We start from the raw sequence: 115343 nt of genomic DNA, 5'->3' as shown, positions 1-115343 counted from the left end.
TTCGAGCTTCAGGCGGGACAGAAGCGCGACGCCGTCGGTAACGCTGACGTAATTGACCGCGCAACCGCAGGTCTTTTCGAAGGCGGCCTTGACCTTCGGGCCGGGACCCCAGTCGGAGGTGAAGCTCTCATAGGTATAGATAGTCAGCGTCTTGTCGGCCGCTGCAGCAGGCTGCGCGGCGAAAAGCGTCGTTCCAGCGGCAAGCGCCAGGCCGGTGAAGAGTGACAATAGCGAACGGTCGTGCATGGCAGCGCCTCCTCTTGGGTTTCGTCTTGAAGGGGAAAAGGGCGCTATGATTTCGTCACGCGTCTAATCCCTCCGCCGGTGTTAGCCGGATCAGGTTCCGCGGGTTGGCCGGTAAAAGCCTCTCAGCCAGATGTCCGATAGGACATTCGGCACCCCGTTAGAGCGTCGGCAGATTTAGCCCTGTGACGAAGGGATGACAAGGGAAATGATTCCCTTGCCGATTGCAGCATGGACGATTTACTCGGCAGCTTCTGCGACTGCCGGGCTTTCGAATTTCTTCGTTGCGCCGGGGAGCTGCGCGTTCTTCAGGGTCAGCGAGGTCAGGAGGCCGAACAGGCAGATGCCGGCGGCCGTCATGAACAGCGGACCGAAGGCGCCTGCATAGGCGTTGGCGACGGCTTCGCGGGTTGCTGCCGGCAAGGCGGCCATCATCTTCGGCGTCAGCTGCTCGATGTCCGACACGCCGGCGATGGAAGCGCCGACATTGCCGAGTTTGGCGGCAATGATGGCGCCATAGATGGAGATGGCGATCGAGGCGCCGCCCATGCGCGATAGGGTGACCGCGCCGGTGGCGGCCCCGACGTCACGGCTTCCGGCGGCGTTCTGCACGCCGATGACGGGCACCTGTTGGGCAAGGCCGATGCCGATGCCATGCAGAAGCATCAGGCCGCCGATCAGGACGATGGGCGTGCCGGCATGGACGAAGGCGAGCGAGGTGAACGCAATGGTGCTGCAGGCGGCGCTGGCGACGGCAAAAGGCTTGTAGCGGCCCCTTGCGGCGATCAGCCTGCCGGCCGAAAGCGAACCGCAGACGATGCCGCCGGTCAGGAGGATGAACAGCAGGCCGGCCATCGAGGGCGAGAGGCCCGTCGTCGTCTGCAGGAAGAGCGCGAAGTAGTTGACCATGCCGATGGCAACGGCGCCGCTGGTGATCGAGATGATGAGGAGCAGGCCGAAAGTCGGATTGCGGAAGAGTGTCATCGGCACGATCGGTTCCGGCGCGCGGCGCTCGATGAAGACCCAGGCGATGGCGCAAATGACACCGAAGGCGATGATGCCGAGGCATTGCGGCGATAGCAGCGATCCGAAGAGCTCGGTGCCATCGGCGGCAACCACGATGCTTGTCGTCGTCAGCGCAAGCAGGAGCGCGCCGGCATAATCGATCTTCGGCCGGCGGGCCGGCTTGCGGTAGGGGAGCATGAAGGCGAGGCCAGTCAGCACGACGAAACCGATCGGCACGTTGACGAGGAAGATCGAGCGCCAGCCGAACAGATCGCTCATCGTGCCGCCGAGAACCGGGCCGATGGCGCCGGAGGCCATCAGTACGAGGCTCGAATAGCTCTGGTAGCGGGCGCGTTCGCGCGGCTCGAAGAGGTCGGCGTTAACGGCGAAGATCGACACCATGATGCCGCCGCCGCCGAAACCCTGCAGCACGCGGGCGGCGATCAGCGTGTTCATCGAGATGGCGAGGCCGCAGACGGCGGAGCCGATCGTGAAGATCGCGATCGCCGTCATCATCACATATTTGCGGCCGAAGAGATCGCCGAGCTTGCCGTAGACGGGCATGACTGCGGAGAGCGAGAGAAGATAGGCCGATCCGATCCAGCCGAAGCGCTCCAGATGTCCGAACTCGCCGACGATGGTGGGGAGCGCTGTCGACACGATCTGGTTGTCGAGTGTCGCCATGAACATGGCGGTCATCAGGAACAGGAAGAGAATAAGCCGCCGCTTATGATCCGCCACGAGCGGCGTAAACGTTGTCTGCATGTCCATGGAGCAAGAAATCCGAGCTTGGCCGAGACGTTGCGCTATCGAGCGAATGCGCGGGACGCCCAGTCTTCATGGATGAAATATATGTGCTATTAGCATATAATTGTCAATGGCAGGCGAATGCCATTTGCATGTTCTGTTTCTTTGTGACCTCTGCTATGATGGCGGGATGACATCTGCGACGAATACACGTGACATTGAAGCTCCGACGCTGGCCGAAGACGAGAAGTTCCTGCGCATCGGCCAGGCGATGATGCGCATGCGCCTGCTGACGGGCCGCCGCATGATCGGCAGGCTTGCCATTCAGCATGTCGCCCCCGGGCTCGAGCTTTCGCATCTCGATGTGCTCGACGTGGTGCGGCGAGCGGAGGGCACGGGCGAAGTGACCGTCGGCACGATCGCCGAGCTGTTGCGCATCGATCCCTCGCGGGCGAGCCGCATCACCGCGGACATGGTGGCGCGCGGCGTGTTGCGCCGCAAGGCGTCGCAGGCCGATGCGCGGCGCATCGTCGTGGTGCTGACCGCGCTCGGGCAGCGCTTGCTGTCGGAAATCCAGGTGCAGAAGTACGCCGTTATCGGGAGCATCTTCGCCGATTGGTCGCCCGAAGATATCGAGAGCTTCTCGTTTCTGTTCGATCGCTATGTCAGCGGTTATGAACGCGTTTTCCAGGCGAACATGAAGGAAACGGCCGACTGATCGGCCTGCGGAGCCGTTCTGGCGAACGGCGCTCTTCCCTAGAGACATGACTTTGCGCTATGGGCTTGGCCCATGAACCAGTCCACCACCTTCACCATTCTGCTCGGCGGCGAGCTTCGTCTGACGGACCGGCTGCGTGCCGCGGTTTCCGGCAGCCGTTTTATCGCAGCCGATGGCGGCATGCGCCATGCCATCGCGCTTGGAGCCGAGCCGGAGCTGTGGGTCGGCGATTTCGATTCCACGCCTGCGGATCTGCTCGAAGCATTTCCGGATGTGCCGAAGCAGCCCTATCCGGCGGCGAAAGCGGCAACCGACGGCGAGATTGCCGTATCGGAGGCGATCGATCGCGGCGCCGTCAGGCTGATCCTAGCCGGCGCCATGGGCGGCGAGCGCTCGGATCACGCCATCCAGCATCTGCTTTATGGTCTCCAGCTCGCCGAAAAGGGCTTCGATGTGCTGCTGACCTCCGGCGACGAGGAGGCCGTGCCGCTGCCACCGGGTAAACTGGAGCTCGATCTTCCGGCCGGCTCGTTGTTTTCGGTCCTAGGTTTCAGCGATCTGACAGGCCTGTTCATCGAAAATGCCCGTTATCCCTTGCGCGACTTCCATCTGCCCTTCGGCGCGTCGCGCACCATTTCCAATGTGGCGGAAGGCGCAGTTCGCTTTTCGCTCGGCAGCGGCAGGGCGATCGTTCTTGCCCGCCCTTATGATCTCAGCGGAGTCTGATCTTGGCCCCTCCCATTCTGAAACTCGACGACATCTTCCTGAGCTTCGGCGGCGCGCCTCTGCTGGCCGGCGCCGGGCTGCAGGTGGAGCCGGGTGACAAGATCTGCCTGGTCGGGCGCAACGGTTCGGGCAAGTCGACGCTTTTGAAGATTGCCGCCGGTCTTGTCGAGGCGCAGTCTGGCGAGGTGTTCCGTCATCCGTCGTCGACCGTGCGCTATCTCGAGCAGGCGCCGGATTTCGCCGGTTACAAGACGGTGGCCGCCTATGCCGAAGCCGGCCTCGGCCCTGGCGACGATCCCTATCGCGTCACCTATCTTCTCTCGCATCTCGGCCTGACCGGCGACGAGGACCCGAAGAACCTCTCGGGCGGCGAGGCCCGTCGCGCAGCTCTGGCGCGCGTCATGGCACCGGAGCCGGATATCCTGCTGCTCGACGAGCCGACGAACCATCTCGACCTGCCGACCATCGAATGGCTGGAAGGCGAGCTGCAGAAGAGCCGCAGCGCGCTCGTGCTGATCTCGCACGACCGTCGTTTTCTCGAAAAGGTCTCGACGGCAACCGTGTGGCTCGATCGCGGCACCTCGCGCCGGCTGGACAGGGGCTTTGCCCATTTCGAAGCCTGGCGCGATCAGGTGCTCGAAGCCGAAGAACTGGAGCAGCACAAGCTCGGCAAGGCGATCGAACGCGAGGAGCATTGGCTGCGCTACGGTGTGACCGCGCGGCGCAAGCGCAATATGCGCCGGCTCGGCGAATTGCAGGATATGCGCTCGCGCCATCGTGGCCACAAGGGTGCCCTGGGCACGGTGCAGGCGGCTGCGTCCGATGCACAGGAAAGCGGCAAGCTGGTGATCGAGGCGGACAGGATCACCAAGACCTATGGTGACCGCGCCATCGTCGCGCCGTTTTCGATCCGCGTGCATCGCGGCGATTGCATCGGTCTCGTCGGCCCGAACGGTGCCGGCAAGACGACGCTGCTCAAGATGCTAACGGGCCAGCTCGAGCCGGACAGCGGTACGGTGAAGCTCGGCACCAATCTGGAAATCGCGACGCTCGACCAGAAGCGCGAGGAGCTCAATCCGGAAGATACGCTCGCCAACTATCTGACCGACGGCCGCGGCGAAAACCTGCTCGTCAATGGCGAGCAGCGGCATGTGACCGGCTACATGAAGGAATTCCTGTTCCAGCCGGAGCAGGCGCGCACGCCGATCAAGAATCTCTCGGGCGGCGAGCGCGCCCGCCTGATGCTGGCCCGTATTCTCTCGCGGCCGACAAACCTCCTGATCCTCGACGAACCCACCAACGACCTTGATATCGAGACGCTCGATCTGCTGCAGGAGATCGTTTCCGGTTTTTCCGGCACGGTCATCCTCGTCAGCCACGACCGCGATTTTCTCGACCGCACCGTGACATCGACGATCGCGCCCGCCAATCCGGAAGATCCCGACGGTCGCTGGATCGAATATGCCGGCGGCTATTCCGACATGCTTGCCCAGCGCAAGGGAGCCATCGAGGAGCGCAAGCGGGCGGAAAAGGCTGCTGAAAAGCCCAAATCGACCGAAGCTGCAGCGCCGGCCGCCGAGGGCTCGAAGGGTAAGGGCAAGCTTTCCTACAAGCAGAAATTCGCCCTGGAAAACCTGCCGAAGGAAATGGCCAAGGCCGAGGCCGAAATCGCCGTGCGCGAGCAGAAAATGGCCGATCCGAACCTCTTTTCCAAGGACGCGGCGACCTTCAATCGTCTCGCTGCAGAGATGGAAAAACTGCGGGAAAGCCTGACCAAAATGGAAGAAGAGTGGCTCGAGCTCGAGATGCTGCGCGAGGAGCTGGAGGGCTGAAGAGCCTGGCCAACTCATCCTATAGGCGTCCTTCCAGATAATGAAAACAATCGGTTGCGTTCGCGCGCGCGGGCGTCATTCTCTGTTGTCGAATCCAATAAACCGTTTATACATGAACATGTGATGCTAGCCCTCAGGCTGGATAACACCCGGGCTGGTGCGGCCCGTGCGCATGTTGGGAAGTCCGAAGAGACCTGATTGCATTGCGCCCGATGGCGCCAGGCTCTTCGCGGAAAGTTGCAGGCAAATTTCGTGAGCGCTTACCGTGATAGCGGCGCTTTTGCCGTACGCGGTTTTTCGAGGGGGGCTTCATGCCTATGCTGCCGCGTACCGTTTTATTTAGCTGTGTTTTTGCCGTTTTCTCAGGTAGCCAGGTGCTTGCGCAGGGCGCGCCGCCGGCTGCGCCCGTGACGGTTGCCAAGCCCGTCGTGCGCGACGTCATAGATAGCGACGAGTTCATCGGCCGCTTCCAGGCGGTCGACGAGGTTTCCGTGCGCTCACGCGTCGGCGGCTACCTTCAGGAAGTCCATTTCAAGGATGGCGCCATGGTCAAGCAGGGAGACCTGCTTTTCGTCATCGACCAGCGGCCCTTTATCACCACATTGAATGAGGCGACGGCCTCTCTGGAAGTGGCGAAATCGTCGCTGACGCTTGCCGATGCGCAATATAAGCGCGCGGAATCCCTGTCGACGACAGGCAGCCAGTCGGCGTCGACCCTCGACGATCGCCGCCGCGATCTCATTTCGGCCCAGGCGAATGTGCGCGGCGCGGAAGCGACGGTCGACCGCGCCAATCTGGATATGGATTTCACCAGGATCACCGCGCCGCTCAGCGGCCGGATCGACCGGCGGCTGATCTCGGTCGGCAATCTCGTGCAGGCCGATCAGACCGCGCTGACGACCATCGTGTCGCTCGACCCTATCGACTTCTATTTCGATGTCGACGAGCGCCGGCTGCTTTCCTACGCCGACGAGGCCCGCAAGAACGGCAGCGCCCTGCAGCAGGGCGGCGGCGGGCTCGATGTCACCGTGACGATCGCCGATCCCAAGCAGAAGCCGTTCAAGGGCAAGCTCGACTTCGCCGAAAACCGCGTCGACAACGAATCCGGCACGATCCGTGCCCGCGCCAGATTCCCGAATCCCAATTTCGTTCTGCAGCCTGGCCTGTTCGGACGTATCCAGGTGCAGGGGTCCAACAGCTACAAGGCGATCCTTGTTCCAGACGACGCCATTGGCTCGGACCAGAACCAGCGCGTCGTCTATGTCGCCGATACCGCGGGCAATATCACGCCGAAGCCCGTGCGCCTGGGGCCAAAGCTTTATGGCTACCGCGTCATTCGCGATGGCATGACCGGCGACGAGACCATCGTCGTCAACGGGCTGATGCGTCTCCGGCCGGGCGTCAAGGTTTCGCCTCAGCTGATCGAACTGCCGCAGCAGGCGGCGAATGAAGAGCCGCCGGCGCAAGCCGATGTGCAGGGGACGGACCAATGAGGTTTTCCCACTTTTTCGTCGACCGGCCGATTTTCGCATCGGTTCTTTCCATCGTGCTGCTGATCGTCGGCGGCATCGCCTATTTCCAGCTTCCGGTGGCGCAATATCCCGAGGTTGCGCCTCCCACAATCGTCATTCGCACCTCCTATCCCGGTGCCGACGCGCAAACCATCGCGGATACGGTGGCGACGCCGATCGAGCAGGAAGTCAACGGCGTCGAGGACATGCTCTATATGTCCTCCTATTCCAGCGCCGATGGCTCCATGTCGCTGACGATCACCTTCAAGCTCGGCACCGATCTCGACAAGGCCCAGGTGCTGGTGCAGAACCGCGTCGCCATTGCCGAGCCGCGCCTGCCTGACGATGTCCGCCGTATCGGCATCACCACGGTCAAGAGCTCGCCCGATCTGATGATGGTCGTGCATCTCTTGTCGCCGAACAATCGCTATGACCAGCTCTACATCTCCAACTATGCCCGCACGCGCATCCGCGACGTTCTCGTTCGGCTGGATGGCGTCGGCGACGTGCAGCTCTTCGGCGAACGGCAATATTCGCTGCGCATCTGGCTCGATCCGCAAAAACTCGCCGGCTACGGCATGACCGCAGGCGACATCGTTCAGGCGCTTCGCGATCAGAACGTGCAGGTTTCCGGCGGCACGATCGGCGGACCGCCCGTCTCGGGCACCAACGCTTTCCAATATACGGTGACGACGCAGGGGCGCTTTTCAGATGCGCGGCAATTCCGCTATGTCATCGTCAAGGCGACCGGCAACGGCCGTCTCGTGCAGCTGCAGGATGTCGCGCGCATCGAGCTCGGCGCGCAGGATTATGTCACCAACAGTTATCTGAACGGCAGCCCTGCGGTTGCGCTCGGCGTCTTCGCGCGGCCGGGCACCAATGCTCTTGCTGCGGCTGCCGATATTCAGAAGACCATGCAGAGCCTGTCGCAGGATTTCCCGCAGGGCCTCGAATATCGCATCATCTACAACCCGACCGAGTTCATCGCCGAATCGATCAACGAAGTTTACAAGACCATCTTCGAAGCGGCCGTTCTCGTGGCCATCGTCGTGCTAGTCTTCCTGCAATCGTGGCGAACGGCGATCATCCCGATCGTTGCCATCCCCGTTTCGCTGATCGGCACCTTCGCCTTCCTGTTGGCCTTCGGCTTCTCGCTCAACATGCTGACGCTGTTCGGCCTGGTGCTGGCGATCGGTATCGTCGTCGATGATGCGATCGTGGTGGTCGAAAACGTCGAGCGAAACCTTGCGCTCGGCATGACGCCGAAAGAGGCGTCGCATGTGACGATGAACGAGGTGGGCACGGCGGTTCTGGCGATCTCGCTGGTGCTGATCGCGGTCTTCGTGCCGACGGCCTTCATTCCGGGTATCTCCGGGCAGTTTTACAGGCAGTTCGCGGTGACGATCTCGGTCGCGACGGCGATTTCCTGCCTGAACTCGCTGACCCTGTCGCCGGCGATTGCCGCGATCGTGCTGCGCCCGCACAGCCACGAGAAATCCAACAATATCTTTGCGCGGTTCGGCCGTGCCCTGGGCGATGGGTTCAATCGCGGCTTCGAGCGGATGAGCCAAGGCTATTCCTGGATCGTGCGGCACCTCGTCACGACGTGGACGGCGCTTGCCTGCGCGCTTCTTGTCTTTGCCGCGCTCTTGGCCGGCACCTGGTATATGGGCAGGATCGTGCCGCAAGGCTTCGTTCCCACAATGGACCAGGGCTATGCCATCGTCGTCGTGCAGCTGCCCGACGGTGCTTCGCTGGCGCGCACCAACGCCGTCATCCAGAAGGCGACCGACATCATCAAGAAGACGCCAGGCATCGAGAATGCCGTCGCCTTCGCCGGCTTCAACGGCGCGACCTTTACCAATGCCTCGAATTCCGGCGTCATCTTCACGCCGTTCAAGCCTTTCGAAGAGAGGCTGAAGTCCGGAGATTCGGCCACCAAGATCATCGGCCAGCTCTTTGGCAGCCTCCAGGGCATCCAGGAAGCCTTCATCATCGCCATCCCTCCGCCTTCGATCCGCGGCGTCGGCAATTCCGGCGGCTTCAAGATGCAGATCATGGACCGGGAAAATGCGGATATGCGCCGCATCCTGCCACTTGCCTATCAGATGATGGGCGTAGCCGCGCAGAATAAGGGCGTCAGCGGTGTCTTTACCACCTTCTCCGCCAACAGCCCGCAATATTTCCTGGCGATCGACCGCGACAAGGCGCGGGCGCTCAACGTGCCGATCCCGAATATCTTCGAGACCCTGTCGATCAATCTGGGTGCGTCATACGTCAACGACTTCAATGCCTTCGGCCGCGTCTATCAGGTGCGGGCGCAAGCCGATCAGCAATATCGCATGGATCGCGACGATATTCTCGCGCTGAAGGTTCGCTCGGCGACCGGGGCGCTGGTGCCTCTCGGCACGCTGGTCGATATCCGCGACACGACCGGACCGGCGCTGGTGCAGCGCTACAACATGTATGTCTCTGTTCCGCTCCAGGGCAATCCGGGGCCGGGCGTCTCCACCGGCACGGCTCTGGACACCATGGAGGGGATGGCAAAGAACCTGCTGCCAGCCGGCACGACCTTCGAGTGGACGGAACTGGCCTATCAGGAGAGGCATACCGGCAACACGGCAATCTACATCTTCGCCCTGTCGGTCATCTTCGTCTTCCTGGCGCTCTCGGCGCAGTATGAAAGCTGGGTCCTGCCGCTTGCCATCATCCTCATCGTGCCGCTGGCGGTTCTGGCGGCGCTGATCGGCGTGCATCTCAGGGGGATGGACAACAATATCCTGACGCAGATCGGGCTGATCGTGCTGATCGGCCTTGCGGCAAAGAACGCGATCCTGATCGTCGAGTTCGCGCGGCAGGCGCAGGCTGAGGGAAAAAGCGCGGTCGAAGCGGCGATCGAGGCCAGCCATCTGCGTCTGCGCCCGATCCTGATGACGGCCTTCGCCTTCATCTTCGGCGTCGTGCCGCTGATGATCGCCACCGGCCCGGGCGCGGAAATGCGCCAGTCGCTCGGCACGGCCGTCTTCTCCGGCATGCTCGGCGTGACGCTGTTCGGCCTGTTCCTGACGCCGGTCTTCTACGTCGTCCTGCGCCGGCGGCGCAGACAGGCCGAAGCTGCCGCTCAAGAACCCTCGGCTATCGATACCGCGGCACAGTGATACGGATCAGGGCGGTCGAGCGTTTCACGGAAGCGCTCGACCGCCCTGATCGTTTGTTCTTTACGCAATCGCAGATGGGAAACTGCCGGGCGGTTTTCCTGGAAATGCTCTAGAGATGCGGATTGCGCGGCCGGTATCTCTTGACCAGCTGCTGATTGGTCTCCTTGGCGCCGGGCATATTGGCGCTGAGGTAGACGGGCGGATCGCCATCTTTGGAGAGTTCGGCGGCGACATCGGCGAAGATGGCGTTCAGCACCGTGGCGCCGACGGCTGTGGAGGCCGGGCCGACCTTCAGGCCGGTGCCCGGCAGGTCGATCATCGCGTCGCCGGGCGGCAGGCCGTTGTCCAGTACGATATCGGCGACATCGGCAAGCTTCCTGCGGCCGTTGGCAATGGCGGCCGAATAGGCAAGCGAGGTGATGGCGATGACCGTGGCACCGATCTCGCGGCCGTAATCCGCCGCTTCGAGCGGTGCTGCATTGACGCCGGAATTGGAGGCGATGATCAGCACGTCGCCCGGCTGCATGCCGTAACGTTCGAAGATCGGGCGGATGAGGCCTTCAGTGCGCTCGTAGACGGAGCTGATGACGGCACCTTCGTGCAGCATGGCGGATCCCACCAGCACCGGGACGGTGAAGGCCAGCCCGCCGGCGCGATAATGCACCTCTTCCGCCAGCATATGCGAATGGCCGGTGCCGAAGACATAGACGCGGCGATCGGCGCGCGCGGCCGCGCAAATGGCGGCGGAAGCCCTCGCCATGGGTTCGGCGAGCGTTTCGCGCAGGGTTTCCAGCCGGCCGATGAGGCCGGAGAAATAGCTGTCCGTGACTGCGGTCATGCCGAGCTTCCTTTTTAGAGCATCTCCAGGAAAAGTGCGCAGCGGTTTTCCGTCCGGAATGCGTAAGACTAACAAGATGGAGCGTTTTCGCGATTCGAAGAATGGCGGAAACGCCCTAATGTTTCAGGCCGAAGGCTGGCCGGAGATCCATGTTTCGGTGACTTCGATACCGTCGTTGATGTGAACGAGGTCGGCGCGGGTTCCCGGCGTCAGGTGGCCCCGATCCGCAAGCCGCAGGAAGCGGGCGGGATAGGAGGTTGCCATGCGCAGCGCCTCCGCCAGGGGCAGCTCGAGCACATTGACGCCGTAGCGGATCGTCGAGGCCATATCGACGTCGGAGCCGGCCAGCGTGCCGTCGTCCAGCGTCAGCTTCGAGCAGTAGCCGCCCTTGGTACGATAGACCGTACGGCCGTTCAGTGTGAAACTCGGAAGATCGGTGCCGACCAGCGACATGGCATCGGTAACGAAGAACAGACGGCCTTCACCGCGCTTGGCGCGCAGCGCCACTCTGAGCGCCGTCGGCTCGACATGGTGGCCGTCGGCGATGATGCCGCACCAGGGGGCGGGGTGATCGATAGCGGCGCCGACGAGGCCGGGCGTGCGATGGCCCATCTGGCTCATGGCGTTGAAGAGATGGGTGACGCCACGGGCGCCGACATCGAAGCGCGCATTGGCGGCTTCCGCCGTGCAATCGCTGTGGCCGATGCTGACGATGACGCCGCCCTCGGCGAGCGCCTGTACCTGCCGCTCCGTCACCTGCTCGGCGGCCATGGTGACCAGCAGCGTGCCGATCGCCTCGCGGGCGCGGATAAAGGTTCTGACGTCGCTATCCTCGACCGGACGCATCAGCTCGGCAAGATGGGCACCCTTGCGGGCCGGTGCCAGATGCGGGCCTTCCAGATGCAGGCCGGCGACGCCGCGATTGGCTTTCACGGCTTCGACGGCAGCCTCGATGGATGCCGTCGTGGCAGCCGCGACGTCGGTGATGAGGGTGGGCAGGAGCGAGGTCGTGCCGTAGGGGCGGTGCCCCTCGGCGATCATATACATGGATTCCGGCGAGGGATCGTCGTTCAGCATGCGGCCGCCGCCGCCGTTCACCTGCGCGTCGATGAAGCCCGGCGACAGGACGCCGCCCGTCAGCTGGATGGTTTCGGCATTGTCGGGTACGTCGTTGATGCCGGTGATGGCATGGATGCGGCCGTTGCCGATCACGAGAGCGCTGTCCTCGTGAAAACGATCGCCATCGAAGATGCGGGCGCCTGTAAAGACCTTGTAGTCCATCACATGGTCTCCGTCACCTTGAGAAGATTAGCCGGCTTATCCGGATCGAAACCCTTGCGGCGCGTCACCGCCTCGATCAGGCGGTAGTAGCAGAGCAGCGAAACCAGCGGGTCGAGCAGGCCGTTGCCGGTGCTCGGCATGCGCAGATTGATGCCGGCAAGCGGGGCGGTCGAGAAGGAGACGGCGGTGGCGCCGAGCTTCTGCAGGCGCTCGAGGGCCTGTGCATTGTTGGGGAAGGCGGCATCGTCGGGCGAGAAGGCGACGATCGGGAAGCCCGGCTGCACGAGGCGCATCGGGCCGTGCATCAGTTCGGCCAGCGAGAAGGCTTCCGCATGGATGCCAGCGGTTTCCTTGGCCTTCAATGCCGCTTCGAGCGCGATGGCGAAGGCGGGACCGCGGCCGCCGGTGTAGAGCGAGGAAGCGTTGAAGAGAACATCCTCGGCGGCCTGGCCATCGATGCCCGAGGTTGCGGCCAGTGCGTCCGGCAGCTTTGCAAGACCGTCAATCAGCGCCTTGTCCTGCGAGATTGCGGCCGTAACGCCGGCAAGCGCGACGGCAGAGGCGATGAAGGACTTGGTGGCGGCAACGCTCTGTTCCTTGCCGGCATTGAGGCCGAGCACGATATCCGCTTCCTTGGCGAGCGGGCTATCGGTGACGTTGACGACGGCGATCGTCGTGGCGCCACCCTTCTTGGCGGCCGCCTGCAGGGCGATGATGTCAGGACTGCCGCCGGACTGCGATACGGTGAAGTGGATGCCGCCCTTCAGATGCAGCGGGGCGCCATATACCGAGGCGATCGACGGGCCGACCGAGGCGACGGGGATGCCGCGCGAGATTTCGAACAGATACTTGAAGAAGGTTGCCGCATGGTCGGAAGAGCCGCGCGCTGCCGTGGTGACCAGGGAGGGGGTGGTCGAGGAGAAGAGCTTTGCGATCTCGGCAAAGACAGGCTTTTCCTTTTCAAGCAGCGTTGCAACGACCTCCGGCGACTGGCCGGCTTCCGTCAGCATCAGGGATTGGGTCTTGCTCATAGGTCATCTCCAATTCTCAATTCTGTAACAAAATCATAAGCATCGCCGCGATAGTGCGAGCGGGTATATTCAACGACGCGCTGGTCCGCCAGGCGCGAGACACGCTCGATCAGAAGGGCGGGCGCACCCGCCTTTACGGTCAGGATCGATGCGGAGGTGGGGTCCAGCGTCACGGCAGTCAGTCTCTGCTGCGCGCGCACCGGTTTGAAGCCCCTGGCGGCCAGGGCATCGTAGAGCGACCCTTCGGATATGGCGTCCTCGCCCAGGAATTTCATGGGAACGACGGCACGCTCGATGGCGAGCGGCTGGCCGTCGGCGAGGCGCAGGCGGTCCAACCGCAATACCGGTTCGTCAAGACCGAGGCCGAGAAGAAAGGTTTCTTCGGGCGCCGGCGGGCTGATGGTGCGCTGGAGGATGCGGGCCGCCGGTTCGCGGCCGCGAGAGCGCATGTCGGCGGAGAAGGAGGAGAGGCGCCAGAGCGGCTGCTCGATGCGCTCGACATGCTGCGAGACGAAGGTGCCGCTGCCGTGACGCGATTCGATGACGCCCGATGCCAGCAGGTCGCGATAGGCGGTTCTGACCGTCACCCGGCCGATCTGCAGGGCGCCGGCAAGATCGCGCTCGCCCGGAAGCGCCGTGCCTGACTTCAGCAGTCCTTCCTGGATGAGGCCCGTCAGTGCCTGCGCGAGACGTTTATAGAGCGGTCCGCTCCCGGTGCCTTCGCCGAGACCGCGATTGTTCAATTCAGCGATCAAACTGGTTCTATCCATGGATATTATTTAGAACCTATTTAGAACCAATTCACAAGATGAATCTGTTCACGGGCAAAAAAGAATCGGCCGGGCGTTTGGAGCGCCCGGCCGATGATTGCGAGCGTTGGGCATGCCCGGCTCAGTTCTTGGTGAAGATATAGTCCGTTTCCTGGCGCAATACCTCGCCCGGGCGGAGCACCGCATCGGGGAAGCCCTCATGATTGATGGCATCAGGCCAGACCTGGGTTTCCAGGCAGAAGCCCGCGAACGGTCCGATCTTTTGACCGTCGTGACCGGGAACCGGAACGTTGAGCTTGAAGGCGGTGTAGAATTGCACGCCGGGCTCGGTGGTGCGCACTTCCAGCGACACGCCGGAATTGACGCTGCGGGCAAGCACGACGGACCGTTTGGCCGTACGTTCGCTGGAGAAGCAGAAATTGTGGTCGTAAAGCGCCTGTTCCGATCCTTCGAAGCGCTTCATGGGCGACATCTCGCGGAAATCGAAGACCGTGCCTTCGACCGGGCGAATTTCGCCCGTCGGCACCTGCTTGTCGTCGGTCGGGGTGTAGTGATCGGCGGCGATCATGATGTCGTGGCCAAGCGTGTCGTCGCGGCCGTCGAGATTGAAATAGGCGTGCTGGCAGATATTGGCGAGCGTCGGCTGGTCGGTGGTCGATTCGTAGGTGACGGATAGTTCGCCGTTGCCATGCACCCGATAGGTTGCCTGGATCGTGCAATTGCCGGGATAGCCGGCGCGGCCATCGGGATCGACGATCTTGAGGACGACGCGGTCGGTATCGTGCTCGACGATGGTCCAGTTGCGCTTGGCGATATTGTCCTTGCCGCCGTGCAGATGGGTGACGCCCTTCTCGTTGAGCTCCAGCTGGTACTGCTTGCCGTCCAGCGCGAAGCGGCCGGCGCCGATGCGGTTGGCGCAGCGGCCGGGCGTGGCACCGAAATAGGAAGAATGGGCGGGATAATCGGGGAAATTGTCGAAGCCGAGCAGCAGGGCAGGCTGGTGGCCTTCAAGCCGAAGATCCTGGATGACCGCACCCCATGAGATGACGTGCGCTGTCAGGCCGCCGCCGACGATCTTGACGCGATAGACGGTATCCCCATCGGCCGTCGTTCCAAAAACTTCCCGCTGCAAAGTATTTTCCGTCATATCAGCTCATCCATGGCTATCGAAAAGGCAAGGCCAGACCCTGCCCCCATTCGCATCGATCCGCAACCGGTCCGATGGCGAAATCTAGGGGCGGGCGATGAGGGATCAAGGCACGATTAGGCGTCAAGCTGCTACGCTGCGCTGGAAGTGTGCAATGCCGATGACAGATCGACGGGTTTCCGCAACTGCCCCTCACCCTAGCCCTCTCCCCGCTTGCGGGGAGAGGGGACGACGGTGCCGGACGATTGCTTTCAGTTGAAAGGAGAACTTTCGGCGTGCCGGAGTGCTTCCTCCCCCCGGCAAGCGGTGAGAGGGTTGGGGTGAGGGGCTAAGCCAGAGATGTCAGGAGACCGGGCGTTCCTTAGCGAGCCGGTGCCAGCAGTCTGGTGGCTTGGGGGGTGACAATCGCGCTGAACAGTCCGGGATCGTTGAAAGCTCTCGCGGAGAGCATTGCCCCATGAACCGCTGCCATCAGCATCTGGGCTTCCTGTTCCGGCGGCTTGTCCAAGCGGAAGACGCCTTGTTCGGCTCCGGTTTTCAGCACGGACGCAAGCCATTGTGCGAGACTATTGAAATGGGCGCGGACGCGGGATGCGACCTCTTCCGGCAGCATCTGCATCTCGCAAGCAAGCATCGCGCAGACGCAGAAGGGCAAAGAGGCATCGCGAATGCATGTCTGCCAGAAATTCACATAGGATCGCAATTGTTCGGCAGGGCTTGAGAACTGTTCACGAAGAGAATTCAGACCCGCTTCCGCCTGCTGCCGGTAGCGATCCACCAGTACCGAGACCAGCTCGGCCTTCGTCGGGAAATGATGGTGGATGCTGGCTTTTCTGATGCCGATCGCGGCCGAGATATCCGCATAGCTGAACCCGTTGTAGCCTCCGGCGACGATGAGAGACTGCGCGGTGTCGAGAATTTTTTCGGAGGTGGAAGCCGTTGATTTCATGTGGCTGCCTACCTTCTGGTAGGTCGTTTGTCAAGATGTCGCGGCGCTTCCGATCCCTCACAAAGAGGTGTTCAAGCGTCGGGTTGACTTCGCAATTTTACCTTCCTACTAGTAGGTAGATTTCAAAATGGAGCCTACCAATGTCAAGCAACTCTCTGAGCCAGTCCAACTGGCTGCGATCCTATTATTTCGTGCGTGCGCTTTTCTCCGTCGCCTGGATTGTCGCCGCCATTCTTTTGCGCGGGCAACTCGGTGCCGTCGCGTTTTTGCTCGTGATCTACCCGGCATGGGACGCTCTCGCCAATCTGGTTGACGCTCGGGCAAACGGCGGTCTGAAAGCCAACTCCTCTCAAGCGCTGAACGTCGTCGTCAGCACGATCACCGCGCTTGCGGTGATCGTTGCGGTCAGCAACGGCACCTATGCCGTTCTGGCGGTGTTCGGGATTTGGGCGATCTTTTCCGGTCTGCTGCAGCTGTACACAGGGGTAAGGCGCTGGCGTCATTATGGCGCACAATGGGTGATGATCCTGAGTGGCGCCCAATCGGCCCTTGCCGGCGGATTCATGATCAGCCGATCGCTTGGCACGGCAGCGCCGACGATCCTGGACATCACTCCCTATGTGGCGTTCGGCGCATTCTACTTCCTGCTTTCGGCAATCTGGCTCTCTGTCGCAGCCTATCGCAACGCAGGCGCATAGACATTCCCTGGTGCGGCGGCGATAGGGCTGAAGTCATCGAGCGAAGGCAATGCTCAGCGTGACAATTCCTTCGTCGCCCTTTCCAGCCCGCCGAGCGTCAGCGGATACATGCGGTCGCTCATCAGGCGGCGGATGATGGAGATCGAGGTGGTATGGCCCCAGTAGTTTTCGGGCACTGGGTTCAGCCAGATGCATTTGCGGAAATGGCCGGTCATGCGAGCGAGCCAAGTCTCGCCGGATTCCTTGTTCCAGTGTTCCACCGAGCCGCCCGGATGGTTGATTTCGTAGGGGCTCATGGAGGCGTCGCCGACAAAGACGACGCGATAGTCGGGGCCGAAGGTGCGGATGAGATCGGTTGTGGCCGTGATATCGACGCGCCGGCGGCGATTGTCCTTCCACACGCCTTCATAGAGGCAGTTGTGGAAGTAGAAATATTCCATATGGCGAAACTCTGATCGTGCGGCGGAAAACAGCTCTTCCACGACGCGGATATGATCGTCCATCGAGCCGCCGACATCGAAGAACATCAGGAGTTTGACGGCGTTGCGCCGCTCCGGCCGCGTCTGGACGTCGAGATAGCCATGCTCGGCGGTGGAGCGGATGGTGCCGGAGAGATCGAGTTCCTCGGCGGCGCCCTCGCGCACCCAGCGGCGCAAACGCTTCAGCGCCACCTTGATGTTGCGGGTGCCGAGTTCGACGCTGTCGTCGAGATTCTGGAAATCGCGGCGATCCCAGACTTTGACCGCGCGGCGATGGCGCGAGGTTTCCTGGCCGATGCGGACGCCTTCCGGATTGTAGCCATAGGCGCCAAAGGGCGAAGTGCCGGCCGTGCCGATCCATTTCGAGCCGCCCTGATGCCGGCCCTTTTGCTCGGCCAGCCGCTCACGCAGCGTCTCCATCAGCTTGTCGAAGCCACCAAGAGCCTCGATCTCTCTTCTTTCCTCTTCGGTCAGATGCCGTTCGGCGAGCTTGCGCAGCCATTCCTCGGGTATGGCGGTCGCTTCAACGGCGTCGGCATTGCCGCCGATCGCTTCCACGCCACGGAAATAATCGGCAAAGACCTGATCGAAGCGATCGATGAAGCGCTCGTCCTTGATGAGCGTCGTGCGCGCCAGATAGTAGAAGGCCTCGACGTCATAGTCGGCAATCCCCTCTTCCATCCCCTCGAGCAGCGACAGGAATTCCCGGAGCGTCACCGGAACCTTCGCTTCCTTCAGTTTCAGGAAGAAGGGAATGAACAAGCCTCAAGTCCTTTCCTGGCCGATCTCCTCCACATCATACGGCGTGGTCTGGTAGATCTCGTTGATCCAGTTGCCGAAGAACAGGTGCGCGTGGCTGCGCCACCGGTTCTGCGGCGGGATTTCCGGGTCGTTGTGCGGGAAGTAGTTGTGCGGCATCTTGATCGGCACGCCGGCATTCACGTCCCGGAAATATTCGTCCGCAAGCGACGTGGAATCATATTCCACGTGATTGAACATGTAGAGCCGGTTGCAGGCCTGTTCGTGCACCAGGCAGACGCCCATCTCGCTCGAATCCATCAGGATCTGCAGGCCGGGCACCTTCTCGATGTCGGCGCGCTTCACCTCCGTCCAGCGCGAGACCGGCACGGCGAAATCGTCGGAAAAGCCGTTGAGATAGACGGAGGAGGGCTTCAGGTTCTGGTGGCGGTACACCCCGAAAGCCTTTTCCTTCAGCGTATACTTCGGCACCTTGTGGAAGTGGTAGATCGCCGCCATGGCGCCCCAGCAGACGTTGAGCGTCGAATGGACGTTGGTGGCCGTCCACTCGAAGATCTGCTGCATTTCGTCCCAGTAGGTCACGTCCTCATATTCGAGCAGCTCGATCGGCGCGCCGGTGATGATGAAGCCGTCGAACTTGCGATGCTTCACTTCGTCCCAGGTCTCATAGAAGGAGAGCAGATGCTCCTCGGAGGTGTTCTTGGCCTTGTGTGCGCCGATGCGCACCAGCGAAAATTCCACCTGCAGCGGCGATGCGCCGACCAGGCGCGCCATCTGGACCTCGGTCTTGATCTTGTTCGGCATGAGGTTGAGGAGCCCGATCTGAAGGGGGCGGATATCCTGACGGAACGCCACCGTTTCGGTCATCACCCGCACACCCTCGTTCTGGAGGGTTTCAAACGCGGGCAGCGTATCGGGAATTCTGATGGGCATCGTTTCACTCGACCAAATACAAAAAAACCGGCCGCGATAAGAATCGCTACCGGTCCGCACGCGGCCCTTTAGCGAGTTGTTTAACGTGGCTGCAAGCCGGCCGGCCAAATCACCACGAGGAGAGATGCATAAACCTGCTGATGCGGCGGGTCAATGGCCAAGCTTTGCGGGGCTGGCGGCCGTGTTCTGATGTCGGTTGCCGCTTACAGATGTTCAAGAAGGCTTTCCGGTCAGAGCCGTCCTATTTCCCTTGCCCACGCGCCATGAAGGCAAGCCGCTCGAACAGGTGGACGTCCTGCTCGTTCTTCAGCAATGCGCCATGCAGTTTCGGCAGCGCGTTCTTCGCATCGGCGCGCAGGGTGGCGGGATCGACGTCGTCGGCGACGAGGAGGCGGATCCAATCAAGGGCCTCGGAGGTCGAGGGTTTTTTCTTCAGGCCCGGCACATCGCGGATTTCGAAGAATTGCGTCAGGGCGGCGTGCACCAGCGCCTGCTTGATGCCGGGATAATGCACGTCGACAATGCGCGCCAGCGTCTCCATGTCGGGGAAGCGGATATAGTGGAAGAAGCAGCGGCGCAGGAAGGCGTCCGGCAATTCCTTCTCGTTGTTCGACGTGATGATGACGATCGGGCGGATAGCGGCCTGGACGGTTTCGCCGGTCTCATAGACATGGAACTCCATGCGGTCGAGTTCCTGCAGTAGATCGTTCGGAAACTCGATGTCGGCCTTGTCGATCTCGTCGATCAGCAGCACGCATTTTTTCGGCGCGGTGAAGGCCTGCCAAAGCTTGCCCTGCCTGATATAGTTGCCGACATCATGAACTCTAATGTCGCCGAGCTGGCTGTCACGCAGGCGCGATACGGCATCGTATTCGTAGAGGCCCTGCTGTGCCTTGGTGGTCGACTTGATGTTCCACTCGATGATCTCGAGGCCGAGCGCTGACGCCACCTGGCGGGCGAGTTCGGTCTTGCCTGTGCCCGGCTCACCCTTTACCAGCAAGGGTCGTTCCAACCGGATGGCGGCGTTGACGGCGACCATCAGGTCCTTGTCGGCGATGTAGTCGGCGGTTCCTTGAAATTGCATCGGAAGGCTTTCTCAATCTTTCAAGGGCAAGCTAATTGCTGACCTAATTCGGTTCAAGACGCGAAAACGTGTATATAGGGACGTGATCTCACCGATCCGCCACAAGGATGGACATGAGGGCGGGTCATGATTAACTGAGGGGATGTGCGTCGCAGGGAAGTGCTGATGGCAGTTGAAGCGCAAGCCAAGCCGAATATGCAAGGCAACGAGCAGGTCGGATACGATTTCAGCCTTTTCTTTCGGCTGCGAATGATGTTCTCGGCGTTCTGGAACTCACCGGTCCGCATCAAGATCATTTCGCTGACTGTGGCGCTTTTCGTGATTATCCTGGTCACCGCATACGTCCAGGTGCTGCTGAACAGCTGGAACGCTCCGTTTTACGATTCGTTGGCGCGGCGCGATATCTCCGCCTTCTTCCACCAGCTCGGCGTCTTCGGCATCATCGCCGGCTCGCTTCTGGTTCTCAACGTCATCCAGGCCTGGCTGAACCAGATGACGGCGCTCTACATGCGTGAGGGACTGGCGAGAGATCTGGTGAACCAGTGGCTGCAGGCCAAGCGCGCGCTTCGCCTTGCCTCTTCCGGTCTCATCGGCGTCAATCCCGATCAGCGTTTGCACGAGGATGCGCGCAATCTTGCCGAAAGCACGACGGGCCTTGCCATCGGTCTCGTACAGGCGACGATCCTGCTTTTGAGCTTCATCGGCGTCCTTTGGGAGCTGTCGAGCGGCATGGTCTTCCATTTCAAGGGCGCGAGCTTCTCCATCCCCGGCTACATGGTCTGGGCGGCAATTCTTTATGCCGGATCGGCATCCTTCCTCAGCCAGTTCGTCGGCCGCCGGCTGGTGCGGTTGAATGCCGACCGCTATTCGAAGGAAGCCGAGCTGCGCTTCGCGCTCATGCATGCCAACGAACATATGCCGGCGATCACCATTGCCGGCGGCGAAGAGAACGAGCGCCGGCGCATCAATCTCGATATATCAGCCGTGCTCGCCGTCATCCGCCAGCTCGCCATCGCCAATACCAACCTCACCTGGGTTTCCGCCGGTTACGGCTGGCTGGTGCTGATCATCCCGATCCTGGTGGCGGCACCTGCCTATTTCTCCGGCGGACTCACCTTCGGCCAGCTCATGGTGGCGGTCGGCGCATTCAACCAAGTCAATTCGGCCCTGCGCTGGTATGTTGCCAATTTCGGACCCATCGCGGAATGGCGTGCGACCTTGATGCGCGTCACCGATTTCCGTCAGGCGCTGACGGAAATGGACGACAAGACGCCGATGCCGCATACCCTCGTCTTCGACAGGGCAGCTCCGGGCACGATGGTGTGGACCGACCTGGAGGTTTCGACGAAGACCAATGACGAGGCCACGGAGAACGGTTTCCGGATCTCCGAGGGCACGATCACGATCAATGCCGGCGAGCACATCATGATCAACGGCGATCATGGCGTGAACCGGAGATTGCTGTTCGAGGTGCTGGCGCATCAATGGTATAGCGGTGCCGGAACGGTCAGCCTGCCGCCGATGGAAGATATGCTGTTCGTGCCGCATACGCCCTATGTGCCGACTGGTACGCTCAGGGAGGCAATCTGCTTCCCGGACGATACGGATGCCTATGACGATGCCGCCGTCGATGCCGTCATGGACAAAGTGGGCCTCGGCCGCCTGAAGAGCCGCCTCGACACGCAAGCCCGCTGGGACCGGTTGCTGGATACCGAGGAGCAGAAGGCCGTCGGCTTTGCGCATCTGCTGCTGGCAAAGCCGAAATGGATCATTCTTGACGACGCCTTCGAAGGACTGGAGGCCGAAGTTCAAGCAGCGGCCTGCGCCATGCTGGCGGACCTTGCCGATGTGACGATGATCTATATCGGCCGCTCGGACGCTTATGTGCATGCGCTGTCGCCGCGTGTCCTGCATATGCAGGCTCTCGCCCTGCAAGAGCAAAGCACCGCAATAGATACGCCTTCCGAATCTGCCGATGCGGACCTGAAGAACGAGAAGAAAGCCAATACGCGATAGCGCGGCCTTGCAGGCGTCGGCGGCGCTGGTGTGGCTTCAATTCGCTCAAAACCAAAAACGCCCCGTCCAAGGACGAGGCGTTTTCATGCAAGCAAGAGGTTAAGGCTCAGTCCTTGGCGCGCTCGACATAGGAATTGTCTTCCGTGGCGATGACGACGCGGGTGCCGGCGTTGATGTGCGGCGGCACCAGGGTGCGGATGCCGTTCGACAGCATGGCGGGCTTGTAGGAAGAGGATGCCGTCTGGCCCTTGACGACCGGCTCGGTCTCGGTGATCTCCAGCGTGACGTGGCGCGGCAGTTCGAGCGCCAGCGGGATGCCTTCGTGGATCGACAGGATGCAGGTCATGCCTTCCTGGAGGTAGGCCTTCTGGTCGCCCATGGTTTCGACGTCGACAACGACCTGGTCGTAGGTGGCCGGGTTCATGAAGTGGAAGCCTTCGCCGTCTTCATAGAGATACTGGAAGTTCACGTCTTCGACGAAGGCGCGTTCGACCTGCTCGGTGGTGCGCCAGCGCTCGGAGACCTTCACGCCATCGACGATGCGGCGCATGTCGACCTGGGTGACCGGAGTGCCCTTGCCCGGATGAAAGTTCTGGGCGGTGAGAACGACGTAGAGCTTGCCGTCGACGTCGAGAACGTTGCCCTTGCGGACCGAAGAGGCGATGACCTTGACCATAAGACTTCCTTGTAACGCTGCGTTTTGCGTCGTAGAGGGACTGTCGAAATGCTCTCCGAGACGCAGCAATTGTTTGCTTGGGGGCGCAACTACCCTAAATCAATGGAAATTGCCACCCCCAACGCGGCTTGCGCCCCGAAGAAAGCTAGGAATGAAGCCAACGACGAGCAAAGCGTCCCCCTGGTGGACCCGCAATGTCCATGCCGATCGGCGGCCGTTCCTCATCGGGCGCAACGCGATCCAGGCGGCGATGCGCGTGTTCTTCGCGCGCAACGATTTCATCGAGGTCGATACGGCGACGCTGCAGGTGTCGCCCGGCAACGAGGCGCATCTTCATGCTTTCAGGACAGAGGGGCTGACGACGGACGGCAGAGCATCGCCTCTCTACCTGCACACGTCGCCCGAATTCGCCTGCAAGAAGCTGCTTGCGGCCGGTGAAGAGCGCATTGCCTGCTTTGCCCATGTCTATCGCAACCGCGAGCGCGGGCCGCTGCACCATCCGGAATTCACCATGCTGGAATGGTATCGGGCAGGGGAGAATTACGAGACGCTAATGGCCGATTGCTCGGCACTGCTGGCGCTTGCGGCCGAGACCGTTGGGGCGAAGAAACTCACCTATCGCGGTGCCGAGACCGACCCGTTCCTGCAGCCGGAGCGCATCAGCGTGGCAGCCGCCTTCGAGTGCTATGCCGGCATCGACCTCTTTGCGTCCATCGGTCTCGACGGATCGACCGATCGCGAGCGGCTGGCGGCGGATATGCGCCGTGTCGGCATACGCGTTGCCGACGACGACCTCTGGCAGGATCTCTTCAGCCGGGTGCTGGTCGAGAAGGTCGAGCCCAATCTCGGCTTCGGCCGCGCCACGATCCTCGATGAATATCCCGTTTCCGAAGCGGCACTTGCCCGGCCTTCGGCTGCGGATCACCGCGTTGCCGAGCGCTTCGAGCTTTATGCCTGCGGCGTCGAGCTTGCCAATGCCTTCGGCGAGCTCACCAATGCCGGGGAGCAGCGGCGCCGGTTCGAGATCGAGATGGCGGAAAAGCAGCGCGTCTATGGAGAGACCTATCCGCTGGACGAAGATTTTCTGGCAGCGCTCGCCGTCATGCCGGAGGCGAGCGGTATTGCGCTCGGTTTCGACCGGCTTGTCATGCTGGCAACGGGCGCTTCGCGGATCGAGCAGGTGCTGTGGGCGCCGGTTACGGAGTATGGCGCATGAACGTGATGCGTCCGATCCGGACTATCGGCGAACTGGAGCGCGCCGGATTGATCGATGCCGGCCAGGCGGTCGCACTGGAGGCGGTGGCCGAGCGATATGCAGTCGCCCTGACGCCGGCCGTCACGCGATTGATCGACCCGGCCGATCCCGCCGATCCCATCGCCCGGCAGTTCGTGCCCGATGCGGCCGAATTGGTCGTCACGCCTGAGGAGCGCGCCGATCCGATCGGCGATCACGCCCATAGCCCGGTCGAAGGCATCGTGCATCGCTATCCGGACCGTGTGCTGCTGAAGGCCGTGCATGTCTGTCCGGTCTATTGCCGCTTCTGTTTCCGGCGCGAGATGGTCGGGCCGCAGGGGCTCGGAACGCTGGATGGCGACGCATTGGATGGTGCTTTTGCCTATATCCGCAATCATAAAGAGATCTGGGAAGTCATCCTCACCGGCGGGGATCCGCTTATTCTCTCGCCGCGGCGGCTGGAAGAGATTCTGCAGCAGCTTGCCGATATCGATCATGTGAAGATCGTTCGCTTCCATACGCGCGTTCCTGTCGTCGATCCGGCGAAGATCGACGCGGCGTTGATCGCGGCGCTGAAGGCGAGCGGCAAGACCGTTTATGTGGCTCTGCATGCCAATCATCCTCGGGAGCTGACGGATGAGGCGCGGGCCGCCTGTGCCCGGCTCGTCGATGCGGGGATCGTGCTGGTCAGCCAGTCGGTGTTGCTGAAGGGTGTAAACGACGATCCCGACGTGCTGGCGGCCTTGATGAGGGTCTTCGTCGAAACGCGGGTGAAGCCCTACTACCTGCATCATCCCGACCTTGCACCCGGCACCAGCCATTTCCGTGTGACCATCGCCGAGGGACAGGCGATCGTTGCCGCTCTGCGTGGGCGCATTTCAGGCCTTTGCCAACCTGCTTATATACTTGATATTCCAGGTGGTTACGGCAAGGCGGATATCGGCGAGAGTTCGGTTCGCCAGTTGAGCGAAGGCTGCTATTCGGTTTCAGACTATCGCGGCGGCGATCATATCTATCCGCCCGAGGCCTAGATTCGGCCCTTTTACCTTACGCTTGTACTGACGCTAAGATTGTTATGAGATTTTTCGAATAAAACGTAATGGCGAGTTGACCCGTTAACCTTATTGCGGGCACCGCCCTCTCCTAAAGCTATCGGAACAGAATATTAGTAATTATGAATATTCGTGCGTAAACGGCAAGTTGCATGCTTTACGCGTGGTAAACTCCAATCGGATAAATATCAAATATAGACTTTTCCTACGAAGTATAAGTCGGTTGCATTTACCACGTCGGTTAGCGGAATGTTCTATTTTACCTGTTACTTCTTGGCGAACAATAAGACTGCGTAACTGCGGTTATGCTTGCAATTGCCAGAAGGGACTAGACTATGAACAAGACGATTCGCGATTTGCTGGCCAAGTTCGGTGCGCTCCCTGTTGCTGTCGATCAGATTGAGGACGAAGCCGATCTTTATGCGACGGGACTGTCTTCTTTCGCTTCCGTGCAGTTGATGCTCGGCATCGAGGAAGCCTTCGACATCGAGTTTCCCGACAACCTGCTGAACCGCAAGTCCTTCGCCAGTATCGCCGCGATCGAAAGAACCGTCGGCATGATTCTGGACGGCAGAAAGGTTGCGTGATGACTGCCGCGGTCGCTTTGCTTGAGGTTGGGACGGGCGAGGGAGCGGCAGTGCGTGCCGCCCGCGTCGCAGCGATCGCCAGCCAACACGCCGATGCCGTCGATGCCGAAGGCCGGTTCCCACGCGAAGCTGTCGACGCCATGCGCGCCGAGAAGCTGCTTTCCATCCAGATCCCTGCGGCATTTGGCGGCGAGGGTGCATCGACCACGGAAATTGCCGAGCTGTGCTCGATCCTCGGTCAGGCCTGTGCGGCCAGCGCCATGGTCTTTGCCATGCATCACATCAAGCTTTCGAGCCTGGTCGAGCATGGTGCCGAAAGCGAATGGCACCGCGACTTCATGCGCCGTATCGCAAGCGAGCAGCTGCTTCTGGCTTCGGCAACGACCGAAGGCGGGATCGGCGGCAATCTGCGCAACAGCATTTGCGCGATCAAGGTCGAAGGCGACACCTGCTATCTTGAGAAGGATGCGACCGTCATCTCCTATGGCGCGCATGCCGATGCCATCCTGATCACCTCGCGCAGCCATGCAGAGGCGGCGTCGTCCGATCAGGTGCTGACCTGCTTCCTTAGGGATCAATACGACATCAAGCGCACGGTCGAGTGGAATACGCTCGGCATGCGCGGCACCTGCTCCGACGGCTTCCTGTTCAAGGGCGAGGCTCCGGCCAAGCAGATCCTGCCGAAACCGTTTGCCGAGATTGCCGCGCAATCGATGCTGGCAAGCTCGCATCTTCTCTGGAGCGGCGTCTGGTACGGCATTGCCGCCGATGCTGTTTCCCGCGCCCAGGCCTTCGTCCGCGCCGCTGCCCGCAAGTCTCCCGGCGCACCGCCGCCCGGCGCGCTGCGTCTCGCCGAAGCCTCCAGCATGCTGCAGATGGTGAAGTCCAATGTGGTCGCGGGGCTGAAGGCCTATGAAGAAGCGAAGCTCGATGCCGATCGCCTGTCGTCGATGGGTTTTGCCGTGGCGATGAACAACGTCAAGATCGCATCGTCGGAAATGATCCTGCCGATTATCAACCATGCGATGCTGATCTGCGGCATCATGGGCTACAAGAACGGTACGCCCTTTAGCCTCGGCCGCCATCTGCGCGACGCGCATTCGGCGCAATTGATGATCTCGAACGACCGCATCCTCGGCAATACGTCGACCATGCTGCTCGTCCACAAACAAGATACCAGCCTGTTGGGGTAACCGTCATGGATATGCAATCCTCGTTTCTCGACCGTCTTTTCGATTCCGGTCTGCTGATCGATACCGGCGTTGACGGGCTCTATGGCCGTAGCGGCCAGTTCGAAGACGTCATTTCCGCCTTCGAGCGTCTGATCGACAAATTCGGCGGTGCCGATGGCGCCGAAGCCATCCGCTTTCCACCCGGCATGAACCGCGCCTTTTTCGAGACGAGCGGCTACATGAAGAGCTTCCCGCAGCTCGCCGGCACGGTGCACAGCTTCTGCGGCAACGAGCTCGACCATATGAGCCTGCTGAAGTGCATGGAAGTCGGCGACGACTGGACGAAAGACCAGCAGGCGACCGATATCGTGCTGACGCCGGCAGCCTGCTATCCACTCTATCCGACGGTTGCCAAGCGCGGCGCCATTCCGGAAAACGGCGCGCTCTACGACCTGCAGTCCTATTGCTTCCGCCACGAGCCGTCCAAGGACCCGGCCCGCCAGCAGCTCTTCCGCATGCGCGAATATGTCTGCATGGGCAGCGAAAAGCATGTGACGGATTTCCGCCAGAGCTGGATGGATCGCGGTGTCGAAATGATGAAGGCCGTCGGCCTCGACGTGACCATCGACGTCGCCAACGACCCGTTCTTTGGCCGCGCCGGCAAGATGCTTGCCAACAACCAGCGCGACCAGAACCTGAAGTTCGAGCTGCTGATCCCGATCACCTCCGTCGCCAAGCCGACCGCCTGCATGAGCTTCAACTACCACCAGGATGCCTTCGGCACGAAGTGGGGCCTGAACTTTGCTGACGGCAGCGTCGTGCACACGGCCTGCGTCGGCTTCGGGCTGGAGCGTATTGCACTGGCGCTGTTCCACACCCACGGTCTCGACGTCAAGGAATGGCCCGAGAGCGTGCGCAAGACGCTGTGGGGCTGATCGCTTCCATGGCTTCCGTGTTTCAGGGACTGGATCCTGCCGCCTACAAGCCACATGCGCTGCACGACAGCGAGCGCATGTGGCCGGAGACGAACTGCTATATCGATCTCTGGATCGAGGTGCTTTCGAGCCTGAAACTGCCGCCGGAAGCCATGCTCGGCTTCACGGTAACGCAGGATTTCGAGGGTGACCAGTTCACCTTCTTCAAGGTGCCGCTCGAAGATCTGGAAGCGCTCTATGGCGTGCGCTGCACCGAGCTTGCGATCTACGACAAGGTTGAGAACCATGTCGCCGAGCAGATCGGCCGCGGCCGGCTCTGCCTGGTGGAGATGGATTCCTTCTTCATGCCGGATACGCAGGGCGTCGGCTATCGCCGCGAACACGGCAAGACGACGGTGGCGATCAACCGGCTCGATATGGAAGGCCGCACGCTCGACTATTTCCACAATGGCGGGTTCTTTCAGCTGTCGGGTGAGGATTTCGACCGGTTGTTCCAGCTGCAGCTGACGGATGAGGATCTGCCCTTCCTGCCCTATACGGAATTTGCCAAGTTTCCCGAGAAGGCACCGGGCGAGGCTGCAATCCGTCAGACCTCACAGCAGCTCCTGTCCTTCCATTTCCGTCGTCGGCCGCAGGCCAATCCGATCCGTGCCTTTGCGGAGGTCTTCCCTGCGCAGGTGGAAGCGGTCGCCGAACGGCCTTTCGGCTTCTTCCATAAATATGCTTTCAACACGCTGCGCCAGCTCGGCGCCAATTTCGAACTGGCCGGCAGCCATTTCGATTGGCTTTCGGCCGATTTGTCCGACGCGGCGGGTGAAGCGCGGAAAATTTCCGAGACGGCAAAGTCGGTGCAGTTCCAGCTCGCCCGCGCCGTCACGCGCAAGAAATTCGAGCCGTTGCGCACGGCCCTTGATCCTGCCGCCGATGCATGGGATGCCATGATGAGCGAACTCGAACGGAAGCTCTAATCGGCTTGTGTTCGATCGTCATACGGCTGGGTTATTTCTGAACATATTGGGGCGGGGGTAATCCCCCGGAAGATATCATGGGCGGGCGCTTGGCGGATCTCGGCGGTGGAATGCGGCTGAGCGAAGGTTGGAATCTGGTGTTGACGGATGCAGGCACCTGCATCTCGCCCTCCGATGTGCCGCTGACTGCTGGCTTCATCCCGGCACCCGTGCCGGGCACGGTCGCGGAAGCGCTGGAAAAGGCCGGGCGCTTCGACCGGGCAAAGCCTCAACCTCTGAATGACCGAGATGCCTGGTATATCTGCCGTCTGGTGGATGCCGAGGCGGGCGAGGCGGTCTTGCGGCTCGAGGGGCTGGCGACGCTTTGCGAAGTCTTCCTCAATGGCCAGAAAATCCTCGTTTCCGAAAGCATGTTCGAGGCCCATGACGTCGACGTCACTCTGCTTGGCGGCGACGAGCTGGTGCTTTGCTTCCGTGCCTTGGAGCCGAAGCTCTCGGAACCTGGGCCGCGCGCCCGCTGGCGGCCGCAGATGATCACGCCGCAAGGCTTGCGGATGGTGCGCACGACGCTGCTCGGCCATATGCCAGGCTGGTGCCCGGAGGTTCAGGCCGTCGGCCCGTGGCGGCCGATTTCGCTGCTGCGGCCGAGCGCGCCCATTATTCGCGATCTCTCGCTGCGGCCCGATCTGCTTGAGAATGGCGAAGGCAGGCTTTACGCCTCGCTTGCGGCCGAGGGCGATATCAACGAGCTGGTGCTGAAATGCGGGGAGACTGAGCAGGCGTTCGAGAAGGATGGTGCCGGGCGCTATACCGCAATCCTGAAAATTCCCGATGTGCTGCCATGGTGGCCGCATACGCATGGCGTGCCGCAGCTCCATGATGTCACGCTCGTCGTCGATGGCGTCGAGCATGCGCTTGGACAGACCGGCTTTCGCCGGCTGTCGGTCGATCGCGGTGCCGATGGCCAGGATTTTGCTGTGATCGTCAACGGTGAGCGGATCTTCTGCCGAGGCGCTGTGTGGACTACGGCCGATATCTTGCGTTTGCCAGGTGGCCGCAACGACTACGAAAGCTGGCTGCGGCTGGCTGCTGAGGCCGGCATGAACATGATCCGCATCGGCGGCACCATGGCCTATGAGACGCCGGACTTCTTCCGTCTCTGCGACGAACTCGGCTTGATGGTCTGGCAGGACTTCATGTTCGCCAATTTCGACTATCCGAAGAACGACAAGGCCTTCAACACCCGTGTCGAAGCTGAGGTTTCGCAGCTTTTGAGCCGCACGCGTCTGTCGCCTTCGCTGGCGGTCCTCTGCGGTGGCAGCGAGATCCATCAGCAGGCGGCGATGATGGGCCTGCCCGAACAGTTCTGGAAAAGCCCTGTTGTCGAGGAGATCATCCCGCCGCTGGCGCAATCGCTGCGGCCCGATGTGCCCTATGTGGTCAATTCGCCGTCGGGTGGCCCTATGCCGTTTTCGCCGAATGCCGGCGTGACGCATTATTACGGCGTCGGCGCCTATATGCGGCCGCTCGCCGATGCGCGCCGCGCCGATATCCGCTTTGCCGCCGAGAGCCTGGCTTTTGCGCATGTGCCGCAAGCCCGCACGCTTGGCCAGCATCTGCCGGTTCCCGCAGTCCATAGCCCGCTATGGAAAGAGCGCGTGCCGCGTGATCGCGGCGCATCCTGGGATTTCGAGGATGTGCGCGATCATTATCTTCAGGAGCTTTACGGCTTCGAGCCCAACCGGTTGCGGCGGGAAGATCCGGATCTTTACCTCAATCTCTCGCGGGCGGTGACCGGCGAAGTCGTCGAAGAGACCTACGCCGAGTGGCGCCGCCATGGTTCCGGCTGCAACGGCGCGCTCGTCTGGACGTTGCAGGACCTGCTTCCCGGCGCCGGCTGGGGCGTGATCGACTCGACCGGCGAGCCGAAGCCGGTCTGGTATGGGCTGCGCCGGGCTTTCCGGCCGGTTCAGGTGCTGCTGACGGACGAGGGCACCAATGGTCTCGACGTGCATATAATCAACGAGAGCGATGCCGCGCTTGATCTGACACTCGAGGTTTCCTGCCTGCGCGACGGCCGTCAGGTCGTGGTCGGCGGTGGCCGCGATCTGGTGCTCGAAGCGCGTGGCAAACAAAAGATAGCCTGCACTGATCTTTTCGGCGCCTTTTTCGACACGACCTACGCCTTCCGTTTCGGTCCGCCGTCGCACGATGTCACGGTCGCGCGGCTGACGGCGCCAGCAACGGGGGCGCTGATCGCCCAGGCCTTTTACTTCCCGCTTGGGCGAACCAAGGCGTTCCGCGATGCCGAGATTAAGGCGTCGGCGGCGCAGGATGGCGAGGATTGGTTTCTTGATCTGAGCACCGACCGGCTGGCGCAATCGGTACAGATCGATCTGGAAGCCTATCGGGCGGCGGATGACTGGTTCCATCTTGCGCCGGGCAGCAGACGGCTTCGGCTGTATCGGCGGGAAGGCGTTCCGGCCGATGCTATTCCGATGGGCCAGATCCGCACCATCGGCAGCCGGCGGATCGTTGAGGTGTGAAAAGGTGCGGAGATCTATCTCGCCCCTGGCGGGCGAGATAGGTTTTGCGCCAGCCCTAACTACAGCGTCACCCCATCAGGCCCGAACAGATGGCAGCGCTCGGGATCGATATGGATACTGACGGTTTCTCCGGCGCGGATCGCCTGTTGATCTTCCAGCGCGATCGTCAGTGCCTGGCCGCCATGCAGGGTGACATAGAGGATCGTCTGGCCGCCCAGATGCTCGACGAGATCGACGCGGGCATCGCCGAGTGACAGGCCGCGATCGCCGACATTCAGATGTTCCGGACGGGCGCCGAGGGTGACGGGCTGCCCCGGCTGGAGACCGCCCAGCCGGCGCGGCAGGCGAACGGTCTGACCGGCGAGATCGATGACGGCGGAGCCGTCGTCGGAGCCGACGATTTTCGCGTCGAGGAAATTCATTTTCGGTGAGCCGATGAAGCCGGCGACGAACTTGTTCTTCGGCTTGTTGTAGAGGTCGAGCGGTGCCCCGACCTGTTCGATCTTGCCGCCGTTCAGCACGACGATCTTGTCGGCCATGGTCATGGCCTCGGTCTGGTCGTGGGTCACGTAGATCATCGTGTTGCCGAGACGCTGGTGCAGGCGGGCGATCTCGACGCGCATCTGCACGCGCAGCTCGGCATCAAGGTTCGAAAGCGGCTCGTCGAAGAGGAAGATATTCGGCTCGCGCACGATAGCGCGGCCGATCGCGACGCGCTGGCGCTGACCGCCCGAAAGCTGCTTGGGCTTGCGCTGCAGCAATTGCGTGATCTGCAGGACCTCGGCCGCCTTTTCGACGCGCGGCTGGATCTCATGCTTCTTCATGCCGGCGGTTTCGAGGCCGAAGGCAAGGTTCTTGTAGACGGTCATGTGCGGGTAGAGCGCATAAGACTGAAAGACCATGGCGATGCCGCGCTTGGAGGCAGGGACATCGTTCATGCGGCTGCCGTCGAGATAGAGCCCGCCGCCGGAAATCGGCTCGAGGCCGGCGATCATGCGCAACAGCGTGGACTTGCCGCAGCCGGAAGGGCCGACGAAGACGGTAAATTCGCCCGGCTCGATTTCCAGGTCGATCCCGTGAACCACCTGAAGCTCGCCATAGCGCTTGATAACCTTCTGCAGCGATACGCTTGTCGCCATGGGCGCTTCCTCCTTGTTGGTTCTGATGGCTCGCGGGGCAACACTCATGCCGGCCTCCAGCTCTTGTATTTTGCGCTTTCCGGCCCGACAGGGAAGCGGACTTCGGTGCGCGTTTCCGACGATTCATAGAATGCGGTGACCAGTTCCAAGGCCTGGCGAGCATCGGTCGTGGTCACCGGCAGCGGACCGCCTGATACCAGCGCATCGTGGAACAGCCTCATCTGCGTGTTGAAGCGGATCGGGATCGGTGTCCAGCCGGCCAGCAGCGCATCGATCTTCGCGGCAATTTCGTCATTGGCCGGAATAATCTTCCAGGGATCCTGGCCGGGGCTGTAGGGCTCGTGATTGCTCTCGATCAGGACGTTTTCGAAGCAGAGGCGCAGGCGGCTGATCTGCTCCTGCGAGCCGAGCGTGGCGCTGATGGTGGCGAGCGCGCCGTTTTCCATCAGCAGGCTGGCGCTGGCGCAGTCCTCCACCTCGATGTCGTTGACACGGGTTGCGACGCGGCCGAAGAGCCCTGCGATCGGCCCCATCAGATAGGTCAGCATGTCATGCAGGTGAATGGAGTGCGTCATCAGCACGCCGCCGAGCTCGGTCTCCCACTTGCCGCGCCAGGGGACCGCATAATAGTCGGCGCCGCGGACCCAGTGCGTTTCCGAAGTCGCAATATAGGGCTTGCCGGCGATACCGGCGTCGATGATGCGCTTGGCCTTCTGGATACCGTCGCCATAGCGATACTGGAAGATCGGCATCAGCCGGCCTTTGGCCGTCTTCTCGGCTGCAATGACGGCGTCGATATCGGCGAGAGAGCCGACGAGCGGCTTTTCGCAGACTACATGCTTGCCGGCCGCAAGCGCCTGCATGATGAGCTGGAAATGCGAGCCCGGCGGCGTGCAGATGTCGATGATGTCGATATCGGGCATGTTCAGGACTTCGGAGAAATCCTTGAGGCGCCTGCCGATGCCGAATTCATCGCCGACCGAGTTCAGGCGTTCCTCGTTGAGATCGCAGAGAGCGGCAACTTCGAAACGATCAGAGTGAGGCAGATAGCCTTCGATAATGTGCGAGCGGCCGATGCCGAGGCCGATAATCGCGACTTTCTTGATGTCGGACATAACGCAATTACCTCTGAATGTTCTTGAGCGATGTTGCTTCGGCGAGTGCCTGCGCCTTCAGCGCCAGCTCCATCGCCTTGAAGCAATGTTCCTGGCCCATCGCCGTTTCGGTGCGGTCTCTTATATCGGCGGCAAGCTGGCGGCCGTAGGGCAGGTCGAAGCCGGTGCAGTCGATATGCTGCATGCCCTTGCGGTCGGTGAGAAAGAGATGATCGGTGCCGGGCCGGCCGGCGACGTCGATATATTTGCGCAGCTCGATCGTGCCTTCGGTGCCCAGAATGAAGAGGCGGCCGTCGCCCCAGGTGGAAAGACCGTCCGGTGTGAACCAGTCGACGCGGACATAGCCGGTGACATCAGGCGTGCGCAGATGAAAATCGCCATAGTCCTGCAGGCCAGGTGTATCGGGATTGGCGCGGTTGGACGCCGTCGCCGACAGCACCTCGGCTTCCAGCGAGCCTGCGAAAAACAGGAACTGTTCGCATTGATGCGAGGCGATGTCGGTGATGATGCCGCCATAGCGCTTGCGATCGAAGAACCAGTCCGGCCGGGTCGGCTTGCGCAGCCGGTGCGGGCCAAGGCCGGTCGTGTGGATGACCTTGCCGATGGCGCCGGCCTTCACCAGCTCGCCGGCCTTGACGGTCGATGCCGTCTCGAAATGTTCGGAATAGAGAATGGAGACGATGCGCTTGGTTTCGGCCTGTACCTTTCGCACGTCCGCCAGCTGATCCAGCGTCACCATCCCGGGTTTGTCGAGCATCACGTCCTTGCCGTGGCGCATGGCCTCGATGGCAAGGCCGGCGCGCTCGCTGGAAATGGCGGCGCTGACGATCAGCGCAATGGAGTTGTCCTCCAGGATTTCGCGTTTGTCGGCGACGCGTTTCGCCTGCGGAAAGCGCCCGGCGAAGATAGCGGCGAGATCGTCCTCCGCCGCATGGAAGGCGACGAGTTCGGCGCCGGCCCGCAGCATGACGTTGACCTGGCCGTAGATATGATCGTGATTGAGGCCGATGGCGGCAAAGCGCAGCGCGCTCATGCGACATTCCTTTCGATGGGTTTGTTGGTTCGCAGCCCCAAATCTTGGGTATTCGGGACTGCGGGTTCGTAATCAGCGTTTGAGGCCGGCGGTCGCGATGCCGTCGATCAGCAGCCTCTGGAAGAAGAGGAAGATCAGGAAGACCGGGATCAGCGACAGGCTCGACATGGCGAACAGGCTGCTCCAGTCGGAACTTCCGGTGGAGTCCACGAAGGAGCGCAGTCCGAGCTGCACCGTGTAGGTGTTGATATCCGAGAGGTAGATCAGCGGCCCGAAGAAATCGTCCCAGGTCCAGATGAAGGAGAAGATGGCGGCCGTTGCCAGCACCGGCAGCGACAGGGGCAGCATGATGCGCCAGTAGATGCGCCAGGCGCTGCAGCCGTCCATCATGGCGGCCTCGTCCAGCTCGCGCGGGATGCCGCGGAAAAACTGCACCATCAGGAAGATGAAGAAGGCATCGACCGCGAGGAATTTCGGCACGACGAGCGGCAGCATCGTCTTCACCCAGCCGAGCTTGAGGAAGAGGATATATTGCGGGATCAGCGTGACGTGGTAGGGCAGCATCAGCGTGCCGAGCATCAGCGCAAACCAGAAATTCTTGCCCCAGAAATTCAGCCGGGCGAAGGCATAGGCCGCCAGCGAGCAGGAAATCACGTTGCCGATGACCGAAAGCACGGCGATGACGGCCGAATTCCAGACGAATTTGCCGAAGGTGACCTGCCCGCCGAACCAGCCGCGGGCATAGGCGCTGAAATCGAATTTCGACGGGATCAGCGATGCCGTGCCGAAGATCTCGTTCTGGTCCTTGATCGAACCGGAAAGCATCCACAGCAGCGGATAGAGCATTATGATCGATGCGGCGATGAGGGCGATATGGATGAGGACGGACAGGAACCACGGGCGCTCGCGCGGCGGCTTCATATCCTCGGCAAAATGGGTGAGCTTCGCGTCAGTCATCGTAGTGGACCCAATAACGAGCGGAGAGGAAGGAGAAGGTGGTGAAGATTGCGATGATGATCACCAAGACCCAGGCGAGTGCCGCGGCGTAGCCCATGCGGAAATAGCCGAAGGCTTCCTGGTAGAGGTAGAGCGTGTAGAATAGCGTCGAGTCGATCGGCCCGCCGGTGCCGGAAGAAATCACATAGGCCGGCGTGAAGGCCTTGAAGGCATCGATCGTCTGGACCACGGCGTTGAAGAAGATCACCGGCGTCAAAAGCGGCAGGGTGATCTTGAAGAAGATCCGCACTTTCGAGGCTCCGTCGAGGCTGGCCGCCTCGTAGAGATCGGTCGGGATCTGGCGCAGGCCGGCGAGGAAGATGATCATCGGCGAGCCGAACTGCCAGATGGCGAGGATCACGAGCGTATAGAGCGAATAGTCCGGATTGGAGATCCAGCTCGGGCCGTTAATGCCGAAGACATACCAGAGCAGCGTGTTGACGATGCCGTCGGCATCGAATATCTGCCGCCAGAGCACGGCGATCGCAACGCTGGAGCCGAGCAGCGACGGCAGGTAGAAGATGGCGCGATAGACCGGCAGGCCCTTGATGCCGCGATTGAGCAGCAGCGCCACCAGCAGCGCGAATGTGAGCTTCAGCGGCACGGAACAGACGACGTAGAACAGCGTCACCTTCATCGACGACAGGAATTTGTCGTCCGCCGTCGCGATCCGTACGTAATTGTCGATGCCGACGAGGTTCGGCGACTGGAGCAGATTGTAGTCGGTGAAGGACAGATAGAGCGAGGCGATCGCCGGCCCGAGGGTCAGCCCGAAGAAGCCGATGAACCACGGCAGAAGAAAGAGATAGCCGGGCGCGTTGCGCGCGAACGCGCTCGGCGCCTTATAGGTGGTTTCCACGCGCAGCGGCGCGCGCGCGCCGACGGCCAAGCCGCCGGCAACGCTCTTGCTGTTTGTACCCACGGTATCAGCCTCGCGTAATGTTTGCTGCTGCCTGTTCTGCGAACTTCGCGCCAGCGTCCTGCGCGCTGGATTTGCCGAAGGCCGCCTCTTCGGCGATCTTCTTCAGCAGGAATGCATTCTCGCCGGCGCCGTTCGGTGGAGACGGCGGCAGTGCCCCGACATGCGACGTCAGCCGGCCGATATAATCGACCACCTGCTTGCTGACGGCATCCAGATCCGGGGTCAGAAGATCGCGGATCTTCGGCGAAGGGGGAACGCCGCGCTCGACGCCGAGCGTCTTGGCACCTTCCGGATCTTCCACCAGGTAGTTGACGAAGGCAACGGCGGCGTCCTTGTTCGGGGACGTTGCCGAAACCGACATCAGCATCGACGGCTTCAGATATTGGCCGGGTTTGCTATCGGCATTGGTCGGATAGGAGACGATATCGAGCTTTTCCTTGACCAGGCCCTGAATGGCGACGAACTGGTTGGAATGGGCGTAGCTCACAGCTGCCTTCTTCGTTACGAGCATGTCGGTTTCGAGGGTCTGTTGATCGAGTGCCTGCGCATCGGCCGGCACGCAGGCGCCGATCTTGCGCATATGGCCCCAGAAATCGAACCAGTCGGCCGCATCCTTGGCCACGAAGGCAAGCTTGCCGTCGGCGGTATAAAGCGCCTTGCCGCGCTGGCGCAGCCAGCATTCGAAGGCGGGCTCAAGTCCGCTCGCGTCGGCGGTGCCATAGAAGCCGCGCCGCTTCTTGGCTGATGTCACCTTGGCGCAGGCATCGCCGAGCTGTTCCCAGGTCATGCCGTCATGCGGCTGTTCGACGCCGGCTTCGTTCCAGGCTGCGGTATTGACCACCACCATCGAGGAGTTCACGCCAAGGCTGACGCCGTAGATCTTGCCGTCGACCTTGCCGGAATCGATGTTGGCGGCGCCGAAATCCGCGATTGCCAGGCTCTTGCCGAAATAAGGCGTCATGTCGAGCAGCGCGCCGCGGCGAGCATACTCGAAGATGTAGCGGTAATCCATCTGGATGAGATCGGGGGCATTGCCGCCGCCGGTCTGCGTGGCGAGGCGTGTCCAGTAGCTGTCCCAGCCGAAGGATTCGCCGGCGATGGCGATGTCCGGATTCTTGGCCTGATAGGCCTTTACCGCCGCAAAAGTCCGGTCGGCACGCTCCTTCGATCCCCACCAAAGAAGGCGCATCGCGGTTGCCGCATTGGCGCGGGAAAGTCCGATACTGCTGAAAGCTAATGTGGCTGCCATGCCGGCAAGCATCTGCCGGCGGTCGATCGTCAACGTCATCCTGGTCTCCTCCCCAGCGAACCGATGATTTACGAACTGCTTTGCATGATATAACTATTTGGTTACAAGTTGGATAGAAACGCGACCGCTGTCAAGCGCCAATCGCATTGCAATGAAAACGGGGCATGCGGGAGCTGGCAGCATCCATCGCAAAAGCACCGGCCGGGAAGGAGATCGTTCATGGCGGGCAGAGCGAGGCAACAGACTGAAAATGCAGCACAAGAGGATGTCACCGAGGCTGCAGGGAAGCGGCGAAGGAAGGTCTCGCGCAACCCGCAACGCACGCATGCGACGATCCTCGACGCGGCGACTGAAGAATTTGCAGCACATGGTTTCGGCGGCGCCAGGGTGGATGCGATCGCAGCACGGGCGCAGACCAACAAGCGGATGCTCTACCATTATTTCGGCGACAAGGAGGGGCTCTATCTCGCCGTGCTGGAAGCGACCTATGCGACGATCCGCAACGCCGAAAAACAGCTCGATCTGGCGCGTCGTCATCCGGAAGAGGGAATGCGGGAGCTTGCCTTGTTCACTTGGCGGCATTTTCTCGCGCATCCGGAGTTTCTGAGCCTGCTTGCCACGGAAAACCTGCATCAGGCGCATTATCTGCGCCGCTCCGAAAAAGTCTCGGTCATGCATTCCCATTTGATCGACGAGCTTGCGGATGTGCTGCGCCGCGGCGAGGCGCTCGGCATTTTCCGGCCCGCCGTCGACCCGATTTCCGTCTATCTCACCATCGCAGCACTCGGCTTCTTCTATCTGTCGAACCGCCACACGCTGTCGACGATTTTCGCGCGCAAACTGACAGCGCCAGATGCGCTGAATGCCTGGGGCGAGCATATCGTTGCGGTCACTCTGGCCTCGATCCGGGCCAAGGATGCCTGAGATGCGCGGACTTCGGGAACTTTCGGGAAATTTTCAAAAGACGATTGACAAGGTCGGATCTAACGCGCGATCTTGTAACTATATGGTTACATTTCTTAGGCGAGCAACCATTTGCTTTTCCTGATTTTGGAGGGAATCGGGCAGGGAGGAGAAATCGTGAAATCTGTTGGCTGCAATGCGACGTGGCGGGAGATTTGATGAACCGCTTCTGCAACGAACGAATGGCCCCTCACCCCAACCCTCTCCCCGTTGAAACGGGAGAGGGGGCGACAGAGCAGCCAGCCGGCCGTTACCGGTTTCGAGCTGGTCATGCGCCTAAAAGCTCCCTCTCCCCGCAAGCGGGGAGAGGGTTGGGGTGAGGGGCCATGCACATTGACGCCCAAACGCACAGACTTGCCTGACAATCACGGGAGCCACCTGCCATTATGACCGATCCATTGAAAATCACGCTTGTCGAGGCCGAGGCGTTCGAGCGCCCGGTCAAGCTGCGGCTTCCCTTCCGCTTCGGGGCGGCGACCTTGCGCGAGGCGCGGCAGATTTTTCTGCGCGTGCGCATCGAAGACGCGCGGGGACGCTCTGCCGAGGGGATGGCGGCCGAGTTGATGGTGCCGAAATGGTTCGACAAATCGCCCGAGCTTTCCAATGCCGACAATGAAAACCAGCTGCGCCGTTCGCTGGCGCTGGCGCTCGATGCGCTAAGGACTGCGGGGGCGGGAACAGCCTTCGGCCTGCATGCGGCCGTCGAGGCGTCGCATCATGCGCGGGCGGCGGCTGAGAAGCTGAACGGTTTGGTCGCCTCCTTCGGCCTGGCGCTTGCCAACCGGGCCATCCTCGATGCGCTCTGCCGGCTTGAAGGGCTGACGGTTACGCAGGCGATCAAAGCCAACCGCCCGGGCATCAATGCGTCCACGGCGCGTGACCTCGCAGGCTTCGATCTCTCCGGCTTCCTGGCGAGTTTGGAACCGGCGGCCAGCCTTGCAGCCCGCCACACCGTCGGTCTGGTCGATGCCATCGTGTCCGGCGATGTTCCGGCAGGCGAGCGTCTGAATGACGGCTTGCCGGAGAGTTTCGAAGAGGCGATCGACGCCTACGGCCTGACTTTCTTCAAGGTCAAGGTTTCCGGCGTTCCCGATGCCGATATCGATCGTCTCTGCCGAGTCTCGGCCGTCATCGATGCCAAGGTGCCTACCTATTCGGTGACGCTTGATGGCAACGAACAGTTTTCGTCTGCGGAAGCGGTCGCCGACTTGCTGGCCCGTGTGAAGGAGGAGCCGAAACTCGCGCGTTTCGCTTCGTCGATCCTGTTCGTCGAGCAGCCGATCGCCCGCGTCCATGCGTTCGAGAAGCCGGTGAAGGCGCTTGCCGCCTTCAAGCCGGTGGAGATCGACGAATCCGATGCCGATATCGATGCTTTCGTTACGGCGAGGGGGCTCGGCTATACCGGCATCTCCTCGAAATCCTGCAAAGGGTTCTATCGCTCGCTATTGAACCGGGCACGCGTCGCCAAATGGAGTGCTGAGGACGGCATCCCCTATTTCATGTCGGCGGAGGATCTGACGACGCAAGGCGGCCTTGCCGTGCAGCAGGATCTGGCGCTGGCCTCGCTGATCGGCATGACGCATATCGAACGCAACGGCCATCACTATGTCGACGGCATGGCCGGCGCGCCGGAGGCAGAGCAGGCTGATTTCGCTGAAGCCCATTCGGATCTCTATCGCGTCAGCAATGGCCGCACACGGCTGCGCATCGAAGGGGGGCAGCTTGCCATCGGCTCCGTTATCGGTGCCGTCGGCCTCGGTTCGTCGGTCGCGCCGGATTGGAAGGCGATGGAGCGGTCGCCGAGGTAGGGTTTTGGTCAGGATTAGGGGGCTTTGACCAAATATCTCATCGTGCCCAGCCCCTCACCCTAACCCTCTCCACGCCCGCGGGGAGAGGGGACGACCGAGCAAGACATTTGGGCTCACCGCGCGGGTTGGGCGCGGATTTGTCAGAGAAAGCCCCCTCTCCCCGCAGGCGGGGAGAGGGTCGGGGTGAGGGGCGCGCCTCCGAGATAAATTCAGGCCACTGAGGCCTCATCATCGCTGTTTGCAGATTCTGGAGGAGCAGATGCAGTCATCGAAGAAACGTTACGTCCTGGTCGGCACGGGCAATCGCGGGGCGACCATGTGGGGCAAGGAATTGGTCGAGGGCTGGAGCGATGAGGTCGAGCTTGTGGCCGTCTGCGACCTCAATGCCATGCGTGCGAAGCGGGCGCTGGAGTATATCGGCGCATCCGTGCCCGTTTATACCGACTTCGACGCGCTGCTGCGGGTGGAAAAACCGGATCTCGTCATCGTCTGCACCCGCGATTCCACGCATGACGACCTGATCGTCAAGGCGATGGAGGCGGGCGCCAATGTCATCAGCGAGAAGCCGATGACGACGACGGTCGACAAGATCAAGCGCATCCTCAATGCCGAGGCCCGCACGGGCAAGCGGCTGGATATCTCCTTCAACTACCGTTTTGCACCGACCTCGGCGAAGATCAAGGAACTGATCAATTCGGGCGTCATCGGCGACGTCACATCAGTCGATTTCCACTGGTATCTCGACACCAGCCATGGCGCCGATTACTTCCGCCGCTGGCACGCCTTCACGGAAAATTCCGGCAGCCTCTTCGTTCACAAGGCGACGCATCATTTCGATCTTTTGAATTGGTATCTGGATTCCGATCCGGAAAAGGTCGCGGCCTTTGCCGATCTCAAGCATTACGGCCGCAGAGGCCCGTTCCGCGGCGAGCGCTGTCGTACCTGTCGTTACAAGGGCGAGTGCAACTATTACCTCGACATCAGCGCGACGCCATTGCTCGAGAGCCTCTATGAGGATCCTTCGACCGTCGACGGCTATGTACGCGACGCCTGTGTCTTCCGCGAGGATATCGACATTCCGGATACGATGGTCGCCTCGATCCGTTATCGCAACGGCGTCAACGTCTCCTACTCCCTCAATACCTATATGCCGATCGAGGGACATCACATTGCCTTCAACGGCCACAAAGGCCGCATCGAGCTCAGGCAATACGAGAAGCAGGAGTGGACGACACCACCGGCTGACGAGATCGTCGTGATGACGAATTTCGGCGATGTCGAGCGCATATGGGTGCCGCATTCGTCGGGTGGGCACTATGGCGGCGACGACCGGCTGCGCAATATGCTGCTGCGCTCCGGTCCGAACGATGAGCTCAAGCAGCGCGCCGGCTCGCGGGCGGGGGCAATGTCCGTCTTGTGCGGTATCGCAGCTCTGCAGAGCAGCCGCACGGGTCAGCAGGTATCGGTCGCCGATATCTGGGGCGAAGACGGCGGCTTGAACCTGCTGGAGCCACGGCCCTAGGGCCGCGGCTCCTTATCCTGGCGGAGGTTGATCTTAACCGGGTGTCGAGATCAGCTGCAGCTCGGCAGCTGCTGCGCGTAAATTCTCGTCATGCCGTTGAAGCGCTTGGCGCCGGCAAGAGCCGTCGAGTTGCCGCGCCATGATCCCTGCAGATAGCCCTTGGCGCCTGAATAATAGGCGAGGTACAGGCCGTAGGAATCGTTCAGCGGGATGCCGGTCTGCAGGTGCGTCTGGTAGTGATACCAGCCGACGAAGTCGATGGCGTCGGCAAAATCGGTGCGGCTTGCGCCCCAGTTGCCCGTTTCGCGCTTGTATTTGTCCCAGGTGCCGTCGAGCGCCTGCGAATAGCCGTAGGCCGTCGTCGGGCGCTTCCACGGAATGAAGCCGAGCAGGTAGCGTCTCGGCGGACGGGCGCGTGGTCGGAAGCCGGATTCGGTGTAGATCGTCGCCATCAGGATCGGCACCGGCACGCCGTATTTGCGTTGCGTGCGGTCGGCAGCCCGCTGCCAGTTGTTGAACCAGCCGTCGCGCTGATCGAAGATCGCGCAGATGTTGCGGGTATGGCGGGGTGCGGTCGCACAGCCCGCCAGCACGCCGAGCAGCATTACGGCCAAAATCGAAAGGACGCGGGTACGCATTACTAGAACCTCTTTACTCAAGAGATTGCTAGCGCGGAATGATTAAAAACGAGTTGTTCGCCTGTGCCGAAATGGGGCGATTTCAGGGAGTTTTCGTGGATCTGCTGCGGCGCATCATGCCATGCGCGCCATGTCTTCGCGGCGGATCTCGTAGAGCAGCGGTTTGCCCTCGATGAAGCGGATGGCTTCGTCGACAGCCATCTCGCCGAGGCGGGTCCGTTCCAGCCCGACGGCACCGGCGATATGGGGCGTCAGGAAGACATTCGGCAGATCATAGAAGGCCGATGATGCTTCCGGAATTTCCGGATCGGTAACGTCGATGATCGCATCGATGCGGCCGGTTTTAAGCACGGCGATCATGGCAGCTTCATCGACGAGCGCACCGCGCGCCGTATTGATGAAAGTTGCTCCTTCCTTCATCAGCGAAAGGCGGTGCGCATCGATCATGTGCCTTGTGGCGGGCAGAGAAGGCGCGTGCAGCGAAACGATATCGGCCGATGCCATCAAGGCGTCCAGCTCGGCTTTCTCAACACCCAGCTTGGCGGCCTCGGCATCGCCGACCATGGGATCATAAAGCAGGATGCGATAGTCGAAGGGCGAAAGTAGTTCGATCACACGCCTTCCGATGCGCGAGGCACCGATGATGCCCACGGTGCGGCGATAGTTGCCGATGGCTTCGGCCTGCATGAGCACCGTCCGTTTGCGGTTGCGGTCGGCAACGTAGAAATCGCGGAACTGAAAGACCTTCTTGCCGGCGAAGATGATGGCGGCAAGCGTGAATTCGGCAACCGGCAGGGCATTGGCTTGCGCTGCGTGACTGACCAGGATGCCGCGATCGAACAGGCTGCCGCCGATAAGGCCCTTCACCGTGCCGGCGGCGTGGACCACCAGCTTCAGATGCGGCGCTTGTGCAAGTGCGGCTGGTTCGATCGTCGGAGCGCCCCAGCCGGTGATCAGGATTTCGGTTTCCGCGAGGAGCTTCTTTGCACGCTCGTCGTCGAAGTGTTGCATCGGTGCTGCATCGAGCACGCGGCCGACGGTGCCGAGGCGCTGAATAAGCGCCTCCGGCAGGACATGCCGCGTGCGCGATGGCTGCATGGCAAGGGCGATGGCCGGGCGGCCGGAGAGGGATTGCGTCATGGCAGGCGACCGGGCGCTTCGATGGCGCTGACTGTCATGCCCTTGTCTTTGACGAGCGTGCGCAGCGCGTCGATATCGGGCCGGACGGGCGGCTTTGTCCAGGCGTGACCGACGGCGGGGGGATTCCTCTCCGCAAGGACGGCGGAGACGAGAATGGTCTCGCCCGCCGGGATCGTTCCACGCAGCTGCGGCACCAGGGTTTTCGAGACGATGAGATTGGTATTCGGTGGTGCTTTCTGGGCTACGCCTTCGCGCTTGATCGTCGAGCCGAGATCGAGAATGCCGCTGAAATCCTCTTCACCGATCGCATAGGCGGCACCAGTTGCGGATGAAAGCGTGTCGGCTTCGAAATCGCGCCGCGCAATGGCAAAGCCGCCTTCGGCCGTCTGCAGCGGCCGCGGCGTGCTGATCTTGTGGAGGCGGATATGCCAGGGCGCGGCAGGGACGAGCCATGTCTCCACGGTGACATCCGGGTAGGGCGACCACTTGGCGTAGAGCGTATCGCCGGCAAGCTTGGCTTCTTCGTTGGTTTCGCGCACACGGTAATGCAGGCCGTCGTCGCTGAAGGCAAGCATGCTGTCGAAGACGGCGCCGGCAAAAATGCGCTCGTCGCTTTCGACACTGAAGCCGTAGCGGGCGGAATAGGCGAATTTCGAGTATTTCTCCGCGCCGAAGCGCATCTGCTGGTTTTCCTGACCGCAGGAGAGCGCAACGACATCGGCCTTGCTGCGCATCATCACCATGCCGGGATGCTTTTGCGAAATGATAGCCGGCTCACTCTCCGGCGGTTCTTCTTTGGCCGTCCAGAACGGATGTGTTTCGGGTAGCGCCAGCGGCAGGAAAGCCTTGAAGGCCCAATAGGGGGAGCCGGCGGAATTGTAGTTTTCCGACATCAGCAGATTTGGATAGGCAAAGCCAATCGGCAGGGTGCCGTCGCGATGGGCGATCGGCTTGTCGGCCCACCAGCGCAGGTGCCTGAGGCACAGGCCCTTGATCTCGCCCCATGGCAGCGCCTCGACATCGGCAAAGGCGAGCGCCGACCAGAAGCCGGCGCAGGCGAAGCGGTAGGTCAGGCTGCGGCCGAAGGGGATGGTGGCGCCATCGGGCGCAAACCAATGGCGAAAATCCTGAGCGAAGAGGATGGCACGCTCGCGATAGCGCTTGGCGCGATCGTCGTCGACGAGCTTGGAGTAGATCAGTCCGTAAAAATGCATCGCGAAGGGAATGTAATGATCGATGCGGCGGACATTGCCGTCGCGATACCAGCCGTCGCCGATGTAGAAGCCGTCGAGTTCGTTCAGATAGGTTTCCGTCAGGCCGCGGTCGAAGGAGGCGCCGAGCCGGTCGAGCGCGATATCGACGAAGATGCGGAAGAACTTCCAATTGTTGTCGGCGTAATCGAAGGTGCGGGCATGCTTGAGATAGGCGATCAGATTGTCGCGGGCGCGCAGATCGAGCGGCTCCCAGATCTTTTCAGGCACAAGGGCAAGGGCGAAGCCGAGGGCGGCAAGCTCGACCATGCGCTGGTCGCGGCCGTTCACCGTGCCCCAATATTCCGGATGCTTGGGGTCGACGCCATTGGCGAGACCCTCGGCATAGCGGTCCCAATGGCGGAAGTCGCCGCCGCCGGCGCCGAGCGGTGCGAGGCCCCAGAGCGGGCGGGCGAAGCCTTCGAGATCGGCCGCTGCCCGATCGAAATGCGCACCGGCGTCGTCGATGCGGACGCGGGCATTGCCCTCGGAGAAATAAGGCAGCAGCGGATCGAACAGGTCGGTCAGCGCGCGGCGCATGTCGGTAAGGTTTGCAAGCGGGTTGCCGGCAAGCGGATTGGAGCTGGCGGGGTCATAGATCATCGGTTCGGCTTTCTCGATCGTTTCCGCGGCGGGATTGGGCTCAAAGTTCGGGTGGTAGCGTGCCGCCGGTGATCGGTGGAACGCCGTGGCAGATCTGGCGGGCCGGCGCATCGCGATCGCGGAAGCGCGCGATCATCAGGCCGATGGCTTCCCGGCCGAGCGCCGCGCGGTCGACGCGCATGGTTGCCAGCCTAGGATTGGTCATCAGGGCGCATGGAAGGTCGTCGAAGCCGACGATGGCGAAATCCTCCGGCACGCGCAGGCCCGCTTCGATCACAGCGTCGAGAACGCCGACGGCGATGAAATCATTCATGCAGAAGGCGGCGGTATAGCCTTCACCTGCGGCGAGGATCTCAGTGGTCGTGTCATGGGCCTCATGGCTGGAGCTGCCGCGAAAATTCATCGGCACGATGCGGCCCTCAGCACCCTCGACGGAGGCGATCGCCGCCTCGAAACCGCGGATGCGCTCGCGGATCGTCTGTCGGTGCGAGCCGGTCAGATGCAGGATGCGGCGGTGGCCGGCATCGAGCAGGCGCCGGGTAGCGTTATAGGCGCCGAAGAAATTCGAGGGCGAAACGCCGTCGAAACGCAGTTTCGGGTCGGTGCCGTTGACGAGCACGGTCGGCGTGCCGCTTGCCTCGAGCCATCCGCACAGATCTTCCGAAGGATCTATGCCGACGAGAAAGAGGCCCTCGGCGCCGGCGGTCTGCAGATATTCTTTTACCAGCTCCGGCTCCGTCCTTGCCTCGCGGACGAGGCGGATATCGAAGCGCATGCCGCGTTCGGCGGCACCGGCGCGCAGCCCCTCCAGAATGCCCTCGTAGAAAACGCTCAAGCCGCCGGTAACGCTGTCGCTGGCGATCAATGCCAGGCCGCCTGATGTCGTCTCGGCTGCCGTCTTCAGCGGATAGCCGAGATCGCTTGCGACCTTGAGGATGTGCTGGCGGATGGTCTCGCTGATGCCGGGTTCATTGGTGAGGACCCGCGACACCGTCGAAACGGAGACGCCGGCCGCGGCGGCAATATCGGCCTGTCTGATGCGTTTGGAGCGAATATCGTTCATATCGCAAAGCTATGCAAAAATATGCAAATTTGCAATAGAAAGATTTTTTATTGCACAATGCAATGAAGTTGCATATCTTCGCCTCACTTCATCCGCAAAGGCGTCGGGGAGATCGCCGCGGATGGCAACGCAAGAGAAGGAGGAATCTCATGCGCATGAATCGCCGTTCATTCATGATTGGAGCTGCCGGAACCGCGGCGGGCCTTGCCTTTGCAGGTGGAGCGATGCCGGCCTTTGCCGATGCGACGCAGCTCAGGGCCATGTGGTGGGGCTCGCCCGATCGCGGCAAGCGTACGGTTGCGGTTGCCGAGCTGTTCCACGGCAAGAACCCGGATATCTCCGTCGTCGGCGAAAGCATCAGCGGCGACGGCTACTGGGCCAAGCTCGCGACGGGAATGGCGAGCCAGAACATAGCGGATGTCTTCCAGCTCGAGCCGAGCACGATTTCGGACTATTCGCAGCGCGGCGCCTGCATGCCGCTCGACCAGTTCGTGCCTTCGACCCTGAAGGTCGATGCCTTTGGCAAGGATGTGCTGAAACTGACGACGATCGACGATAAGCTCTATGGTGTCGGTCTCGGGCTGAACTCCTTCTCGCTCTTTTATGACGAGGAGATCTTCCAGAAAACCGGCCTGACCCCGCCCGGTCCGACGACGACCTGGGCCGAATATGCCGACCTCGCCGTCGAGATGACCAAGGCCGCCGGCAAGCGCGCCTATTGGGGCGGTCCCTATGGCGCGCGATACGTTTACGTGCTCGATGCCTGGATGCGCCAGCGCGGGAAGAGCCTCTACACCAAGGACGGCAATCTCGGCTTCGGTGTCGACGATGCCAAGGAATGGTATTCCTATTGGGAAGAGCTGCGCAAACGCGGCGGCACGGTGCCGCCCGACGTGCAGACGCTCGATCAGAACGTCATCGAAAGCAATTGCCTGGCGCTCGGCAAATCGGCGATCGGCATGGCCTATTCCAACCAGCTCGTGGGTTATCAGCTTGTGATCAAGAGCAAGCTGGGGATTACCATGCTGCCGCGCGAGAAGAAGGATGGCCCTTCCGGCCATTATTATCGTCCCGCACTGATCTGGAGTGTCGGTGCCACCAGCAAGAATGGCGAGGCGGCGGCGAAATTCATCGATTTCTTCGTCAACAATGTCGACGCCGGCAAGATCCTCGGTGTCGAGCGCGGCGTGCCGATGTCGCCGACCGTGCGCGAGGCGATCCTGCCGCAGCTCAATCCGGTGGAGCAGCTGACGGTAAAATACGTTCAGCTGCTGAAAGACCAGGTAGGCGATTATCCGCCGCCGGCGCCGATGGGGTCCGGGGAATTCGACCAGAACGTCGCACGCCCCATCGCCGACCAGCTTGCCTTCGGCAAGATCACGGTCACCGAAGCCGCGCAGAGGCTGGTGGATGAAGGCAAGGCGAAGTTGAAGCTCAAGAAGAGCTGATTGAATAGCTGGCTATATGGCTGAAGGTCAGGCGCGGCCGGCTTTGCCGCAACTCTATGCCTGGCCCCTCACCCTAGCCCTCTCCCCGCAAGCGGGGCGAGGGGATGACAGCTTAAATTAACTGGCTTCCTTCGAGTAGCAGCATTTTGTTTTGTAGAGCTCCCTCTTCCCGCATGGCGGGGAGAGGGTTGGGGTGAGGGGCCAGGCACAGAGTTGCCGCAAACGTGAACTCACCTGACAATCCTCCATCGAGGAGAGTTACTTCCCATCCCAGGACGGCAATGCGTCCCGCTTCACGTAGCGCCGCTCTTCCGGCGCAAGTTTGTTGCAGGGTGCGTTCTCAAACGAACCATAGGTCGGGTTGGCAACGGCGCCCTCTCAATCCTCATCGTGCGGCCCAGTTGGCGCCGCGGCGGAAGATGGTCTTCATCTGCGGTACGGCGAATTCCTTGGCCTGGTGGCCGAGCGACGAGTAAAAGACGCGGCCCTTGCCGTATTTGCGCTTCCAGGCAACCGGCATGACGACGCCGTCGATCCAATAGGCATGATCGCCAGTAAAGGTGGTGGCGGCCAGCACCTCGTTCGACGGGTCGACATGCATGTAATATTGCTCAGACGTGTAGGGGAAATCGGTGATCCCCTCCATGATCGGGTCGTCCGGGCGCGTGATATTGACCGTGTAGTCGATGATGTTGCCGGGATGGGCGACCCATTGGCCGCCGATGATGAACTGATACTCGACGCTTTCACGGAACGAGTCGCCAGCACCGCCATGATAGCCGGCGATGCCGACGCCGCTTTCGATCGCGGCAGCGAGGTTCTTCACCTCTTCCTTCTCGATCTTCGACATGGTGACGATCGGCACGATCAGGCTGAGATCGTGGATCGAGGGATCGGCGAAGGCCTCGGTGCTGTTTTCGAGGTAGACCTTGAAGCCGTCCTCTTCCAGCATGTCGCGGATGATATGGGCGCATTCCTGCGGTTCGTGGCCGCTCCAGCCACCCCAGACGATAAGTGCTTCACGCATGATATTCCTCCTGAAATTACTTCATTAGCGGCCGATCTGCCCATCCACCAGGGATTCGGACAGAGGGGCAGGACGCTCCGTCTGCGTCGTGATGGTGACCGTGCGTCCGCTGTCGGAAGCCGTCTGGAAGGCTTCCATGACCTCGAGCACGTGCAGCGCGAGGCTGCCATTGGCGCGGTGCGGACGGTTGGAGCGGATGGCATGCGCCATGTCGGCGACGCCGAGCGAGCGGTAGTTGCCGTCGGCATAGGGTGCGGTGATCTCGCGCTCGGCGAATTCGCCGCCCTTCTTCAGGAACTCCACCGGGCCGCCGAAACGGTTCGGATCGGGCACGATCAGCGTGCCCTCGGTGCCGTAGACTTCGAGCGGCACATGCTTGTGGCCGGCGACATCGAAGCTCATGCCGATCTGGACGACGGCACCATTGGCAAAGGCCATGACGCCGGCGACATGCGTCGGCACATGCACGGGGATGTGCTCGCCGTTGCGCGGCTCGCTGGTGATGATGCGCTCCTTGCGCGGCGTGACGGCAAAGCCGGCGACCTGCGAGACGGGGCCGAGCAGGTTGACGAGATCGGTGATGTAATAGGGACCCATATCGAGCATCGGGCCGCCGCCGACTTCGTAATAGAAAGCCGGATTCGGATGCCAGCGCTCATGGCCGGGGCACATGAAGGTGGCGGTGCCGCCGACCGGGATGCCGATCGCGCCTTCGTCAATGATGGCGCGGGCCGTCTGGTGGCCGCCGCCGAGGAAGGTATCGGGTGCCGCGCCGATGCGCAGGCCCTTGGCGGCAGCGGCATCCGAAAGCCTCTTGCCTTCGGCGAAATTGATGCCGAGCGGCTTTTCCGAGTAGGTGTGTTTGCCGGCTTCCAATGCCTGAAGACCGACGGCGACATGCGCCTTCGGGATGGTCAGGTTGACGATGATCTCGATCGAGGGATCGGCAAGCAGGGAGGCGATATCGACCGCCTTCAGGCCGAATTCGGCAGCTTTTGCCTCGGCGAGCTCGCGATTGAGGTCGGCCACGCCTTTGATGTCGAGAATGGGAAAGGATTTCATGGCGGTGAGATAGGCGCCGGAAATGTTCCCGCAGCCGATAATGCCGATGCCGACCTTGTTCATAGACTTCCTCCAGATGACTTGTCTTTGCTGTCCTGGAGCAGTTCAGCGTTTCACGTCGGCGCTGAACCGCTCTATCCTCTTGTTTCGACACAATTCCGGACGGAAAACCGCTGCGCACTTTTCCTCGAATTGCTGTGGGGGTCAGAGCGCCGGCGCCGGTCCCGTCGTTCCCCAAGGCGATTCGTAGAGTTCGCGCAGCGCGACGACCGCGGCGCCCTGCGCCCAGGTCTCGTCGGTCGACTGGTCGAACACCAGTTCGGTCACGCCCTTGATCGATGGCGGGATGGCCAGCGAATAGGCCTCCCGCAGGCTGTCGAGGAAGGGCTGTCCGAGTGCAAGGCTCGATCCCACCAGAATGACGCGCGGCGGGGCAAACAGCGTGACGATATTGGCGAGCGCCATGCCGCAGGCTTCGCCGGCGCGGATGGCCGCGCCGATCAGCGCGTTGTCCTCGGCGTCAATCAGCGTCTTCGCATGGGCCATGCCGCGGCCGAGGCGGATGGCTTCGGCGAAGCGGCCGCTCGGCTGGTCGCCGAGAATGGCGCTCTCACCGGCAAGGCTTGCCAGTCTGACCGTGCCCTGCGGACCGATGCCGAGGACCAGATCGCCGAGATTGTGGCTGAGGCCGCCGGCGCCGCGAAAAAGCTGGCCGCCATGCAGCACACCGAGCCCCAGCGTCTGCTCCAGCGACACCAGCACCATGTCGTCCAGGTCTCTGGCCCGGCCGAACCAGTGATGTGCGAGCGTGATGGCGTGGGCGTCGCTTTCGACGATGGTGGTGACGCCCAGCCGCTCCGACATTTCCTTGGCGAAATCGACGCCGCTTTCGCGGAAGATCGGGCTGGTGCGGACATGGCCGGTGCGATGCTCGACGACGCCGGGCAGGCCGAGGCAGACGGAATCGATCTCGTCCAGCGCGAGATTGGCATCGACGACGCAGCGGCGCACACCATCCTCGATAAGATCGGCAATGACACCGATCGGCTGCCGGTCGACGCGCAGCGCCAGCGTCAGCGTCGAGAGAACCTCGCCGCAGAAGTCCGTGACGACGAAGACCATGCGGTTGGCGGCGATTTTCGCGCCGACGACGCGCGCGGCATCGGGATTAAGCTCCAGCATGACGCGGGGCCGGCCGCGGGTCGCCGCCTCACGCAGGTCGCCTTCGGTGCGGGCCAGGATCAGCCCGTCATCCAGCAACGAGGCTGTGATTGCCGAAACTGTCGTGGTCGACAGCTGGGTGCGTTCGCTGATTTCGATACGTGCGATGGAGCCCGCCCGCCGGATGGTATCCAGCACATTGAAGCGGTTTATCGCCCGCATAAGCTCGGGATCTGCTGTTTTCATGAGATTGGCGCCGAATGATGAACCCGCTCGGCTGCGGCCTGATATTTTTAACGGAATGCGAATTAAATAACCTATGGTCATTGCCCAATGTCAAGCCGTTTTGCGATCAATATGCCAAAAATTTAGCGATGGCGGTTGACATTTCAGCAAAGCTCCGCTGAATTATTCCGCATAAGGGAAAAAATATTGAGGTTCTTGGTTCCCTTGGGAGGAGAAAATCATGATCCATCTACGTGGGGCGAAAGCCCTTCGCATTGCCGCTATTGCCGCGACAAGCGGGCTGGCTCTTCTGGCAGGCGTAACCAGCGCTGCCGCCGAGACCACCGTGAAATGGCTGCATCTCGAAGCCAATCCGGCCTATGTCGCCATCTGGCGCAAGATTGCCGACGAATATCAAGTCAAGCATCCCGGCACGAAGATCGAGATGCAGTTCCTCGCCAACGAGGCCTTCAAGGCCAAGCTGCCGACCCTTCTGCAATCCAAAGACGCTCCGGATCTGTTCTATAGCTGGGGCGGCGGCGTGCTGAAGCAGCAGCAGCAGACCGGCACGTTGCTCGATCTGACCAAGGCAATGGACGCAAAGGATGGTGCCTGGAAGAAGAGCTACAATCAGGCTGCGATCAAGGGCCTGACTTTCGACGGCAAGGTCAGCGCCGTGCCCTATCAGATGGGCACCGTTTCCTTCTTCTACAACAAGGCACTGTTCGCCAAAGCCGGTGTCGATGCCGACGCCATCAAGACCTGGGACGACTATCTGGCCGCGGTCAAGAAGATCAAGGCCGCCGGCATCGTGCCGATCGCAGGCGGCGGCGGCGAGAAGTGGCCGATCCACTTCTACTGGAGCTACCTCGTCATGCGCGACGGCGGCCAGCAGGTCTTCAGCGACGCGAAGAACGGCAAGGGCAAAGGCTTCAACGATCCGGCCGTCATCAAGGCCGGCGAGCAGCTGGCCGAACTCGGCAAACTCGACCCCTTCCAGCCCGGCTATCTCGGCGCCACATGGCCGCAGACGCTTGGTGTCTTCGGCGACGGCAAGGCGGCGATGATCCTAAGCTTTGAGACGACGGTCGCCACGCAGCGCGTCAATTCCGGTGATGGCAAGGGTCTCGCGGACGACAATATCGGCCGCTTCGCCTTCCCGGCCGTGACCGGCGGCGCCGGCGCTCCCACAGATACGCTCGGCGGTCTGAACGGCTGGGCCGTCACGAAGAAGGCCCCGCCTGAGACCCTCGATTTTCTCGCCTATCTGACGAGTGCCGAGAATGAGCGCACGATTGCGCAGGCCGGCTTGATCATCCCCGTCGCCGACGGCGCGCAGGATGGCATCAAGTCGCCGCTGATGCGCGGAGCAGCCGATCAGCTGGCGCATTCGACCTGGCATCAGAACTTCTTCGACCAGGATCTCGGTCCCTCCGTCGGCCGTGTCGTCAACGACATTTCCGTTGGCATCGCCTCTGGCCAGATTTCGCCAAAGGATGGCGCGCAGCAGGTCCAGGACGCCTTCGAGCAGGACCAGCTCTAGCGGCATCCGGCGCCGGCCGCTCCCTTGTGCCGGCGCCGGTTTTTCTTTGAACTGCAATCGTCGAGACCGCCCATGACCGATGTCAGCGCCACGACCGCTATCCGCACCGTCGCAAGAGCAAGGCCTGCTGCAACGCGAAAATCGCCGGCCGCGCGCGGCAGCATGCCTGTTATCCTGCTGTTCCTGCCGCCCGCCGTTCTGCTTTTCACCATCTTCGTCATCCTGCCGATGGGGGAGGCGGCCTGGTACAGCCTTTATCGCTGGAACGGCTACGGCCTGCCGACGGAGTTTGTCGGCCTGCGCAATTTCCAGATTCTCTTCAAGAACGATGCGTTCCTAACGTCGCTGAAGAACAATGCGCTGATCATTCTGGTGTCGATCGCCATCCAGGTGCCGCTTGCCATCTGGCTCGCGACAATGCTGGCAAACCGCATTCGCGGCGTGGTGCTCTTCCGGCTGATCTTCTTTCTGCCCTACGTGCTGGCCGAAGTGGCCGCCGGCCTGATCTGGCGCTTCGTCTATGATGGCGATTACGGCCTATTTGCCGCGATCGCGCATTTCCTCGGCACCGCGACACCTTACGTGCTCGCCGACAAGGATCTGGCCATGTATGCCGTACTCGGCGTGATCGTGTGGAAATATTTCGGCTTTCACATGATGCTGTTCATCGCCGGCATGCAATCGCTCGACAAGAGCGTGCTGGAGGCGGCCGAGATCGATGGCGCCACCGGCTGGCAGAAGTTCCGCTATGTGACGCTGCCGCTGCTCGGCTCGACGCTGCGTCTCTCCGTCTTCTTCGCCGTCGTGGGATCGCTGCAGCTCTTCGACATGATCATGCCGCTCACGGGCGGCGGCCCGTTCAACTCGACCCAGACGATGGTGACCTTCCTCTACAATTTCGGCGTCACCCGCATGCAGGTCGGCCTCGGCAGCGCCGTCGGCGTCGTGCTGTTCGTGATCTGCGTCACCCTCGCCTTCGGCTACAAACGGATATTTATGCGCAATGACTGATATGGCCTCATCCGTTCGACTGACCACCGGCACGAAGATCTATCTCTACGTGTCGGTGACCATCATTGCCGCCATCGTGCTGATCCCGCTTTTGACGACCGCGCTCGGCGGCTTCAAGACGCTCGGCGATCTCCGCACCAATCCCTTCGGCCTGCCGGCGGAATGGCATTTCGAGAATTACACCAGCATCCTGTTCGGCGACCGCTATTGGCGGCAGATGATGAACTCCTTGATCATCGCCGTGCTGACCGTCTTCCTGACGCTGTCGGTCTCGGCCATGGCCGCCTTCGCCTTCGCGCATGTGAAATTCTTCGGCTCGAACTTCCTGCTGAACTATTTCCTCATCGGCCTGATGTTTCCGGCGGCCACCGCCATCCTGCCGCTTTTCATCCGCATCCGCGATCTCGGCCTGCTCAATACCTATTGGGGCGTGGTGCTGCCGCAGGTGGCTTTCGGCCTCGGCATGAGCATCCTGCTCTTTAGAAACTATTTTCGAAACCTTCCGGAAGAATTGTTCCAGGCGGCCTTTGTCGACGGTTGCGGCTATATCCGCTTCTTCTGGCATATCTCGCTGCCGCTCTCGCGGCCGATCATCGCGACCGTCAGCATCATCTCCTTCGTCGGCAGCTGGAACAGCTATATCCTGCCGCTGATCATGCTCAACTCGGATTCGATCTATCCCTGGCCGCTCGGCATGATGGTCTATAGCGGCGAATTCGGCACGGAATGGGAGCTGGTGCTCGCCTTCATCACGCTCACCATCCTGCCCACCATCATCGTCTTCTTCCTGGCGCAGAAGCACATCATTGCCGGCCTCACCGCCGGTGCAGTGAAATCCTGAGCCTTATTGGAGCACAAACAACATGGCATCCGTCGAACTGCACAACATCCACAAGGCCTATGGGGCGCTCACCGTCATCCACGATATCTCGCTTTCGATCGAGGACGGCGAGTTCATCGCGCTTGTCGGACCTTCCGGCTGCGGCAAGTCCACGCTGCTGCGGATGATCGCGGGGCTCGAGGAAATCACCGATGGCGACGTGTCGATCGGCGGCCAGGTGGTCAACGCCATGACGCCGCGCGAGCGCAACATCGCCATGGTCTTCCAGTCCTACGCGCTCTATCCGCATATGACTGTCGCCGAGAATATGGGCTTCAACCTGAAACTCTCGGGCGAGACCAAGCAGGTGATCGAACAGCGGGTCAATGAAGCCGCGCGCATGCTCGATCTCACCAAGCTGCTCGACCGCAAGCCGGCACAGCTTTCCGGCGGTCAGCGCCAGCGCGTCGCCATGGGCCGCGCTATCGTGCGCAATCCGGCCGTATTCCTGTTCGACGAGCCGCTCTCCAACCTCGATGCGAAGCTGCGCGTACAGATGCGTTCCGAAATCAAGGCGCTGCATCAGAAGGTGCAGACCACTTCGATCTACGTGACTCACGACCAGATCGAAGCCATGACGCTTGCCGACCGCATCGTCGTGCTGAATCAGGGCAAGATCGAGCAGGAGGGCACGCCGATCGAGCTTTACCGCAAGCCTGCCAATCTCTTCGTCGCCGGCTTCATCGGCTCGCCGGCCATGAATTTCCTCGATGGCGTTGTCGAGGGCGTCGAAGGCGCCCCCGCCGTCCGGCTGAAGGACAGTACGCCGGTGCGGATTGCAGACGAGCGCAAGGTGAAGGCGGGCCAGAGCGTGAAGATTGGGCTGCGGCCGGAGCATCTGAGCCTTGCCAGCAGCGGCTCGCCGCTTACCGGCCAGACGCTGCTCGTCGAGCCCACAGGTGCACAGACGCATGTGCTGTTTGACCTTGCCGGTGAACAGGTAACGGCCGTGGTCGATGGCGAAGCGCCGGTGCGTTATGGTCAGCCCCTGAACGTCTCCGTCAGCCCCGAGCAGGTCTATGTCTTCGATGCTGCGAGCGGCCTTGCTCTTTAGGTGACGATGTCGATCGCATCGACGCGATCCGGATAGAAGGCCATATAATCCTTGATCTGGCTGACCGAAGGATATGGGCTCTCGTAGGTCCAGATGGCGTTCACCGAGCGCTCGCCGCCGGCGGGGATGCTGTAGTAGGAGCACTCGCCCTTGTAAGGGCAATAGGTCTCGTGACTGCTCCGTTCCAGCAACGACATGTCGATATCCTTGCGCGGGACATAGATGACGACCGGGTAGGATGCTTCCTTGAGAGCCAACGCCTCATGCGTATCGGCAATCACTTTGCCGGCGACCGAAACGGTGACATGCGCATGCTTCTCCTCGATCGTGATGGGATGATCGGGACCGGGGATCCTGACTGGCTTTTCCGACATGATGGCTCCTGTGAGGCATCAGGCAAAGCCGCCGCAGTGGCAGAGGTGCCCGACAATCTACTTCCGAAAAGGGATATAGGAAGCGGGCCGGCGATTGTCAGGGCTTCACCGCAATTCTGTCTTCGGCGCTCCCCAGCGAAGCCCGTCCATCAGCAGCCCCACAAGACGGCGGGCGCGATCGTGCCATTCCGGCGAATTGGGCATGGAATAGGTGCCGGACAGCGCGTGCAGCACATCGGTGCTATCAACATCCGTGCGGATGGAGCCTGCGGCGACCGCCTGTGCGATCAGGCCCGAGAGCGCCACCGGCACCCGGCCATAGCTATCGGCAAAGAGTTTGGAATTACTGTTGAGAAGGATGCGAAGGCTGTCGGCCATGCCGCGTTTCGTGGCGATATATCCGACGAAGCGATGCATCCATTCCTCCAGGGCCTGGTCAGGCGCAAGTTTCGTCGAAAGCTCGCTGGCGGCATCGCAGAGCGCCTCGACTTCGTGGCGATAGACGGCCTCGACCAGATGCTCCCGGCTGGGGAAATGGCGATAGAGCGTCCCGATCCCGACCCCGGCCTGCCGGGCGATATCCTCGAGCGAGGTGACGGTGCCATGGCTGGCAAAGGCTTGCGCAGCAACCTCGATCAGCCTGTCATGGTTGCGGCGCGCATCGGCGCGAGGGCGCCTGCCTTCGTTCGGCACCATACCCTTCTGTTCCGGCAACGGCTTGCCTGCCAACTTGTGCTCCTTGCGGACGCCGCATGAATATGTCGCCTGCCCGTCACATGGCGTGCGGCGACGTCTTCCCTGTAACCATGTACTGCAGGAGTGTTACCGCATTCGGCAGCGAGGCGCCATTGCCGCGCGCATCGATCGGAGATCTGAGGGGTGTGGCTGGCTTTCTGCCGGATTTACCGCGACTGTGCGCCGAAATGGTTGGGGCCGAAACTCGGACCAAGGCTAGGGCTTTGCCCGAAGCTGGCGAAGGGTGGCGGCGGAGCGCTGCGCGCCGCCGGAACATCGAGATAGCTCATGATGTTCTCGACGTGGCTCACCTGCGAGCGCAGGCTGTCGAGCGACTTGCCCGTCAGGTTCGTCCCGGCCGGCAATTGCGCCGTCAGCGGGTTCTCGTAGCGCCCATTGACGCGCAGTTCGTAATAGAGGTGCGGGCCTGTCGAGTAGCCGGTCGAGCCGACATAGGCGATGGTCTGGCCCTGAGTGACGCGCTGGCCGACGCGCAGGTCCGACGGCGTTGCGGAAATATGGGCATAGGTGGTTTCATAGCCGCCATCGTGGCGAATGCGGACATATTTGCCGTAGCCGGTTTCCCAGGAGATCTTCTCGACGACGCCGTCGCCGGCGGCCTGGATCGGGCTGCCCATCGGCGCGCGGAAATCGACGCCGTTGTGGAATTTCTTCACCCCGAGAATGGGATGGACGCGCCAGGCAAAGCCGTCGCCCAGCGTGCCGTTCGGCACCGGACGGTGCACAAGCGATTTCGCGATCGAATGACCGCCCTCGTCGTAGAATTCCGAGGGGCCTTCGCCGCCGTTCTTATGCAGATAGAAACGGTGCGTGTCGCCATCGGCATGGAATTCGATGAACATCAGCTCGCTCTGGCCATCCTCCGCCTTGCGGAAGAGCAGGTCGACGCTGTCGGGCGCGTCTTCGATGTCGGTGAGCGAAATACCCTTGGCCTTTGCCAGCTTGACCAGCTGCGAGGCGCATTCCCTGGTCAACCCGGCCTTTTCGAGCCTGGCGCCGACCGCCGCCTCGTTGCTGTCGTCGACATCCTTCAGATCGACGGCGGCCACTTCCGAAGAAGAAGGCGCGTCGGCCTGGCTTTCGCTATAGAGCGCAGAAAACAGCCGGTCGTTGGCCATGGGCACGAAGCTGTCGGCATCGTCGCGCGCAACGACGCGCTCCGGCGTCTTGTCGCCGCTCAAGCGGGCCATGATCAGCTTCGGGCGAGAGGCGGGGCTCTTCTTCTCCAGCAGCAATTCCAGGCTGTCGCCGGGGGAAACCGTATCGGTTTCGAGCGCGCGCTGCAGCTCGTCGCCGGCGTCGCTGCTGAGGCCGGCGGATGCCAGGATATCCTGAAGATCCTGCTTGTCCTTCGGCATGGATACGAGCCGGCGGAATTCGCGGCCGGGCTCCCCGGTTGTCGCCCTCGAGACGCTGACGTTCAGCGGCACGCCGCGAACGGGGAAGCGCGAGCGACGGACGGCGTCATAATGCGTTGCCTGCGGATAGATGCCGTGGCGGATATCCGACAGCGACGGCGCTGAGAACGAGACCTGCTCGGCGCGTCCGCGGCCATAGGAGGCATTGATGGGGCCGGCACTGCCGGGTGCGCTTTCCGACTCGTCGGATTTAAACACCAGCGTCGTACGGTGATAGGTGAAAATGCGGGTTTCGCCGCTCGAAAGCTTTTCGGCCACCTGCGCAAAGCGCGCGCCGTCGAAATGCTGTTTCGCTGCAAGGCGGGTGCTCTTGGGCATTGCCGGTTGCGACGGCGCCAGCTGGGCTGTGCGCACCGGCACGGCCTGTTCGATCTCGTGACGGGCCAGCAACGGATAGAGCACGGCAGCCAGCAGGCCGAAGGATGCGGTGCCTGCGAGGCCGATGGCGATCAGATGGCGCAGATGCGCGGAACGCGGCAGAAAGGGAATATGAAAATCCTGATGCGGCCGCGCCTGGATCGCAGCTTCCGCAGGAAATTGGATGCGCAATGGACTTTCGGCCATGAAGTGAGGAACCCTGCAGATTGCGGTGGGCCCAAACTAGGGCAAATCATGGCAAAATCTAGGCAAGTATTACGAGTCCGTTAATTGCCGTGATCGTCCACAGGCCCAGATTCGCGCGTTGCAAATGATTCGTCAACTGAAGATGGTGTCGAACAGCAGCTTGAAGTTCAGTACCAGGATGATGGCGGCCACCAGCCAGGAGAGAATGGCAATACTTCTGGAGACGACGAACCTGCCCATTTTGTCTCGATTCGTCACGAATTGGACCAATGGAACAACGGCAAAGGGCAATTGCATGGAGAGGATAACCTGGCTGAGCACGAGCAGGTTGGCGGTGCCTTTTTCACCATAAATTGCAGTCACGAATACAACCGGAATAATTGCAAGACCGCGCGTTAAAAGTCGCCTTGCCCAATGCGGAATCCGCAGGCGAAGGAACCCTTCCATCACAATCTGGCCGGCAAGCGTTGCTGTGACGGTCGAATTGAGGCCCGAGGCGAGCAGCGCGATCGCAAAGAGGGTGGAGGCGATGCCGAGGCCGAGCAGCGGCGAGAGCAGCTGGTATGCCTGGTCGATTTCGGCAACGTCCGCATGGCCGCTGGTGTGGAAGGCTGCGGCTGCGACGATCAGGATCGCGGCGTTGACGAAGAGCGCCAGCATCAGCGCCACGGTGCTGTCGATCGTCGCCCATTTGATGGCATCGCGGCGGCCTTCGTCGTTGCGCTTGTAGGCGCGGGTCTGCACGATCGAGGAATGCAGGTAGAGATTATGCGGCATGACGGTCGCGCCGATAATGCCCATGGCGATGTAAAGCATCTCGTGGTTGGTGACGATTTCGGGCGAGGGGATGAAGCCGTGGAGAATGGCGGCGATCGGCGGTGCGGCGGCGGCGATCTGCACGGCGAAGCAGGTGGCGATGACGATCAGCAGCGCGATCACGAAGGCTTCGAGATAACGGAAGCCCTTGTTCATCAGAAGCAGCAGCAGGAAGGTGTCGAACGCGGTGATCAGCGCGCCGCCGATCAGCGGAATTCCGAAAAGCAGCTGCAGCGCGATCGCTGTGCCGATGACTTCGGCAAGGTCGCAGGCGATGATGGCAAGTTCGCACGCAAACCACAGAGCCAGATTGACGGGCCGCGGATAGTGATCGCGGCAGGCCTGGGCGAGATCGCGGCCGGTGACGATGCCGAGCCGGGCCGATAGCGCCTGCAGCAGGATTGCCATCAGGTTGGACAGCATGATGACGGCGAGAAGCGTGTAGCCGAACTGCGCGCCGCCTGCGAGATCCGTCGCCCAATTGCCGGGATCCATGTAGCCGACGGAGATCATGTAGCCCGGTCCGACAAAGGCGAGCAGGCGCCGTATCCAGCTGCCGGTATGCGGCACTTTCACCGTCGCATTGACTTCGGGAAGGCTCGGGCGGACGCCCTCGTCGGCATTGGCGAATTTCCATGCGCGCTCTTGCGCGGTGGCGTCCTGAACTTGCGTCATGCGGGGCTCCGGGGAGGATCGAATGGTCGTGTTACTAAATAAGTATGCTAGATAACAAATTTATGCAATATGCTATATCTCATAGTTTTTGCACTTCTAACTGCCCAAATGTCACCATTTACAGCCCCTTGGGCTAGGGCAGCCGGTGTTGTTGAGCGGCGAAGCCGGCAATGCCTGGCGATTCGCATCGTGTGGAGGAGAACTGCCGATGCGGCTGCATCGTCTGGAGCGTTTCTTTGCGCATTCCGGACGGAAAACCGCTGCGCACTTTTCCTGGAATTGCTCTGAGGAAAAGATGCTGTCGGCGCATGAAGAAACATCAGTCGACTAGCGACTGATGTTTGAAGGGATGGATTTCGCGAGGGCTTTTGTCGGCGTTTTGTTGCGCCGATGCGAATGCGGATGCGAGGCCCCACCCGGCGCCTGTCCAAGCGGAGGGCTTGCCGCCGCGTTTCAATTGCGGCGGAAGGCGATTTTCCGTCGGCGTCTATTCAGCCGCGTCATGCTTGGAAATGGAATCGCGGACGACGCCATATTGGCTGCTCCAACCATCGGTCATTTCGTGGCGAATATCCCAGAGGTCGGGGAAGAAGCGGTGGCGTGCGCCGGCCTGCAGCAGCTCGACCGGGCGTCCCTTCAGGGATTTCGAGCCGAGCCCGATGGAACGCTGGATCAGATACATATGGTTGGCGCGGAATTTCTGGAACAGCTCGTCATATTCCACCAGGGCTTCGGCAACCACATAGCTGTCGCCGTGATCGTACTTGCCATCATAGATGTCCGCGATCGTCAGGCCGGGCGCATCGAGGTAATTCGCCTTGAAGGCATGCCAGAGATCGGGCGGCATGCGCAGCAGGAACTTGAAGCCGGGCGATTCCTGGCCGCTGCCGTTGCCGAGCTGCAGGCGGATTTGCTGATATTCCTTCGGCGACATGGTTTCCAGAAGATCGAGCTGAGCCGTCATCATGCGCATGATCCGATGCACGCGGCCCATCAGCGTCACGACGCGATGCGTGTTGCGCTCCTCCATGAAGCCGATCACATCGACCAGCGAATAGGCCATCAGCTTCATCCAGAGTTCTTCCACCTGGTGAACGATCTGGAATTGCAATTCGTCTCCGTTGACCATGCCGTTCAACGGCTTCTGACAGGCGAGCAGCTTGTCGCATTGCAGATAGACGCCGTAGTCGAGCATATCAGGCGCCTCGATGCGGGCGTAGTAATCTTCCTTCTGCATCTTCGTTCCCTTTGTTTCGGCTCTCCGCCGCCAAGCATGTTTGCTCTCCATCAAGGATACGAAACTTCTGCCTGAACATTGTTCCTATTTGTCATCCAGAATCGAAGAAATAGAGTACGATTGGTCACTTTGTGCTCTATGGAGAGAACGATGGAATTGGATGCTTTGGATCACAGGATCATCGCCGCTCTAGAGGCCGATGCCCGCATCTCGTTTGCGGCGCTGGCCGATCTGGTCGGGCTCAGCAAGACGCCGTGCTGGAAGCGGGTGAAGGCGCTGGAGGAGGCCGGGGTGATCAGGGGATATCGGACGCTTCTCGATCCGTCGCGGCTAGGCTTCGGTCTGGAGGCTTTCGTGCAGGTATCCATCGATGTCGAGCGCTTCGATGCGTTCGAGGCCGCCGTGCGCCGGCATCCGCTGATCTGGCGCTGCCATGCCACGACGGGCGAGGCCGACTATCTCCTGCATATCCTCGCAACCGACATGGCCGCGCTCGATCGATTGCTGCGTCAGGAGCTCAACCGGCTGCCCGGCGTGCGGCACACCGTGACCTCGATGTCGACGCGGGAGATCAAGTCGGATATTTCGCTGGCGGAGGCGGCGCGGCATGCGGAGGGATAGGAAAGCCCACCGTCCGGTCGCAACGATCCCAATTGCAATCGTTCGATGGCGCGTCGCCGCCGCGCAGCTTGCCGTTAGGCAGGCGGCAGGCCGGGATCGATCCCTGTCATGGCGACGGACACGTCCCAGAGCCGTTTTGCAGCTGCCGCATCCTGTGCCCGTGCGGATCGGGAGGCCTTGCCGGAAACGCCTCTTATCTCGCGAAACCCCATTGGCCCATAGTAGTCGCCGGATGTCACCGGCGCCGTGGCTGCCTGCAGGGTCGGCCAGGCTCCCATCGCGGCGGTGTTGAGGAGCAACCTGGCGAGCGGCAGCAGAAGCTGGAGCGGTCCCAAATAGCGGCCCAGCTCCGTTGCGGCTGCTCCCGGATGGCAGCCGACCGCCGCAATCGGTGAGCCGGCGGCGCGAAGGCGGCGGTCCAGCTCGAAGAAGAACAAGGCGTTGGCCAGCTTGCTGGCCGCGTAGCGGCTGACGCGGCTGTAGCTTCTCTCAGCATTCAGATCATCCCAATCGATCTTCGCGTTCCGATGGGCGATGCTGGAGGTGACGACGACGCGAGACCCCTGCGTTTCAGCCAATTTAGGCAGGAGCAAAGAGGTCAGAGCGAAAGTGCCGAGATGGTTGACGCCGAGCTGGAGCTCGAAACCCTGCTTTGTGCGGGTCATCGGCGGGGTCATGACGCCGGCATTGTTGATGAGAACGTCGATGCGCGGTTCCAAGGCTGCCAGTTCAGCGGCAGCCTTGACGCTTGCGAGATCGGCCTGATCGAGCGGCAGAAAGGCAAGGTTCGCCTTTGGCGCTTGCTGCCTGATCGCCGCCATCGCGGTTTCGGCCTTTGCCTTGTCTCGACAAGCCAGCAGCACTCGTGCTCCGCGGGCTGCCAGCACGCGGGATGCCTCGAAGCCAATGCCGGTATTGGCGCCTGTGACGATGAAGCATTTTCCCGACTGGTTCGGGACATTGGCTTCGGTGAAACCGTGCGATCTTGACATGGTGATGCCTTTCTATTGAGTGAGTACACGCTCATTTTTTGAGGAAAATTAAGCGGCGATGCCTTTCCAGAAGAGGTCGAAGCCTGCCTCGCTGAAATGCTTGTGGTTCGCTGGGCTCGCTTCGATGGCCTCGATCGCGATATCGGCCAGCCCGAAGAGGACCGTCTCGATATAGAAGGAGGCACGCTCGGGATCGATATGTCCGGAAAGATACCGATCGACCATTTCACGCGCATCGCGAAACATGGCCTCGCAGCGACGCTGGCTCTCGATGCTGATACGATCCGATACCTTGAGCTGGCGCATCGCCTTGCGCCATATCGGATTTGCCAATCCCCAATCGATGAGCCGGTTCCATATGTCTTGGATGCGCTGGCGCGGTCCGCCTTCATCGGGATAGGGGGCCGTCATGACCTCGGCAAGATCGGTTTCGATCTCGACGAATAGCTGGTTCAGGAGATCGTCTTTCGTTGCGAAATAGGTGAACAGCGTTCCTTCCGCGACATTGGCAGCCTGAGCGATCTTTGCGGTGGATGCGCCGGTGCCCAGCATTGCGACCAATTCGGCGGCGGATGCCAAAAGAGCCTGTCGTTTTTCTTCGCTGAGCGGGCGGGCCATGATTTTCCGTGATTGATGAGCGCGTGGTCACTCATTTATATAATTGCGAGCCGCTGTGCGTCAAGAGGCGCCCCGCGACCACGGGATCGCCGACCTCCAGGACATCGAAGCTCGTCGCGCTTTATGGCGCCATCCGTCGCATGGAGCCGACGAGGCTGCGGATCAACCTCTCGCCGATATCGACCAGCAAAAAGGATTTGTCGGATCTGAGCCATTCGGCGAGCAGACCATTCATGGAACACTGAATGGCGCGGGCTGCAGCATCGGGGGTCCATAGCGGCGCAAGTGTGTTCTGCTGGTCGGCCATCTCGATCAGCCGCTGCAGCTTACCGAACATCTGCTGGTTGGCGGTCACTATCCTCTGGGCGGCATCCGAACGGTGCTTGGTGAATTCGCAGCCGAGGATCATGATGGCGAAGACCTGCTGCAGGTGCTCGTCCTTGACAAGGTTCTCAAGGACTTGGACCGTGCCCTGCTCGATCAGTCCGAGCGGATCGTCATGGCCGTGCTCGATCGCATAGTCGACGATGGTTTCCTGCGGCAGACGGATTTCGCTGTGCAACGCCGTCAGGACCTCGGCCTTGTCCTTGAAATGCCAATAGATCGCGCCGCGCGTTACGCCGGCGCGCTGGGCGATCTTTTCGAGACTGGAGCCACTGACGCCGTTTTCATAGAAAATGTCGGCGGCCGCAGCCAGAACTTCGTCTCTCGTTTTGGCGGCATCTTCCTTGGTTCTGCGCATGTTCCTCCTTGAAGTTTCCGGGAGACGAAGGGGGTATTTCGTCTCAGTCATATGTTTGATTTTATATCTTAATATCCAAAACCCGCATGTGGTTCCCGATACCGGTCAGAAAAGTCACGTCGATTTTATATTTACAATCATTCATGAATGTTTGTATATTGCGCTGCAATAAAAATGTCGAATCTCACGGTGATTTTTCCATGACGACGCATAAATCTCCCCTTCTGCGCACCGGTTTCGTCGCTGCCGGGCTGCTGTTTTTCTGCGCATCTTCCTCCCCCGCGCAGCAGGCCGGACAGATGCCGCCGCCGCAGGTCACGGCTATCGACGTCAAGCCGCAGACCGTGGCGCTCTCTTATGAATATGCTGCGCGCATCTCGGCCTTTAGGCAAGTCGACGTACGGGCCCGCGTCGGCGGTATCCTGTTGAAAAGAAACTTTATCGAAGGCGCCGAAGTGAAGGCAGGCGACGTGCTCTTCCTGATCGATCCCGCCTCCTACCAGGCAGCACTCGCACAGGCGAAGGCCCAGCTTCAGCAAGCACAGGCGCAGCTCCAGCAGGCACAGCGCGAAGAAAAGCGCAACATCAATCTCTTCGAGCAGAACGCCGCGACGCAGAAGGCTCGCGACGACGCGATTTCGACGCGCCAGCTGGCGGAAGCATCGGTCGCCGCCGCTGAGGCCCAGGTTCAGACGGCGCAGCTCAACCTCGACTATACCAAGGTCACGGCGCCTGTCGGCGGCATTACCAGCCTGGAGCAGGTTTCCGAAGGCAGCCTGATCGGCACGACGGGCGATAGCGGCCTGCTCACCAGCATCACGCAGCTCGATCCGGTCTACGTCAACTTCTCCTTCTCGGATGCGGAGGCGGCGGAAGTACGCCGGCTGATCGACATGAAGAAGGCCAAGGGCGAAGCGCCCAATCTCGGCGTCAAGATCTCCTTCGGCGACGGCACCGGCTACGATCATGACGGCATCGTCGACTTCACCTCCTCCACGATCGATGTGTCGACCGGCACGCTGCAGGCGCGCGCCGTGGTCGACAATCCGCAGCGCCGGCTGCTGCCGGGCCAGTTCGTTCGGGCGAAGGTGACGGGCGTGTCGCTCGACAACGCCATCACCATCCCGGAAGTGGCGCTGATGCAGAGCCCGCAAGGGCAGTTCGTCTATACGATCGACCAGGAAGGCAAGGCGCACATCAACCCGGTGACGCTCGGCCAGAAGATCGGCAACAGCTGGCTCGTGCTGTCCGGCCTCAAGGCCGGCGACAGGCTGATCACCGAAGGCATCATCAAGGTGCGCCCCGGTGCGCCGGTGCAGGCGACGGCGGATGCAACGTCTAAGGACGCGAAGAAGGTGGCGCAGAACTGATGTTAGGCAACAGATTCTTTATCGACCGCCCCGTTTTCGCGGCGGTGATCTCGATCGTCATCCTGCTTGCAGGCGCCGTCTGCCTGCGCATCCTGCCGATCGCGCAATATCCAGAGCTGACGCCGCCGCAGGTGGTCGTGACCGCGACCTATCCTGGCGCCAGCGCCGAGACTGTGGCGCAGACCGTTGCCGCTCCGCTGGAGCAGCAGATCAACGGCGTCGAAAACATGCTCTACATGCAGTCGACGAACTCCAATAGCGGCGCGATGCAGATTACTGTGACCTTCGCGCTCGGCACGGATCCGGACCAGGCGGCGATCAACGTCAACAACCGCGTTCAGCGTGCGGTCTCGACGCTGCCGCAGGACGTGACGCGATTGGGCGTCGTCGTTACCAAGCGTTCGACGTCGATCCTCGGCTTCGTGGCGATGTATTCCACCGACAGCCGCTATGACCGCACCTATGTCGGCAATTATGCGCTTCTGAACGTCATCGACGATCTCAAGCGCATTCCGGGTATCGGCGATGTCAACCTGCTTGGCGATGTCGACTATTCGATGCGTATCTGGCTGCGGCCGGACAAGCTGGCGCAGTACAATCTGACGCCGAGCGATGTCGCGACCGCAATCCGGGAGCAGAACTCCCAGTTCGCCGCCGGCCGTTTCGGCGACCAGCCCAGCAACAATCCGCAGGCCTTCACCTATACCGTGACGACGCAAGGGCGCCTGCCCGATGTCGACGCCTTCGGCGAAATCATCCTGCGCTCGACGGCCAATGCCGCAACGCTCCGGCTGAAGGACGTGGCGCGCATCGAACTCGGCACCAAGAGCTATTCGGTGCAGAGCAGCCTGAACGGCACGCCGGCGGTTCCGATCGCCGTCTATCTGCAGCCGGGCGCCAATGCCTTGAATACGATGGCGGCACTCAAGTCGCGTCTCGACGAGCTGCAAAAGTCGTTCCCGCACGGCGTTGCCTACGAGGTTCCCTATGACACGACGAAGTTCATCCAGGTGTCGATCGAGGAGGTGGTACATACCTTCATCGAGGCGATCCTTCTCGTCGTCATCGTCGTCTTCGTCTTCCTGCAGAACTGGCGGGCGACGCTGATCCCGATCATCGCCGTGCCGATCTCGATCATCGGCACCTTCGCCGGCATGTATCTGCTCGGCTTCTCGATCAACCTTCTGACGCTGTTCGGCCTCGTGCTGGCGATCGGTATCGTGGTGGATGACGCCATCGTCGTGCTTGAAAACGTCGAGCGCCTGATGGCGACGGAGAAGCTGTCGCCGAAAAAAGCTGCCATCAAGGCAATGGGCGAAGTGACCGGCCCCGTCATCGCTATCGTGCTGGTGCTCTGCGCCGTGTTCATCCCGGTCTCCTTCATGGGCGGGCTGGCGGGCCAGATGTACAAGCAGTTCGCCGTCACGATCGCGATCTCGGTCATCCTGTCCGGTATCGTGGCGCTGACGCTGACCCCTGCACTCTGCGCGCTGATCCTGAAGCCCGGCCATCATGAGCCGATCCTGCCTTTCCGCATCTTCAACCGCGCCTTCGACCGGTTGACGGCGGGCTACGCGGCCGGCGTCGCCTTCTTCCTGAAGCGCGTCATCATCGGCTGCGTGCTGGTTGCCGGCCTGATCGGCGTGACCGGCTATCTCTTCTATACGCTGCCGGGATCGCTGGTGCCGGATGAAGACCAGGGTTCGCTGTTCCAGATCGCCATCCTGCCGCCTGCTGCGTCGCTCACGCGCACGCAGGCCGTCATGGACGAGGCGCTGGTCAACACCAAGAAACTGCCGGCCGTCGAAAACGTCTTTGCGGTTTCGGGCTTCGACCTTCTGTCGGGCGGCCTGAAGAGCAGCGCCGGCGTCGCCTTCGTGACGCTGAAGGACTGGAGCGAGCGCAAGACGCCGGAGCTCGATGCCCGCAATCTCGCAGGGCCGATTATCGGCGCCAACATGGGCATCAAGGATGCCATGGTGCTTGCCTTCAATCCGCCGCCGATCATGGGTCTTTCGACGACGGGCGGCTTCGAAGTCTACCTGCAGGATCGCAGCGGCAAGGGCGTGGCGGGTCTTTCGGACCAGGCGCAGAAGCTTGTGGCGGCTGCCTCCAAGCGGCCGGAGCTTGCAGGTGTGCGCACGACGCTCGACACCAACGTTCCGCAGTTCCGCGCCGATCTCGACCGCGAGAAGGCGAAGGCGCTCGGCGTGCCGATCAACTCGGTCTTCGATGCCATGCAGGCGACCTTTGGCAGTCTCTACGTGAATGACTTCACGCTCTACGGCCGTAACTACCAGGTGAACCTGCAGTCGGAGGCACCCTTCCGCGAATCGCCCGACGATCTGCGTCAGGTCTTCGTGCGCTCTGACAGCGGCAAGATGATCCCGCTCGACACGCTCATCAAGGTGTCGCGCGTCATCGGGCCGGACCAGCTCGAACGCTACAACGCCTTCAATGCCGCCAAGATCACCGGCAATCCGGCGCCCGGCTATACGTCAGGTGATGCAATCAAGGCCATGCAGCAGGTGGCGGCCGAAAGCTTGCCGGAGGGATTCCAGATCGCCTGGACGGGCTCGGCCTACCAGGAACTGGAAACCAGCGGCGCGGGTACGCAGGCGATGGTCTTCGGCATCATCATGGTGTTCCTGATCCTTGCCGCGCAGTATGAAAAGTGGAGCCTGCCGCTCGCCGTCATCACCGCGATCCCCTTCGCGCTGTTCGGTGCGCTGCTTGCCACCTATCTGCGCGGGCTCACCAACGACGTCTACTTCCAGATCGGCATGGTGACGCTGATCGGCCTAGCGGCGAAGAACGCCATCCTCATCGTCGAGTTCGCGGTGCTGAAGCGCAAGGAAGGCATGAGTGCGGCGGAAGCAGCACTCGAGGCGGCGCGGCTGCGCTTCCGCCCGATCGTCATGACCTCGCTCGCCTTCATTCTCGGCGTCGTGCCGCTGGCCATCAGCAGCGGCGCGGGTTCGGCCAGCCGCCATGCCATCGGCACCGGCGTCATCGGCGGCATGCTGGCGGCGACCTTTATCGCCACCTTCTTCATCCCGATGTTCTACCGCCTGATCGCCTGGAAACAGCCGAAGCCGGACGAGGATGACGAGGACGAAGCGATCGAGCATCGTCCGCATGCGCAGGCGGCGGAGTAGGGTTTCCTGCTCTGTCCGTCCGCCTCAGCTTTCCTGCGGGCCGATGAGGGTGACGGACCGGAAATAGGTCCGAAAGCGCTTCGTATCGCGCGTCAGGAGGGATAGGCCGCTGACGGCCGCATGGGCGCCAATGAAGAAATCGGGCAGGACGCCGCCACGCGTCCCGCCCGATTTTCTATATTGGGCGAAAACCTTGGCGGCGAGGAAAAGCGCCTCCCGCGGTATCGGCTCGATGCGGAGACCGGTCTCGGCAAGCATCTCGTCGAGATCTTCGATCCTGTCGTAACGCACGGATATCTCGGCATAGACGACGTCATTGATACACAATGGGCCGAGAAGGCTCGCGGCGTCGAGCTGCGCGAGTGACCAGTCGCACCACATAGGGTCGTTCGTGATGATATCCAGCAATATGTTGGAATCGACGAAGATCACCTCAGTCGTCGCCGCGCGTCAAAGCCATGATTTCGTCCGTGGTCATTCCTTTTCCGGCATGACCACGGAATTTGGTAAATCGGCTCGTCTGCTTCTGTGCATTCACCGGGACGACGACGATATTGCCATCGGGCATGCGGCGAAAATCGACCTGGCTGCCAGGACCTATTCCGAGCATGTCGCGGACGGCCTTCGGAATCGTGACCTGTCCTTTTGCCGTTACGGTCGTGCTCATCCATTCCTCGGTAATAATCTCTGAAATAGAGGTATTACTTTTACGGGCCGAGTTCAAGGTTGTCAGGCTGTCCGCTACTCCCGCAACGATCACATCGGCGGCGTGGTGCCGTTGAGGCCGACGGCGACGCGGTTGGCCGATACCGTCGAGTCGCCGCTCCGCTCGCCGGTGATGAAGACGCCGGCGCCGGGTTTGAGGTCGTTTTTCGTGGCTGCCGCCAAAGTTACGACCGGTGTGCCCTTGGGAATGTTGATCTTGCGCTCGCCACCCTTGTAGGTAAGCGTCAATGTCGGGCCGTTGACCGAGGTCACGGCATTGGCGACCGTGGCATTGGTCATCGAGCCGTTCGGCGCCGAATCCCAGGGGCGGTCTCCTTCGCCGGTTCCCTTCATCGAGGCGGGGAAGATGACGACTTCTATGGCGCCGTTGATGCCGCTGCTTGTCGGTTGCGATGCGATGCCGACGAAATCGCCGGGCTTGATGTCGCTGACCGCGGCCTGGACGACGCCATCGACTTGCCAGCCGGATTTCAGTGCGACCGTCACATCATCGCCGTCGCGGGACTTGACCTTGAGCGTATAGCCATCGAGGCTCTCCACGGTGCCGCGCACTTTCACGCGCTCGGCGGCATCAACGCTTTGCAGCGCTGCAAGCATGGCGAAGGAGAGCGTCAGCGCGCTCGCGATCAGACGTTTGCAATGCATTGGCAGTGTCTCCGTTAAGATATCGGCCGAGCGATATGCCGGTCGTTCTTGATCGAGTGTTGGAGCTGACCGGCAGTGGGCCGGGTAATGGGCCTGCGGCCATCTGCGCCGCGATCCTATGCGCCGCTTACCTCATTCGCCATTCAAACAAGCGTGAGATGGCCGTTTCGGCCGGACAGGCCAAAAAATCCTGGAAAAGAACAGGCATTTCCCGGAACATTAGTCATTGCTTAACGTTTATCGCTAGACTGCGCTGGTTATCTCGAATTCCCTATCGCGCGTTGCGCTGGGCTGGGGAGATTGGAGAACGAAATGACCGCGATTCGTCCGCTTCTGATCGGAATTATCTTGATTCTGTCACTGGTGCTGATTGCGCTCAGTATTCTGCTGGTCGACCCCGTCCAGCCTATTCATCAATCCGAAAGTCTCATCCCGCCGCCGACCGAGTCTCCGCAGCGTCCCTAGAGCAATTCCCAGGAAAAGCGCTGAGCGCCTTTCTCTGGGGAATCCCGCGAAGACAGTAGATCCGCCGTTAGCTTGCAGGCGTAAAGCGCGCCACAAGGCTATGGCGATCACCGGGATAGGTGAGGCGGACATGGGTTATCGGGCCTGAGGGACTCCATGTGCGTCTTTCGACCACGAGGCAGGCCGTGCCTTTGGCGACGTCGAGGCTCGCAGCTGCCTCGCCCTCCGCGGATATGGCGCGGATTTGATGTTCGGCGGTGCTCCAGGGCACCTGATTGATCAGCCAGGGACCCGGCGGCAGGCTTGCGAAGTCGGCATTGGCTGCCTCCGGCACGGCATCGAGATTGATGACGCGATCTTCCAGACAGAAGGGGCGCGAGCCGGCATAGTGGATGCAGGTGATTTCGAGCACGGTAACCGGGCCGGCAAATTGCAGGCGGCGCGAGTCTTCCGAGCGGCCGCGCCGCTCGGCCAGTTTCATAAGCTTGTGCGAATAGGGCAGGTTGAGCGACAGGATTTCCGACTTGATGTCGTGGATTTCCAGGATCGCCGATTGCGCCTGCGGATGGGTGACGAAGCTGCCCGAGCGCTTTCGCCGCTCGATCAGCCCGGCACGGGCAAGCTGGGTCAGCACCTTGTTCACCGTCATGCGCGAACAGTCGTACTGCTCCGCAAGAGCCAGCTCGAAGGGAATGCGATGACCGGGCGGCCAAGCGCCAGAGACGATCTGGTTCTCGATATCGCTCAGGATCCGCTGATGCAGTGTCGCCTCTTTGCCTGTGGCCATGCTGCCCATCTTTCCGTGTGAGACATGGATTCCTCCCGAAGCACTTCATTAAGGATCAATCGGCAGGAGGAAAAGCAGTTTCTTAGCCGATGAGTTCGCCCATCGCCCGAAGGAAACGTGCGGAGATCGCCTCCCTCTTCCGGTGACGGCCGCCTTCGACCTGCTTGCGGCCCAAAGCCCAAACGCCGTCGATCTTGACGCCGCCGGCAAAGGTCCAGTGGTCGAGAATACGGTCGTCGGAGAGGTAAGGCACGGCGCTTGTGTCGAGCGAAACGATGTCGGCATGGTTGCCGACTGCAAGCCCTGCCTTGGCCCTCAGCGCCGTACCGCCGCCCACTAGCGCGCCGTCGAACAGCATACGTGCCGTCGAACCGCCGGTCGAAGCGATGACATTGCGGGCGCGCAGCGCCAGACGCTGCGAATATTCGAGCTGCCGCAGCTCTTCCGGCACTGAAATCAGAATATTGGAGTCCGAGCCGACGCCATAGTGACCGCCTTCCTCCAGGAAGAGGGGCGCTGGGAAGACGCCGTCGCCGAGATTGGCTTCGGTGATCGGGCAGAGGCCGGCAATGGCGCCGCTCTTTGCCATGCGCCGGGTTTCATCCTCGGTCATATGCGTGGCGTGGATCAGGCACCAGCGGCTATCGACGGGGGCGTGATCGAGCAACCATTGCACCGGCCGCGCACCCGACCAGGCAATGCAGTCTTCCACTTCCTTCACCTGCTCGGCGACGTGGATATGGATCGGCCCGTCGCCGGCCATCGGCACTAGCTTTGCCAATTCTTCGGGCGTAACCGCGCGCAGGCTGTGCGGCGCGATGCCGAGTTCGGCGCCGGGCAGGCGGCTCGTCGCCGTGCGGCAGCCGGCCATCAGCGCCTCGAAGCTTTCGAGCGAGTTGATGAAGCGGCGCTGGCCTTCGATGGGCGCTGCGCCGCCGAAGCCGGAATGGGCGTAGAAGACGGGCAACAGCGTCAGCGCAATGCCGGTTTCGGCGGTGGCGGCGCCGATACGCTCGGCCAGTTCGGCGATATTGGCATAGGGACTGCCGTCCTTATCATGATGCAGGTAGTGGAACTCGCCGACGCGGGAGAAACCGGCTTCGAGCATCTCCATATAGAGCTGCGCGGCGACCGCCTCGACATGGTCGGGGGTCATCGACAGGGCGAACTTGTACATGACGGTGCGCCAGCTCCAGAAGCTGTCGTTTGCCGGGCCGCGGACTTCGGCAAGGCCGGCCATGGCGCGCTGGAAGGCATGGCTGTGCAGGTTCGGCACCGCGGGCACGAGCATATCCTGCCTATCGTCGCCGGCTTCGGGCGCGACGCCCGTCGCGATGTCGGCGATGCGGCCGTCCTTAAGGGTCAATCGCACATTCTCGTGCCATCCGTCGCCAAGCAATGCCGTGCGTGCATGAAGTGTCGTCATGGTCTCACCCTTTCCTTTTGAGCAGAGAGTCCAAAATCCCTCTTGCCAGCCTTTTTAATATGTATATACATTATGAGCCAACGAGGAAAGGCGTAAAGCTGATGGGCGGGAACAATTTTTCCGAAGATGGCAAGGAAAATGCGGCGGCAAGCCGCGTATGGCGCAATGCGCGTCTCGCAACTCTGGTGGAGGGCGAGAGCCGGCTCGGCCTGATCGAGAAGGGCGCCATCCTGAGCAAAGGCGGTCGCATCGTCTTTGCCGGCAATGAGGTCGATTTGCCCGATACCTCCGGTGCCGAAAGCATCGATCTCGAGGGCCGCTGGGTTACGCCTGGCCTCGTCGATTGTCACACGCATATCGTCTATGGCGGCAATCGCGCCCGCGAATTCGAAATGCGGCTGGAAGGTGCGAGCTACGAGGAAATCGCCCGCGCCGGCGGCGGCATCGTCTCGTCCGTGAACGCGACCCGCGCGCTGTCGGTCGACGAACTCGTCGCCGTGGCGCTGCCGCGCCTCGACACGCTGCTGGCCGAAGGCGTCACCACCATCGAGGTGAAGTCGGGCTACGGCCTCAACATCCCATCCGAACTGAAGATGCTGCAAGCGGCGCGCAAACTGGAGACGGTCCGTCCCGTTCGCGTCGTCACGTCCTATCTCGGCGCCCATGCCACTCCGGCAGAATACAAGGGTCGCAACGGCGACTATATAAGTGATGTCGTACTGCCCGGCCTGAGCCAGGCGCATGCCGAAGGCCTCGTCGATGCCGTCGACGGCTTCTGCGAAGGGATTGCCTTCTCGACGGCGGAAATCGCCCGGGTCTTCGATCTTGCCAAATCGCTCGGCATTCCGGTGAAGCTGCATGCGGAGCAACTCTCCAATCTCGGCGGCGCCAAGCTTGCCGCCTCCTATGGCGCGTTATCGGCCGATCATATCGAATATCTCGACGAGGACGGCGTCAGGGCGATGGCTGCGGCCGGGACCGTTGCCGTGCTGCTGCCGGGGGCTTTCTATGCTATCAATGAGAAGCAGAAGCCGCCGGTCAAGGCGCTCCGTGAAGCGGGCGTTTCGATCGCCGTTGCCACAGACTGCAATCCCGGCACTTCGCCGCTGACCTCGATGCTGCTGACCATGAATATGGCTGCCACCCTTTTTGGCCTGACGGTTGAGGAATGCATCGCCGGCGCCACCCGCGAAGGCGCACGCGCCCTCGGGTTGCTGTCCGAGACCGGTACGCTCGAGGCCGGAAAGTCGGCCGATTTTGCCATCTGGGATGTCGAAAGCCTGGCGGAGCTTGTCTACCGCATCGGCTTCAATCCCCTTCATGCCCATGTTTTCAAGGGAAAAAGGTTCAACCGATGACTATCGTTCTCCATCCGGGTTCCGTATCGCTGCAGCAACTGGCGGCGATCTACTGGACCGGCGAGCCGGCGAGGCTTGATGCTTCCTTCGATGCCGGTATTGCCAAGGCGGCTGCCCGCATCGCAGAAATTGCGGCCGGCAATGCGCCTGTTTACGGCATCAACACCGGCTTCGGCAAACTGGCGTCCATCAAGATCGACAGCGCCGATGTCGCCACGCTGCAGCGCAACCTCATCCTCTCGCATTGCTGCGGCATCGGCCAGCCTCTGCCGGAGAATGTCGTTCGCCTGATCATGTCGCTGAAGCTGGTTTCGCTCGGCCGCGGCGCCTCGGGCGTGCGGCTGGAGCTCGTGCGGCTGATCGAAGGCATGCTTGAAAAGGGTGTTGTGCCCTTTATCCCTGAAAAGGGTTCAGTCGGCGCATCGGGCGATCTCGCACCGCTCGCCCATATGACCGCCGTCATGATGGGTCATGGCGAAGCCTTTTATGCCGGCGAACAGCTTTCCGGCGCAGCAGCGCTCGAAAAGGCCGGCCTGAAGCCGGTCGTGCTTGCCGCCAAGGAAGGGCTTGCGCTGATCAATGGCACGCAGGTGTCGACCGGTCTTGCGCTTGCCGGCCTCTTCCGCGCCCATCGTGCAGCTCAGGCAGCCCTCATCACCGGCGCCATGTCGACGGATGCGGCCATGGGCTCTTCCGCCCCGTTTCATCCCGACATTCATACGCTGCGCGGCCATAAGGGCCAGATCGATACCGCCGCTGCCCTTCGCGGCCTGCTCGCTGGCTCCGTGATCCGCGAAAGCCATATCGAAGGCGATGAGCGCGTGCAGGATCCTTATTGCATCCGCTGCCAGCCGCAGGTGGACGGCGCCTGCCTCGATCTTCTGCGTTCGGTCGGACGCACGCTCGAAATCGAAGCCAACGCCGTCACCGACAATCCGCTGGTGCTCTCGGACAATTCCGTCGTTTCCGGCGGTAATTTCCATGCGGAGCCAGTTGCCTTTGCCGCCGACCAGATCGCCATCGCCGTTTGTGAAATCGGTGCGATCGCGCAGCGCCGCATCGCGCTGCTCGTCGACCCGGCGCTCAGCTACGGCCTGCCGGCATTCCTGGCGAAGAAGCCTGGCCTGAACTCCGGCCTGATGATTGCCGAAGTGACCTCGGCGGCGCTGATGTCCGAAAACAAGCAGATGTCGCATCCGGCCTCTGTGGACTCGACGCCGACCTCGGCCAACCAGGAAGACCATGTCTCCATGGCCTGCCATGGTGCCCGCCGCCTGTTGCAGATGACCGAAAATCTCTTCGGCATCATCGGCATCGAGGCGCTGACGGCCGCCCAGGGTGTGGAACTGCGTGCACCGCTGACCACCAGCCCGGAACTGAAGCTTGCCATTGCCGCCATCCGCGCGGTCGTCCCCTCGCTGGAGCTGGACCGCTACATGGCAAACGACCTCAAGGCCGCCAGCGAGCTTATCGGCTCCGGCGCCCTCAATGCCTCGATTTCAACCGACATCCTGCCTTCCTTGGAGATGTGACATGACCAACCCACGCCATAATATCCGCGAAATCCGTGCTCCTCGCGGCCCGGAGCTCAATGCCAAGAGCTGGCTGACTGAAGCGCCGCTGCGCATGCTGATGAACAATCTCGATCCGGACGTTGCGGAGAACCCGAACGAGCTCGTCGTCTATGGCGGCATCGGCCGCGCCGCCCGCACCTGGGACGATTTCGACCGCATCGCAGCGACGCTGAAGACGCTCAACGAAGACGAGACGCTGCTGGTGCAGTCCGGCAAGCCGGTCGCCGTGTTCCGCACCCACAAGGATGCGCCGCGCGTGCTGATTGCCAATTCCAACCTCGTGCCGCACTGGGCGACCTGGGATCACTTCAACGAGCTGGATAAGAAGGGTCTTGCCATGTATGGCCAGATGACGGCCGGCTCGTGGATCTATATCGGCACGCAGGGCATCGTGCAGGGCACCTACGAGACCTTCGTCGAGGCTGGCCGCCAGCACTATAACGGCAACCTGACGGGCAAGTGGATCCTGACCGGCGGTCTCGGCGGCATGGGCGGCGCACAGCCGCTGGCGGCCGTCATGGCCGGCGCCTGCTGCCTCGCTGTCGAGAGCGACGAAACCCGCATCGATTTCCGTCTGCGCACCCGTTACGTCGACGAGAAGGCATCGAGCCTCGACGAAGCGCTTGCCCTGATCGACAAGTGGACGAAGGCCGGCGAAGCCAAGTCCGTCGGCCTGCTCGGCAACGCCGCCGAAATCTTCCCCGAGCTGGTAAAGCGCATGAAGGCCGGCGGTCCGCGCCCGGATATCGTCACCGACCAGACCTCCGCCCACGACCCGCTGAACGGCTATCTGCCGGCCGGCTGGACCGTTGCCGAACACAGGGCCAAGCGCGAGAGCGATCCGAAAGCCGTTGAAGCTGCCGCCCGCGCCTCGATGAAGGTGCATGTCGAAGCCATGGTCGACTTCTGGAACGCCGGCGTGCCGACGCTCGACTACGGCAACAACATCCGCCAGGTCGCCAAGGACGAAGGTTTTGAAAACGCCTTCGCCTTCCCGGGCTTCGTGCCCGCCTATATCCGTCCGCTCTTCTGCCGCGGCATCGGTCCCTTCCGTTGGGCTGCTCTCTCGGGTGATCCGGAAGATATCTACAAGACCGATGCCAAGGTGAAGGAACTCACCCCCGGCAATACCCACCTGCACAACTGGCTGGACATGGCGCGCGAGCGCATCGCCTTCCAGGGCCTGCCGGCACGCATTTGCTGGGTTGGTCTCGGCGATCGTCACCGCCTCGGTCTCGCCTTCAACGAAATGGTCAGGAACGGCGAGCTGAAGGCTCCCGTCGTCATCGGCCGTGACCATCTCGACTCCGGCTCGGTCGCTTCGCCGAACCGCGAGACGGAAGCCATGAAGGACGGCTCGGACGCCGTGTCCGACTGGCCGCTGCTCAACGCGTTGCTCAACACGGCATCGGGCGCTACCTGGGTATCGCTGCATCACGGCGGCGGCGTCGGCATGGGCTTCAGCCAGCATTCCGGCATGGTCATCTGCGCAGACGGCACGGATGATGCGGCCAAGCGCCTGGAACGCGTCCTCTGGAACGACCCGGCAACCGGCGTCATGCGCCATGCCGATGCCGGCTACGACATCGCGCTTGATTGGGCCAAGCAGCAGGGCCTGCGCCTGCCGGCCATCCTGGGGAACTAAGGCCTAAACCAGCCGTACGAGGCCGCCGTAGCTTGCGGCGGTCTTGTCGGCTGTGATCAGGGAAATACCCTCGACAAAGGCTTGGGCGATAAGGATCCGGTCGAAAGGATCTTTGTGAATATCGGGCAGATCCGCGACCGCCGCCGCGTGGTCGCCGAGAACGGGTAGTTCTTCATATCCGTTCTCAAGCAGGTTTTCGCGAAGCCTGCGGGCATTGATGGCAAAGTCGGGACGCGCCAGTCCCGTCTTGATCGCCACCTCCCATATGCTGGCAGCCGAGAATACGATCGCATTGTCGAGGTCTTCAATCAGGTTACGAGCCTTCTCCGGCAATCGCTCGGAGGCGCTCGCTGCCCAAAGCAGAATATGGGTATCGAGGAGGAATTTCATCTGTCTTTTATGTCTTTGAAATCATTGACGTTGTCATGAAATAGCTTCTCGATCTCTTCAGCCATCATGGCGTCGAAATCTTCGGGAACCACGATCTCGCCCTTCATGAAGCCGATGCGGCGTTTCTTCGGGGCTTCCGTCTCTTCAAGGGGAACGACTTTCACCATCGGCTTGCCCGCCTTGGCGATGATAAAAGCTTCGCCCTTGGCGGCTTTTTCGATCAGCCGCGACAAATGCGTCTTCGCCTCATGTATGTTGATGGTTTCCATGTCGGTCTCCAAGCGGACTTAGTCCACTAAACTTAGTTTACTTCGAATTGAATTGCAATGATGGGACAGGAACGGATGACAACGCCGAAAATCACGCTTCTCCGCCACGATAGTCATCGCCGCATGCCCTGGAAAAACGGCGGCGGGGAAACGGTGGAGATCGCCGTTTCGCCCGACGGCGCCGGGCTCGCCGACTTCGACTGGCGCGTCAGCATGGCGACCGTTGCCACGGATGGACCATTCTCGATCTTTCCCGGCATAGATCGCACGCTATCCATTCTCGATGGCGAGGGCATGACCCTCTTCATCGAGGGGCGCGCGCCCGAACGCCTGACGCAGGCGAGCGAGCCGCTGCCTTTCGCGGCCGATGCCCCGACCTCGGCGACGCTGATCGATGGCACGATTACCGATCTTAACGTGATGACGCGGCGGGGGCGTTTTACGCATTCGGTGCGGCGCGTTTCCGTCGATGGACAGGGCGAAGTCGCTTTCGGAGGGGGGACCACCCTCGTTCTTTGCCATCACGGCAGTGCCGAAATCGATGGTATGGCGCTTGATGCGGGCGATTGCCTGCTCGTCTCGAACACCGACGCCGCACGACGCCCGATCTCGGGCAAGGCGCAGCTGTTCCAAATCACGATCGCGGCAATATAGTCGGCTATCAACTGCCCTTGCCTTGACACGGGCATGCACCGACTATCCTATCTTTTATAGCAAAGAGGATAGCCGTATGAGCGACGACCAGATCCCCGCCGATAGCAAGCTCACCGCCTCCAAGCGCCGCTGGGCGGCGGAGGGCAGATTTCTGACGGGGCGCATCAGCCGGCCCGAGACCGAGCGGCTGCCGCCGGGGCAGCATCTCGTCAAGAACTGGCCGGTGCTTGATCTCGGCGAGCAGCCGCAGATTTCTCTCTCTAGCTGGCGGCTCGATGTGTTCGGTTTCGTGGAAAAGCGGCTCAGCCTCGATTGGGCGGCTTTCCAGGCGATCGAGCAAAGCACCCGCGTCAGCGACATTCATTGCGTGACGACCTGGTCGCGCTACGACAATCGCTGGGAAGGGGTTTCGACGCGCGATCTCCTTGATCTCGCCATGCCGACGGCCGAGGCACAGCATGTGCTGCTGACGAGCTATGACGGCTACACCACCAACCTGCCGCTTGTGGATTTTGCGGCCGAAGACGCCGTTCTCGCGACCGCCTGGGAGGGCCAGCCGCTGACGCGCGAGCATGGCGGACCGATGCGCCTCGTCGTGCCGCATCTCTATTTCTGGAAGAGCGCCAAGTGGCTGAGCCGCATCGAACTCATCGGCGCCGACCGGGCCGGTTTCTGGGAAAAGAACGGCTACCACATGTATGGCGACCCATGGCGCGAGCAACGCTATTCGGACGATTGACGTCCACAGGATGCAGCGAGTGGAGGCATGCTTGCCGGAAATCGCGTTCTTATGTCACCGTGTCAATTTTTGACGCTGCCGGCGTGGGTTTGCGGCTTTGCAAGCCGGTGCGATGGGCGTATTCAATGATCCTATGATTGCTGCCGGTGATGTCCGGCTCCCCTTGAACGCCATTCTCCGAAATTTCATGTCATGACCGTTGCCCGGACCACAGAAGAGCCTGCCGAAGCAAGTTTCGGCCGGCAGTCCCGCATCATCGCCTTCGTGGTCGCCGTCTCCTTCTTCATGCAGATTCTGGACGGCACCATCGTCACGACGTCGCTGCCGCAGATGGCGAAAACCTTCGGCGTAGAGCCGGTCTCGATGAGCATCGGCATCACGGTCTATCTGCTGACCATGGCGGCTTTCGTGCCGCTTGCCGGCTGGGCTGGCGATCGTTACGGCGCGCGGCGGGTGTTTCTGGCGTCGATCACCATCTTCACCGTGGCTTCGCTGTTTTGCGGCCTCTCGGCGAATTTGACCGAGTTCATCGTTGCCCGCGCGGTTCAGGGCGTCGGCAGCGCGCTGATGACGCCTGTGGGGCGCATCATCGTGCTGAAGAATGCGCGCAAGTCCGATCTGGTGCACGCAGTGTCGATGATCACCTGGCCGGCGCTGACGGCTCCGGTCATCGGCCCGGTGCTCGGCAGCTTCATCACCACCTATCTCAGCTGGCACTGGAATTTCCTGATCAATATCCCGATCGGCGTTATCGGCCTTGGCCTCGTCCTGCGCTTCGTGCCGGATCAGCGGGAGGAGAAGGTCGCGCGGCTTGATTTCCTCGGCTTCCTGCAATCGGCGGCGGGGCTGACTTTCCTGCTTGCCGGCCTGGAATTTGTTGTCCAGGGGACGACGGGACTGGCGCCTAGCTTCGGGCTGATTGCGGTGGGCGTGGTTTTCTCGGTCATTGCCACTCGGCACTTCATGAAGGTCGAGGCGCCCTTGCTCGATCTCTCTGCCTTCAAGGTGCAGACCTTTGCGATGTCGACGCTTTCGGCCGGCACGGCGAGCCGCGTCGCGATCAACGCTACGCCCTTCCTGATCCCGCTGCTCTTTCAGGTGGGGTTTGGCCGCACGGCAATCGACGCCGGCACCTATCTGCTTTTTTACTTCGCCGGCAATCTCGGCATGAAGGCGATCACGACGCAGATGCTGAAGATTTTCGGCTTTCGCAACGTGCTCGTCGTCAATGGCCTGATCTCGTCGGCCAGCATTGCCGGATGCGGGTTTCTGTCTCCATCGACGCCGGATTCGCTGATATATTGCCTGCTATTCATTGCCGGCCTTTCGCGCTCGATGAACTTCACGGCGCTGAATACGCTCGGCTTTGCCGATATCCATGCCGCGCAGCGCAGTTCCGCTTCGACCTTGTCGAGCATGCTGCAGCAGGTTTCGCTGTTGCTCGGCGTTGCCGTCGCTGCCGCCGTGCTCAATCTCTCGCGCACGATTCATGGTGGGGAAACGCTTTCGCCTGTCGATTTCCGCTGGGCTTTCCTTGTCGTCGGCCTTATCGGTGCCATCTCCGCATTGCGCTTCGTCAGCTTGCCGCACGACGCCGGTGCCGAGGTGTCGCGACACAAGGTGAAGGCGTCATCAAAACCTTAAAACTCTTAACGATATTGACAGGCAAGCCGCTGTAAATTCACTTGTCAGTTCCCATATGTGTGGGGCCTCAACTCCTATAGGAGCCAGTCTTATGCTGCTCAAAACTCTCGCTATCTCCGCTCTCGTCATCGGCATGTCCAGCGCTGCCGCCATGGCCGAGCAGGCGCACAAGCATCATCCCAAGCGCGTCAATGTCGAGGCTTTCCAGGCCGATATCGGCAAAGTCGACCATTCGAAGGACGCGATCCTTCCGGACGGCACGATCAATACCGACCCGTCGGTGACCGGCCCGATCCGCGCCGGCGATTCGATGACCCGTCTGCAATGCGCTGCTGCTCCCAACTCGGTCGGCGTTCGCTCGAACACGTATGCGGCAGGTCCGTCGTCGCTTTGCCCGTAATATCTTGAGAGCATCGAGTAGCCTGGAACGGCTCAGCTTTTCATGAAAGCGCTGAAGCGTTCTAGTTCTTTGTTTTTACGCAATTCCGGACGGAAAACCGCTTCGCACTTTTCCTGGTATTGCTTTAAGCCAGCTCGATATCAGTCTGGTTGAACCGGTCGCTTTTCGACAATAGCGGCTGGCGATAATAGCGAGCACAGGCATAGGTCATGCAATCGTCAAGGCTGAGGCGGGCCGGGTGGCCGCCTTGGCCGTAACGCTCATAGGCCTCCGCGGTCACGAAGGCGGCGCGCGGTGGCACGGCAAGCAGCTGGATGTTCATGAGCTGCAGGAAAGTGCGCACCGCTTCTCCCGCCTCCGTCGGCGAGAGATCAAGTATCGCCGCAATCTCGATTGCCGCATGCATCGCTGCCAGCGGCGATGTCATTCGCGCCGTTGCCGGCTGCATACGAGTGGCAAAGCTGCGCGCATCCTCCTCATCCGTCATCATCGCCGACAGCACCGAAGCGTCGATAAACATCAGGCGTTCCCTTCCGCGGTATCGCTTCCGGCTTTCGCGGTGGCTTTCTGCTTGAGATTGCGGCAGAAGGCGACGGCGACATCGGCAAGCGCGGGCTTGGTCAGCTCTTCATCCAGTGCCTTCTGCAAGGCGAGCCTCACGGCTTCGGTCTTGGTCGGAGCTTTCGTCAGTGCCTGGTAGCGCCGCGCCAGTCGGTCGATAGCGTCGTCTTTGATGTAAAGTGGCATCGAATATCCTCATTTTTGGATTTGGATATCCATAAGAGGTGTCCGGTGCGGAGGCAATTGCGTCTTTGCCTATAGTGGATGCGATAAATTCAATCCGGCCGAGCTTTCGTCATATTTAAATGACGATCATCATCTAAAATGATAGTGCTCACAAAATAGATGCTGTCTGCAGACTCTGAGGAGATATCATGTCCGCTATAGATCCAATCGTTATCGTCTCGGCCACCCGTACGCCGCTTGGCCGTTTCCAGGGAGAGCTATCGTCCTTGCAGGCGCCCGAGCTCGGCGCGCATGTGATCCGCGCGGCACTGGAGCGGGCGGGACTATCGGCCGACAGGGTGGATGAGGTGCTGTTCGGCTGCGTTTTGCCGGCGGGACAGGGCCAGGCTCCGGCGAGACAGGCGGCGCGCGCTGCAGGCCTGCCGAATGCCGTCGGTGCCACGACGATCAACAAGGTCTGCGGTTCTGGCATGAAGGCGACCATGCTGGCGTATGACCTGCTTCTCGCCGGTTCGGTTACCATCGCGATCGCCGGCGGCATGGAGTCGATGTCGAATGCGCCCTATCTGCTCGCCAAGGCCCGCGGCGGCTACCGCATGGGCCACGACCGCATCTTCGACCATATGATGCTCGACGGGCTGGAGGATGCCTATGAGAAGGGCCGCTCCATGGGCGATTTCGGCGAGATGGCCGTGGAGGCCTATCGGTTCAGCCGCGACGATCAGGATGCCTATGCTGTGGAGACTTTGTCTCGCGCCCGCGCCGCCGCCGAGAACGGCGCGTTCGAAGCCGAAATCACGCCGGTTGAGGTCGCGGCCAAGGGGGGCTCAATCCTGATCGCCAAGGACGAGCATCCGCAAAAAGTCTCACCGGAGAAAATCCCGACACTGAAACCCGCCTTCCGCAAGGATGGCACCATCACGGCCGCCAGCGCTTCGGCCAACGCCGATGGTGCGGCGGCACTTATCCTCACGCGCCGCTCGCTTGCCGAGCGCGAGGGATTGCCCATCCTCGCCGAGATCAAGGCTCATGCCACGCATTCCCAGGAGCCGGTCTGGTATACGACCGCGCCGATCCCGGCGATCCGCAAGCTGCTGGAAAAGACGGGCTGGAAGGTCGGTGATGTCGATCTTTTTGAGATCAACGAGGCTTTTGCCGTCGTCGCCATGGCCGCAGCCAAGGAACTTGGCATTGCCCGCGATCGTCTGAACGTCAATGGTGGCGCCTGCGCGCTTGGCCATCCGATCGGCGCCACCGGCGCGCGGCTGATCGTGACGCTGCTGCATGCGCTTGAGCGTCAGGGGGCGCGGCGCGGCGTTGCCGCACTCTGCATCGGTGGTGGTGAGGCAACGGCGATTGCCGTGGAGCGGGTTGGATAGGAGCCTTTCGGGGGCGGTTGGTTCACTGGCCTCCTGCAGGAATGCCCCTCATCCCAACCTTCTCCCCGCAGGCGGGGAGAAGGGACGACCGTGCCAGACAACGCGCTTGTCGTGAAGGTCGCAGGATACGCGATGAAAACCCCCTCTCCTGCTTGCGGGGAGAGGGCTGGGGTGAGGGGCATGGCACCCCCCGGCAGCAATGATGCGATCATCTAAGCCGCGCCGCCAATTCTCACCCCTCCGACAATTCCTCAAGGATCGGGCAATCAGGCCGCTCGTTGCCGTGACAGGCATGCACCAGATGTTCCAGCGTGTGACGTAGTTCCGTGAGTTCGCGGATCTTGCGATCGATCTCCGTGAGCTTCGCGCTGGCGATATCCTTGACGTCGGCGCTGGCGCGGCTCTTGTCTTCGTAGAGCGCCAGTAGCTGCCGGCATTCCTCGACCGAGAAACCAAGGCTGCGCGATCGATGCAGGAAGCGCAGCTTATGCACATCGTCGGCACCGTAATCGCGATAGCCGTTGTTGCTGCGATCGGGCCGGATCAGCCCGATATCCTCATAGTAGCGGATGGTCTTGGCCGGCAGGCCCGAGCGGCCGGATGCTTCGCCGATATTCATCTCTGTTCTCCTGAGAACGGCTCGACCCTTTCGAACCGCTCCATCGGGTTGTCCGAACGCAAATCCGGGAAAAGCGTACAGCGGTTTCCCGGATTGCTCTATTTTGCCAGCCGCAGCCTGAGTGCATTGGCGATGACCGAAACCGAGGACAGGCTCATCGCGGCTGCCGCAATCATCGGCGACAGAAGCAGGCTGAAGACCGGATAGAGCACGCCGGCTGCCAGCGGCACGCCAAGCGCGTTGTAGCCGAAGGCGAAGGCGAGATTCTGCTTGATGTTGCGGATGGTGGCTTCCGACAGGCGGCGTGCCCGGACGATGCCGTTGAGATCGCCCTTCACCAGGGTGATGCCGGCGCTTTCCATGGCGACGTCGGCGCCTGTGCCCATGGCGATGCCGACATCGGCGGTGGCGAGCGCGGGAGCGTCGTTGACGCCGTCGCCGGCCATGGCAACGATGCGGCCCTTGGCTTGCAGCTCGTCGATCAAAGCCTTCTTGCTCTCCGGCAGCATGTCGGCGCACACCTCGTCGATGCCGAGCTGTTTGGCGACGGCGGCGGCCGTCTTGCCGTTGTCGCCGGTTGCCATGACGATCTTCAGGCCGCTGTCGTGCAATGCCTTGATCGCGGCTGCCGTCGTCGGCTTGATCCGATCTGCGACGGCGACGAGGCCCGCGAGCTTGTTGTCGATGGCAACGAACATCACGGTCTTGCCCTCGCCGCGCAGGCGTTCGGTTTCGGTATTCAGGGCTTCTGTGGAAACGCCAAGCTCGGCCATCATCGCGGCATTGCCGAGCGCGATCGGCGTATCGCCGGCGCTGCCTTTCACGCCCTTGCCTGTTACCGCCGAGAAGCCGGAAATCTCGACGAAGCCGGCTCCGCGTTCCTCGGCGCCGGCAACGATGGCCTCGGCGAGCGGATGTTCCGAGCCGCGTTCGAGGCTCGCGGCGAGCGACAACAAACGCGCTTGCTCGATACCATTGACGGCGGCGATGTCAGTCAGGTTGGGCTTGCCTTCGGTCAGCGTGCCGGTCTTGTCGACGATCAGCGTATCCACTTTTGCAAAGCGCTCCAGCGCCTCGGCATCGCGTACCAGCACGCCTTCCTGCGCACCACGGCCAGTAGCGATCATGATGGACATGGGTGTCGCCAGTCCAAGCGCACAGGGGCAGGCGATAATCAGCACCGCGACGGCGGCGAGCAGCGCATGTGCAAGCCGCGGCTCCGGCCCGACGAAGGCCCAGACGGCAAAGGCGACGATTGCGGCCGCGACGACGGCGGGCACGAAAATGGCGGAGACACGATCGACCATCGTCTGGATCGGGGCGCGCGAGCGCTGTGCCTTGGCGACAAGTTCGACGATGCGCGACAGCGTCGTTTCGGCGCCGACCTTCTCGGCCTGCATGACGAGTGCTCCGTTCTTGTTGATGGTGCCGCCGGTCAGGGAATCACCCTTGCCCTTCTCGACCGGCAGGGGTTCGCCCGTGATCATCGATTCATCGATGGTCGACTGCCCTTCGATGACGGAGCCGTCCACGGGAACGCGCTCGCCGGGGCGCACGCGCAGCCGGTCGCCGGCCTGGATCTCGTCCACGGGGACATCAACTTCGCTGCCGTCGGCACCGATGCGGCGAGCCGTCTTCGGCGCCAGATCGAGCAGGGCGCGAATGGCCGAGCCCGTGCGTTCCCGGGCTTTCAGCTCCAGCACCTGTCCGACGAAAACAAGCGCGACGATGACGGAAGCCGCCTCGAAATAGACAGGTACGCTCTCGCCATGTCCACGGAAGCCCATCGGGAACAGGTCCGGCGCCAGCGTGGCAATGACGCTGTAGAGATAGGCGGTGCCAACGCCGAGACCGATCAGCGTCCACATATTGGGGCTGCGATTGACGAGCGAATTCCAGGCGCGGCGGAAGAAGGGCAGGGCCGCCCAAAGCACGACCGGCGTCGCAAGCACGAGTTCAAGCCATGTGGCGATGGGTTCGCCGAACCAGTCGCGCACGGGCAGGCCGACCATCGGGCCCATGCTGATGACAAGCAGGGGCAGCGACAAGGCGGCGCTGACCCAGAGCCGGTGCGTGAAGTCGACGAGCTCCGGATTGTGGCCTTCATCGGCGGCGGGCACGCCCATGGGTTCCAGCGCCATACCGCATTTCGGGCAATCGCCCGGATGGTCGCTGACGACCTCGGGATGCATCGGGCATGTGTAGAGCGTACCTTTCGGCACCGGCTTTGGTGCCGGCCTGTTGCCGTTCAGGTAAGCAGTCGGGTCCGCTTCGAACTTGGCCTTGCAGCCGGCAGAGCAGAAGTAGAATTTCTCGCCTTCATGCTTCGCGAAATGGCGCGCAGTGGCGCGATCGACCGTCATGCCGCAGGTGGGGTCCTTGGCGGTTATGTAGGTCTCCGGCGCGGCCTCGAACTTGGCGCGGCAGCCGTTGCTGCAGAAGTGGAAAGTGCGGCCCTGATAGTCCAACGACGGTTTGCCGGCGGGATCAACCGTCATGCCGCAAACCGGGTCGCGCGTCACCGTCTCCTGCGGCTGGTCGTCGCCATGGTGGTGGTGACCATGACCATGGTGGCTGTGATCGTGTTCGTCGTGCAATGCCATATCAGACTCCATTGCCCCGAAAGGGGGTATTGGATGTCGGTATGAACCTTCCTGTCACTGGAAGGTCAAGATCAAAAAATAGGAATTGTCGTCCACAGTTCGCAGAGGGCTCTTTCTATCGCGCCGCTTGGCGCGATGATAGGTTCCGTAAGGCCGATTCAATGATGCGATTCCAATGCGATACGATCTGACCACGCTTCCGCTGACAACATTTCTGCCTGCAATCGTCAAGGCTGAGGACATGCTGGCGCGGCTCGATGAACGCGTTCTGAGGCATGTCGTGGCGGAAGGCTTTCGCGAGCGTGGGCATTTCTTCGATGCCGCGGGGGCGCTTTGGGTCGGCGGCGAGCTGGTGCATGTCGAAGACCTGGTGCTGCACGATGCACGGATGGACGCCCGCGCGCCGACGCACGAGCTGACCATTGCCCATGCGGTGCTGCGGGTCCGGCGGCGCCTTTGGAATGCCGACCCTTCCTGGGGATTGGAAGCGGCCGGCCTTGCAGCCCTGAGCGGTGATGTGGGCGACGTCGAAGATGCCATCACGCGGCGTCCGGCGTCCGTCGAGATGGCCGAGCCCGACGCGCAAGAGGAAGACGAGGATGAGGATGATTTTGGCGTCGATTTTGCCGAGATCGATGCCATCCTCGCCCGATCCGAAAAGATCCTGAGCGGCGGCGTTCCCGATGCCGGCAGGCCTGAGGCGATCGACGATCCGCTCGCGCTGGTGCGGGACGAGGATTGGGATGAGGATGAGCGCCTCGAAAGCTGGCGCGCCGTCATCCGCGAGGCCGATCTGCTGCCACCGGTTCTCGGCGCGGCGGTGCTTTTCGACGCCTGGGAGCGGATCGAGCCGCTGCGGCGGCAGCATTGGCTCGGTGGCCTGCTGGTCAGCGCCTATCTGCGCAGCCGCGGCAAGGTCACCTCGCATCTCTTCTGTCTGAACATCGGCCTGAAGGCCGTCCGGCATGATCGCCGGCGCGCATCGGACCGCAATACGCGCCTTGCGGCATTTCTGGAGGCGATGGTACTTTCGGCCGAGTCCGGCCTCAAAGAGCTCGACCGTCTTTCGCTCGCCAAGCTGCAGATGGAGCTGCGTCTCAAGGACCGGCGATCGAACAGCAGCCTGCCGGAGGTGATCGATATCGTGCTGTCGCGGCCGATCGTTTCGACGAAGATGATCGCCCGCCATGTCGGCGTTACCCCGAGAGGGGCGCTCAATCTGGTCAGCGAGCTTGGCCTGCGCGAGATGACGGGCCGCGGACGCTATCGCGGCTGGGGTGTACTTTGATCCGCAAGGACAATGGCAACTTGCGCCAGCGCCAGGCCTTTGCGGCTACAACCCTGATTTTATCCAATGTGACAATTTATTTCGCTAAGTCGTCGCAAAAATGGACAAAATTTAATGGCTATACCAAATTCCTAAGCGACACGATGCAAGCTAGAGTCGCGCCATAGGATAGCCGCGGGTCAGAGATCACCGAAGGCTTAGAAGGAAGGTGTGTTGATGGCTCGTGCGTTTCGGGTCGTAATGTCGTTGGCGGTGATTGGCGCGGTAGGCTACGGTGCCTATGCCACTCGCGATCTCTGGCTTGCCAACGCCGAACGGCTGCTTGGCTATCAGAATGCCTCGGCGCCGGCCCAGCAAGCCCAAGGTGAGCGCGGCAACGGCCAGCGTCAGGGTGGCGGCGGCGGTGGACGGCGGCGCGGTGCGGCGCAATTCAGCGGTCCGGTTCCCGTGCTTGCCGCCGATGTGACGACGGCCGATGTCCCCGTCTATATCAATGGCGTTGGTTCGGTGAAGGCCCTGAATACGGTGACGGTGCGCGCGCAGGTCAGCGGAAGAATCGTCGAGATCGATTTCGGCGAGGGCCAGGATATCAAGAAGGGCGACGTCATCGCCCGTATCGACGATTCCGTCTACAAGGCGCAGCTCGATCAGGCGCTTGCCAAGAAGGCGCAGGACGAAGCGTTGCTCGCAGGGGCTCAGCGCGACCTGAACCGCTATCAGCTGATGGTGAAGACCGCTTCGGGCACGCAGCAGCAGGTCGATACGCAGACCTCGCTGGTGGCGCAATATACGGCACAGCTAAAGGCCGACGCGGCCGCAATAGAAAGCGCGCAGGCGACGCTCGACTATACGACGATCAGGGCGCCGATCGACGGGCGCACCGGTATCCGCAACGTGGATGTCGGCAACCTCATCGGCTCGTCGGATGCGACGGGGATCGTGACGCTGTCGCAGATCAGGCCGATTTCCGTGCTGTTTTCCATTCCGCAGCAGCAGCTTGCCCGCGTCAACGCGGCAAGTGCGGCCGGCACGCTCGCCGTCCAGGCCATGGGCAACGATGGCCAGACGGTGATCGACAACGGCATGCTGGCGGTGGTCGACAACCAGATCGATCCCACGACGGGCACCGTCAGGCTGAAGGCGAATTTCCCGAACGAGAAGCTGGCGCTGTGGCCAGGTGCCTTCATCAACGCCCGGCTGCTCGTGGAAACGCTGAAGGGCGTCACCGTCATTCCGAGCGGAGCGGTGCAGCGCGGGCCGAACGGCACCTTTGTCTATATCATCAAGAGCGGCCAGACCGTAGCGATGAAGCCGGTGAAGGTCCGCCAGCAGGACGACGCGCTGGCGGTCATCGCCGATGGCCTGGCTCCGGGCGACAAGGTGGTAACGACCGGTTTTGCGCGGCTTCAGGACGGCTCGACGGTGCAGATTTCGGCCAGTTCGGACCAAACAGCACCGAATGTGCCAGTAGCGAACGATCAGGGGCAGCCGGTTGCGCAGAACGATCAGCAGGGCAGCCAGGGCAATGCCGGCGCCAATGGCGGCGAGAAGCCGCATCATCGCCACAACGGTCAGGGAGGCAAGGGCGGTCAGGGAGGCAAGGGTGGTAATGGCGGTAATGCCGGCCAGAATGGTCAAAGCGGGGATGATCAGCATGCCGCCGGCGCCGGTCAGGATACCAATGCCAGCGCCAGCACCACGCCGAGCAACCCGTCCGCAGCGCCGACGCAGCAGCAATGAACGTCTCGTCGCTCTTCATCGGCCGGCCCGTCGCCACCTCGCTTCTCGGGGTCGCGGTTCTCTTGGGCGGTATTCTCGGCTTTCTCTTCCTGCCGGTCGCGCCGCTGCCGCAGGTGGATTTCCCGACGATCCAGGTGACGACGCAGCTTCCGGGCGCCGATCCCGATACGATGGCGGCCCTGGTGACCGCTCCTCTGGAGCGGCCGCTGGGCCAGATCCCGTCACTGACCTCGATGACATCGTCGAGCGCCTTCGGCATCAGCCAGATCACGCTGCAGTTCGATCTCGGCCGCGATATCGATGGCGCCGCGCAGGATGTGCAGGCAGCGATCAACGCCGCCGGCTCGACGCTGCCGCGCACGCTTCCCTATCCGCCGACCTATTCGAAAGTGAACCCGGCCGATACGCCAATCGTGACGCTGGCCTTGCGCTCCGACAGCTATTCTATCCGCGAGCTCAGCGACTTCGCCGATACGATGATGGCGCAGCGCCTCAGCGAAGTGTCCGGCGTCGGCAATGTCAGCATCCAGGGCGGCGTCAAGCCTGCCATTCGCGTTCAGGTGGATCTGCCGCGCCTTGCTTCCTATGGGCTTGCTCTTGAGGATATCCGCACGGCGATCACCAGCGCCAGCGTGGCCGGAGCCAAGGGCGCTCTCGACGGCACCCAGCAGAGTTTCACGCTTGCGGCGAACGACCAGATCGTCGATCCGAACGTCTATAAGTCCGTCATCATCGCCTATCGCAACAATGCCCCGGTGCAGTTGAAAGACGTGGCAACCGTCGTCGAAGGGCTGGAGAACAATCGCGTCGGCGCCTGGTATCAGGGAAAGCCCGCCGTCATCATCGATATCATGCGCCAGCCGGGCGCCAACGTCATTCAGACGGTCGAAAACGTTCTGCAGCAACTTCCGAAGCTGAAACAGGCCATGCCGGCCGGCGTTTCGCTCGATATCGTCAACGATCGCACGGAAACCATCCGGGCCTCGATTCATGACGTGCAATGGACGCTGGTCATCAGTATTGGCCTCGTCATCCTCGTGGTTCTGCTCTTCCTGCGGACGATGACGGCGACTTTCATTGCCGGCGTCGCTCTGCCGCTGTCGCTGATCGCGACCTTTGGCGTCATGTGGTTTGCCGGCTTCAGCCTCGACAATCTCTCGCTGATGGCGCTGACCATCGGCACCGGCTTCGTCGTCGACGATGCCATCGTGATGATCGAGAACATCGCCCGCCATATCGAAGAGGGCGAAAACCCGATGCAGGCGGCGCTGAAAGGTGCCGGCGAGATCGGGTTCACCATCATTTCGCTGACGGTCTCGCTGGTCGCGGTGTTCATTCCGTTGCTGTTCATGACCGGGATCGTCGGCCGCATGTTCCGCGAATTCGCGCTGACGCTCACCATCGCCGTGGTGGTGTCGGCCGTCGTTTCGCTCACCCTGACGCCGATGATGTGCGCGCGCATTCTGCGCAAGCCGAAGGAGCGCGAAGGCGGCTTTCTGGCCGGTGCCGACCGCTTCACGGAGTGGCTGATCGAAGGCTATCGGCGCAGTCTCGTCTGGGCGGTGGATCGCAGCAGCCTCATGCTGCTGGTAACGGTGGTAACGCTGGCGGCAACGATCGCCCTTTATGTGGCCATTCCCAAAGGCTTCCTGCCGGCACAGGATACGGGCTTGATTACCGCCGTCATCGAAGCTGAGCCGACGACATCCTTCGAGACCATGAAGCAGATCCAGGCGTCGGTGGCCGACCGGCTGCGCAAGGATCCGGATGTCACCGGCGTGGTCTCCGTCATCGGCGCCAGCGCCAACAATCTGACGCTCAATACGGGCAATCTCAGCCTCGTGCTGAAACCGCGCAACCAGCGCAATGTCTCTGCTGATCAGATCATCGACCGGATGCGCGATGAAGTCGCCGGCATGCCGGGCATCCATGTGACTTTCCAGAGCGTGCGCGACATCTCGATCAGCACCAGAGCCAGCCGTGCGCCCTATCAATATACCTTGACGGGCACGGATACGAACACGGTGGTCGACTGGTCGCAGAAGCTCGCCCAGCGGCTTCAGGAAAGCCCGAAGCTCATGGATGTCGCCTCCGAGGTGGAAATGGGAGGCGGCCGCATCCTGGTGAACGTCGATCGCGAAACCGCCTCGCGGCTCGGCGTGTCGATGCAGGCCGTCAGCGATACGTTGAACGATGCCTTTGGGCAGCGCCAGATCGCGACGATCTACGGTCAGGCCAACCAGTATCGCGTCATTCTGGAGGCCGCGCCGCAATACCAGTCGGATCCGAAGTCGCTTGACAAGCTCTACGTGGCGGGTGCTAGCGATACGCAGGTGCCGCTCAATGCCTTCACGACGGTAACCTTCACGACGGCGCCGCTGGTCATCAGCCATGACGAACAGTTTCCGGCCGTGACCATCAGTTTCGATATTGCCAAGGGCGCTTCGCTCAGCGAAGCCGTGGCCGAGATCAAGGCCGCGGAGCAGGATATCGGCATGCCCGACAACATCCAGCGCAAATATTCGGGCGATGCGGAAGAGTTCGCCTCCTCGCTTGCCGGCGAGCCCTGGCTGATCCTCGCGGCCGTGGTGACGATCTACATCGTGCTCGGCCTGCTTTACGAAAGTGCCGTGCATCCGGTGACGATCCTCTCGACGCTGCCTTCGGCCGGTGTCGGTGCGCTGCTGGCGCTGATGCTGTTCGGGCAGGATCTGTCGATCATCGCCCTGATCGGTATCGTGCTCCTGATGGGCATCGTGAAGAAGAACGCGATCATGATGATCGACTTCGCGCTCGAGGCCGAGCGCAAGGAAGGTCTTGAGCCGCGCGAAGCCATTCTCAAGGCCTCGATCCTGCGTTTCCGGCCGATCATGATGACGACGCTGGCAGCGCTTTTCGGCGCCCTGCCGCTAGCGTTAGCACAGGGCACGGGTGCGGAGCTGCGCATTCCGCTCGGCATCACCATCATCGGCGGCCTCGTGCTTTCGCAGCTTCTGACGCTCTATACGACGCCCGTCATCTATCTGGCCTTCGAGCGCCTGCGGGCCAGGGTCGTCGGCCGCACCAGCGGTATGCGGAGCGATGAAATGAACGAATTGGCGGGCGGCGGGACATGAACATCTCCGAGCCGTTCATCAAACGCCCTGTCGGGACGACGCTTCTGGCGATCGGATTGATGATCCTCGGCATCGTCGCTTATCGCTTCCTGCCAGTGGCAAGCCTGCCGACCGTGGACTTGCCGACGATCGTCGTCTCGGCGAGCCGTCCCGGCGCCGATCCCGCCAGCATGGCGGCGAGTGTCGCCGCACCGCTGGAGCGGCATCTCGGCACCATAGCTGGCGTCACGCAATTGACCTCGGTCAGCTCGCTCGGCTCAAGCACCATCATGGTGCAATTCGATCTCTCCCGCAGCGTCGACGGCGCGGCACAGGATGTGCAGGCGGCGCTGAATGCATCCGCGACCGATTTGCCCGGCGATCTCCCGACACTGCCATCCTTCCGCAAGATCAATCCGGCCGCGGCTCCCGTGCTGATCCTGGCGCTGACATCGGACAATGTAGGGCCGAGCGCCATATATGATGCGGCCGATACGGTGGTCGTGCAGCGTATCTCGCAGGTGGAAGGCGTCGGTGGCGTGACGGTGAGCGGCGCCGATCAGCCCGCGATACGCGTCAGGCTCAATCCCGATCGGCTCTCCGCCATGGGCATGTCGCTCGACAGCGTTCGCACCGCGATCGTCAATGCCAATGTGCTCGGCCCGGCTGGTTCCATGGACGGCGCCGGAGGCGCTTTCTCCATTGCGGTCAACGGACAGCTGCGGACGCCGGAAGCCTACGGCAGGATCGTCGTGCGCAGCGGCGGTGGCACCGCCGTCCGGCTCTCCGACATCGCCACAGTCGAGCCGGGCGTGCGCAACAGCCGCTCCGATGCCTGGTATGGCGGCAAGCCGGCCGTGCTGCTCAACATCACCAAGGAGGCGGATGCGAACGTCATCGCCACGGTCGATGGCGTCAAGAAGCTGATCCCGGAACTGCAGCGCCTGATCCCGGCCGGCGTCAAGATCGATATTCTTTCCGATCGCACCACGACGATTCATGCCAGCGTCAACGATATGCAATGGACGCTGCTGGCGACTATCTGCCTGGTCATGGCGGTGGTCTTCGTCTTCCTGCGGCGCGCGACGCCGACCTTTGCAGCCGGCGTCACCGTGCCGCTTTCACTCGCCGGAACCCTGGCCGCGATGTGGCTCTTCGGATTGTCGATCGACAATCTTTCCCTCATGGCGCTCGCCGTTTCGGTGGGCTTCGTCGTAGACGATGCCATCGTCATGATCGAGAATATCTATGCCAATCTGGAAACCGGCATGAAGCCGATGCGGGCGGCGCTCGAAGGCGCAAAGCAGATCGGCTTCACGGTCGTTTCGATCAGCCTGTCGCTGCTCGCCGCCTTCATTCCTCTGTTCTTCATGGGGGGCATCGTCGGCCGTTTCTTCCAGACTTTCTCGCTGACGCTCGGTTTCACCATCATCGTTTCGACGCTGGTGTCGCTGACGCTGACGCCGATGATCTGCGGCCATCGCCTCCGGCCGCATGACATTCATGCCCAGCCCGGGCGGTTCGGCCGCGTGGTCGAAGGCACGATGGGTGCGATCATCGGCTTTTACGGTTGGACATTGAAAGCAGTGCTGCATCATCGCTTGCTGTCCGTGCTTGTGATCATCGCCTGCGTCGTCATGTCGGCCTATCTCTACGTCAAGGTGCCGAAGGGTTTCATTCCGCAGGATGATACCGGCTTCATCCAGGGTGGGACGCAGGCCGCGACCGATATTTCCTATCCGGCCATGGTCAAATTGCAGCAGCAGGCGGCCGATATCGTTGCCCAGGATCCGGCGGTGTCGGGCACCGGCTCCTCGGTCGGCGGCGGCGGTTTTTCCAGCTCGGTCAATCGAGGGCAGCTCTTCATCTCGCTGAAGCCGGAATCGGAGCGGGCGCCGACTGCCGAGATCATCGACCGGCTGCGCAAGCAGCTGATGGCCGTTCCCGGGCTCAGCACGTTCCTGTTCTCGCCGGGGGATATCCGCGCCGGCGCACGCCAGTCGCAGTCGCAATATCAGTTCACCGTCTGGGGCGCGAATTATGACGAGCTGGTCGAATGGGCGCCGAAGGTATTGGAGCGATTGCAGGCTGTCCCGGGCTTGACCGACGTCGCCACCGACAGGCAGCCAAACGGCTTGCAGGCAACCGTCAATATCAACCGCAGCCTGGCCTCGCAGCTCGGCGTCAGCATTCAATCCATCGACGCCGCGCTGAATAACGCCTTCGCGCAGCGGCAGATCTCGACGATCTACACGCAGCGCAACCAGTATCGCGTCGTGCTGGAGGCGGATCCGAACTATGCGCTCGACCCGCATGACATCTCCAAGCTCTACGTGCCCGCCACCGGTGGGACACAGGTGCCGCTGAGTGCCGTCGCCTCCATCGATCGGACGCTCGCGCCGCTGGTGGTCAATCACCAGGGACAATATCCGGCAGTCACCATTTCCTACAATCTGGCGCTCAATACGCCCTTGGAGGTCGCGAACCAAGCCATCGAGAAGGCGGTGCTTGAGATGCATTTGCCCGATACGCTGCATGCGGATTTTGCCGGCGATGCGGCGAGTGTCCGGTTGTCGTCCGGCAGCCAGCCGCTCCTGCTTCTGGCGGCATTGCTGACGGTCTACATCGTTCTCGGCATTCTTTATGAGAGCCTGGCGCATCCGCTGACGATCATCTCGACGCTGCCATCAGCCGGTCTCGGCGCGCTCCTGGCGCTTGCCATCAGCGGCACGGAGCTGACCATCATCGCCTTCATCGGCATCATTCTCCTGATCGGCATCGTCAAGAAGAACGGCATCATGATGGTGGATTTCGCGCTGCAGGGCGAACGCGTTCTCGGGCTGTCTTCGGAAGAAGCGATCTATCAGGCCTGTCTCAAGCGGTTCCGTCCGATCCTGATGACGACGCTGGCGGCGCTGATGGGCGCCATTCCGCTGATCGTGGCAACCGGCCCCGGCTCCGAGCTGCGCCGCCCGCTGGGCATCACCATCGTCGGCGGTCTCGTCGTCTCGCAGGTGCTGACGCTCTATACCACGCCGATCATCTATCTGATGCTCGCCAAGCTGCATGCAAAGTGGTCGCCGAAGCCGCAGCCTGCAACGCCTGCTGCTTCTTCATCGACTTGAACGGGCTGTCGGCATCGATTGCAAGAACATCTTGCTTGCCCGAATGTGCGAGGCATGGATTTGGAATGTGCGAGGCATGGATTTGGCGGCTGGGCGACAGGCCTCTATATCAGCCGGCCTGCCTCTTGCTTTAGCCTGAGAGAGTATCACCGCCACGCTGCCTCACCGATCTGAGCAGCGGCACGAGGTCCGCACGGTGGCACTATTCGCCAGCCGCATTTTCAAGTCGGGCACGGCATCGATGACAAAGAGGCTCATGCGATGTCGCACGAGCCTCTTTGCTTGAACTTTACGGAGGTCGATGCGCCCGCTCTCCGATCTGCGGTGGCGGGCGTCTTGTTCGTTAGTGCGCGGCATCCGTCGTCGGTGCGTCGCTGGGCGGTGTCGTTGCCGTCGATTTGACCCTGCCCTTGAAGACGCGGCGGACCGAGACGAAGAGCAGCGGGATGAAGAACACGCCGAGCACGGTGGCCGAAATCATGCCGCCCATGACGCCGATACCGATCGAATTCTGGCTGCCCGATCCCGCGCCATTGGCAATCGCCAGCGGCAGAACGCCGAGGATGAAGGCCAGCGATGTCATGAGAATCGGTCGCAAGCGCTGTCGGGCCGCTTCCAGCGTCGCATCGACCAGGTTCTTGCCCTGGTTCTGCTGCTCGATGGCGAATTCGACGATCAGGATGGCGTTCTTCGCCGCCAGGCCGATGGTCGTCAACAGACCGACCTTGAAGTAGACGTCGTTCGATTGGCCGAACAGGGTGGCTGCCAGCAGCGCGCCGAAGATACCGATCGGAACCGACAGCATGACGGCGAGCGGGATCGACCAGCTTTCGTAGAGGGCGGCGAGCGCCAGGAAGACGACCAGAATGGAGATGGCATAGAGCTGGCTAGCCTGGTTGCCCGAGAGCTTTTCCTGAGCCGACAGGCTGGTCCATTCATGGCTGAAGCCCGGCGGCAGGCTGGCCATGATCTTGTCGATTTCGTTCATGGCATCGCCCGACGAAACGCCCGGTGCGGCAGCACCCTGGATTTCGACGGCCGACGAGCCGTTATAGCGTTCCAGACGCGGCGAACCGTAGGTCCAGTTGCCGCTCGAGAAGGCCGAGAACGGAACCATGTCGCCACTGGAGTTGCGCACATACCAGCGGCCGAAATCTTCCGGCTGCATGCGGAAGTTCTTGTCGGCCTGTACGTAGACCGGCTTGACGCGGCCGCGATCGATGAAGTCGTTGACGTAGGTGCCACCCCACGCGGTCGACAGCGTCGAGTCGATATTCGACAGGGTGATATTCAGCGCGCTCGCCTTCTCCTGGTCGATGTTGACCGAATATTGCGGCGTATCTTCCTGGCCGTTCGGGCGCGTGCCGAAGAGTTTCTGATTCTTGGCGGCTGCGCCAAGCAGCTGGTTGCGGGCCTGGATGAGCGCGGCATGACCGGCGCCATTGATGTCCTTGATGAAGAAATCGAAGCCGCTCGAGCTGCCGAAACCAGGGATTGCCGGCGGCGCAAGTGCGAAGACGCTGCCGTCCTTGATCTTGGAGAAAGCCCCCATGGCGCGACCGGCGATGGCCTGCGCCTTCGACTGCGGCGCCTTGCGTTGATCGAAATCCTTCAACCTGACGAAGACGATACCGACGTTCTGGCCCTGACCGCTGAAGCCGAAGCCCGCCACGGCGAATGCACCCTCGACATAGTCCTTCTCATTCTTAAGGTAGTAGTCCCTCACCTGATCGAGCACGGCCCAGGTCCGCGATTCCGTGGCACCCGGCGGCAGCTGGATCGCCGTCAGCAGAATGCCCTGGTCTTCATCCGGCAGGAACGAGCTGGGCAGGCGGTTGAACAGAAGCGCGACGGCGCCGCCGATCAGCACGAACACAAGCAGGAAGACGATGCTAAGGCGGATCATGCCGTGAACGGTACGCTGATAGCCTCGCGTCCCCCGCTCGAAATTGCGGTTGAACCAGCCGAAGACACCCTTGTCCTTCGCGCCGTGCTTGGGCTTCTTCAGAAGCGTGGCGCAAAGCGCAGGCGTCAGGATCAAGGCGACGATCACGGACAGCACCATCGCCGAGACGATCGTTACCGAGAACTGGCGGTAGATGATGCCGACCGAACCGGAGAAGAAGGCCATCGGGATAAACACGGCCGACAGGACCGTGGCGATACCGATCAGCGCGCCGGTGATTTCCTGCATCGACTTGATCGTCGCCTCGCGGGGCGACAATCCCTCTTCCTCCATGACGCGCTCGACGTTTTCGACCACGACGATGGCGTCGTCCACAAGCAGGCCGATGGCAAGCACCATGCCGAACATAGTCAATGTATTGATCGAGTATCCGAAGAGCGAAAGCACGCCGAAGGTGCCGAGCAGCACGACCGGGACGGCAAGCGTCGGGATCAGCGTGGCGCGGATGTTCTGCAGGAAGACGAACATGACGATGAAGACGAGTACGATCGCTTCGAACAGCGTCTTGACCACGTCCTCGATCGACAGCTTCACGAAGGGCGTCGTATCGTAGGGATAGACGACCTCGACATTCGGCGGCAGGGTCTGGTTTAGATTGCCGATGACCGATCTCACCGCTTCGGCCGTGCTGATGGCGTTGGCGCCGGAGGCGAGCATCACGGCGAGACCGGCCGAAGGATGGCCGTTATAGGTGCTCGACGTCGTATAGGACGACGCGCCGAGCTCGACGGTTGCGACATCGTTGATGCGCACCAGCGAGCCATCGGGCTGGCTCTTCAGGATGATGTTTTCGAACTGCTCCGGCGTCTGCAGACGGCTCTTGGCCGTAACGGTGGCGTTGAGCTGCTGCCCCTTGCGCTGCGGCAGCGCGCCGAGCTGGCCGGCCGAGACCTGCGAGTTCTGCGCCTGGATCGCGGCGGTGACGTCGCTGACCATCAGCTGGTATTTGGCCAGCTTGTCGGGATTGACCCAGATGCGCATGGCGTAACCGGCGCCGAAGATCTGGGTGTTGCCGACGCCATCAACGCGCTTCAGCGTATCGTTGAGCGTGCTGGAAACATAGTCGGCGAGGTCGTTGGAATTCAGCTTGTTGTCGGTAGAGACGAAGCCGACGACCATGAGGAAGTTCGAGGTCGACTTGGAAACGACGATGCCTGTGGACTGCACGGTCTGCGGCAGCTGCGCGGTGACGAGCTGCAGCTTGTTCTGCACCTGCATCTGCGCGACGTCGGGGTCGGCCTTGTTGGTGAATGTCACCGAGATCGAGGCCTGACCGGTCGAAGTCGAGGTCGAGGTCATGTAATCGAGGTTGTCGATGCCGGTCATGCCCTGCTCGATGACCTTGGTCACCGAGTTTTCGACAGTTGCGGCGTCAGCGCCGGGATAATTGGCGCTGATGCTGACCGTGGTCGGCGCGATCTGCGGATATTGCGAGATCGACAGTGTCAGGATGGACAGCGCACCTGCCAGCATGATGACGATGGCGATGACCCAGGCAAAGATCGGCCGGTCGATGAAAAAACGAGACATCGTCTAACCTCACTTCTGGGCGCCGGAGGCGGCCTTTGTATCGGTCTTTTCCAATTCGGCCTGTTCCGTGGATTTTGTCTCCGCGGCGGCTGCTTGCTTCACCTCGCCGGTCGCGTCGTCGATAGTGACGGGCGACACTGTGACTTCCTGGCCGTCGCGAACGCGCTGACTGCCTTCGACGATCACGCGGTCGCTATCCTTCACGCCTTCATTGACAAGCCAGCTGTTGCCAATGCTGCGCTGCACTTTCAAAACGCGCTGCTGGACCTTGTTTTCGGCGGTCACGAACATGGCGGTCGGCTCGCCCTTGGTGTTGCGGAAAACCGCACGCTGGGGCACGAGGAAACTGCTTTCGGCGATGCCTTCCTGAATGGTGGCGCGCACATACATGCCGGGCAGCAGCACGCGATCGGGATTGGGGAAGACGGCGCGCACTGTAATGGTGCCGACGGTTTCCGCGACGGAGGATTCGGCAAATTGCAGCGTGCCGGTTTCCTTATACTGGCTGCCGTCTTCGAGCGTCAGATGCACGGAGACATTGTCACCGCTGGTCTTCAGCCGGCCATCCGCGACGGCGCGGCGGAACTCGAGCAGATTGGTGCTCGACTGCGTGACGTCGACGTTGATCGGATCAAGCTTGCGGATCGTGGTCAGTGCCGTCGTCTGATCGGCGGTGACGAGGGCGCCGACGGTCACGGTCGATGCATCGACGCGGCCGCCGATCGGCGCGCGCATCTTGGTGTAGTCGAGATTGATGCGCGCCGTTTCCAGGGTTGCCTTTGCGGAAGCCACGTCGGCATTCGCCTGAGCCAAAGTGGAAATGGCATCGTCAAGATTTTGCTTGCTGACCGCGTCCTGCGCGGTGAGGCTCTTGTAGCGATCCACTTTCGACTGGGCGCTCGGCACGGCGCCTTGCGCCTTCTGCAAGGCAGCGGCGGCGCTGTCATAGGATGCCTGGTAGGAGGCGGGATCGATTTCGTAGAGAACGTCGCCCTCCTTCACCTCGCTGCCTTCCTTGAAATTGCGGTTGCGAATGATGCCGCCGACCTGCGGCCGCACTTCCGCGACGAGATAGGCGCTGGTGCGGCCGGGCAGCTCGGCCGTGATCGCGACCGACTGCGGATGTAGTGCCATGGCGCTGACTTCGGTCTTGACGGCTGGCGCATTGTTCTGTGCGGCCTTCTGTTCATTGCAGCCGGCCAGTAGCATCGCGGCGGCAGCAGCCGCGACGATCAGCGCGCTTCGGGTGAACGGAAGGCGGGTGGATACCGCGGGATATACGAGTGCAGAGGTGGAAGAGGCAAGCTTTCGCACGTTGCTATTTCCTGTTGCCTTATTTACAGTACGAGATCGTACGGAAAATATTTGTATTGGTTGAAATGTCAATCGCATTCGCTTGTCGAGGTTAAGGTGGAGGCACTGATAAGGGAGCGGGCCGGCAAAGAGGATCAGGCTGCGACACGCCGCCCGCGTGGTCGCCCCAAAACCGCGAGCGACGATGCACGGCGAGCCGAGATCGTCAGTGCGGCGCGCATCACTTTCTACGAACTTGGTTACGGCGGCACGACGATGGATCTGGTGGCGGCTCGCTGCAAGATTTCGAAGCAGACCCTTTATCGACTGTTTCCGGGCAAGACCGATCTCTTCACGGCGATTATCGCCGAGCATCGCGCCTCGATGCTGGCCCTGCCGCGCGACGCCAATGAAAACCTGCCGCTCGACGAGGCGCTCGAGCAGATCTTCATGATCGACATGGACGAGACCAAAGAGCGCGAGCGCGAGGCTTTCATTCACCTCGCCATGAGCGAATCCCGGCAGTATCCGGAGGTTGCTACGCTGATGCACACCTATGGTGCCAAACAATCACAGCAGATGCTTGCCGATTGGCTCGACCAGCAAAGGCAGCGCGGGTTGATGGAGATCGCCGATACTGCAAGTGCCGCACGCATGCTGATGACGATGATTTTCGGTGCCATGATCTCCAAGCCCGGCCACCCGAACGACTGGCCCGACCGGGAAACGCGGCTGCGGCATTTGCGTCAATGCATCAAAATTTTCGTGGCAGGCGTGCGGCCACACTCGAACGGGCGGTAAAGCTGATCGCGCAAAAGTGCACAGCGGTTTTGCGATAACGACATGCGCAAAGCCAAAGGCCTAAAGCGCAAGATGTGAGCGCGCCTGACTGGGCTGACGCCCTCCGGCATGCATATCAGACAAACTATTCACCAGAAGGGCGATCAGCGATCATCATCGGACATCGGGGAACTCACCGATCTTGGTTCGTGCCTCGACCTCACTCAATGCAGTGATCCGAGCGTCAGCTGTGAAGGCCGACCGGTGCATCGCCTGCGCGCGATACATGGCCTGCGAGCGGCTCGGAGGCATTCGCCAGGGACTTGACCAAGGTCAGCACGGACTGGCGTATGCTCGGATCGTTGATCTTCATGAAGGCCTTGTTGAGGCTCAGGCCCTCCTTGGAGGTCAGAAACTCCGACAGATCTTCGAGGCCGTTGATCATGCCCAAACCGTCCGTATTCAGCGGCTGCGAGCTGTCTTGCTGAAAGAAGAACGCGACCGGAATGGCCAGAACACCGGCGATGGCCTGCAGCCGGCTGGCTCCAATGCGGTTGGTGCCCTTCTCGTATTTCTGCACCTGTTGAAAGGTGACGCCGATTTGTTCGGCAAGCCGCTCCTGGCTCATGCCAAGCATAAGCCGCCGCGTGCGTACGCGGGAGCCGACATAGGCATCGATCGGATTCGGTAGTTTTGCACTCACTGCGCAATCTCCTTAGCAATATAGGGGCTCCAGTGGATGCCGCCTTGCCTACGGCATCGTAGCGTAAGCTGCAAGCGTTCAACCTGCCCGCAAAATGTGTGTGAAATATGGGTAAAATTCAACCAAAAGTCTTTTTCTGCAAGGTCTTTTTGCCAAGAGCGCGGAATAAACGGCAGAAATGACGATTCGCTTCAATTTGGATTGAACACCGAGGACGGCTTGCAGCTATAGACCGGGCACAGCGGGTTGTCCCTTGTGGGAATATAGGTGCGCGCCGCGTAATCGGATACGCTGCATTGCCCATTGCCGGAGACGAAACGATCGTACAGGACGAGCGAGGCGCCCTTTGCGGGATAGCGCAATATGACGGCACGTTCGCTGGCGATGAGCTGCTGCACGGCAGCGCAAGTCTTGCTCAGCGACTCGTAGCGGGAGATTGCGGATGCAGGCCCGGCGGCTGCGAGCGCTGTCAGAATAAGAGCTAAGGCTGCGCTCCTCATGAATCGTCTCCCCCTGGCGAAAGCGTAGAACCTAGATAGTCGCCCCGTGGCTGTTGCCAAGATCGGGCGACGCTTGCCGTTGCAAAGTGATCCGGCTCCATCATGCTCCGGCAATGAGGGCCGCCGTATTTATACCGCCGATACCGATGAAATAAAGTTGCAATGTCGCCCGTTGGGATCGCGCACTGAAAGCCGACTGAAAGGTTGCCGCGCTAAGCTCACCGAGCTTCGTGGAGGAAGCATATTTCTGCAGCGTCGTAAGGCGTGAGCATTCAAACTGGAGGAGACATTAATGCGTTCATCACGCACTCTTTTTAACACCGTAGCCCTATCCCTCGTCATGACTGCTGCTTCCTTTGCAGCCACTGCGGCGCATGCGGCCGATAAGATTTCGATCATGGTGGGCGGATACGAGAAGCAGATCTATCTGCCCGCCAAGCTTGCCGAAGGGCTCGGCTATTTCAAGGATGAGGGTCTCAACGTCGAGCTTCTCAACGAGCCTGCCGGCGTCGATGCCGAAAATGAAATGCTTGCAGGCGCCGTCCAGGGCGTCGTCGGCTTCTACGATCACTGCATCGACCTTCAGGGCAAGGGCAAGTTCGTCGAATCCGTCGTGCAGTTCAGCCAGGCGCCCGGCGAAGTCGAGCTGGTGTCGGCCAAGCATCCGGAGATCAAGTCCGCCGCCGACTTCAAGGGCAAGAACCTCGGCGTCACCGGCCTCGGTTCCTCGACCAACTTCCTGACGCAGTACCTGGCTATCAAGTCCGGCCTGAAGCTCGGCGAATTCACCTCCGTTCCGGTCGGTGCGGGCCAGACCTTCATCGCCGCCATGCAGCAGGATGCCATCCAGGCCGGCATGACGACGGAGCCGACGGTCTCGCGTCTCTTGAAGACGGGCGAGGCCAAGGTCCTCATCGACATGCGCACGATGGCCGGAACAAGAGCCGCTCTGGGTGGCACCTATCCTGCCGCGTCTCTCTATATGCAGGAGTCGTGGGTCAAGGATCACAAGGAGGAAACGCAGAAGCTTGCGAACGCTTTCGTCAAGACGCTGCATTTCATCAACACCCACACGGCCGCCGAGATTGCCGACAAGATGCCGAAAGACTTCTATGTCGGTGACAAGGAAGGGTATGTGAAGGCGCTCGAAAACGGCAAGGCCATGTTCACGCCCGATGGTGTGATGCCCGAAGACGGTCCGAAAACCGTTCTTGCCGTGCTGTCCGAATTTTCCAAGAACGTCCAGGGCAAGTCGATCGACCTGTCGAAGACCTACACGACGGAATTCGTCAAGAACGCTAAATAGCGTGCAATATTGTTCCCGGTCTTGATCCGGGGCGCTTCGGATTTCACGCCCGATCCCGAAGCGGAAGACAAGCGCCGGCGGCCATGTGCGTGCCGCCGGCGACCCGGAATAAAATTGCAATGTCGCCATTGAGGGGCGCGCGTGCTGAAAGCCGACTGAAAGCTTGCCTAGTTTAGGTTCGCTGAGCTTCGTGGAGGAAGCATCTTTTCTGCAGCGTCGCATGGCGCAACGATTAAAAACAGGAGGAGACATTGATGCGTCCGTCGCGCACCTTTTTTCATACCGTAGCCCTTTCCCTCGTCATGACTGCCGCTTCCCTTGCAGCCACGGCAGCCAATGCCGCCGACAAGATCTCCATCATGGTGGGCGGCTACGAAAAGCAGATCTATCTGCCGGCCAAGCTCGCCGAATCCCTCGGCTACTTCAAGGATGAAGGCCTCGAGGTCGAGCTTCTCAACGAATCCGCCGGCGTCGATGCCGAAAACCAGCTTCTGGCTGGCGCCGTTCAGGGTGTGGTCGGCTTCTACGACCATTGCGTCGACCTGCAGGCCAAGGGCAAGTTCATCAAGTCGGTCGTGCAGTTCAGCCAGGCACCTGGCGAAGTGGAGATGGTCTCCGCCAAGTATCCGGACATCAAGTCCTTCGCCGACCTGAAGGGCAAGCGCGCCGGCGTCACGGGCCTCGGCTCGTCCACCAACTTCCTGACGCTCTACATGGCGTCGAAGGCCGGCCTGTCGCCTGCTGATGTGACGCCTGTTCCGGTCGGCGCCGGCCAGACCTTCATCGCCGCCATGCAGCAGGATGCCATCCAGGTGGGCATGACCACGGAACCGACGATTTCCCGCCTGCTGAAGACGGGAGAGGCCAAGGTTCTCGTCGATCTGCGCACGCTCAAGGGCACCGAGGAAGCGCTCGGCGGCACCTATCCGGCGGCTTCGCTCTACATGGATGCCGCATGGGTCGACGCCCATAAGGAAGAGGTGCAGAAGCTTGCGAACGCCTTCGTCAAGACGCTGCGCTTCATCCATACGCATTCCGCCGCCGAAATTGCCGACAAGATGCCGAAGGACTTCTATGTCGGCGACAAGGACGGCTACATCAAGGCTCTCGATGCCGGCAAGGAAATGTTCACGGCCGATGGCGTGATGCCGGAAGATGGCCCGAAGACCGTTCTCGCCGTGCTCTCCCAGTTCTCCAAGAACGTCAGGGGCAAGACGATAGACCTGTCGAAGACCTACACGACGGAATTCGTGAAGAACGTCAAGTAAGCAGTCACAGCGCCGCTTCCGGCGGGTTCCGGAAGCGGCAGTTCACCGGGCTTTGCGTGCACGCCCAAAGGCACGCGTCAGGATCAGCACCATGCAACCGCAAGAAAGCCGCACGCCGGCGATAGAGCTTATCAATGTCAGCCGCCGTTTCGTATCGCCGACCGGCAAGTCGCTGACGGCACTTCGCGATTTCAACATGACCGTCGAGCGCGGTGAATTCGTCGCCGTTGTCGGACCGACAGGCTGCGGCAAGTCGACGACGCTCAATCTCGTCACCGGTCTTGCGAAGCCCAGCGCCGGCGAAGTCCGGCTGATGGGCGGTCCGGTCAGCGGCATCGACCCGCGCGTCGGCTTCGTGTTCCAGACGGACGCGCTCTTCCCTTGGAAGAACGTTATCGAAAACGTCATGGCCGGCCCGCTTTTCCGCGGCAAGTCGAAGGCCGTGGCGGAAAAGACTGCCAAGGACTGGCTCGCCCGCGTCGGGCTCTCCAAGTTCCTGCATCACTATCCGCATCAGCTCTCGGGCGGCATGCGCAAGCGCGTTTCGCTGGCTCAGACCTTCATCAACGAGCCGGAAATCCTGCTGATGGACGAGCCGTTCTCGGCGCTTGACGTGCAGACCCGCACGGTTATGCATGAAGAGCTTTTGAAGCTCTGGGCCGAACGCCAGGCATCCGTCGTGTTCGTGACGCACGATCTCGAAGAAGCCGTCGCACTTGCCGACAAGGTCTATGTGCTGACTGCCGGCCCGGCGACGGTGAAATCGGTCTACACGATCGACCTGCCGCGCCCGCGCGTCGTCTCGGAGATCCGCTACGAGCAGAACTTCATCGATTATTGCAAGACGATCTGGGACGACCTGCGCGAAGAGGTCGAAACCAGCTATCGCCGTGCCGCGGATGCGGCATAAGGGAGGATTGACCATGGCAAATACAGCTCTCGAAGCAGGCAACGCCCCGATCTTCCGCGCCGGCACCTCCGACGCGGAAATCGAAGCCGCAGCGCTGAAGGCGATGGCACGGCGCAAATATGTCGTGCTGGCGTGGCAGATCGGCATTCTCCTCGCCATCCTTGGTTTGTGGCAGATCGCCTCAGACCTGCACTGGATCGATCCGTTCTTCTATTCGAGCCCGTACGGCATTGCCCTTCGCCTCTGGGACTGGATCAGCGAAGGCACCGAGAGCGGCTCGCTCTGGCATCATCTCGGCGTCACCATGGAAGAGGCGCTGATCGGCTTCGTCATCGGCTCGGTGACAGGCGTTCTCGTCGGCGTCGCTCTCGGCCGCAACAAGCTCGCCTCCGATATCCTGTCGATCTACATCAAGGCGATCAATTCGATTCCGCGCGTCGTTCTTGCGCCGATCTTCGTGATGATCATGGGTCTCGGCCTGCCTTCCAAGGTGGCGCTCGCCTTCATCATGGTGTTCTTCGTGGTGTTCGCCAATGCCTTCCAGGGCGTTCGCGAAGCCGATCGCAACATGATCGCCAATGCCCGCATTCTCGGCGCTTCGAACTGGCAGGTCACCCGCAACGTGATCCTGCCGTCGGCGATGAGCTGGATTTTTGCGAGCCTGCACATCTCGTTCTCCTTCGCCATCATCGGCGCCATCGTCGGCGAGTTCGTCGGCTCGCTTGCCGGTATCGGCTATCTGATTTCGATCGCCAAGGGCACCTATGACGCAGCCGGCCTCTATGCCGCGATCATCCTCGTGATGCTCGTCACGCTCGGTGCGGAATACGTGATGACGCTGATCGAGAACCGCATCACCCGCTGGCGTCCGCAGCAGAGCCTCGACACGCACTAAGCAGCCATTACTGGCACCTCCCAAGGCCAGGGGCCGGGCATCTTTGCCCGGCCTTTTTGTTGATCTGCACGGAGGCCCCCTCTCCCCGCCCGCGGGGAGAGGGGACTATCCCGTGATTACCGCCGCCTACACATTCAGACGGCCGGCAGCCGCACGCTGACGAGCAGCCCGCCGCCGGCCGCATCGCCGAGCGTCACCGAGCCGCCGGCGCCATCGACGACTTCGCGGACGATGGCGAGCCCAAGGCCGCTGCCTTCCGGCTCGGTACCTATGATGCGATAGAAGCGTTCGAACACCTGGGCGCGTTCTGCTTCGGGAATGCCCGGCCCGTTGTCCTCGACCCACAGCAGAGCCGCATCGCCCTCGTGGCCGACCCCCACCGTTACTCTCCCGCCCGCCTGCGTGTAGCGCAGGGCATTGTCGACGAGATTGACCAGCATCTCGCGCAGCATGGTGCCGTCGCCTTCGATGCGCACCGGCGTCTCGCTGGTTTCCAGTCCAAGATCGATATTGCGGCGCAAGGCTTCCTCGGCGAGCGTTTCCAGCACTCGCCGGGCTGTCTGCGCAAGATCGATCGTGTCGTTTCGCGGTCGCCGGCTGCCGGGTTCGGCGCGCGAGAGTGTCAGGAGCTGGCTGGCAAGCCGGGTTACCTGCCGCGTGCTGGAGCGCAATGCCGTCAGCGCTTCGTCGCGGCTGCGATCATCCGTCTCACGCGCTGCAACGCTTGCCTGCGTCGAGATCAGGGCGAGCGGCGTGCGCAGCTGATGGGCTGCATTCGAGACGAAGCGACGTTGTGCCGCCATCTGGTTCTGCACTCGCTCCATGTGATCGTTGAGGGCATGGACGAGCGGCCGAAGCTCGTTCTGTACCATGTGAGGGTCCAGTGGATCCAGGCGCTGGCGGCCGCGCTCGCGGACGGCGTCGCGCAGCCGCAGCACGGGGGTGAGGCCCCGCTGCAGGCCGATGATGGTCACCAGGCCGGCAAGCAGCACAAGCGCGAGCTGCTTGGTGAAGTCCGACAGCCACAGCCTGCGGCGCATGGCATATTGACTGTTGTGGGTGACTGCGACGGCGACGGAAATCGTGCCGTGCTGATCGAGGCCGACCACAGGCTGGCTTAGCATCAGCATGCGGATGCCGTCGGTCCGAAACGTCCTGTCTTCGCCGATCATGTCGCGCTTTGGCCGTGGCAGATCCGGAAAGCCGGCGACGAGGTTTCCCCATGCCGTCACGACCTGGTAGAAGACACGGTCGCCATAGCCCGTGTCGAACATTTCCAATGCGGCAGGCGGGATGTCGATTTGCACGGTGCCGCTGGCATCGACACGTGCCGCCTCGGCGATTACACGAGCCGAAGCGAGCAGGGTGCGATCGGTGACGAGATTGGCCGTCGCGTCGGCTGTGCGGAAGCTGAGATAGAGATTGACGCAGATCGCCCCGATCAGCGTCAGAACGACCCAGGCGAACAATTGCGCCCGCAGGCTGCTCGTCAGCGCGCTCACGGCTCGGCTCATCCGTCCTTTCCGTGCGGGAGCATCTTCATTGCGCATGGCGAAGGAGGTAACCCAGGCCGCGCAGCGTTGCGATCTGCACGGTGCTGCCTTCGAGCTTCTTGCGGACGCGGTGGACGTAGATTTCGATGGCGCTGGTATCGGCGAGATCGTCGAAGCCGAAGACGCTTTCCGACAGCGTGGCCTTGGTGACGGTCGTGCCTGCCTTCATGACCAGGTGTTCGAGCACGGCATGTTCGCGCGGCGTCAGCGCCAGGGCTTCGCCCGCCAGATAGAACTGTCGCGTCCCGCCGTCGAACACCAGGTCGCCGACGGCGATTTCCGGAGCGGCCCGGTCGTGGCCGCGGCGCACGGCGGCGCGTATGCGGGCTTCCAGCTCGGCGATCTCGAAGGGCTTGGCGAGATAATCGTCGGCGCCGCTGTCGAGGCCTGCGACGCGGCCATCGAGGCTGGCATTGGCTGTCAGGATGATGACCGGCACCTTGTTGCCGCTCTGGCGCAGGCGCTTCAATATCGTCAATCCGTCCATTTTCGGCAGCGACAGATCGAGGATGACGATGGCATAGGCCGCGACTTTCAGCATGTGCTCGGCGTCCTCGCCGTCATAGGCGATGTCGACGACATATTGCGCCTGACGCAGCGCCTTGCCGAGCCAGGACGCCAGTTCGCGGTTGTCTTCGACGATCAGGAGCCTCATGGGGCAACTATACAGCAAGTGCCGGATATAGCGAGTATTTCCCGCGATTATCGGGGTCGATATTCACGCCTTGCCGAGCCTCAATCCCATCTTCTTCACCTCGCTGAGATATATGCTGCGCGCGCTGGGCGGGGTCAGATTGTGGTCAGCTTTGGGAATGATGGTGAGGCGTATGTCGGGAAACTGCTTCAGGCCGCAGGCATCTTGACCGAATTGCTCGCGGAAATGATCGAGACCGATGTCATCGGCGCTATAGATCAGCGACATGTCGACCCGGCGTTTGGAAAGCGTGCGAAAGCCATTGACAACTGGCCCCCGCGCGCCGGCGAGAAAGGGAAGGAAGCCAAGCAATCGGCGGCCCGATCGCGCTGCGCGCCGGCTCAGGACAGTGGCGAGGTTGCGCATCGCGCTTTTTGCATCGATCTGGCCGCCAAGGAGCCGCTTCAGCGTTTCCATCTGCAGGAACTTCCGGCCGTAGGTTTCAAGCGACCGCGGCGCGAAGCGCAGGGCTTCGTCGACCGATCGGCTTTCGTCCCAGGAGAAGCTATAGGGGTTCGCCGTCACGAGGCCACGGCATCTGATGTCGTGCACGGCCGCCTGGAAAGCGAGATAGCCGCCGCTGCAGCGGCCGACGGCAAAGGCTGGCAGAAGCTTGCGTGTTTCCAGCAGGTCGAGAGCTTCGGCGACGTCGCGATGCTGTTCGCTGGAATAGAGCACCTGTTCCGGTGCACCGGGAAGCGGGGGGCTGTCGCCGACATTGGCGGTGTCGAAGCGCAGCGAGGCGATGCCGTCGCGGGCAAGCGCCCGCGCCATGGCAACCGACATGCGGCCCCAGCCGGCATTCCTGTCATAGGCTGTGGTCAGCAGCAATGCCGTCGCGCCCGTCCGTTTGCCCTCGGGCTCGCAGAGAATGCCGAAGAGACGCTGGCCTTTGCCGAAACGCAGCGGCGTCTCGCGAAAGCCGTCGCCGACGAGAGGCGCAGCATTTGCCGCTTCGGAACTGATCGTTGCGGCGGAGCGGGATTGGCCGGCGATCGACCTTGTCCATTCCACGATCCTGCGGCCCGTCGCTGCCGGCATGACGGCGATGGTTGGGTTGGACACCAACTCGTCATAGCCTTCATACGTTGCCTCGACGACATTGGCGGCCAATGTCTCGAGATGGCGGGTAAAGTCGGCATCGCCCGGGCGGTTGGGCCTTGTCAGCACAAGGCAGTTCGGTGCGCCGATCCCGGCAAGGTTCATCAGATTGAGTTTCCTGACGGCATCCGCAACGGTTTCCGGCATGCGCAGGCTGGCAACGGTGACGCCTTCCGTCCGCCGTTGCGCTTCCGAGAGCCCCATGCTCTCGTCGATCATCTTCGACCAGACGGTCAGCTCGCGCAAATGCGCACGCCCTGAGATGACGGGTGCGAGAAAGGCGATGCCGTCAATGCCGGCAAGGCGTTCCGCCAGCCGGGCGGCGATGGCGCTGCCGAGGCCCTGGCTGATGAGGATCAGGCGATCGCAGCCGGAGATGGATTTCAGCCTGGCGGCTGCGGCAAGCGCCGTCTCTTCCCAAAGCGACAGGCCTTCGCCGTCATCGGCAACATCGAGCGCATCGCCGGTGCCAGCATAATCGAACCGCAGGCTGGCTATGCCGATATCGGCGAGATCTTCGGCAAGAATACGCCAGAACTTGCGGACGCACATTTCCTCGAAACCCCACGGGCTGAGGAACAGCACCGCCGTTCCCGTCGAGGCGGTGGCGGCGGCCATGTACAGCCCGACCGCGTCTGCGAAGGTTACCGGCATTGCTGCCGATCTTATGTTTCTCGCTTCTCTCTGATCTTCGGCGGCTCCCCAACCAGCCATTACTTTCTCCTCACATTCGACGCGGCGCCAGTAACGCCAGAGCTTGAACAGCAATCGGATGCGCGCGGGCAGGCAATCGCGCCGCAACTTTCTGCAGGACCTCGATGTCCTCGGCCGGCACGGCTTTCAGCAGCCTGAGAGCGACGCCATAGGCGAATGCACCAGCGATGATTGCGCCCACAAGGCCTGCAATACCTGGCAAGGCTTGAACGAAGCTGTAGGCGGCGGCGGCGCAGAGAATGGCTGCTATCGTCACCTTGGCGAGGTTGACGAGCATGTCGCGCGTCGAACCCTCGAATTCCATACGCCGCGCCATCAGCAGGCACATGGCGGTGAAGGCCAGAAAGCGAACCAGTGCCGCGCCTTCGCCGCCATAGAAGGGTACGGCGATCAGGCAACCGACCACCATGACGACGCTGGCGATGACGCCGATGACCGTACGTTCGCGCACGCGATCGAGCGAATAGAGATATTGCGTACAGATCTGCATGACGACGTAGGGCGCCGCGGTCAGCGACAGCAGCGCCACCATGCCGCCGCTCGGAGCGAAGGGCGGCCCGAAGATCGTCACCACCAGCTCCGGCGCGATGGCGGCAAGGCCAAAGCTCATCGGCAGGGTGATGTAGGCTATGCTGCGTGCGACGCCGGCGAAGACGTGCACCGGCAGCTTTTCGGATGCCCGCACATGCATCTGCTCGGAATAATAGGGCAGCAGGCTGCCGCTTAGCTGCACCGGCAGCTGTAGTGCCAGATTGGCCAGCGAAAGGCCGACCGCATAGAAGCCGACTGCTTCGATGCCCCAGTAGTGCTGGAGGAACAAGAGCTCGATGCGGTTTAGAAAGATCGAGCTGTTGATGAGCTCGATCGAGAGAATGAGCGAGGAGCTGACGAGGGAGGCGAGACCGACGCCGCAGCTGTTCTTGCGCGCGATGGCGATCCTGATGGTCGCGAAGAACATCGGCAGCTGGCCGATCGCATAGCCGGCAAGCGCGCCGCTGACGCCATAAAAGATTGCGCCGATGAGCACGGTGACGAGCTGCAGACCGGAGCTCATCAGGGTGATGCGCAGGAAGGTGCCGAGCTGCTGTTCGCCGATCAGGTAATTCTTACTGTAAGCGCCGAGCGACTGAAGAACGAAGAATATGCCGGTGATGGCAACGACGGAGGATGCGTCGCCGGCCCAATGCAATCTCTCCGTATCCCAGTAATAGGCGGTGTAGCCGGCAAGCAGAACGAGGGTTGCCAGGATCGTCGGGCGCAGGAGATAGGCGGCAAAGCCCAGCCGCTCCTCCGTCGAATAGCCCCGTCCCTTCAATTGCGGCAAAAGGCGCAGCAAGGTAACGCCGGCACCGAGCTCGGCTACGAGCGTTCCCGTCGTCGTCAGCCAGAGCGAGAAGGCGATGATGCCGTTGGCCTCCGGGCCAAGCAGGCGCGCGGCAATGATCGAACATGCAAAGCCGGTCGCAAGCAGGCTCAGACCCGCAACTGCGTTCAACACCGAATTTGCCATGATGCTCTTCGTCATGAAGATGACCGTCCCTCAATTCGCCGAAACTCAATACGGATGCCGGCTCTTCGTGGAGATAGCCTCAGCTCTATTTCATATGCCTTAATATTTAGGGTTTAACGCTGCTCGAAGTTCATTTTTTACTTTGGCTAATATTCATCCGCTCTGCTGTTGGCGCCCTGATGTTAGCCGTATGGGACCTGCCCGGAGGGTCCCATTGTTCAGCCCCGTCGTCTGCGCGGTCGATCGCTTGCGCGCGCTCATCGACCGTTTCTCCCCTTGCTTCGCCATCCGGCATATCTGGTCGCCAAAGGGGCTTTCGCGGGCGCGCAAATACGGGCGCGGCTTCGGTGCGCTCATTCGCAAGCAGGCTTTTCCATTTCCCTATTTAGGGTATCGTCTGCTTCGGCCCATCACAGGCTGGCTTTTGGCCCTGGTGCGCCTCAAGCTCGATGCTGCACGCTACAAGCGCGCTTGGCTCATCGGGATTCTCGAAGGTTATGCGGCCTGGCCGTGCTGGCGCAGCAGCTGAGGCGACTTGCCCTTTGGCGTCAGGGTTTCGGCATAGACATCCATGTAGCGCTGGGCGACTTCATCCCATGCATAGGCGCGGGCATCGCGCAGCAATTCTTGCCGCAGCGTCAGGTCATCGGCCTGAAGGCGTTCGAAGGCTGCGGTCAGGCTATCGGCAGCCGCTTCCGGATTGGAGAAATCCGAAAGTATGAGGGCCGGATGAGTTTCCGCCATGGCCTTATAGGCTTCGTTCGTGTTCAGCACCGGTAGAAGGCCGGCACTCATCGCTTCGATCGCCACGAGGCCGAAGCCTTCATATTCGGAGGCCGAGGCGAAGAGCGACGCGCGGGCGATGACGTTGCGGATCGAGCAGTCGTCGATCGACACATGCAGGGAGACGTTCGGTTCGAGCCCACGAGCGGCGATTTCTTTTTCGAGCGTCGGCTGATCGAGATCCGAGACCGCGCCGATGATATCGAGGTGCCAGTCGGCATGGCGGGCGACCAGCACCTTCATGACATCGAGCATGCGGTCGAGCCGCTTGTTGACCGAGAAGCGGCCGATGGTGACGATGCGCCGGCGCGCTTCGAGCGCGGCGCAGTTGGCGAATTTGCCGACATCGGCGCCGTTCTCGATGAGCCGGACGCGGCTTTTGGCGATTTTGGAAAAGAGCTTTGCGTCGGACTGGCTGCAGCAGATGACGGAGTTGTAGCCGAGCGCCGAAAGCCTCGTTGCCGTATTGAACCAGATCTTTTTGATAGTGGCGTATTTCGGCGTGTGGAAGAAGCCGCCATGCGTGGTGGCGACCATGGGGCGCCCGTGCATCAGCTTGCCCCAGGCCAGCGCGTCGAAGAAGAAATCGACGGCGTGGACGTGCACGAGGTCGGCGTCGGCGATATGGTGGAAGGCCTGCGGCGCCAGCGGATAGCGGCTGGAACCGGACCAGGGAATGCGGACGATCTCGATGCCGTCGATCGTCTCATTCGCCGGGAGTTCACGGGTGGGATCGGAGAAAAGGCTGTTGCAGGTGACGACACGCACGCGATAGCCGCGGGTGATCAGTTGACGGCAGAGATTGGCGACGACGTCTTCCAGGCCGCCCTTGTTGGGCAGAAACTGGCGCACAACATGCACGATCAGCGGCGCGGCCTGCTTGTTTGCCTGAATATCCGCATCAGCCGATGTCATCTACTCACCCTCGACCCCTATGCCCGCCAAGCGTCGGCAATCCGGCGCCGCAGTGCGCCGTTTGTTGATCAGTCGGCGAAGCAGATCATCCGGGTGGTTAAAAAGGGCTTAATCGCTGCTGGAAAGCCAAGCTGTTTCGGGCAAGAGGGTTAATGGCGGAGCGGTGTGCTGGGGAGGGTTGAGCTGGTCAGGTGAGCGTGTCGATGCCGGGCGATTGTGCCTGGCCCCTCACCCTAGCCCTCTCCCCGCAATGCGGGGAGAGGGGACTGCTCCGGCGTTCGCCGCGCCACTTTGCCTGGGCTGCAAATTCAATGAA

Annotated in this window: 97 protein-coding genes and 2 riboswitches (1 of these 99 running past the window's edge); of the genes, 44 read left to right on the top strand and 53 right to left on the bottom strand. The window is 61.6% G+C overall.

Going from position 1 to position 115343, the window contains the following annotated elements:
• Together thiB and RHSP_RS28290 are read right to left on the bottom strand one after the other, a co-directional pair.
• Nucleotides 1-246, bottom strand: the 5' end (the start) of a protein-coding gene (thiB, locus tag RHSP_RS28295) for a thiamine ABC transporter substrate binding subunit (RefSeq protein WP_004126990.1). It extends 783 nt beyond the left edge of the window; only the first 246 of its 1029 coding nucleotides appear in the window; the start codon lies at nt 244-246; its stop codon lies off the left edge, out of view.
• Nucleotides 247-296: 50 nt separating this feature from the next.
• A riboswitch (TPP riboswitch) is annotated at nt 297-413 on the bottom strand.
• 70 nt (nt 414-483) lie between these two features.
• The gene (locus RHSP_RS28290; RefSeq protein ID WP_004126987.1) at nt 484-2019 is read right to left on the bottom strand and encodes an MDR family MFS transporter; all 1536 of its coding nucleotides are present in this window, start codon (nt 2017-2019) and stop codon (nt 484-486) included.
• 166 nt (nt 2020-2185) lie between these two features.
• On the opposite strand from RHSP_RS28290, the gene RHSP_RS28285 reads away from it, so the two are divergent.
• The 5 genes from RHSP_RS28285 to RHSP_RS28265 all read left to right on the top strand — a co-directional run bounded on the left by RHSP_RS28285 (nt 2186) and on the right by RHSP_RS28265 (nt 9940).
• Nucleotides 2186-2713: a MarR family winged helix-turn-helix transcriptional regulator gene (locus RHSP_RS28285; protein ID WP_037155452.1), complete on the top strand. Its 528-nt coding sequence runs from the start codon at nt 2186-2188 to the stop codon at nt 2711-2713.
• A gap of 72 nt (nt 2714-2785) precedes the next feature.
• Nucleotides 2786-3439, top strand: a complete 654-nt coding sequence (locus RHSP_RS28280) for a thiamine diphosphokinase (RefSeq protein WP_004126982.1) — start codon at nt 2786-2788, stop codon at nt 3437-3439.
• A gap of 2 nt (nt 3440-3441) precedes the next feature.
• Nucleotides 3442-5271: an ABC-F family ATP-binding cassette domain-containing protein gene (locus RHSP_RS28275; protein ID WP_004126979.1), complete on the top strand. Its 1830-nt coding sequence runs from the start codon at nt 3442-3444 to the stop codon at nt 5269-5271.
• Nucleotides 5272-5588: 317 nt separating this feature from the next.
• Nucleotides 5589-6764, top strand: a complete 1176-nt coding sequence (locus tag RHSP_RS28270; RefSeq protein WP_086005385.1) for an efflux RND transporter periplasmic adaptor subunit — start codon at nt 5589-5591, stop codon at nt 6762-6764.
• The gene (locus RHSP_RS28265; protein ID WP_004126974.1) at nt 6761-9940 is read left to right on the top strand and encodes an efflux RND transporter permease subunit; all 3180 of its coding nucleotides are present in this window, start codon (nt 6761-6763) and stop codon (nt 9938-9940) included. Before RHSP_RS28270 ends, RHSP_RS28265 begins: the two co-directional genes overlap by 4 nt.
• A 109-nt stretch (nt 9941-10049) precedes the next feature.
• On the opposite strand, the gene RHSP_RS28260 is transcribed toward RHSP_RS28265, so the two are convergent.
• The 6 genes from RHSP_RS28260 to RHSP_RS28235 form a co-directional block, all read right to left on the bottom strand.
• Complete coding sequence (locus RHSP_RS28260) at nt 10050-10778, bottom strand: SIS domain-containing protein (RefSeq protein WP_004126971.1); 729 nt, start codon at nt 10776-10778, stop codon at nt 10050-10052.
• 123 nt (nt 10779-10901) lie between these two features.
• Complete coding sequence (gene nagA / locus RHSP_RS28255) at nt 10902-12059, bottom strand: N-acetylglucosamine-6-phosphate deacetylase (protein WP_037155049.1); 1158 nt, start codon at nt 12057-12059, stop codon at nt 10902-10904.
• Nucleotides 12059-13090, bottom strand: a complete 1032-nt coding sequence (locus RHSP_RS28250) for an SIS domain-containing protein (RefSeq protein ID WP_004126965.1) — start codon at nt 13088-13090, stop codon at nt 12059-12061. Before RHSP_RS28250 ends, nagA begins: the two co-directional genes overlap by 1 nt.
• Entirely contained in the window at nt 13087-13860 is a 774-nt protein-coding gene (locus RHSP_RS28245; RefSeq protein WP_037155047.1) for a GntR family transcriptional regulator, read from the bottom strand. Before RHSP_RS28245 ends, RHSP_RS28250 begins: the two co-directional genes overlap by 4 nt.
• Before the next feature lie 121 nt (nt 13861-13981).
• The gene (locus tag RHSP_RS28240; RefSeq protein ID WP_004126959.1) at nt 13982-15007 is read right to left on the bottom strand and encodes an aldose epimerase family protein; all 1026 of its coding nucleotides are present in this window, start codon (nt 15005-15007) and stop codon (nt 13982-13984) included.
• 361 nt (nt 15008-15368) lie between these two features.
• On the bottom strand, nt 15369-15956 hold the full coding sequence (locus RHSP_RS28235; RefSeq protein ID WP_004126957.1) for a TetR/AcrR family transcriptional regulator: 588 nt from the start codon (nt 15954-15956) through the stop codon (nt 15369-15371).
• Nucleotides 15957-16096: 140 nt separating this feature from the next.
• On the opposite strand from RHSP_RS28235, the gene RHSP_RS28230 reads away from it, so the two are divergent.
• Nucleotides 16097-16654: a DUF308 domain-containing protein gene (locus tag RHSP_RS28230; protein ID WP_004126954.1), complete on the top strand. Its 558-nt coding sequence runs from the start codon at nt 16097-16099 to the stop codon at nt 16652-16654.
• A 53-nt stretch (nt 16655-16707) separates the two neighbouring features.
• On the opposite strand, the gene RHSP_RS28225 is transcribed toward RHSP_RS28230, so the two are convergent.
• The 3 genes from RHSP_RS28225 to RHSP_RS28215 form a co-directional block, all read right to left on the bottom strand.
• Nucleotides 16708-17895, bottom strand: a complete 1188-nt coding sequence (locus tag RHSP_RS28225) for a vWA domain-containing protein (protein WP_004126951.1) — start codon at nt 17893-17895, stop codon at nt 16708-16710.
• Nucleotides 17896-17898: 3 nt separating this feature from the next.
• A complete protein-coding gene (metA, locus tag RHSP_RS28220) occupies nt 17899-18825 on the bottom strand; it encodes a homoserine O-acetyltransferase MetA (protein WP_037155045.1) in 927 nt (308 codons plus the stop codon).
• Between the two features lie 48 nt (nt 18826-18873).
• Nucleotides 18874-18951, bottom strand: a riboswitch (SAM riboswitch).
• A 115-nt stretch (nt 18952-19066) separates the two neighbouring features.
• On the bottom strand, nt 19067-19909 hold the full coding sequence (locus RHSP_RS28215) for an AAA family ATPase (protein WP_004126946.1): 843 nt from the start codon (nt 19907-19909) through the stop codon (nt 19067-19069).
• 165 nt (nt 19910-20074) lie between these two features.
• On the opposite strand from RHSP_RS28215, the gene RHSP_RS28210 reads away from it, so the two are divergent.
• Nucleotides 20075-21925: an ABC transporter ATP-binding protein/permease gene (locus RHSP_RS28210; protein WP_004126945.1), complete on the top strand. Its 1851-nt coding sequence runs from the start codon at nt 20075-20077 to the stop codon at nt 21923-21925.
• Between the two features lie 106 nt (nt 21926-22031).
• Here the strand turns inward: RHSP_RS28210 and efp are convergent, their stop codons facing one another.
• A complete protein-coding gene (gene efp, locus RHSP_RS28205; RefSeq protein ID WP_004126942.1) occupies nt 22032-22601 on the bottom strand; it encodes an elongation factor P in 570 nt (189 codons plus the stop codon).
• Between the two features lie 151 nt (nt 22602-22752).
• Here efp and epmA point away from each other — a divergent pair, with 151 nt between their 5' ends.
• The 7 genes from epmA to RHSP_RS28170 all read left to right on the top strand — a co-directional run bounded on the left by epmA (nt 22753) and on the right by RHSP_RS28170 (nt 31095).
• Nucleotides 22753-23817 carry an EF-P lysine aminoacylase EpmA gene (gene epmA, locus RHSP_RS28200; protein ID WP_037155042.1) on the top strand — a complete coding sequence of 355 codons (1065 nt, stop codon included), beginning with the start codon at nt 22753-22755 and terminating at the stop codon, nt 23815-23817.
• Nucleotides 23814-24866 carry a lysine-2,3-aminomutase-like protein gene (locus tag RHSP_RS28195; protein WP_004126933.1) on the top strand — a complete coding sequence of 351 codons (1053 nt, stop codon included), beginning with the start codon at nt 23814-23816 and terminating at the stop codon, nt 24864-24866. The genes epmA and RHSP_RS28195 overlap by 4 nt, the downstream gene beginning before the upstream one ends.
• 356 nt (nt 24867-25222) lie before the next feature.
• Nucleotides 25223-25474 (top strand): acyl carrier protein, encoded by a 252-nt coding sequence (locus tag RHSP_RS28190; protein WP_004126931.1) that lies wholly within the window; start codon nt 25223-25225, stop codon nt 25472-25474.
• Nucleotides 25474-26667, top strand: a complete 1194-nt coding sequence (locus RHSP_RS28185) for an acyl-CoA dehydrogenase family protein (protein ID WP_004126929.1) — start codon at nt 25474-25476, stop codon at nt 26665-26667. Before RHSP_RS28190 ends, RHSP_RS28185 begins: the two co-directional genes overlap by 1 nt.
• 5 nt (nt 26668-26672) lie before the next feature.
• Nucleotides 26673-27581: an amino acid--[acyl-carrier-protein] ligase gene (locus RHSP_RS28180; RefSeq protein ID WP_004126927.1), complete on the top strand. Its 909-nt coding sequence runs from the start codon at nt 26673-26675 to the stop codon at nt 27579-27581.
• 8 nt (nt 27582-27589) lie between these two features.
• Nucleotides 27590-28549: a DUF1839 family protein gene (locus RHSP_RS28175; RefSeq protein WP_004126925.1), complete on the top strand. Its 960-nt coding sequence runs from the start codon at nt 27590-27592 to the stop codon at nt 28547-28549.
• A gap of 77 nt (nt 28550-28626) precedes the next feature.
• Complete coding sequence (locus RHSP_RS28170; RefSeq protein ID WP_037155038.1) at nt 28627-31095, top strand: glycoside hydrolase family 2 protein; 2469 nt, start codon at nt 28627-28629, stop codon at nt 31093-31095.
• Nucleotides 31096-31154: 59 nt separating this feature from the next.
• Here RHSP_RS28170 and RHSP_RS28165 read toward each other — a convergent pair whose 3' ends face one another.
• The 6 genes from RHSP_RS28165 to RHSP_RS28140 form a co-directional block, all read right to left on the bottom strand.
• Nucleotides 31155-32234 carry an ABC transporter ATP-binding protein gene (locus RHSP_RS28165; protein WP_037155449.1) on the bottom strand — a complete coding sequence of 360 codons (1080 nt, stop codon included), beginning with the start codon at nt 32232-32234 and terminating at the stop codon, nt 31155-31157.
• A gap of 44 nt (nt 32235-32278) precedes the next feature.
• A complete protein-coding gene (locus RHSP_RS28160; RefSeq protein ID WP_004126916.1) occupies nt 32279-33349 on the bottom strand; it encodes a Gfo/Idh/MocA family protein in 1071 nt (356 codons plus the stop codon).
• 7 nt (nt 33350-33356) lie between these two features.
• Nucleotides 33357-34382: a Gfo/Idh/MocA family protein gene (locus RHSP_RS28155; protein ID WP_037155036.1), complete on the bottom strand. Its 1026-nt coding sequence runs from the start codon at nt 34380-34382 to the stop codon at nt 33357-33359.
• 72 nt (nt 34383-34454) lie between these two features.
• On the bottom strand, nt 34455-35303 hold the full coding sequence (locus RHSP_RS28150) for a carbohydrate ABC transporter permease (RefSeq protein ID WP_086005384.1): 849 nt from the start codon (nt 35301-35303) through the stop codon (nt 34455-34457).
• A gap of 28 nt (nt 35304-35331) precedes the next feature.
• Entirely contained in the window at nt 35332-36243 is a 912-nt protein-coding gene (locus RHSP_RS28145) for a carbohydrate ABC transporter permease (RefSeq protein ID WP_051074171.1), read from the bottom strand.
• Nucleotides 36244-36304: 61 nt separating this feature from the next.
• Complete coding sequence (locus RHSP_RS28140; protein WP_004126910.1) at nt 36305-37588, bottom strand: ABC transporter substrate-binding protein; 1284 nt, start codon at nt 37586-37588, stop codon at nt 36305-36307.
• A gap of 180 nt (nt 37589-37768) precedes the next feature.
• On the opposite strand from RHSP_RS28140, the gene RHSP_RS28135 reads away from it, so the two are divergent.
• From RHSP_RS28135 to RHSP_RS28125, 3 genes are all read left to right on the top strand, one after another.
• Entirely contained in the window at nt 37769-38473 is a 705-nt protein-coding gene (locus RHSP_RS28135; RefSeq protein ID WP_004126908.1) for a TetR/AcrR family transcriptional regulator, read from the top strand.
• A 425-nt stretch (nt 38474-38898) separates the two neighbouring features.
• Entirely contained in the window at nt 38899-40320 is a 1422-nt protein-coding gene (locus RHSP_RS28130; protein WP_004126907.1) for an enolase-like domain-containing protein, read from the top strand.
• A gap of 259 nt (nt 40321-40579) precedes the next feature.
• A complete protein-coding gene (locus RHSP_RS28125) occupies nt 40580-41842 on the top strand; it encodes a Gfo/Idh/MocA family protein (protein WP_004126904.1) in 1263 nt (420 codons plus the stop codon).
• A 50-nt stretch (nt 41843-41892) separates the two neighbouring features.
• On the opposite strand, the gene RHSP_RS28120 is transcribed toward RHSP_RS28125, so the two are convergent.
• The 4 genes from RHSP_RS28120 to RHSP_RS28105 all read right to left on the bottom strand — a co-directional run bounded on the left by RHSP_RS28120 (nt 41893) and on the right by RHSP_RS28105 (nt 46536).
• On the bottom strand, nt 41893-42480 hold the full coding sequence (locus RHSP_RS28120) for a transglycosylase SLT domain-containing protein (protein WP_004126901.1): 588 nt from the start codon (nt 42478-42480) through the stop codon (nt 41893-41895).
• 114 nt (nt 42481-42594) lie between these two features.
• Nucleotides 42595-43620 (bottom strand): hydroxyacid dehydrogenase, encoded by a 1026-nt coding sequence (locus tag RHSP_RS28115; protein WP_004126898.1) that lies wholly within the window; start codon nt 43618-43620, stop codon nt 42595-42597.
• Nucleotides 43617-45473, bottom strand: coding sequence for a DUF2264 domain-containing protein (locus tag RHSP_RS28110; protein ID WP_037155028.1), 1857 nt, complete (start codon nt 45471-45473; stop codon nt 43617-43619). The genes RHSP_RS28115 and RHSP_RS28110 overlap by 4 nt, the downstream gene beginning before the upstream one ends.
• Before the next feature lie 40 nt (nt 45474-45513).
• Nucleotides 45514-46536 carry a LacI family DNA-binding transcriptional regulator gene (locus RHSP_RS28105; RefSeq protein ID WP_004126891.1) on the bottom strand — a complete coding sequence of 341 codons (1023 nt, stop codon included), beginning with the start codon at nt 46534-46536 and terminating at the stop codon, nt 45514-45516.
• A gap of 149 nt (nt 46537-46685) precedes the next feature.
• Between RHSP_RS28105 and RHSP_RS28100 the strand changes: the two genes are divergently transcribed.
• Nucleotides 46686-47984, top strand: a complete 1299-nt coding sequence (locus RHSP_RS28100) for an ABC transporter substrate-binding protein (RefSeq protein WP_004126889.1) — start codon at nt 46686-46688, stop codon at nt 47982-47984.
• Between the two features lie 385 nt (nt 47985-48369).
• Here RHSP_RS28100 and RHSP_RS28095 read toward each other — a convergent pair whose 3' ends face one another.
• The 3 genes from RHSP_RS28095 to RHSP_RS28085 form a co-directional block, all read right to left on the bottom strand.
• Nucleotides 48370-49011, bottom strand: coding sequence for a ThuA domain-containing protein (locus RHSP_RS28095; protein ID WP_037155025.1), 642 nt, complete (start codon nt 49009-49011; stop codon nt 48370-48372).
• 24 nt (nt 49012-49035) lie between these two features.
• Nucleotides 49036-50136: a Gfo/Idh/MocA family protein gene (locus tag RHSP_RS28090; protein ID WP_037155023.1), complete on the bottom strand. Its 1101-nt coding sequence runs from the start codon at nt 50134-50136 to the stop codon at nt 49036-49038.
• Nucleotides 50137-50277: 141 nt separating this feature from the next.
• Nucleotides 50278-51480, bottom strand: a complete 1203-nt coding sequence (locus RHSP_RS28085) for an ROK family transcriptional regulator (protein ID WP_037155021.1) — start codon at nt 51478-51480, stop codon at nt 50278-50280.
• Nucleotides 51481-51700: 220 nt separating this feature from the next.
• Between RHSP_RS28085 and RHSP_RS28080 the strand changes: the two genes are divergently transcribed.
• From RHSP_RS28080 to RHSP_RS28065, 4 genes are all read left to right on the top strand, one after another.
• Nucleotides 51701-53002 (top strand): ABC transporter substrate-binding protein, encoded by a 1302-nt coding sequence (locus RHSP_RS28080; protein WP_004126881.1) that lies wholly within the window; start codon nt 51701-51703, stop codon nt 53000-53002.
• Between the two features lie 72 nt (nt 53003-53074).
• Nucleotides 53075-54013: a carbohydrate ABC transporter permease gene (locus RHSP_RS28075; protein WP_004126878.1), complete on the top strand. Its 939-nt coding sequence runs from the start codon at nt 53075-53077 to the stop codon at nt 54011-54013.
• A complete protein-coding gene (locus RHSP_RS28070; protein WP_004126875.1) occupies nt 54006-54854 on the top strand; it encodes a carbohydrate ABC transporter permease in 849 nt (282 codons plus the stop codon). Before RHSP_RS28075 ends, RHSP_RS28070 begins: the two co-directional genes overlap by 8 nt.
• A gap of 22 nt (nt 54855-54876) precedes the next feature.
• Complete coding sequence (locus tag RHSP_RS28065; RefSeq protein ID WP_004126872.1) at nt 54877-55947, top strand: ABC transporter ATP-binding protein; 1071 nt, start codon at nt 54877-54879, stop codon at nt 55945-55947.
• Here RHSP_RS28065 and RHSP_RS28060 read toward each other — a convergent pair.
• The 5 genes from RHSP_RS28060 to RHSP_RS28040 all read right to left on the bottom strand — a co-directional run bounded on the left by RHSP_RS28060 (nt 55944) and on the right by RHSP_RS28040 (nt 61787).
• The gene (locus tag RHSP_RS28060) at nt 55944-56321 is read right to left on the bottom strand and encodes a DUF427 domain-containing protein (RefSeq protein ID WP_037155018.1); all 378 of its coding nucleotides are present in this window, start codon (nt 56319-56321) and stop codon (nt 55944-55946) included. The two genes, RHSP_RS28065 and RHSP_RS28060, sit on opposite strands and share 4 nt — an antisense overlap.
• A gap of 105 nt (nt 56322-56426) precedes the next feature.
• On the bottom strand, nt 56427-57017 hold the full coding sequence (locus RHSP_RS28055) for a TetR/AcrR family transcriptional regulator (RefSeq protein ID WP_051074165.1): 591 nt from the start codon (nt 57015-57017) through the stop codon (nt 56427-56429).
• Nucleotides 57018-57223: 206 nt separating this feature from the next.
• Nucleotides 57224-59059, bottom strand: a complete 1836-nt coding sequence (locus tag RHSP_RS28050; protein ID WP_004126865.1) for a M23 family metallopeptidase — start codon at nt 59057-59059, stop codon at nt 57224-57226.
• 132 nt (nt 59060-59191) lie between these two features.
• Nucleotides 59192-60550 carry an Nramp family divalent metal transporter gene (locus RHSP_RS28045; RefSeq protein ID WP_004126862.1) on the bottom strand — a complete coding sequence of 453 codons (1359 nt, stop codon included), beginning with the start codon at nt 60548-60550 and terminating at the stop codon, nt 59192-59194.
• Nucleotides 60551-61037: 487 nt separating this feature from the next.
• A complete protein-coding gene (locus RHSP_RS28040) occupies nt 61038-61787 on the bottom strand; it encodes a tryptophan 2,3-dioxygenase family protein (protein WP_004126859.1) in 750 nt (249 codons plus the stop codon).
• A 150-nt stretch (nt 61788-61937) separates the two neighbouring features.
• Here RHSP_RS28040 and RHSP_RS28035 point away from each other — a divergent pair, with 150 nt between their 5' ends.
• The gene (locus RHSP_RS28035; RefSeq protein ID WP_004126856.1) at nt 61938-62408 is read left to right on the top strand and encodes an Lrp/AsnC family transcriptional regulator; all 471 of its coding nucleotides are present in this window, start codon (nt 61938-61940) and stop codon (nt 62406-62408) included.
• A 74-nt stretch (nt 62409-62482) separates the two neighbouring features.
• On the opposite strand, the gene RHSP_RS28030 is transcribed toward RHSP_RS28035, so the two are convergent.
• From RHSP_RS28030 to RHSP_RS28020, 3 genes are all read right to left on the bottom strand, one after another.
• Nucleotides 62483-63400: an oxidoreductase gene (locus tag RHSP_RS28030; protein ID WP_004126853.1), complete on the bottom strand. Its 918-nt coding sequence runs from the start codon at nt 63398-63400 to the stop codon at nt 62483-62485.
• Between the two features lie 48 nt (nt 63401-63448).
• Complete coding sequence (locus RHSP_RS28025; protein ID WP_004126851.1) at nt 63449-64018, bottom strand: TetR/AcrR family transcriptional regulator; 570 nt, start codon at nt 64016-64018, stop codon at nt 63449-63451.
• A 121-nt stretch (nt 64019-64139) separates the two neighbouring features.
• Nucleotides 64140-64760, bottom strand: coding sequence for a TetR family transcriptional regulator (locus RHSP_RS28020; protein ID WP_004126849.1), 621 nt, complete (start codon nt 64758-64760; stop codon nt 64140-64142).
• A gap of 200 nt (nt 64761-64960) precedes the next feature.
• Between RHSP_RS28020 and RHSP_RS28015 the strand changes: the two genes are divergently transcribed.
• Together RHSP_RS28015 and RHSP_RS28010 are read left to right on the top strand one after the other, a co-directional pair.
• On the top strand, nt 64961-66130 hold the full coding sequence (locus tag RHSP_RS28015) for an efflux RND transporter periplasmic adaptor subunit (protein ID WP_037155013.1): 1170 nt from the start codon (nt 64961-64963) through the stop codon (nt 66128-66130).
• The gene (locus tag RHSP_RS28010; RefSeq protein WP_004126844.1) at nt 66130-69288 is read left to right on the top strand and encodes an efflux RND transporter permease subunit; all 3159 of its coding nucleotides are present in this window, start codon (nt 66130-66132) and stop codon (nt 69286-69288) included. Before RHSP_RS28015 ends, RHSP_RS28010 begins: the two co-directional genes overlap by 1 nt.
• Nucleotides 69289-69312: 24 nt before the next feature.
• Here the strand turns inward: RHSP_RS28010 and RHSP_RS28005 are convergent, their stop codons facing one another.
• The 3 genes from RHSP_RS28005 to RHSP_RS27995 form a co-directional block, all read right to left on the bottom strand.
• Nucleotides 69313-69720, bottom strand: a complete 408-nt coding sequence (locus RHSP_RS28005) for a type II toxin-antitoxin system VapC family toxin (protein WP_037155009.1) — start codon at nt 69718-69720, stop codon at nt 69313-69315.
• Nucleotide 69721: 1 nt separating this feature from the next.
• A complete protein-coding gene (locus tag RHSP_RS28000; protein ID WP_037155007.1) occupies nt 69722-69955 on the bottom strand; it encodes an AbrB/MazE/SpoVT family DNA-binding domain-containing protein in 234 nt (77 codons plus the stop codon).
• Nucleotides 69956-70044: 89 nt separating this feature from the next.
• A complete protein-coding gene (locus tag RHSP_RS27995; protein ID WP_004126839.1) occupies nt 70045-70659 on the bottom strand; it encodes a hypothetical protein in 615 nt (204 codons plus the stop codon).
• Between the two features lie 312 nt (nt 70660-70971).
• Here RHSP_RS27995 and RHSP_RS35230 point away from each other — a divergent pair, with 312 nt between their 5' ends.
• Nucleotides 70972-71124: a hypothetical protein gene (locus tag RHSP_RS35230; RefSeq protein WP_167332678.1), complete on the top strand. Its 153-nt coding sequence runs from the start codon at nt 70972-70974 to the stop codon at nt 71122-71124.
• A 67-nt stretch (nt 71125-71191) separates the two neighbouring features.
• On the opposite strand, the gene hutC is transcribed toward RHSP_RS35230, so the two are convergent.
• Together hutC and RHSP_RS27985 are read right to left on the bottom strand one after the other, a co-directional pair.
• A complete protein-coding gene (gene hutC, locus RHSP_RS27990) occupies nt 71192-71911 on the bottom strand; it encodes a histidine utilization repressor (protein ID WP_037155446.1) in 720 nt (239 codons plus the stop codon).
• A gap of 82 nt (nt 71912-71993) precedes the next feature.
• A complete protein-coding gene (locus RHSP_RS27985; protein ID WP_004126835.1) occupies nt 71994-73337 on the bottom strand; it encodes a formimidoylglutamate deiminase in 1344 nt (447 codons plus the stop codon).
• Between the two features lie 101 nt (nt 73338-73438).
• On the opposite strand from RHSP_RS27985, the gene hutI reads away from it, so the two are divergent.
• Genes hutI through hutU form a run of 3 tightly spaced genes read left to right on the top strand, consistent with a single transcriptional unit; the run spans nt 73439 to nt 77914 of the window.
• Nucleotides 73439-74695 (top strand): imidazolonepropionase, encoded by a 1257-nt coding sequence (hutI, locus tag RHSP_RS27980; RefSeq protein ID WP_004126832.1) that lies wholly within the window; start codon nt 73439-73441, stop codon nt 74693-74695.
• Nucleotides 74692-76227: a histidine ammonia-lyase gene (hutH, locus tag RHSP_RS27975; protein ID WP_004126830.1), complete on the top strand. Its 1536-nt coding sequence runs from the start codon at nt 74692-74694 to the stop codon at nt 76225-76227. Before hutI ends, hutH begins: the two co-directional genes overlap by 4 nt.
• Before the next feature lies 1 nt (nt 76228).
• On the top strand, nt 76229-77914 hold the full coding sequence (gene hutU, locus RHSP_RS27970; RefSeq protein ID WP_004126828.1) for a urocanate hydratase: 1686 nt from the start codon (nt 76229-76231) through the stop codon (nt 77912-77914).
• Nucleotides 77915-77917: 3 nt separating this feature from the next.
• Here hutU and RHSP_RS27965 read toward each other — a convergent pair whose 3' ends face one another.
• Together RHSP_RS27965 and RHSP_RS27960 are read right to left on the bottom strand one after the other, a co-directional pair.
• On the bottom strand, nt 77918-78304 hold the full coding sequence (locus RHSP_RS27965; RefSeq protein WP_004126826.1) for a type II toxin-antitoxin system VapC family toxin: 387 nt from the start codon (nt 78302-78304) through the stop codon (nt 77918-77920).
• The gene (locus RHSP_RS27960; RefSeq protein WP_004126824.1) at nt 78301-78573 is read right to left on the bottom strand and encodes a type II toxin-antitoxin system Phd/YefM family antitoxin; all 273 of its coding nucleotides are present in this window, start codon (nt 78571-78573) and stop codon (nt 78301-78303) included. Before RHSP_RS27960 ends, RHSP_RS27965 begins: the two co-directional genes overlap by 4 nt.
• Nucleotides 78574-78648: 75 nt before the next feature.
• Here RHSP_RS27960 and RHSP_RS27955 point away from each other — a divergent pair, with 75 nt between their 5' ends.
• The 4 genes from RHSP_RS27955 to RHSP_RS27940 all read left to right on the top strand — a co-directional run bounded on the left by RHSP_RS27955 (nt 78649) and on the right by RHSP_RS27940 (nt 82010).
• A complete protein-coding gene (locus RHSP_RS27955; protein WP_004126820.1) occupies nt 78649-79227 on the top strand; it encodes a HutD/Ves family protein in 579 nt (192 codons plus the stop codon).
• Nucleotides 79228-79303: 76 nt separating this feature from the next.
• Nucleotides 79304-79966 carry a sulfite oxidase-like oxidoreductase gene (locus tag RHSP_RS27950; RefSeq protein WP_004126817.1) on the top strand — a complete coding sequence of 221 codons (663 nt, stop codon included), beginning with the start codon at nt 79304-79306 and terminating at the stop codon, nt 79964-79966.
• Between the two features lie 192 nt (nt 79967-80158).
• On the top strand, nt 80159-81610 hold the full coding sequence (locus tag RHSP_RS27945) for an MFS transporter (RefSeq protein ID WP_004126814.1): 1452 nt from the start codon (nt 80159-80161) through the stop codon (nt 81608-81610).
• Between the two features lie 91 nt (nt 81611-81701).
• Nucleotides 81702-82010: a hypothetical protein gene (locus RHSP_RS27940; protein WP_004126809.1), complete on the top strand. Its 309-nt coding sequence runs from the start codon at nt 81702-81704 to the stop codon at nt 82008-82010.
• A 124-nt stretch (nt 82011-82134) separates the two neighbouring features.
• Here RHSP_RS27940 and RHSP_RS27935 read toward each other — a convergent pair whose 3' ends face one another.
• Nucleotides 82135-82530 carry a type II toxin-antitoxin system VapC family toxin gene (locus RHSP_RS27935; protein ID WP_004126808.1) on the bottom strand — a complete coding sequence of 132 codons (396 nt, stop codon included), beginning with the start codon at nt 82528-82530 and terminating at the stop codon, nt 82135-82137.
• Complete coding sequence (locus tag RHSP_RS27930) at nt 82530-82757, bottom strand: type II toxin-antitoxin system VapB family antitoxin (protein WP_004126807.1); 228 nt, start codon at nt 82755-82757, stop codon at nt 82530-82532. The genes RHSP_RS27935 and RHSP_RS27930 overlap by 1 nt, the downstream gene beginning before the upstream one ends.
• A gap of 188 nt (nt 82758-82945) precedes the next feature.
• Here RHSP_RS27930 and RHSP_RS27925 point away from each other — a divergent pair, with 188 nt between their 5' ends.
• Nucleotides 82946-84136, top strand: a complete 1191-nt coding sequence (locus RHSP_RS27925; protein WP_004126806.1) for an acetyl-CoA C-acyltransferase — start codon at nt 82946-82948, stop codon at nt 84134-84136.
• A gap of 232 nt (nt 84137-84368) precedes the next feature.
• Here RHSP_RS27925 and cueR read toward each other — a convergent pair whose 3' ends face one another.
• The gene (gene cueR / locus RHSP_RS27920; RefSeq protein WP_004126805.1) at nt 84369-84755 is read right to left on the bottom strand and encodes a Cu(I)-responsive transcriptional regulator; all 387 of its coding nucleotides are present in this window, start codon (nt 84753-84755) and stop codon (nt 84369-84371) included.
• Nucleotides 84756-84853: 98 nt separating this feature from the next.
• The gene (locus RHSP_RS27915) at nt 84854-87358 is read right to left on the bottom strand and encodes a heavy metal translocating P-type ATPase (protein ID WP_037155004.1); all 2505 of its coding nucleotides are present in this window, start codon (nt 87356-87358) and stop codon (nt 84854-84856) included.
• Nucleotides 87359-87533: 175 nt separating this feature from the next.
• Here RHSP_RS27915 and RHSP_RS27910 point away from each other — a divergent pair, with 175 nt between their 5' ends.
• The 4 genes from RHSP_RS27910 (at nt 87534) to RHSP_RS27895 (ending at nt 96606) form a co-directional block, all read left to right on the top strand.
• Nucleotides 87534-88646, top strand: a complete 1113-nt coding sequence (locus RHSP_RS27910; RefSeq protein WP_037155002.1) for an RHE_PE00001 family protein — start codon at nt 87534-87536, stop codon at nt 88644-88646.
• Between the two features lie 216 nt (nt 88647-88862).
• Entirely contained in the window at nt 88863-90386 is a 1524-nt protein-coding gene (locus RHSP_RS27905) for an efflux RND transporter periplasmic adaptor subunit (protein ID WP_004126799.1), read from the top strand.
• Nucleotides 90383-93502, top strand: a complete 3120-nt coding sequence (locus tag RHSP_RS27900) for a multidrug efflux RND transporter permease subunit (RefSeq protein ID WP_004126796.1) — start codon at nt 90383-90385, stop codon at nt 93500-93502. Before RHSP_RS27905 ends, RHSP_RS27900 begins: the two co-directional genes overlap by 4 nt.
• On the top strand, nt 93499-96606 hold the full coding sequence (locus tag RHSP_RS27895) for an efflux RND transporter permease subunit (protein ID WP_004126793.1): 3108 nt from the start codon (nt 93499-93501) through the stop codon (nt 96604-96606). Before RHSP_RS27900 ends, RHSP_RS27895 begins: the two co-directional genes overlap by 4 nt.
• 343 nt (nt 96607-96949) lie before the next feature.
• Here RHSP_RS27895 and RHSP_RS27890 read toward each other — a convergent pair whose 3' ends face one another.
• The gene (locus RHSP_RS27890) at nt 96950-100102 is read right to left on the bottom strand and encodes an efflux RND transporter permease subunit (protein WP_004126791.1); all 3153 of its coding nucleotides are present in this window, start codon (nt 100100-100102) and stop codon (nt 96950-96952) included.
• A gap of 9 nt (nt 100103-100111) precedes the next feature.
• Entirely contained in the window at nt 100112-101416 is a 1305-nt protein-coding gene (locus tag RHSP_RS27885; RefSeq protein ID WP_051074164.1) for an efflux RND transporter periplasmic adaptor subunit, read from the bottom strand.
• Between the two features lie 96 nt (nt 101417-101512).
• On the opposite strand from RHSP_RS27885, the gene RHSP_RS27880 reads away from it, so the two are divergent.
• Entirely contained in the window at nt 101513-102196 is a 684-nt protein-coding gene (locus RHSP_RS27880) for a TetR/AcrR family transcriptional regulator (protein ID WP_037155436.1), read from the top strand.
• 223 nt (nt 102197-102419) lie between these two features.
• Here RHSP_RS27880 and RHSP_RS27875 read toward each other — a convergent pair whose 3' ends face one another.
• Both RHSP_RS27875 and RHSP_RS27870 read right to left on the bottom strand, forming a co-directional pair.
• On the bottom strand, nt 102420-102878 hold the full coding sequence (locus RHSP_RS27875) for a helix-turn-helix domain-containing protein (RefSeq protein WP_004126773.1): 459 nt from the start codon (nt 102876-102878) through the stop codon (nt 102420-102422).
• A gap of 191 nt (nt 102879-103069) precedes the next feature.
• The gene (locus tag RHSP_RS27870; RefSeq protein WP_004126770.1) at nt 103070-103378 is read right to left on the bottom strand and encodes a hypothetical protein; all 309 of its coding nucleotides are present in this window, start codon (nt 103376-103378) and stop codon (nt 103070-103072) included.
• Nucleotides 103379-103670: 292 nt separating this feature from the next.
• On the opposite strand from RHSP_RS27870, the gene RHSP_RS27865 reads away from it, so the two are divergent.
• The 4 genes from RHSP_RS27865 (at nt 103671) to RHSP_RS27850 (ending at nt 107757) form a co-directional block, all read left to right on the top strand.
• On the top strand, nt 103671-104684 hold the full coding sequence (locus RHSP_RS27865; RefSeq protein ID WP_037154999.1) for an ABC transporter substrate-binding protein: 1014 nt from the start codon (nt 103671-103673) through the stop codon (nt 104682-104684).
• A 254-nt stretch (nt 104685-104938) separates the two neighbouring features.
• The gene (locus RHSP_RS27860; RefSeq protein WP_004126766.1) at nt 104939-105952 is read left to right on the top strand and encodes an ABC transporter substrate-binding protein; all 1014 of its coding nucleotides are present in this window, start codon (nt 104939-104941) and stop codon (nt 105950-105952) included.
• A 91-nt stretch (nt 105953-106043) separates the two neighbouring features.
• Nucleotides 106044-106862 carry an ABC transporter ATP-binding protein gene (locus RHSP_RS27855; protein WP_037154997.1) on the top strand — a complete coding sequence of 273 codons (819 nt, stop codon included), beginning with the start codon at nt 106044-106046 and terminating at the stop codon, nt 106860-106862.
• A 13-nt stretch (nt 106863-106875) separates the two neighbouring features.
• Nucleotides 106876-107757 (top strand): ABC transporter permease, encoded by an 882-nt coding sequence (locus RHSP_RS27850; protein WP_037154995.1) that lies wholly within the window; start codon nt 106876-106878, stop codon nt 107755-107757.
• 134 nt (nt 107758-107891) lie between these two features.
• On the opposite strand, the gene RHSP_RS27845 is transcribed toward RHSP_RS27850, so the two are convergent.
• From RHSP_RS27845 to RHSP_RS27830, 4 genes are all read right to left on the bottom strand, one after another.
• Nucleotides 107892-109307 (bottom strand): sensor histidine kinase, encoded by a 1416-nt coding sequence (locus RHSP_RS27845; RefSeq protein WP_004126762.1) that lies wholly within the window; start codon nt 109305-109307, stop codon nt 107892-107894.
• The gene (locus RHSP_RS27840) at nt 109297-109965 is read right to left on the bottom strand and encodes a response regulator (protein ID WP_037154992.1); all 669 of its coding nucleotides are present in this window, start codon (nt 109963-109965) and stop codon (nt 109297-109299) included. The genes RHSP_RS27845 and RHSP_RS27840 overlap by 11 nt, the downstream gene beginning before the upstream one ends.
• A gap of 63 nt (nt 109966-110028) precedes the next feature.
• On the bottom strand, nt 110029-111819 hold the full coding sequence (locus tag RHSP_RS27835; RefSeq protein ID WP_037154989.1) for an alpha/beta fold hydrolase: 1791 nt from the start codon (nt 111817-111819) through the stop codon (nt 110029-110031).
• 10 nt (nt 111820-111829) lie between these two features.
• On the bottom strand, nt 111830-113344 hold the full coding sequence (locus RHSP_RS27830) for a lipopolysaccharide biosynthesis protein (RefSeq protein ID WP_004126759.1): 1515 nt from the start codon (nt 113342-113344) through the stop codon (nt 111830-111832).
• Between the two features lie 199 nt (nt 113345-113543).
• Between RHSP_RS27830 and RHSP_RS27825 the strand changes: the two genes are divergently transcribed.
• Complete coding sequence (locus RHSP_RS27825; protein WP_004126757.1) at nt 113544-113858, top strand: hypothetical protein; 315 nt, start codon at nt 113544-113546, stop codon at nt 113856-113858.
• Here the strand turns inward: RHSP_RS27825 and RHSP_RS27820 are convergent.
• Nucleotides 113825-115027 (bottom strand): glycosyltransferase family 4 protein, encoded by a 1203-nt coding sequence (locus RHSP_RS27820; RefSeq protein ID WP_037154986.1) that lies wholly within the window; start codon nt 115025-115027, stop codon nt 113825-113827. The genes RHSP_RS27825 and RHSP_RS27820 overlap by 34 nt on opposite strands.
• Between the last annotated feature and the right edge of the window lie 316 nt (nt 115028-115343).

Origin of the sequence: Rhizobium freirei PRF 81 (assembly GCF_000359745.1) — a bacterium.
GTDB classification, from domain to species: domain Bacteria; phylum Pseudomonadota; class Alphaproteobacteria; order Rhizobiales; family Rhizobiaceae; genus Rhizobium; species Rhizobium freirei.
Note: the sequence above shows the minus strand (reverse complement) of the source record. Positions and strands in the feature narration are given on the sequence as shown.

What these genes read in the sequence shown, in the direction of transcription:
- RHSP_RS27945 (WP_004126814.1), top strand. Translation starts at nt 80,159, where the DNA reads ATGACCGTTGCCCGGACCACAGAAGAGCCTGCCGAAGCAAGTTTCGGC.
- RHSP_RS28150 (WP_086005384.1), bottom strand. Translation starts at nt 35,303, where the DNA reads ATGAAGCCGCCGCGCGAGCGCCCGTGGTTCCTGTCCGTCCTCATCCAT.
- nagA (WP_037155049.1), bottom strand. Translation starts at nt 12,059, where the DNA reads ATGGACTACAAGGTCTTTACAGGCGCCCGCATCTTCGATGGCGATCGT.
- RHSP_RS28115 (WP_004126898.1), bottom strand. Translation starts at nt 43,620, where the DNA reads ATGACGCAATCCCTCTCCGGCCGCCCGGCCATCGCCCTTGCCATGCAG.
- RHSP_RS28215 (WP_004126946.1), bottom strand. Translation starts at nt 19,909, where the DNA reads ATGCAATTTCAAGGAACCGCCGACTACATCGCCGACAAGGACCTGATG.
- RHSP_RS28180 (WP_004126927.1), top strand. Translation starts at nt 26,673, where the DNA reads ATGGATATGCAATCCTCGTTTCTCGACCGTCTTTTCGATTCCGGTCTG.
- RHSP_RS28195 (WP_004126933.1), top strand. Translation starts at nt 23,814, where the DNA reads ATGAACGTGATGCGTCCGATCCGGACTATCGGCGAACTGGAGCGCGCC.
- RHSP_RS28060 (WP_037155018.1), bottom strand. Translation starts at nt 56,321, where the DNA reads ATGTCGGAAAAGCCAGTCAGGATCCCCGGTCCCGATCATCCCATCACG.
- RHSP_RS27950 (WP_004126817.1), top strand. Translation starts at nt 79,304, where the DNA reads ATGAGCGACGACCAGATCCCCGCCGATAGCAAGCTCACCGCCTCCAAG.
- RHSP_RS28270 (WP_086005385.1), top strand. Translation starts at nt 5,589, where the DNA reads ATGCTGCCGCGTACCGTTTTATTTAGCTGTGTTTTTGCCGTTTTCTCA.
- RHSP_RS28010 (WP_004126844.1), top strand. Translation starts at nt 66,130, where the DNA reads ATGTTAGGCAACAGATTCTTTATCGACCGCCCCGTTTTCGCGGCGGTG.
- RHSP_RS28000 (WP_037155007.1), bottom strand. Translation starts at nt 69,955, where the DNA reads ATGAGCACGACCGTAACGGCAAAAGGACAGGTCACGATTCCGAAGGCC.
- hutC (WP_037155446.1), bottom strand. Translation starts at nt 71,911, where the DNA reads ATGGCCACAGGCAAAGAGGCGACACTGCATCAGCGGATCCTGAGCGAT.
- RHSP_RS28035 (WP_004126856.1), top strand. Translation starts at nt 61,938, where the DNA reads ATGGAATTGGATGCTTTGGATCACAGGATCATCGCCGCTCTAGAGGCC.
- RHSP_RS27830 (WP_004126759.1), bottom strand. Translation starts at nt 113,344, where the DNA reads ATGACGAAGAGCATCATGGCAAATTCGGTGTTGAACGCAGTTGCGGGT.
- RHSP_RS27840 (WP_037154992.1), bottom strand. Translation starts at nt 109,965, where the DNA reads ATGAGGCTCCTGATCGTCGAAGACAACCGCGAACTGGCGTCCTGGCTC.
- RHSP_RS28105 (WP_004126891.1), bottom strand. Translation starts at nt 46,536, where the DNA reads ATGAACGATATTCGCTCCAAACGCATCAGACAGGCCGATATTGCCGCC.
- RHSP_RS28020 (WP_004126849.1), bottom strand. Translation starts at nt 64,760, where the DNA reads ATGCGCAGAACCAAGGAAGATGCCGCCAAAACGAGAGACGAAGTTCTG.
- hutH (WP_004126830.1), top strand. Translation starts at nt 74,692, where the DNA reads ATGACTATCGTTCTCCATCCGGGTTCCGTATCGCTGCAGCAACTGGCG.
- RHSP_RS27890 (WP_004126791.1), bottom strand. Translation starts at nt 100,102, where the DNA reads ATGTCTCGTTTTTTCATCGACCGGCCGATCTTTGCCTGGGTCATCGCC.
- RHSP_RS28265 (WP_004126974.1), top strand. Translation starts at nt 6,761, where the DNA reads ATGAGGTTTTCCCACTTTTTCGTCGACCGGCCGATTTTCGCATCGGTT.
- RHSP_RS27955 (WP_004126820.1), top strand. Translation starts at nt 78,649, where the DNA reads ATGACAACGCCGAAAATCACGCTTCTCCGCCACGATAGTCATCGCCGC.
- RHSP_RS27915 (WP_037155004.1), bottom strand. Translation starts at nt 87,358, where the DNA reads ATGGCATTGCACGACGAACACGATCACAGCCACCATGGTCATGGTCAC.
- RHSP_RS28190 (WP_004126931.1), top strand. Translation starts at nt 25,223, where the DNA reads ATGAACAAGACGATTCGCGATTTGCTGGCCAAGTTCGGTGCGCTCCCT.
- metA (WP_037155045.1), bottom strand. Translation starts at nt 18,825, where the DNA reads ATGCCCATCAGAATTCCCGATACGCTGCCCGCGTTTGAAACCCTCCAG.
- RHSP_RS28175 (WP_004126925.1), top strand. Translation starts at nt 27,590, where the DNA reads ATGGCTTCCGTGTTTCAGGGACTGGATCCTGCCGCCTACAAGCCACAT.
- RHSP_RS27835 (WP_037154989.1), bottom strand. Translation starts at nt 111,819, where the DNA reads ATGGCTGGTTGGGGAGCCGCCGAAGATCAGAGAGAAGCGAGAAACATA.
- RHSP_RS27860 (WP_004126766.1), top strand. Translation starts at nt 104,939, where the DNA reads ATGCGTCCGTCGCGCACCTTTTTTCATACCGTAGCCCTTTCCCTCGTC.
- hutI (WP_004126832.1), top strand. Translation starts at nt 73,439, where the DNA reads ATGGGCGGGAACAATTTTTCCGAAGATGGCAAGGAAAATGCGGCGGCA.
- RHSP_RS27935 (WP_004126808.1), bottom strand. Translation starts at nt 82,530, where the DNA reads ATGTTTATCGACGCTTCGGTGCTGTCGGCGATGATGACGGATGAGGAG.
- RHSP_RS28135 (WP_004126908.1), top strand. Translation starts at nt 37,769, where the DNA reads ATGGCGGGCAGAGCGAGGCAACAGACTGAAAATGCAGCACAAGAGGAT.
- RHSP_RS28030 (WP_004126853.1), bottom strand. Translation starts at nt 63,400, where the DNA reads ATGTCAAGATCGCACGGTTTCACCGAAGCCAATGTCCCGAACCAGTCG.
- RHSP_RS28075 (WP_004126878.1), top strand. Translation starts at nt 53,075, where the DNA reads ATGACCGATGTCAGCGCCACGACCGCTATCCGCACCGTCGCAAGAGCA.
- RHSP_RS28285 (WP_037155452.1), top strand. Translation starts at nt 2,186, where the DNA reads ATGACATCTGCGACGAATACACGTGACATTGAAGCTCCGACGCTGGCC.
- RHSP_RS28100 (WP_004126889.1), top strand. Translation starts at nt 46,686, where the DNA reads ATGCGCATGAATCGCCGTTCATTCATGATTGGAGCTGCCGGAACCGCG.
- RHSP_RS28140 (WP_004126910.1), bottom strand. Translation starts at nt 37,588, where the DNA reads ATGACGTTGACGATCGACCGCCGGCAGATGCTTGCCGGCATGGCAGCC.
- RHSP_RS35230 (WP_167332678.1), top strand. Translation starts at nt 70,972, where the DNA reads ATGACCGCGATTCGTCCGCTTCTGATCGGAATTATCTTGATTCTGTCA.
- RHSP_RS28080 (WP_004126881.1), top strand. Translation starts at nt 51,701, where the DNA reads ATGATCCATCTACGTGGGGCGAAAGCCCTTCGCATTGCCGCTATTGCC.
- RHSP_RS28155 (WP_037155036.1), bottom strand. Translation starts at nt 34,382, where the DNA reads ATGAGCGCGCTGCGCTTTGCCGCCATCGGCCTCAATCACGATCATATC.
- RHSP_RS27985 (WP_004126835.1), bottom strand. Translation starts at nt 73,337, where the DNA reads ATGACGACACTTCATGCACGCACGGCATTGCTTGGCGACGGATGGCAC.
- RHSP_RS28040 (WP_004126859.1), bottom strand. Translation starts at nt 61,787, where the DNA reads ATGCAGAAGGAAGATTACTACGCCCGCATCGAGGCGCCTGATATGCTC.
- RHSP_RS27930 (WP_004126807.1), bottom strand. Translation starts at nt 82,757, where the DNA reads ATGCCACTTTACATCAAAGACGACGCTATCGACCGACTGGCGCGGCGC.
- RHSP_RS28235 (WP_004126957.1), bottom strand. Translation starts at nt 15,956, where the DNA reads ATGAAATCAACGGCTTCCACCTCCGAAAAAATTCTCGACACCGCGCAG.
- RHSP_RS28250 (WP_004126965.1), bottom strand. Translation starts at nt 13,090, where the DNA reads ATGAGCAAGACCCAATCCCTGATGCTGACGGAAGCCGGCCAGTCGCCG.
- RHSP_RS27820 (WP_037154986.1), bottom strand. Translation starts at nt 115,027, where the DNA reads ATGACATCGGCTGATGCGGATATTCAGGCAAACAAGCAGGCCGCGCCG.
- RHSP_RS28120 (WP_004126901.1), bottom strand. Translation starts at nt 42,480, where the DNA reads ATGCGTACCCGCGTCCTTTCGATTTTGGCCGTAATGCTGCTCGGCGTG.
- RHSP_RS28185 (WP_004126929.1), top strand. Translation starts at nt 25,474, where the DNA reads ATGACTGCCGCGGTCGCTTTGCTTGAGGTTGGGACGGGCGAGGGAGCG.
- cueR (WP_004126805.1), bottom strand. Translation starts at nt 84,755, where the DNA reads ATGAATATCGGCGAAGCATCCGGCCGCTCGGGCCTGCCGGCCAAGACC.
- RHSP_RS28240 (WP_004126959.1), bottom strand. Translation starts at nt 15,007, where the DNA reads ATGACGGAAAATACTTTGCAGCGGGAAGTTTTTGGAACGACGGCCGAT.
- RHSP_RS28015 (WP_037155013.1), top strand. Translation starts at nt 64,961, where the DNA reads ATGACGACGCATAAATCTCCCCTTCTGCGCACCGGTTTCGTCGCTGCC.
- RHSP_RS27845 (WP_004126762.1), bottom strand. Translation starts at nt 109,307, where the DNA reads ATGCGCAATGAAGATGCTCCCGCACGGAAAGGACGGATGAGCCGAGCC.
- RHSP_RS28260 (WP_004126971.1), bottom strand. Translation starts at nt 10,778, where the DNA reads ATGACCGCAGTCACGGACAGCTATTTCTCCGGCCTCATCGGCCGGCTG.
- hutU (WP_004126828.1), top strand. Translation starts at nt 76,229, where the DNA reads ATGACCAACCCACGCCATAATATCCGCGAAATCCGTGCTCCTCGCGGC.
- RHSP_RS27940 (WP_004126809.1), top strand. Translation starts at nt 81,702, where the DNA reads ATGCTGCTCAAAACTCTCGCTATCTCCGCTCTCGTCATCGGCATGTCC.
- RHSP_RS27905 (WP_004126799.1), top strand. Translation starts at nt 88,863, where the DNA reads ATGGCTCGTGCGTTTCGGGTCGTAATGTCGTTGGCGGTGATTGGCGCG.
- RHSP_RS27865 (WP_037154999.1), top strand. Translation starts at nt 103,671, where the DNA reads ATGCGTTCATCACGCACTCTTTTTAACACCGTAGCCCTATCCCTCGTC.
- RHSP_RS28170 (WP_037155038.1), top strand. Translation starts at nt 28,627, where the DNA reads ATGGGCGGGCGCTTGGCGGATCTCGGCGGTGGAATGCGGCTGAGCGAA.
- efp (WP_004126942.1), bottom strand. Translation starts at nt 22,601, where the DNA reads ATGGTCAAGGTCATCGCCTCTTCGGTCCGCAAGGGCAACGTTCTCGAC.
- RHSP_RS27895 (WP_004126793.1), top strand. Translation starts at nt 93,499, where the DNA reads ATGAACATCTCCGAGCCGTTCATCAAACGCCCTGTCGGGACGACGCTT.
- RHSP_RS28070 (WP_004126875.1), top strand. Translation starts at nt 54,006, where the DNA reads ATGACTGATATGGCCTCATCCGTTCGACTGACCACCGGCACGAAGATC.
- RHSP_RS27960 (WP_004126824.1), bottom strand. Translation starts at nt 78,573, where the DNA reads ATGGAAACCATCAACATACATGAGGCGAAGACGCATTTGTCGCGGCTG.
- RHSP_RS27925 (WP_004126806.1), top strand. Translation starts at nt 82,946, where the DNA reads ATGTCCGCTATAGATCCAATCGTTATCGTCTCGGCCACCCGTACGCCG.
- RHSP_RS28050 (WP_004126865.1), bottom strand. Translation starts at nt 59,059, where the DNA reads ATGGCCGAAAGTCCATTGCGCATCCAATTTCCTGCGGAAGCTGCGATC.
- RHSP_RS28290 (WP_004126987.1), bottom strand. Translation starts at nt 2,019, where the DNA reads ATGGACATGCAGACAACGTTTACGCCGCTCGTGGCGGATCATAAGCGG.
- RHSP_RS28090 (WP_037155023.1), bottom strand. Translation starts at nt 50,136, where the DNA reads ATGAACAAGGTCGGCATCGGCATTATCGGCTGCGGGAACATTTCCGGC.
- RHSP_RS28165 (WP_037155449.1), bottom strand. Translation starts at nt 32,234, where the DNA reads ATGGCGACAAGCGTATCGCTGCAGAAGGTTATCAAGCGCTATGGCGAG.
- RHSP_RS28125 (WP_004126904.1), top strand. Translation starts at nt 40,580, where the DNA reads ATGCAGTCATCGAAGAAACGTTACGTCCTGGTCGGCACGGGCAATCGC.
- RHSP_RS28085 (WP_037155021.1), bottom strand. Translation starts at nt 51,480, where the DNA reads ATGAAAACAGCAGATCCCGAGCTTATGCGGGCGATAAACCGCTTCAAT.
- RHSP_RS27900 (WP_004126796.1), top strand. Translation starts at nt 90,383, where the DNA reads ATGAACGTCTCGTCGCTCTTCATCGGCCGGCCCGTCGCCACCTCGCTT.
- RHSP_RS28065 (WP_004126872.1), top strand. Translation starts at nt 54,877, where the DNA reads ATGGCATCCGTCGAACTGCACAACATCCACAAGGCCTATGGGGCGCTC.
- RHSP_RS28045 (WP_004126862.1), bottom strand. Translation starts at nt 60,550, where the DNA reads ATGACGCAAGTTCAGGACGCCACCGCGCAAGAGCGCGCATGGAAATTC.
- RHSP_RS28160 (WP_004126916.1), bottom strand. Translation starts at nt 33,349, where the DNA reads ATGTCCGACATCAAGAAAGTCGCGATTATCGGCCTCGGCATCGGCCGC.
- RHSP_RS28110 (WP_037155028.1), bottom strand. Translation starts at nt 45,473, where the DNA reads ATGATCTATGACCCCGCCAGCTCCAATCCGCTTGCCGGCAACCCGCTT.
- RHSP_RS27965 (WP_004126826.1), bottom strand. Translation starts at nt 78,304, where the DNA reads ATGAAATTCCTCCTCGATACCCATATTCTGCTTTGGGCAGCGAGCGCC.
- RHSP_RS27855 (WP_037154997.1), top strand. Translation starts at nt 106,044, where the DNA reads ATGCAACCGCAAGAAAGCCGCACGCCGGCGATAGAGCTTATCAATGTC.
- RHSP_RS28055 (WP_051074165.1), bottom strand. Translation starts at nt 57,017, where the DNA reads ATGGTGCCGAACGAAGGCAGGCGCCCTCGCGCCGATGCGCGCCGCAAC.
- RHSP_RS28095 (WP_037155025.1), bottom strand. Translation starts at nt 49,011, where the DNA reads ATGCGTGAAGCACTTATCGTCTGGGGTGGCTGGAGCGGCCACGAACCG.
- epmA (WP_037155042.1), top strand. Translation starts at nt 22,753, where the DNA reads ATGAAGCCAACGACGAGCAAAGCGTCCCCCTGGTGGACCCGCAATGTC.
- RHSP_RS28245 (WP_037155047.1), bottom strand. Translation starts at nt 13,860, where the DNA reads ATGGATAGAACCAGTTTGATCGCTGAATTGAACAATCGCGGTCTCGGC.
- RHSP_RS27850 (WP_037154995.1), top strand. Translation starts at nt 106,876, where the DNA reads ATGGCAAATACAGCTCTCGAAGCAGGCAACGCCCCGATCTTCCGCGCC.
- RHSP_RS27995 (WP_004126839.1), bottom strand. Translation starts at nt 70,659, where the DNA reads ATGCATTGCAAACGTCTGATCGCGAGCGCGCTGACGCTCTCCTTCGCC.
- RHSP_RS27910 (WP_037155002.1), top strand. Translation starts at nt 87,534, where the DNA reads ATGCGATACGATCTGACCACGCTTCCGCTGACAACATTTCTGCCTGCA.
- RHSP_RS28210 (WP_004126945.1), top strand. Translation starts at nt 20,075, where the DNA reads ATGGCAGTTGAAGCGCAAGCCAAGCCGAATATGCAAGGCAACGAGCAG.
- RHSP_RS28130 (WP_004126907.1), top strand. Translation starts at nt 38,899, where the DNA reads ATGACCGATCCATTGAAAATCACGCTTGTCGAGGCCGAGGCGTTCGAG.
- RHSP_RS27870 (WP_004126770.1), bottom strand. Translation starts at nt 103,378, where the DNA reads ATGAGGAGCGCAGCCTTAGCTCTTATTCTGACAGCGCTCGCAGCCGCC.
- RHSP_RS28025 (WP_004126851.1), bottom strand. Translation starts at nt 64,018, where the DNA reads ATGGCCCGCCCGCTCAGCGAAGAAAAACGACAGGCTCTTTTGGCATCC.
- RHSP_RS28280 (WP_004126982.1), top strand. Translation starts at nt 2,786, where the DNA reads ATGAACCAGTCCACCACCTTCACCATTCTGCTCGGCGGCGAGCTTCGT.
- RHSP_RS28230 (WP_004126954.1), top strand. Translation starts at nt 16,097, where the DNA reads ATGTCAAGCAACTCTCTGAGCCAGTCCAACTGGCTGCGATCCTATTAT.